Source organism: Pseudomonas sp. IT-P218 (assembly GCF_949767605.1).
Taxonomy (GTDB): domain Bacteria; phylum Pseudomonadota; class Gammaproteobacteria; order Pseudomonadales; family Pseudomonadaceae; genus Aquipseudomonas; species Aquipseudomonas putida_AE.
On the sequence record NZ_CATKQQ010000096.1, the window covers coordinates 167,451 to 259,424 of the forward strand.

The window sequence follows — 91,974 nt, forward strand, 5'->3', positions numbered from 1 at the left end:
TGGCGAGCGCGCGATTGCTGTTGCGGCAGTGGCATGATGGCGACTTGGCGGAATTTGCCGCGATGTGCGCCGATCCACAAGTCATGCGTTATTTTCCGGCGCCCTTGAGCCGATCTGAAAGTGCATCGATGATTGACAGGGTTCGCGAGCACTTTGTCGAGCATGGCTTTGGCCTCTGGGCGCTGGAGCGCAAGGACACCGGACAGTTCATCGGTTTTACCGGTCTGGGCGTGGTCGGTTTCGACGCGCCTTTCACTCCCGCCATTGAAATCGGCTGGCGCCTGGCGCGCGAGCACTGGGGCCTGGGGTATGCCAGCGAAGCGGCATGGACCGCTCTGCGCTGCGGCTTTGATCGCCTGGTGTTGAACGAGGTCGTGTCCTTTACCGCGGTCAGCAACCTGCCGTCGCAGAAAGTCATGCAGGCGATCGGCATGCATCACGATCCGGCCGATGACTTCGATCATCCCAGGCTGGCTCTCGATCATCCCCTGCGTCACCACGTGCTGTACCGCATCAGCCGTGAACAATGGCTGCAAACCTTGCATGGATAACCTGCCACGGACGTTTACAATGGCCCCCATGTTGGCACCGGCCAGAAATTGAATCGACCGACGCAGCCAGGACTGCGCGGCATTTGCGTTGTGTGAGGAGAGTCTGAATGAGCCAAGTGTTGGATGATCTGGTCGACCTGCTGAGCCTGGAACCGATCGAAGAAAACCTGTTCCGTGGCCGCAGCCAGGACCTGGGCTTTCGTCAGCTGTTCGGCGGCCAGGTGCTCGGTCAGTCGCTGTCGGCGGCCAGCCAGACCGTTGAAGAGGCGCGTCATGTGCATTCGATGCATGGCTATTTCCTGCGTCCGGGCGATGCCAAGTTGCCGGTGGTGTATTCCGTTGACCGGGTGCGCGACGGTGGCAGTTTCAGCACGCGGCGGGTGACGGCGATCCAGAAGGGCCAGCCGATCTTCACTTGCAGCGCCTCGTTCCAGTACGACGAAGAAGGGTTCCAGCACCAGACCGAAATGCCGCAAGTGGTCGGGCCGGAAAACCTGCCATCGGAACTGGAACTGACCCAGCAACGGGCTCACCTGATTCCCGAGCACATGCGTGAAAAATTGCTGTGCCCGAAACCGATCGAATTCCGGCCCGTCACCGAGGAAGATCCCTACAACCCGAAAGCCAGCGATCCGGTCAAATACGTCTGGTTTCGCGCCGACGGCGCCATGGCCGACTCCCCGGCCTTGCACAAGTATCTGCTGGCCTACGCTTCGGACTTCGGTCTGCTGACCACCTCGATGCTGCCCCACGGCAAATCGGTCTGGCACAAGGACATGCAGGTTGCCAGCCTCGATCACGCGCTGTGGTTCCACGCCGACCTGCGCGCCGATGACTGGTTGCTGTATGCGATGGACAGCCCGTGGGCCGGCAATTCCCGCGGCTTCACCCGTGGCAGCGTGTTCAACCGCGCCGGGCAACTGGTGGCTTCGGTCACTCAGGAAGGCTTGATTCGCCATCGCAAGGATTGGGCATGAGCCTGGCCGAGGTGCGCCATTGGGTGTTCGACATGGACGGCACCCTGACGGTGGCGGTGCATGATTTCGCGGCGATTCGCGTAGCGTTGGCGATCCCGCCTGAAGACGACATCCTCACGCATCTGGCGGCACTGCCCGCCGAAGAAGCCAGCGCCAAACACGCCTGGCTGCTCGAGCACGAACGCGATCTGGCGCTGGGCTCGAAACCGGCACCGGGGGCGGTGGAGCTGGTGCGTGAATTGGCTGGCCGCGGGTATCGCCTGGGGATCCTCACGCGCAATGCTCGCGAACTCGCGCATGTCACGCTGGAGGCTATCGGCCTGGCTGACTGCTTCGCCGTGGAGGATGTGCTGGGCCGCGATGAAGCGCCACCCAAGCCCCATCCTGGTGGATTGCTGAAGCTGGCCGAAGCCTGGAAGGTGTCGGCCAGCGAGATGGTGATGGTCGGTGATTACCGGTTTGACCTTGATTGCGGTCGCGCGGCAGGAGCGCGGACGGTTTTGGTCAACCTGCCGGATAATCCGTGGCCTGAGCTGACCGATTGGCATGCGGCGGATTGTGTCGCCTTGCGGCAGATGCTCTTGGCTTGATTTGTTGAGAGCAAAAGATCGCAGCCTGCGGCAGCCCTACAGGGGAATTTCGGTTACGGGAACAACGCCTGTTGTCCTTGCGGTGATGTAAACATTCCGTCCCCGTTATGCCCGACCCCGGGCACTTCAATCAGTTGCTGCTGCAACCCCTGGGGTTGCAGGCGCTTCAGATAATTGAAGTAGTAGCGCCCGCGGGCCAATCGATTCGGACCCTGGGCCTTTGCCTCACAGCTTTTGTCCAAGGCTGGATGATTGGGATCGACGTCCTGCTGCCCCAGCAGATAAACGATGTTGCGCTTGAGGTACTTTTCCTGCAGCAGGGCGGCAGTTTGTCCTTCTGCGTAGGCAGGCATATCCGTCAGCCCGTACTTCCAGCGGTTGAATTGCGGACAGCCTGCATGATTGAAGGCCACTGGCCGACGCTCATCGAAATAGGTGTAGGAAGAGGGGTTGGCGACGACATAGCGCAGCTGCACACCGGCGGCTTCCAGGGCCGACTTGTCGTGACCCAGCAGGGCGTAGCGCTGAACCACCTGAGCGCCTCCCGAGTGACCGGCAATGACGATGTGCTTCAAATCCGGAAACTGCTGACGATCACCCAGGCGAGCGATGATTTCGTCCAGCGCGTCGTAGGAACTCAGGCGAAAGGGTGCGGTGGATTCACCGCCAGCCATCCACTCATTGCCCTGCCAGCGCAGGACGGTGTCCGCCACTGGATGCTGCGCAACGTCGGTTTCATTGAGAAACTGCGGGGCGATCACCAGGGTCGTAGCGCTTTGCCCGGCCAGTTCGGCCGCGTGCGTGCCACTCTGCAGATAGGTTTGCGCATTGCGCAAGCGACCATGGACGATGATCAATACCCGCTCGATTTTTGCCGGGGCACGGCTGATGCCCACCGCGATTTCACCGGATTTCAACAGCAGGCGCCCGGGGCTGAGTTCCTTGACCGCGTGCTCGGCGGCCTGGGACGTTGCGCATGTGAACAGTACGACTAACCACCACTTCTTCATCTACAGATTTTTCGCCGCAAAGGTATCGCACTGGCCAACCTGGCCCTGGGCGAATCCGGTTTTGAACCAGCGCACCCGTTGCGCTGACGTACCATGGGTAAACGAGTCCGGCACCACGCGGCCCTGACCCTGTTGCTGCAAGCGATCGTCGCCAATGGCGTTCGCCGCGTTCAATGCTTCTTCAATGTCGCCCGGCTCCAGCCAGTTCAGGCGCTTCTGCGCGTTGTTGGCCCAGACCCCGGCCAGGCAGTCCGCTTGCAGCTCCTGGCGCACCAGCAAGCCGCCATCGCCTTCCATCTGTCGGCCTTGCTGGCGGGCGACCTGCATCTTCGCCGAAACGCCGAGCAAGGTTTGAACATGGTGTCCGACTTCGTGAGCGATCACGTAGGCCTGGGCGAAATCGCCCGCGGCCGCAAAGCGTTGGGACATCTCCTGGAAGAAGCCCATGTCCAGATAGACCTTCTGGTCTGCGGGGCAATAGAAGGGGCCGGTCGCCGAGGTTGCCAGCCCGCAGGCCGAATTGACCCGGTTGCTGAACAGCACCAGGGTCGGATCCTTGTACTGCCGGTCCGCCTGCTGGAAAATCTGCCGCCAGGTGTCCTCGGTATCACCGAGGATCGAGCGGACGAACTCGGCCCCTTCGTCATTGGCCGGTGGCGCCTTGCGCGTCTGTGACGTGGTCGGCGCCGATTGTTCACTCATCTGCCCGGTCAATTGTCCGAGGATCTGCAGCGGGTCCTGGCCGGTGATCCAGCCGATGCCGACGATCAGCAGGATCGCCGTCAGGCTCAGGCCCTTGCCGCCACCAAAACGCATCCCGCCGCCACCGCCGCCGACATCATCGCCACGGGCATCGACCACGTTGTCGCTGCGTCGGCCTTTTTTCCATAGCATGTGGGAATCCTCTGATGTTGCGGGTAAAGAACCGTGGGATGAGTGTTGCTGCAGACCAGACGCGGCGCCAGTCCGGTCGTCAGACAGCCGGGAGCGACGGCGGTTCTATCCATGCGGTGACATCAGAGGTTTCATGGACGGGCGGGATCACAGGGCATCGGCAGTAAAGGTGTCACAGGTCTCTGGCAGGCCCGAGGCAAATCCTGTCTTGAACCAGTTCACGCGCTGGCGGGAAGTACCGTGGCTGAATGTCTCCGGTCGAACCTTGGCATTTCGCGAAGCTTGCAGTTGGTCGTCACCGAACATTGCCGCGGCATGCAGGGCGGCTTCGATATCACCCGGCTCCATCCAGTCCAGGCGCTGTTGCGCATGGTGCGCCCAGACTCCGGCCAGGCAATCGGCCTGCAACTCCGCACGGACCTCCAGTCCGCCATCGCCGCTGACCGGTTGTTGTTCGAGCAAGGCTTTTTCGAAAGGTTCGGACAGTCCCAGTTCAAGCTGCACGTGATGCCCGATTTCGTGCGCGATGATATAAGCCCGCGCGAAGTCACCGACCACTGCAAACTGCTGCTCCAGTTTGTTGAAAAAGCCGAGGTCGAGATACACCTGTTGATTGCTCGGGCAATAGAACGGGCCACTGCTGGAGCTGGCGAAACCACAGCCGGAGACCACGCCGTTTTCGAACAGCGTCAAGGTGGGTAGCGGGTAGTCTCGGCCCATTTGCGCAAACAGTTGTTGCCAGGTGTCTTCGGTATCGCCCAGCACCGACTGGACAAACATCAGCTGCAGATCTTCTTCAGGCTCGACCGATGGTTGAGGGAGGGGGTGGTTCAGGGTGTACGAGGGCGCGGGCGCAATGACGTCCGCTGGCGTGTCCAGTGTCGAATAGAGTCCTGCGCCGGCCAGGGCGACGGCGGCCAGTCCGGCAGCCAGTGTTGTCCCTGTAAGTGTGCGGGCATCCTTGCCCTGGCGAGTGTCGTTCACGTTTTTGCTGCGTCTTGCCTTGTTCCATAGCATGTTGGCGGTCTCTCATAGATGGGTGGGGCGTGTAGCGCCGGGTCTATGAATAACCGCACTGGCCAAGGCGTGTGGGTGAAATGTGTAAGGTTTGGTAAGCCACAGTCATTGCGACGGGTGTCGCACATCAAAAGTGGCCTTTTCGCGGTTATCGATCGAACGCGTCCCACACGGGCGCAAAATCCGGACTGACTTGCCTCTCACGCTTGGACAAGCCGGCAATCAGCGCACGATCCTGATCATCCAGGTTGACTGCGAACGCTTCCAGGTTGGCTATTTGGTTGGCCTTGCTGCTGGCCTTAGGGATGGCGGCCACGTTCGGTTGATCCAGCAGCCACTTGAGTGCGACCTGGGTCGGCAGTACTCCGTGTCTGGCAGCAATTTGCTGGATAGCCGGAACATCCGAGACCTTGTTGCGTGCCAGCGGCGAATAAGCTGTCAGTGCCAGGTCATTTTGACGGGCGTAGTCCAGCAGTGCGTTTTGTCCGAGCAGCACGTGGTATTCCACCTGAATGGCTGACAGCGGTGCGCCCAGTTCCTCGACCACTTTGCGCAGCAGGGGCAGCGGGAAATTCGCCACGCCGATGTTGCGCGCCAACCCCTGTTCCTTGAAGGACACCAGGGTTTCGATCGTGCGCGGCAAGTCCCAATCGGTGCCGGGCCAGTGGATCATGAAGAGGTCAATGTAATCGCTGTGCAGAGCCTTGAGGCTGCGGTCCATGGAATGGCGCATGGCATCGGGTTGCAGCTGGTCCCACCAGACTTTGCTGGTGACGTGGATCTGTTCACGGGGTGTGGGGCTATTCAACAGTGCCTGACCGACAGCGTCCTCATTGTTGTAGGCCGCAGCGGTATCGACGTGGCGATAACCCAGTGCCAGGGCCTGTTCCACGGCCCGGGTGCATTCTTCACCGAGCATTGGCCAGGTGCCGAGGCCGAGCTTGGGCATGTTCAAGCCCTGTGCGTTAACGATGTGTTGCATGGTCGATCTCCTTTTCATAAGCGCTGATGCCGGCGATATGGCGTGCGGCGATGTAGCCGAATGTCAGCGCCGGCCCCAGGTTGATGCCGCCGGCAGGGTAGTGGCCGCCCATGATGCTGGCCATGTCGGCTCCCGCCGCATACAGGCCGCTGATGGCCTGCCCCGAGTCGTCGAGGACCTGGGCGTGTTGATTGACCTTGAGTCCGGCAAAGGTGCCGAAACAGCCCGGTTCGACTTTCACGGCATAGAACGGACCTTGTTCGATGGGTGCGACGCAGGGGTTGGGCTGTTGGCGCGCATCCCCCTGTTTGCGGTTGTAGGGCGTTGATCCGCGGCCGAACTGTGGGTCCTGGCCGTTTTGGGCGTGCCGGTTGTAGTCCGACACGGTGGTGCACAAGCCGATCGGGTCGATGCCGCAGGCTTGGGCCAATTCTTCCAGGGTGTTGCCGGTTTTCAGATAACCGCTGCGGATAAAGGACGATAGCGGTACCGGAAACGGCCGGGAAATACCCAGGCCATAACGTCGCTGGAAGCCATGGCTGCAGATCAGCCAGGACGCCACTTCTTCGCCGGGCGGGGCGCTGGCGACCATGGCCGTCACATAGTCGTAGTAGCCGTTGGCTTCGTTGACGAAGCGCTGGCCATTGCTCAGCACGCCGATGATCCCCGGCTTGCCGCGTTCGATGATGTGCGGGAAGTGGCCGCTGCTGCCATCGCGATAGGGCACGCGTGACACCGGTGCCCAGGCCACAGGCGATGCCTGGTTGGTGTCGACCCGGGCGCCGACGCTCTCGCCCAGTCGCAGGCCATCGCCGGACACGCCGAGGGGCGGCAGTGCCAGGTGTTCGTGTCCGGTCGGTGTGCGGGGGAACAAGGCCTTACGCCGTTCGATGTCATTGGCGAAACCGCCGGCCGCGAGCACCACCGCCCTGCGTGCCTTGATGCGGATCGAACCTTTGCCGGTGCGAACGACCGCGCCCTTTACCTGATTGTTCTCGTGCAGCAACTCGGTAACCGGTGCCGACTCCCACAGCAACACGCCAAGATCATCGGCGGATTTCGCCAGGCGCGCCACCAGCGCCACGCCGTTGACCAGCTGCATCGCCCGGCCATGCACGGCGAGGTCGAACAGATGGCGAGTGAAACGCCGGGTAACGTGCCAGGCCGCCGACAACGAGCGGGTCAGGTTGAGAAACGCGGTGAGGTCGGCGCCCGCCATGATCGGCATGCCCATGAAGGCTGTTTCGCGCATGGTTTTGCGCAGACGCTTGAGCAGCTTGCCGACGTTGCGCGCGTCATAGGGCGCGGCGATCACCGAACGCCCACCGGTGCCGGCCCCCGGCGTGTCGCCATGAATGTCGGCGATCGCATTGCCGTCGGCAAATTGCAACGAAGTGTGTTGTTCGAAGAACGCCACCATGCGCGGAGCGGCCTCGAGGAAGGCATCGATCATTGCCGGGTCATACCGGTCGCCCAGTTCGTGTTTCAAGTAAGTGCGTGGCAGTTCAACTTCCTCGACGATACCGGCTCGTCGGGCCAGGGGGTTGCACGGTACCCAGGCCCAGCCGCCGGACCAGGCGGTGGCACCGCCCAATACCGGGTCTTTTTCCACCACTATCACCTTCAGGCCATGCCATGCCGCCGTCACGGCCGTTGCCAGTCCGGCCGCACCGGAGCCGACGATCAGCACATCGCAATCGATGTCGGGAAGGGGTTGGGCAGGCATTGATTGAACTCCGCTGTTTATTATTGTGGAATCTGGTTCCAGAAAATATATGAGGGCCGCAGAGAGCCGGCAAGTCGATGCTGAGTAAAGCGGGCGGTTATCGGACAGTCAGTTCCAGATTTCGCATTCCTCAGGTTGTCTTCTAGAATCGAGCAAATTTTGCGTGGATACCCCCATGGCCGGCAGTCAGATCGAACGTGTTTTCAGTGTGCTTGAAAGCCTCACCAGCGACCCTCGCGGCCTGCCGATGCAGGTGCTGGCAGAGCAATTGGACATCCCCAAGAGTGCCACCCACCGCTTGCTGGTTGAGCTGATCCGGCTCGGCTATGTGCGCCAGAATCCGGAGAACTTGCGTTATCACCTGTCGACCCGGCTGGTGGCGATGGGCTTCCGTTATCTGTCGAGCAGCGGTGCGGATATCGTGCAGCCGGTGCTCGACCGGTTGGCTCAGGAAACCGGCGAACTGGTGCGCCTGGGGGTCATCGAAGGCGAGCGCCAGACCTGGATTGCCAAGTCGCAGGGGGCTCGTTCCGGTCTGCGTTACGACCCGGACATGGGGCGGGATGCGCCGCTGTTCTACACCGCCTCCGGTCATGCCTGGCTGGCTTGCATGAGCGATGCCGAAGCCTTGTCGCTGGTGGAGCGCCAGGCGGCGGATCGGCCATTGGAGCTGGGCCCGAATGCCCCCAGGTCCAACATTGAATTGCTTGAACGGTTGCGCCTGGCACGGGAGCAGGGCTACGCCTGTGTCGAGGAAAGTTCGGCGGTGGGTACCTCGGCGATTGCCGCGGTGGTGCGACATCCCGGTGATGGACGGGTGATCGGCGTGCTCAGCATCGCCGGGCCGAGTGCGCGGCTGCCGGGGGCGCGGCTGCATGAACTGGCGCCGTTGTTGTTGGCGTTTACCGATGAGTTGTCGGCGGCGAGTCTGGCGTCAGAGCTATTTCCCTGAGGCCTGTACAATCCCTGTGGGAGCGGGCTTGCTCGCGAATGCGGTGTGTCATGCAACGGAAATGTTGATTGATACACCCTCTTCGCGAGCAAGCCCGCTCCCACATTTGGCTGGCGTTGAGCTTGCCAAAGCTGTGCGCTGTTCGAACACTTTCAATGCGTGCTTGTGTAAGAATCTGGAACCAGGTTCTAAATTGTTGATTCCAACAATAACACAAGAGGACCGCACCTTGAGTTCACCATTGCGTATAGCCCTGATCGGCACTGGCAACATGGGCCAGCAGCATTACCAGCAGTTGAAAACCCTGACTGAAGCGACCTTGTGCGCCGTGGCCGACCCTGGCCCGCAAGCGCCGGGCCTCGCGAGAGAATGGGGAGTAGGGTATTTCGCCGATCATCGTCAGATGCTGGAGCAGGCAAAGCCGGAGGCGGTCATTATCGCCAACCCGAATACGCTGCACGTCAGCACCGCGCTCGATTGCCTGGCTGCCGGGTTACCAGTGTTGCTGGAAAAGCCGGTGGGTGTGCACCTGGATGAGGCCCGGGAGTTGGTGGCTGCCTCGAAGTCGAGCGGCGTTCCCGTGCTGGTCGGCCATCATCGACGCCACAACCCGTTGATCGTCCGCGCCCATGAACTTGTCCACAGCGGCGCGTTGGGCCGGTTGAGCACCGTCACCGCACTCTGGCAATTGCGCAAACCCGACAGTTATTTCGAAACGGCCTGGCGCCGCGAGCCCGGTGCGGGCATGTTGTTGACCAACTTGATCCACGACCTCGATCTGCTCCGGCATCTGTGCGGCGAAGTGCGCCAGGTGCAGGCCATCACCAGCAACGCCGTGCGCGGGTTTGCCAACGAGGATTGCGCGGCCGTGCTGCTGCAATTCGACAACGGTGCGCTGGGCAGCCTGACCGGGTCCGATGCGGTGGCAGCGCCCTGGAGTTGGGAGTTGGGCTCCGGAGAGAACCCGGTGTATCCACGCCAGGCCGACCAGCCGTGCTATTTGCTGGCGGGAACCGCCGGGGCGCTCAGTATCCCGCAGCTCAAGCACTGGCACTACACGCAAGCCGACGGTGGCTGGCATCAACCCCTGGCGTCGACGAACGAGCCTTTCAGTGTCGAACCCGCGCTGCGCTTGCAGTTGCAGCACTTCGTGCGCGTGGCGCGTGGGCAGGTCGAGCCGCTGGTCAGCGCCGCTGACGCAGCCCGCACCCTGGCGCTGGTCGAGGCGATTCGCCAGGCCGCTGAAACCGGGCGCGCCTGCGCACCGGCCCTGATCGAGGATTGAGCATGAGTGAACGAATCTTTTCCCTGGCCAGTCTTACCGTGCTGGAGTTGTCACCACCGGACATGGTCGAGGTCGCGGCGCGGGCCGGTTACAGCCATGTTGGCTTGCGCCTGGTGCCGGCGACGCCGCAGGAACACCATTTCGCGCTGGTGGCGGATGGCGATCTGCGGCGCCAGACCCTGGCGCGTCTGCGTGACACCGGCATTCGTGTCCTGGATGTGGAAATCCTGCGGCTGAAACCGGACACCCTGGTGGCCGATTTCGAGCAAGTGCTGGCGGTGGGCGCCGAATTCGGTGCCACTGAATTGCTGGTGGCCGGCAACGATCCTGACGAGCAGCGAATGACCGAGAATTTCGCCAGGCTGTGTGATCTGGCGGCGCCTTACGGGCTGCACCCGCACCTGGAGTTCATGCCCTGGACCGACGCGCGCGATCTGCAGCAAGCCGTGCGCATCGTCGAAAGGGCGGGGCGTGAAAATGCGGCGGTGCTGGTCGACGCCTTTCACTTCGATCGCTCCGGGTCGCGGCTGGAAGATCTGGCCAGGGTTGCCCCCTCGCGGTTACGGTATGCGCAGTTGTGCGACGTGGCGGGGCCCAGGCCGGCCGACATGGCAGAGATCTTGCGGCAGGCGCGTAATGAACGGCGTTTTCCCGGCGATGGCGATTGTGATCTGCCGGGGCTGTTGCGGTGTTTGCCGGCTAACATTCCATTGAGCCTGGAGATTCCCACCGTGCAACTGCTGGAGCAGGGCGTGAGCGGGCTGGATCGGGCGCAGATGGCGTTGAGCAAAACCCGTGAATTGCTGGCGCGGCTGACATAGGTCCCGCGACGCTTTTGATTTGAACAAGGAACCCCAATGACCGTCAGCACCCCGCTTTCCGGCGTCAATCAGCCCTTCAAAGGGATCCTGCTGATCGTTGTCGCAACCTTCCTGTTTTCCAGCCATGACGCCCTGTCGAAGTACCTTTCCGGGTTCTATCCGATTGTCATGGTGGTCTGGGCGCGTTATGTGGTGCACACCTTGCTGATGGCCGGGATATTCCTGCCGCAATCCGGGCTGCGCGTGCTGCGTACCAAGCGGCCGTTGCTGCAACTGATTCGGGCCTTGTGCCTGCTGGGCACCAGCCTGTTTTTCACCACGGGATTGATGTACATCCCGCTGGCCGAGGCAACGTCGGTGAACTTCCTGGCACCGGTGCTGGTGACCGCGCTGTCGGTGCCGTTGCTGGGGGAGAAGGTCACCCGTGGCCAATGGCTGGCGGTGATCTGCGGGTTTATAGGGGTGCTGATCATCGTGCACCCCGGTGGTGATCTGTTCACCCCGGCGGTGTTGTTGCCGTTGTGCTCGGCGTTGTTTTTCTGCTTCTACCAATTGCTGACCCGCAAGCTCAGTGAGATCGACAGCCCGACCACCAGCAACTTCTTTGCCGGGCTGTGCAACACCCTGGTCATGAGTGCGCTGGTGCCGTTCTTCTGGCAGGTACCGACCTTGCTGCACGGCGCGATGATGCTGGCGCTGGGTGCCTGCGGGATGACGGCGCACCTGTTCCTGACCCAGGCCTTCCGGCATGCGGCGCCAGCCTTGCTGGCGCCTTTCAGCTATTGTCAGATCGTGTTTGCCGGCCTGCTGGGCTGGCTGCTGTTTTCCCACACGCCGACCCTGACCACCGTCGTCGGGATCGCCGTGATCTGCTGCAGTGGCCTGGCGGCGGCCTGGCAGCAAAGCCGTCGCTGATCGCTCCTGAACAACAGGCAAAAAAAAGCGCAGGCCCGAAACCGGGCCTGCGCCGAGGGAACATCAGCCTTCTACTTTCGGAATCTTGCGCGGGGCCATGAAGTACATCCAGATCAGCGCGATGAAGTACATCGCCGGGATCAGGGTGAACAGCACGGTGTAGTTGTTGTTGGTGACAGTCAGGATGTGGCCGACCAGCTGGGTCATGAACATCCCGCCAATCGCCGCACACATGCCGCCGAAACCGAACACCGTGCTCATCATGTGCTTGGGCGTGTAGTCCATCACCAGGCTCCAGATGTTCGCGGTCCAGGCCTGGTGCGCACCGATGGCCAGGGAAATGGCGGCCACTGCGACCCACAGGTTGCTGGAGCCGGCCGCCATGATCACGCCGATGATGCAGCAGGCGAACAGGAACATGGACATCAGGCGCGCCTTGATCGGATTGACGCCGCGGCCGATCAGGAACGAGGAGAGGATCCCGCCACCGACACTGCCGAAGTCGGCGGTGAGGTAGATGATGATCAGCGGGATGCCCATCTGGGTCACGTTGATGCCCAGGTTGTATTGCTGGTTGAGGAACGGTGGCAGCCAGTACAGGTAGAACCAGAACACCGGCGCTGTGATCGAGTAGGCAAGGGCGAAGGCCCAGGTGCCGCGCATGCGCAGGATTTTCGAGAAGGGTACGCGGACTTGTTCCGGTTCCACTTCGTTCTGGATGTAGTCCAGTTCCGACTGTTTGACGCGTGGGTGATCTTCCGGGTTGAAGTACTTCAGGCCCCAGAATACCAGCCAGATCCCGCCCAGTGCCGACATGCACAGGAACGCCGCCTGCCAGCCCCACACGTGGAGAATCAGTGGCAGCAACATCGGTGTGAACATGGCGCCGACGTTGGTCCCGGCGTTGAAAATACCGGTGGCCACTGCGCGCTCGCCGGCCGGGAACCACAGGCGCGTGGTCTTCACGCAGGCCGGGTAGTTGGCGGCTTCGGTCAGGCCGAGGATGAAGCGGCACACCATGAAGCCGACCGCCGAAGTGGCCAGGCCGTGGGCGCCGGTCGCCAGGCTCCAGAGCAGCACGGCGCAGAAGAACACGCGCTTGACGCCGACCCGGTCGATCAGGCGGCCTTGCAGCACGAATCCGATGGCGTAGCCGACCTGGAACCAGAAGTTGATGTTGGCGTAGTCCATCGCCGTCCAGCTCATTTCTTTGGCCAGGATTGGCTGCATGACGCCCAGGGCGGCGCGGTCGATGTAGTTCAGGGTGGTGGCGAAAAACACCAGCGCCAGCATGCCCCAACGGGTTTTGCCGACAGCCATGGCGCCGCGGATCTTGTCGCCGATGCCGCCAGTGGCAGCGCTCATGGCCGGAGCCATGCGTGAGCTATGTGTAGGATTCATCTGTGCCATCCGTTCAATGACTGACAAGCGAAGCTCGTCGGGACTTCAAGGGCGCGTGATCAATCGAGGGCGACGGGCGCGGTTGGACTGATCGGCTGTGTTCGTCGGCTGACGAGTTATTCAGCGAGCGGCACGTGGGTGCCAGCGGTGCGCGGGGTTCGGATGGACGCCAGGCAAGGCGTAATGACGGTGGTGTAATCGAGCAAGGCGTTTAATGAGCGCATGAGCGTATACCCGTTTTTTGAAATTTTTATGTGGTGTTCAGGGTCTTGTTAACTGGAACCGATGATTCATGACCGGACCCAATGTGGTGTTGATGTTGCGCAGTGGACGAAAAATCGTCAATTCGCTAACGGCCATTTTGTTCGATAATCGCACGAAAAACTAACTGGATAGTACACTTTGAATTGCCGTGAGGAATCACCAGGCCAATAATTCATTCAAAGCTAAACGCAATCCCTGTTGGAACCCGGCATGCCGGCGATGGCGTCCGCGAGATCGCCATCGCCAGCGACCTGGGCCCAGCGACAAGCGTGCGATACCCCTAACAAGATTGCCTCCATCACCGGGAGTCGAAATATGCAGCGTTCCATTGCCACCGTGTCCTTGAGCGGTACCCTGCCGGAAAAACTCGAAGCCATTGCCGCCGCCGGTTTCGACGGTGTGGAGATCTTCGAGAATGACCTTCTCTACTACGACGGCAGCCCGCGAGAAATTAAACAGATGTGCGCCGATCTCGGGATCGCCATCACGCTGTTTCAACCATTTCGGGATTTTGAAGGCTGCCGCCGTGACCGTCTGTCGCGCAACCTTGAGCGGGCCGAGCGCAAGTTCGACCTGATGCAGGAGCTCGGCACCGACCTGGTGCTGGTGTGCAGCAACGCCTCGGCCGACTCCATCGGTGATGAACAGATCCTGGTCGACGACTTGCGCCTGCTGGCCGAACGCGCCGGCGCGCGAGGCCTGCGTATCGGTTACGAAGCGCTGGCCTGGGGACGCCACGTCAATACCTGGCAACAGGTGTGGAACATCGTCCGTCAGGCCGATCATCCGAGCCTCGGCGTATTGCTCGACAGCTTCCATACGCTGTCGCTCAAGGGCGACCCGAGCGCCATCGCCGAGATTCCCGGTGACAAGATTTTCTTCGTGCAAATGGCCGATGCCCCGATCCTGGCCATGGACGTGCTGGAGTGGAGCCGGCATTTCCGCTGCTTCCCGGGCCAGGGCGAATTCGATTTGCCGGGTTTCCTCGCGCCGATCATCAAGAGTGGCTATACCGGGCCACTGTCGCTGGAGATCTTCAACGACGGTTTCCGCGCCGCGCCGCCTCGAGCCAACGCTGCCGACGGTTTGCGCTCGTTGCTGTACCTGGAAGAGAAAACCCGCGAGCGCCTGGCCCAGGAAGCCAAACCAACGGCCAACCCCGAGATTCTGTTCGAGACGCCGAAGGCTAGCGAATACAACGGCATCGAGTTTCTCGAGTTCGCCGTGGACGAAAGCCTCGGCGCCAAGCTCTCCCATTGGCTGGAGCGGCTGGGTTTCGTCAAGGCCGGGGAGCATCGCTCCAAGAGCGTCAGCCTGCTGCGCCAGGGCGATATCAACCTGATCCTCAACTCCGAACCGTACTCGTTCGCCCACAGTTTCTTCGAGGCCCATGGTCCATCGTTGTGCGCCACCGCCGTGCGAGTCAAGGACAGTGCCAGCGCGCTGGCCAGGGCCGTGGCCTACAAAGGCCAGCCGTATCGCGGATTGGTCGGTCCCAATGAATTGGAACTGGCCGCCGTGCGCGCGCCGGATGGCAGCCTGATCTACCTCGTCGATCAAGACGCCGATGTCTATGGTACCGACTTCAACCTGCAACCGGCCGTAGTGACCGGCGGTGGCCTCAAGCGCATCGACCACATGGCCATGGCGCTGCCCGCCGACAGCCTCGACAGTTGGGTGCTGTTCTACAAGAGCCTGCTGGACTTCGAGGCCGATGACGAAGTGGTGCTGCCAGATCCTTATGGTCTGGTGAAGAGCCGCGCGCTGCGCAGCCGTGACAGTTCGATTCGCCTGCCGCTGAATATTTCCGAAAACCGCAACACCGCCATCTCACACGCGTTGTCGAGTTATCGCGGCTCCGGCGTGCACCACATCGCGTTTGATTGCGATGACATCTTTGCCGAAGTCAGTCGCGCCAAGGCGGCGGGCGTACCGCTGCTGGATATTCCGCTCAACTACTACGATGACCTGGCGGCGCGCTTCGATTTTGACGACGAGTTTCTCAGCGAACTGGCCTATTACAACGTGCTGTACGACCGTGATGCCCAGGGCGGTGAGCTGTTCCACGTGTACACCGAACCGTTCGAAGGGCGGTTCTTCTTCGAGATCATTCAGCGCAAGAACGGTTATGCCGGTTACGGCGCGGCCAACGTGGCGGTGCGCCTGGCAGCCATGGCCAAATCCCGCAGCGGTGCGGTGCGTCAGACAAAGTTGTAGGAAAATCGTAACCACACCGACAAACCGCTGCCGCACGGCTTCCTTCACTGTGCGGCGCGGCTCATAATCGCCAGCCTGTGCAGTGATGGCCGTGAGCCCGCAATGACAATGACTTCAGAACTCTCCGCAGCACCCGATCAACCGGTTGCCGAACCGCGCAAGAGTCGCAAGAACAATCCGGAAAAAACCCGCGAGAACATCCTGCAGGAGGCGATTGTCGAGTTCGTTCAGCAAGGGCTTTCCGGGGCTCGAGTCGATGCCATCGCCGAGCGCATCCACACGTCCAAGCGCATGATCTATTACTACTTCGGCAGTAAGGAACAGCTCTACGTCGAGGTGCTGGAGAAGCTCTACGGCGATATCCGCAATACCGAAAACCGGCTGCACCTGGCGGAACTGCCGCCCGTCGAGGCGATTCGGCGGCTGGTGGAGTTCACCTTCGATCACCATGACCGCAACGTCGATTTCGTGCGCATCGTCAGCATCGAGAACATTCACAACGCCGAATACGTGAAACGCTCCGATGCAATCAAGGCCATGAACAACACCATCCTTGATTCACTGGGCGAGATCCTGCGTCGCGGTGCCGAGCAAGGGCTGTTCCGCACAGGGCTTGATCCATTGGATGTGCATTTGCTCATCAGTTCGTTCTGCTTCTATCGCGTGTCGAACCGCCACACTTTCGGCGAGATCTTTCAGATCGACTTGCCGGACGAGAGCATCAAGCAGCGTCATCGGGAGATGATTTGCGAGTCGGTCCTGCGATATCTGCAGGCCTGAAAAGATCGCAGCCTTGTAGGAGCTGCCGAAGGCTGCGATCTTTTGATCTTTAACCATTCATGCTCTGAAAATGCGCCAGCATCCGCTGCGCATCCGGCACCACGCCGCTGAACAATTCGAATGCCTTTACCGCCTGGAACACCGCCATGTTGCCGCCATCCAGCGTTCGGCAGCCCAGGGCGCGGGCATTACGCAGCAGTTCGGTTTCCAGCGGGAAATAGACAATCTCCGCCACCCACAACTCAGCCCGAAGCAACTCGACCGGCACCGGCATGCCTGGCAGTTTCTTCATGCCCATGGGCGTGGTGTTGACCAGGCCATCAGCCTCGGCCAGGGTCAATGCCAGGTCATGACCGGCCACCGCGCGGTTACTGCCGAAATGCTGATTGAGGTTGTCCGCCAGGCTCTGTGCGCGGCTGATTTCCACATCGAAAATGCTCAGTTGTTGTACGCCTTCGCTCAACAACGCGTGGGCCACTGCCGCACCAGCGCCGCCGGCGCCCATTTGTACGACGCGCTCAACGGCAACGCCTTGCAAGCCACGCCGAAAACCTTCGGCAAACCCCAGGCAATCGGTGTTATGGCCGATGCGTTTGCCGTCTTTCAACACCACGGTGTTCACCGCGCCAATGCCACGGGCTTCTGGCGACAGTTCGTCGAGCAGCGGGATGATCGCCTGCTTGCACGGAAAGGTGATGTTCAGGCCGGTGTAGTTCATGCGTTCGGCAGCCAGCAGCAGCTCGGGCAGGGCGTTGCTGTCGAGTTGCAGTTGATCGAGGTCGATCAGGCGATACAGATAACGCAAATCCTGGGCATCGCCTTCATGCTCGTGCAGGGCAGGGGTGCGAGAAGCCTGGATGCCTGCGCCGATCAGGCCTGCCAGTACGGTTTGATTCTTGCTCATCACGCTCACCCCTTCAGACGTTGGCTGAAATGCTCCAGTGCCAGGCGATAGCCATGGCTGCCAAAACCGGCCATTACCGCCGTAGCAATGCCCGAGACGAAGGAGTGGTGCCGAAATTGCTCACGGGCATGCACGTTGGACAGGTGCACTTCGATCACCGGCAGTTCGCTGGCGACCAGCGCATCGCGGATCGCCACCGAAGTGTGCGTCCAGGCGGCCGGGTTGATCACTATCCCGGCACAACGGCCGCGGGCGGCATGAATCCAGTCGAGCAGTTCGCCTTCGTGGTTGGTCTGGCGAAACTCCACCGCCAGGTCGAACTCTTCGGCGGCTCGGCCACACATGGCGGAAATATCAGCCAGGGTTTCGTGGCCGTAAGTCGCCGGTTCACGGGTACCAAGCAGGTTCAGATTCGGGCCGTTGAGCACCAGAATGATAGGGGACATCAAGGTTTCTCCACTTATTATTTTTGGCGTTGGCCAAGGTCTCGGCCTGTGGAGATAAAATGTACCAGATGGTTAATTTGGTCAATTGGACCGCCCGCATACGGTCCTTTTGTGTGCGGTGATCGGACGGTTTCGTTTCAGCGTGGCAACTGCTCCACCAGGAAGTCGATGAACGCGCGCAACCGCAGGGGCATATGACGACTTTGCGGGTAGAGCAGGGTAAACGGCCGCGAACGCCCCCCATAAGGTTTGAGCACTTCCACCAGCGAGCCATTGGCCAGTTCCTTCTCGACGATAAATCGATAGGTCTGGAACAACCCCGCACCATGTTTCGCCAGGGTCACGCCACCCAATACATCGTCGGAACAACTGAAGTTGCCCTCGGCAAGAATTTCGCGCTGTATGCCACCGTCATTGAACAACCAGGCAATGCGCCGGCCGCTGCTGGGCAGTTCGTATTGAATGCACTCGTGCTGTTGCAGGTCGTCGAGGGTTTGCGGCGTGCCGGCCCGCTTGAGGTATTCGGGGCTGGCAATCATCACCAGCGCGGCATCTTCAAGCTGCCGGGCGATCAGGCCGGAGTCCGGAATAGCGCGCACACGGATCGCCATGTCATAACCTTCGCCGACGAAATCGATGTTGCGATTACTGATGTGCGACTCGACCTTCACCGCCGGAAAGCGCGCGCGAAAGGCCGGCAGCAACGGCAGGATGCGGTGGTGGGCATAAGTGGTCGGGATGCTGATGCGCAAGGTTCCTGAAGGTACCTGTTGCTGGCCCATGACCTCGCGCTGGGCTTCGACCAGTAGCGCCAGTGCCTGGCGGCATTCTTCGTAGTAGCGCCGACCGCTGTCGGTCAGCTTGACGCTGCGGGTGGTGCGTGCAAACAACCGCACGCCAAGGCGTTCTTCCATACGCGACACCGAACGGCTCACCGCGGCCGGTGTGACGCCCGCCACCAGTGCGGCGGCAGTGAAGCTGCCTGCTTCGGCAGCCAGGCAAAAAAGCTCGATGCTGCCCAGTTGAAGATCGTCGAATTGTCGCTGCATGATTGATTGCACCGGGGATCAAATGAACGCATTAAATCAGTATTTCAGGGAGATGCAGGACCTTCAAAAGACAGCCGTCCCAGCGACGGCTTTTTTTGTGGGGTGCGTGAAAGCAATGCTTACGATTTTGCCGGGGCCTCCATCGGCCCAGGGCGCCGCTGAACGCTAGTCTCAGAGGCGTATTGACGATTGAGTGTTCGAGGCACCGGTCGTCAGTTTTCCCCAGGAATGTCGAATCTTTCGACTCATTAACCTAACGGATGGGTTAGCATGAAGATATGCAGCTACAAAGGGCTCTCGGTGGTGATCATGTTGCGTGATGAACATTGTCCTCCTCACGCACATGTGGAGGCAGGCGCGTGGAGTGCGCGATTCAGATTCAGCTTTTGGCACAACGGTGTCGAACTCTGGGATGTGGTTCCACTCTCGCGCAGGCCACCCATTGCGGTACTTGAGGGGTTGCGCCAATCGCTCAAGCTGCCTGCCCATTTGCTGCGTGCTCGTCGCATCTGGTGGCGAAAACTGCAAACGGCCTGCCTTGATAATCAATTGTGGGATTGGCAAACCGGAGAGGTCGTTGTGGTGAAGAGGATTGTCAGTACCACCAACATGATTGGTTCGGCTTTGTATGAGCCGCAAACGAACAGGACGCGGTTATCCCTGATAGGTGCACAGGAATGTGTGGAGATCGAGTTATGAAAACGGTAAAAGCCAAGGTCCAGGTAGATCGGCCGGTGACAGAGGCCCGCCTTGATCGAGCGATTGAACGAGGCAAGTCTCGCCAAAGCAGCGGGCTGCACGCGACGTCGGTCACCTTTCAGGCTCCGTGTCTGGCGGTCAGCTTCGAAGATGGCAGCGGGGTGTTGCTGCCAGTTGGAAATTACCCTGAGTTCGATGGATTCGAGATCGAGGATTTTGCTGGTTTCGAGGTGGGTTTTACCGGAACCGCGCTCTGCCACGAAGGCAAGGACCTGCAGATCTCTATCGCCGGAATGATCTCGGCCAGCGAGCCATTGATGGCGATGGCGGCTTCGGTGATTGCTTCGCGCAACGGTCGGCAGAGCAGCGCCGCCAAGGCCGAGGCGGCGAGGGCCAATGGCAGGAAAGGTGGACGTCCACGCAAAGTCGACGTCGTGGTTTGAACGCCCACAAAAAAGCCGTCGAGATGACGGCTGATTTGTTTGTGGCCACAGCAATCACCGCCGGGTCAACAACACCCCGGATTCCATGTGATGCGTCCATGGGAACTGGTCGAACATCGCGCATCGGGTGATGCGGTGGGTGTCGTGCAACTGGGCGATGTTGTCCGCCAGGGTTTGCGGGTTGCAGGAAATGTAGAGGATGTTGTCGAAGCGTCGGGTCAACTCGCAGGTGTCCGGATCCATGCCGGCGCGAGGCGGGTCGACGAAGACGCTGCCGAACTCGTAGCTTTTCAGGTCGATGCCCTGCAGGCGGCGGAACGGGCGCACTTCGTTCAAGGCTTCGGTCAGCTCTTCGGCGGACAAACGCACCAGCGTGACGTTATCCACAGCGTTTTCGCTGAGGTTGCTCAACGCCGCGTTGACCGAGGTCTTGCTGATTTCGGTGGCCAGCACCTTGCGCACTCGGGTCGCGAGCGGCAGGGTGAAGTTGCCGTTGCCGCAGTACAACTCCAGCAAATCGTCAGGGCGATCACCGAGGGCGTCGTCCGCCCAGTTGAGCATCTTCTGGTTCACGGTGCCGTTGGGCTGGGTGAACGCGCCTTCCGGTTGGCGGTAGCTGAAGGTGCGGCCGCCGACCTCCAGCTGCTCGACCACGTAATCGTGACCGATGACTTCGCGCTTGCCCTTGGAGCGGCCGATGATGCTGACGTTCAGGTCCGCCGCCAGTTTGCTCGCGGCTGCATGCCAATGCTCGTCCAGCGGGCGGTGATAACACAGGGTGATCATCGCATCGCCGGCCAGGGTCGTCAGAAACTCCACCTGAAACAGCTTGTGACTCAAAGGCGCACTGGCTTGCCAGGCGGCCTTGAGCTGCGGCATCAATTGATTGATGCGCTGGCTGGCGATCGGGAACTCTTCGATCAGGATCGGCGTGCGTTTGTCTTCCTGGGAAAACATTGCGTAGTGGCGCTCGCCGGCTTCGCGCCACAGGCGGAATTCGGCACGCAGGCGGAAGTTCTGCAGCGGCGAGTCGAAGACCACAGGCTCGGGCGCGTCGAATGGGGCCAGCAGGTCACGCAGGCGTGTGACCTTTTCTTCGAGCTGGACGGTGTAGGCCTGGGAATCAAAAGTCATGCGTTGAACCAACCGAGCTTGATCACGAACAGAATCGACAGGATCACCAGCGCCGGGTTCAGCTCACGGCCACGACCGGACATCAGTTTGATGGCGGTCCAGGCAATGAAACCGAAGGCGATGCCATTGGCGATGGAATAAGTGAATGGCATGGCCAGCGCGGTAATGACGACCGGCGCGGCGACGGTGATGTCGTCCCAGTCTATTTCGGCCAGGCCGGATGTCATCAGCACGGCGACGAACAGCAGCGCTGGGGCCGTGGCGAACGCGGGAACGCTGGCGGCCAGTGGCGAAAAGAACAGCGCCAGCAGGAACAGCATCGCCACGACGACAGCGGTCAGGCCGGTGCGGCCGCCCGCACTCACGCCCGCAGCGGATTCGATGTAGCTGGTCGTGGTCGAGGTGCCCAGCAGGGAACCGGCCATTGCGGCGGTACTGTCGGCGATCAGTGCGCGGCCCATTTTCGGCATGTGGCCGTCCTTGCCCATCAGCCCGGCGCGCTTGGCGACGCCGATCAGGGTGCCGGAGTTGTCGAACAGGTCGACGAACAGGAAGGCGAAGATCACGCTGACCAGACCGATGTCCAGTGCGCCCTTGATGTCCAGTTGCAGGAAGGTCGGGGCCAGCGACGGCGGCATCGACATGACGCCGCCGAACGGGGTGAAGCCCATGACGATGGAAGCGATGGTCACCACCAGGATACCGATCAGCACTGCACCCCGCACGGCGAGGGCTTCGAGGGCGACGATCAGGGCAAAACCCAGGGTGGCGAGGATGGGTGCCGGTTGCTTGAGGTCACCGAGGCCGACCATGGTCGCCGGGTTGCTCACCACGATACCGGCGTTGTGCAGGGCGATCAGCGCCAGGAACAGGCCGATACCGGCCGCAATCGCCGAACGCAGCGGCAGCGGAATACTGTTGATGATCCATTCCCGGATACGGAAGATCGACAACAGGAAGAAGCACACCGCCGAGATGAACACCGCCCCCAGCGCCACTTGCCAGGTATGGCCCATGTGCAGGACCACGGTGTAGGTGAAGAAGGCGTTCAGGCCCATGCCCGGCGCGAGCGCGATCGGGTAGTTGGCGATCAGGCCCATGACTGTGGAGCCGATGGCGGCTGCCAGACAGGTGGCGACGAACACCGCACCCTTGTCCATGCCGGTCTCGCCGAGGATGCTCGGGTTGACGAACAGAATGTAGGCCATGGCCAAGAAAGTCGTGACGCCCGCCAGAATCTCGGTCCGCACGTTGGTGTTGTGTGCCTTGAGTTGAAACAGCCTTTCCAGCATGTCTGCTCCCCGTGGCGCGCCCGGCGCCGTGAATGTATCGACCTCAACAGCAAAGCACAGACCGCTGAACGCGCCTGGGAAAATACTGTGGGCCGGAAAAAGCCGCGCATCATACCAGCAGCGTGGGGTTATGGCTGCTTATGGCGGTGATCGTCGTCGATGTTTTGTGTTCAGTCCAAACCCGCCATACTGCGCGCTGGTTTTTTTGGGTGGCAATTGGATGAAAAAGCGTCTGACGATCATGTCCGCTGTCTTGATGCTGCTGGCGCTGGCGGCACAATCCGCCTCGGCGGCATCGGCACCGCCGTTGACCCAGGTAAAGGTGCTCAAGGTCGAATCGCCGGGCTGTGGTTTCGAGACGATTGACGAAGGGCAGACACAGACCCGCTGCAACCACGCGGGGCCCAACATCAGGATCTATGTGCTGGAAGTGGGCTACGGTCGCAGCCAGCCCCATGCCGCGCTCGATGGCTTCGAAGTGGACGGCACCCGCGCGCCGGTTTGCGCTTATGACAACGGCAACCTGACCGACTGCTCGCAAAGGACCAGGATCGTCGGCAACCTTTACATTTTCAATCTGGCAGGTAAGCAGGAAGGTACGTTCATCTTCAGCAATACCTCGATCAACGCGCCGGGCAACACGCTGTCGACCCAGCTTTACATCAAGTAACGACGGCGGCCCGAACAGGCGTCAGGAAAGCTGACTACGCTTTAAGAATTCTCCTGTGGATTGTTCCCATGACCTTTCGAGCCTTGATTACCCTCGCCGAGGGCGCCGATGACCTGCAGACCGTGACCTTGATCGATGTATTGCGCCGCGCAAAAGTCGAGGTAGTGGTTGCCAGCATCGAGGGACGGCGCATGCTCACCTGTGCCCGAGGTACGCGCTTGACCTGCGATGCGATGTTGGTGGATCTGCTGGCCCAGCCGTTCGACCTGATCGTCCTGCCTGGCGGTGCCACAGGGACGCAACATCTGAGCGCCCATCAGCCCCTGCAGCAACTGATCAAGGACCAGGCCGCGGCAGGTCGCCTGTTCGCCGGCATTGCCGAAGCCCCCGCAACAGCCCTGCAATCCTTCGGCGTGCTGCGCCAGCGGCGCATGACCTGCCTGCCCTCGGCCAGCCATCAACTGTCGGGCTGCAACTTCGTCGATCAACCGGTGGTGGTCGACGGCAATTGCATCACCGCCCAAGGGTCGGGTGGCGCTTTGGAATTTGCCCTGACCCTGGTGGAACAGTTGTGTGGCAAAGCCACGCGGGTGGCAGTGGCGGGGGAGTTGATGATTTAGACGGCGTCAGGCGTGAGCGGCGATGGGTTTGATGGGCGGTTGCTCACGCTGCTCTGCTTGCCATAGGTCATAGTCGGTCTGGACCCCTAGCCACATGCGAGCCTTGCCGATTCCAGCGCCCTCCAGGCGTACGGCCAGATCCGGACTGACTGGTGCATGTCCATGCAGTACCCGCGACAGGTGAGGACGCGCAAACCCAAGATGCCGGGCAAGTTCCGCGACGCTGATGCCCAACTCGGGCAATACATCCATCAATAGTGTTTCACCAGGGTGCGGCGGGTTGTGCGTGGGCATGTTCTGCCTCCCGTGGGGAATGTGTAAGGCGATACCTTACACTCTATGCGTTAATTACGTATTGCACCTGGTCGGCAAAATTGTGATGGCAACAGCCTCAGGCCTTTAGCTCTTCCACCGGCACATGCATCCGGTCGCGGTTGGCCAGGGTCGGGAAGAGCTTGATCCAGGTCCCTGTCACCACCAGCGTACCGATACCGCCCATGACGACTGCCGGCACGGTGCCGAACCAGTGGGCGGTCAGGCCGGATTCGAATTCGCCCAATTGGTTCGAAGCGCCAATGAACAGCCCGTTCACGGCGCTCACCCGGCCGCGCATTTCGTCCGGGGTTTCCAGTTGCACGAACGAGGCGCGGATCACCATGCTGATCATGTCGGCCGCGCCGAGGACCACCAGCACGGCTAGCGAGAACCAGAACGAAGTCGACAAGCCAAAGGCGATCGTCGCCACGCCGAACACACCCACAGCGGTGAACATGACCCGTCCGACATTGCGCTCCACGGCAAACCGCGCCAGGAACAGCGACATCAGCAGCGCGCCCACCGCCGGTGCCGAACGCAGCAGGCCCAGGCCCCACGGGCCCGTCAACAGAATGTCCTTGGCGAACACCGGCAGCAATGCCGTCGCACCCCCCAGCAGGACAGCGAACAGGTCAAGGGAAATGGCCCCGAGAATGTCCGGACGACTGCGGATGAAACGGATGCCCGCCAGGAGCGAATCCAGAGTGGCCTTGCCCTTGTTCAGAGGCGTTTGTCGGGCGGGCAGGTTGAGCATCAGTGCGCAGGCGATGATGTACAGGATCACCGTCGGGCCATACACCCAGACGCTGCCGAAGGCGTAGAGCAAGCCACCGAGTGCCGGGGCGACGATGGTCGCCGATTGCTGGGCCGACTGCGCGGCGGCCACCGCCCGGGGAAACAGTGCGCTGGGCACGATGCTCGGTAGCAAGGCTTGGGTGGTCGGCATTTCGAAGGAGCGCGCGGCGCCGAGCAGGAATGCAAGGATGAAGATCATTTCCCGAGTGACATGGTCGGTCGCGCTGCCGATGGCCAGCGACAGGGCGATCAGGGCTTGCAGCGACTGGCAGATGGCCGCGACCTTGCGCCGGTCGTAGCGATCGGCAACGTGTCCGGTGTGCAGCATGAACAGCACGCGCGGCGCGAACTCCACGAGGCCGACCAGGCCCAGGTCGAGCACGTTGCCGGTCAGTTGGTAGAGGTTCCAGCCAATGGCCACGGTGAGCATCTGAAAACCGCTGGCGGTGAAAACCCGGGCCAGCCAGAAGCCGATGAAAGGACGATGGTGACGTAACAGCAAGGGCTCTTGGCTGGGCATTTGAAGGCAAGTCTGGGGAGGGAAAGGTCGAGATTATCACCAACCTGTAACAGGAAGTTGCGGCGCGGGAAAATTTCGTTAGCCAAGCATCGATTCCGCTGACTTCTGGTCCACTGCCTTCCATTGATTCATTTCAACCTGTGACTGAAGCCGTGAGGCAACTTGTCACGCGGCAAAAGACCACGCGGGTCATCCCCGTAAATGGGACTACTCTTTCATCGTTGATTGATCCAGATCAAAACCGACAAAAGGAATTGATCCGGCGGCCATGAGGCCAGACTCCCTGCGTTGTGATGCGTACAAAAAAAGAACAAACAGAGATTCGCCACACTCCATATCCGTGGGGGCCGTGGGTGCAGGCTTCGAGCCCGCAGCCGTACTACCTGACAGAGGAAGACTTATGTTCGGTTTAGAGGCACTTGATCTCGCCCGAATTCAGTTCGCGTTCACTATCTCGTTCCACATCCTGTTTCCAGCCATCACCATCGGCCTGGCGAGTTACCTGGCGGTGCTCGAAGGCTTGTGGCTGAAAACCAATAACGACACCTACCGGGACCTCTACCATTTCTGGTCGAAGATCTTTGCCGTCAATTTCGGTATGGGTGTGGTCTCCGGACTGGTCATGGCCTATCAGTTCGGCACCAACTGGAGCCGCTTCTCGGACTTCGCCGGCGCGGTGACCGGTCCGTTGCTGACCTATGAAGTGCTCACGGCATTCTTCCTCGAAGCCGGTTTCCTCGGCGTCATGCTGTTCGGCTGGAACAAGGTCGGACGCGGCCTGCACTTCTTCTCCACGGTCATGGTCGCCATTGGCACGCTGATCTCGACCTTCTGGATTCTCGCCTCCAACAGCTGGATGCAAACGCCCCAGGGGTTTGAAATCATCAACGGCCAGGTGATTCCCACCGACTGGCTGGCGGTGATCTTCAACCCGTCCTTTCCGTACCGCTTGATGCACATGGCGACGGCGGCGTTTGTCGCCACGGCGTTCTTCGTGGGTTCCTCGGCGGCCTGGCATCTGCTGCGCGGCAAGGACAACCCGGCGATCCGCACCATGCTGTCGATGGCGATGTGGATGGCCTTGATCGTCGCGCCGATCCAGGCGGTCATCGGCGACTTCCATGGCCTCAATACGCTGGAGCATCAACCGGCCAAGATCGCCGCGATCGAGGGCCACTGGGAAAACAAGGGCGACGAGGCAACGCCCCTGATCCTGTTCGGCTGGCCGGACATGAAAGAAGAGAAAACCAAATTCGCCGTCGAGATTCCGTACCTGGGCAGCCTGATCCTGACCCACTCGCTGGATAAACAGGTGCCGGCGCTCAAGGAATTCCCACCCGAGGATCGGCCGAATTCGACCATTGTGTTCTGGTCGTTCCGGATCATGGTCGGCCTTGGCTTGCTGATGATCTTCACCGGCCTGTGGAGCCTGTGGCTGCGCAAGCGCGACAAGCTGTACACCTCGCGGCCTTTCCTCTACCTGGCGTTGTGGATGGGGCCGTCCGGGTTGATTGCGATCCTCGCCGGGTGGTTCACCACTGAAATCGGTCGCCAGCCGTGGGTGGTCTACGGCCTGATGCGCACGGCGGATGCGTCCTCCAACCATAGTTTCATGCAGATGAGCATCACCTTGATCCTGTTCGTGGTGGTGTATTTCGCGCTGTTCGGTGCAGGTCTCGGCTACATGATGCGCTTGGTGCGCAAAGGGCCGAAGATCGACGAAGGCAAGGAAACCAACGAAGGCGGTCCCGGCCAGAAACGTACGCCGGCGCGTCCGTTGTCCGCAGCGGACGATGAACACGCCGATCACGACCACACCGTGACCAAGGAGATTTGAATCATGGGTATTGATCTTCCGCTGATCTGGGCCGTGATCATCATCTTCGGCATCATGATGTACGTGGTCATGGACGGTTTCGACCTCGGTATCGGCATTCTCTTTCCGTTCATTCCCGGCAAGAGCGACCGCGATGTGATGATGAACACCGTCGCCCCGGTCTGGGACGGCAACGAAACCTGGCTGGTGCTGGGCGGTGCGGCGTTGTTCGGGGCTTTCCCGCTGGCCTATTCGGTCGTGCTCTCGGCCTTGTATCTACCGCTGATCTTCATGCTGATCGGGCTGATCTTCCGCGGCGTGGCGTTCGAATTCCGCTTCAAGGCCAAGGACGACAAGCGCCATTTGTGGGACAAGGCATTCATCGGCGGTTCGATCGCCGCAACGTTCTTCCAGGGCGTAGCGCTGGGGGCGTTCATCGATGGCCTGCCGGTGGTCGATCGGCAGTTTGCCGGCGGCTCGCTGGATTGGCTGACCCCCTTCACCCTGTTCTGCGGCGCCGCGCTGGTGGTGGCCTATGCTTTACTCGGTTGCACCTGGCTGATCATGAAGACCGAAGGCAAGTTGCAGGAACAGATGCACGATCTGGCGCGCCCCTTGGCGTTCGTCTTGCTGGCGGTGATAGGTGTCGTCAGCATCTGGACTCCTCTGGCCCACGCCGAGATTGCAGCGCGCTGGTTCACCTTGCCGAACCTGTTCTGGTTCCTGCCGGTGCCGATCCTGGTGCTAGTGACCCTCTACGGATTGATCCGCGCGGTGGCGCGCAATGCGCACTACACGCCATTCCTGTTGACGCTGGTATTGATCTTCCTCGGTTATAGCGGGCTGGGAATCAGCCTGTGGCCGAACATCGTGCCGCCGTCGATCTCGATCTGGGACGCCGCCGCACCGCCGCAAAGCCAAGGCTTCATGCTGGTGGGCACGCTGTTCATCATCCCGTTCATCCTGGGGTATACCTTCTGGAGCTACTACGTGTTCCGCGGCAAGGTCACTCACGAGGATGGTTATCACTAGGCCCCTGCTCGCGATGGCGTCAGCACAGGCGCCATCCGACCTTTATTGGAGAAATGTGCCATGCCCGGCAAACATTCCCTGCACGACATCGAGCAAGCCGAAAAAAAACCGCTGTGGCAGCGGCTCGGCTGGTTGGCCTTGATCTGGGCGGGCAGCGTCGGCGCGCTGTTCATTGTCGCCAGCCTGATGCGCATGTTCATGAACGCCGCAGGCCTGACGACTCACTGACAGATCCATGGCGTAAAAAACCCTCCAGCTGGAGGGTTTTTTCTGCGTGTTACTTGCGCGCCTTGAGGATCACGAATTTCGGGGTGGCCGCCACTTGCTCGACCCCGCGGAACAAGCGCGCCAACTTGCTGTGATAGCCCAGATGGCGGTTGCCGACGATGTACAGCGCTCCGCCCACCACCAGCGCCTCACGGGCTTGCTGGAACATCCGCCAGGCGAGGAAGTCACCCACCACCTGTTGTTGGTGAAACGGTGGATTGCACAGCACCACATCCAGCGACTGGGGCTCCTGCCCGGCCAGGCCATCGCCCGCCCGCACGATCACCTCCCGCTCACCCAGCGTGGCGCGCCAGTTTTCGGCGGCCGATTGCACCGCCATGAAGGATTCATCGACCAGCGTGTAGCGGGCTTCGGGGTTTTGCAGGGCACTGGCGATGGCCAGCACGCCGTTACCGCAACCGAGATCGGCGACCCTTGCGCTGCCGAGGTTCTTCGGCAGGTACGGCAAGAAGGCACGCGTGCCGATGTCCAGGCCTTCACGGCAGAACACGTTGGCGTGATTGAGCAACTCGATCGCCGGATCATCCAGTCGATAACGGCTCGGGTAAGGGGACTCGACGGCGGCTTTGGCTTGAGCCGTGGCGATCAACAGCCGGGCTTTTTTTACCGCCAACGAGGCCTGCACCGGGCCAATATAGCGCTCCAGCAGATCGCCGGCCGCACGCGGCAGATGCTTGAGCATTGCTCCGGCAATCACCTGGGCGCCGGGCGACAGTTGGCCTTGCAGGCGGATCAGTTGTTCTTCCAGTAATGCCAGTGTCTTCGGCACCCGGATCAGCACCCGGTCGAACGGTCCCATAAAGGGTTCACTGGCCGGTACGTGGGGCACGGCGTCAAACGCCTGGCCGTTACGGACCAGATTCTTTTCCAGCCCCTGCAAGGCCAGGAACGAATCGCCGCTGCTGGTCACATTGACCCTGCCTGCCAGGCTGACGGCCAATGCGCCAAAACTGTCGTTCAGCACCAGTACCCGCGAATTCGCCGCGGGCTGCTGCTCGGCCAGGTGATTGAGCAGGTACTCGTCTGCGGCGTCAAAGGCTTGCAGCGGTTCGTTCTGCTGTTCGGGCTGGCGGATCAGGTCGAGCTGGGCGAACGGGGTTTCGAGCAAGGGCATCGGGCAGGAGGCTCTGATAGATAAACGAGGATGTTCCGCGGCCCTGAGGCGTTGTTGCGGGCGGGACCGTCCGAGTGAACTGCGGCATGCTTTTTTACACGTCAACACTCGAGAGGGATGCAAATGGTACGATTTTTTCTTTTGGATTACCCGCAGGTTTTGTGATCAGCGCAGCGCGCCGCTGCCGAAATAGCCCGCCTTGACTGCGGCAATGACGGCCGAAATCTTGTTATTGACCCCCAGTTTCTCAATCGCACTCTGCACATGGAAATTGACGGTGCGTGCACTGAGATTGAGAATCCTGGCACTCTCGTAGGCCGTCTTGCCATCGGCTGCGAGTTTCAGCACGTCGATTTCCCGAAGCGACAAATTCGTCGCAGCCGATTTTGCCGAATGCTTTGGAAGCGATTGTGCGGCCAGTGCATGCAGATGCTGTCCTATGAAGACGGAAAAGCCGAAATTCTCGTACAGCTCAAACGCACTGATGGGACAATGGCTCCGGGCCAGGCTCAGGATGCTGAACAGGCCGCTTTCGTCGTCATGCAACGATTGCGACCAGCCGTGTTGAAATCCTTGAATTCCAAGCGCTTCCCACATCGATGGGACTTTGCAGAAGAGCTCTTCACTCCATAGAACGGGCAACATGGTTTGATTGCAATGAGCCACTACTGGGTCAATTTTACCAAGTTTTTTCTGTTCATACTCGGTGTTCCAGCTTGCAGGATAATTGTTGAGTCTGAGTGTGTTTATTTGCTCCGATCTGGTTTTGTAAGTGACTGAAAATTCAAAAAATTTATATCCGATATTTTTCGCGAAACGCAGCGCTACCTGGTAGGCGGTGTCGATCTCCTTTGCGCCGGCTATCTGGCTGAGTTGTAACTCCTTCCACCTTTCCATCTTTGAGCTCCCGTCTTTTTCGGCTCGGGTGTGTATGGATCCAATGTCCAGTACGCACGGATTGTAGGATGTTTCATACAGGGCGGTGAGAATTTTTTGTTTTGTTTAAATTTACAAATCAGGTTTATGGTTCTAATGTTATCGAGTTCGAAAGATGTCAGTGTTAATGTAATTGCGCAGGTTTTCTTATTGTTTAACCAAGTGGTTAAATGTGTTTGGGAATAGTCACTCATCAGAAGATGTTTCGCTAAAAACACTACAAATCGCCGGTGTTTATGGGGCCCGCAATGCGAGACACTGCGGTCATGTGTTGAAGGGAGCACCCCATGACCGCCAGTGAAGAGAAATTTACCCGCCAGACCTTGCTCGATGTCCAGCCGTTGACGTCGAACCTGTTCACCCTGCGCACCACGAGGGATGCAGGTTTTCGCTTTCGCGCGGGGCAATTCGCCCGGCTGGGCGTGGTCAAGGCGGACGGCAGTACGGTATGGCGCGCCTATTCCATGGTGTCTTCACCCTACGACGAGTTTCTCGAGTTCTTTTCCATCGTCGTACCCGGCGGCGAATTCACCAGCGAGCTCAGCCGGCTGGGCGTGGGCGATACGCTGCTGGTCGATCGGCAGTCCTATGGTTACCTGACACTCGACCGCTTCGTCGACGGCCGTGATTTGTGGCTGTTATCCACCGGTACAGGTCTGGCACCGTTTCTATCGATCCTGCAGGATTTCGAGGTCTGGGAAAAATTCGAGCGCATCATCCTGGTGTATAGCGTCCGGGAGTCCAGGGAATTGGCTTATCAGGCGCTGATCGCCGGCTTGGCGCAGCGCGACTATTTGCAGGAGTTTGCCCACAAGTTGCAGCTCATCAACACCGTGACTCGCGAGCGGCACCCCGGCGCCCTCAACGGGCGGATCACCACCTTGATTGAAAACGGCGAGCTGGAGCGGGCGGCTGGCGTGGCGCTGACGCCTGAGCATTCACGAGTGATGTTGTGCGGAAACCCGCAGATGATCGATGACACGCGCAAATTGCTCAAGCAGCGCGACATGCACTTGAGCCTCAGCCGGCGACCCGGTCAGGTGGCGGTCGAGAACTTCTGGTAAAAAAAAACGGCGCCTTGATGGCGCCGTTTGTTTCAAGGTCGGTTGTTCTGGGCCTTGAGCAAGTCGCGAATCTCACCGAGCAACTCTTCTTCCTTGGTCGGAACCGGCGGCAGGGTGGGCGCGACGGCTTCTTCACGCTTGAGGCGGTTGATGGCCTTGACGCCCATGAAGATTGCGAAGGCGACGATGACGAAGTCGATCAGGGTCTGGATGAATTTACCGTACGCCAGCACCACCGCCGGGGCATCGCCCTGGGCGGCCTTGAGCGTAATGGCCAGGTCACTGAAGTCCACCCCGCCGATCAGTAGACCGATAGGGGGCATGATCACATCGCCGACAAACGACGTCACGATCTTGCCGAAAGCAGCGCCGATGATGATACCGACGGCCATGTCGATCACATTGCCTTTGACGGCGAAGGCCTTGAACTCGCTTATCACGCCCATTGGACATTTCCTTGTTACAGATGAGGTTGGTGAACGCAGTGTAAATCAGCAGATCGCATCCTGCTCGAAACGACTGCGTGTGAGGTCTGCCTGCAATCGACTGATTCTGCGGTAAAAAGTTTACAAATTGCGCTTCTCCATGCGCCGGGATCTCCTTGCATCTGCTTCCAGCCGCTGGGCAATCGATGATGGGCTTGCGAGAAATCGCTATGGATTGCACGAGTGATTTGAATGTTCCGACGCTCACCGGTGAATGGGTGATAAGTCTTCCAGCAGGTTGCACTGGTTATTAGGTCAGGGTGTCAATCTATAATCTGAGTTAGTGGGAGGTAAAATTCAGGCGTCCATATTTGTATGGCTATAAAAGGGGTGTTATACGTGCAGGGAGTTGATAGTTAATATTTGTACAGGTTTTTTCTGTCGCTGTTAGGGTGGCCAGGTAGTTTGGGGGATTTGTGTATAAGTAAATAACTTATATGTTATGAATTTGTAATTGAGGTCTTTCGAACAAGATTGCTATTCACCAGCCGTATTCAATTAAGGTTGTCTGGCATCAATCGCGACGTACCAGGACAGCTGACCTGAGCTATCATCGCGGTTTTTGCCGGGAGTTCCGATGGCCAAGGCCAAGCGCATGTACGGCTGCACCGAGTGTGGCTCAACCTTTCCCAAGTGGGCCGGACAATGTGGCGAGTGCGGCGCCTGGAACACGCTCACCGAAACCATGGTGGAAAGTGGCGGGGCAGCGGCGCCCAGCGGTCGCACCGGCTGGGCCGGCCAGCAGGCGCAAATCAAGACCCTTGCTGAAGTCAGTGTCGAGGAAGTCCCGCGTTTCTCCACGGCTTCCGGTGAGCTCGACCGGGTGCTCGGTGGCGGCCTGGTAGACGGCTCGGTAGTGCTGATCGGCGGCGATCCCGGCATCGGCAAATCCACCATTCTGCTGCAAACCTTGTGCAATCTGGCCAAGAGCATGCCGGCGTTGTATGTCACGGGTGAAGAGTCGCAGCAGCAGGTGGCCATGCGCGCTCGACGCCTGGGGCTGCCTCAGGATCAGCTACGGGTCATGACCGAAACCTGCATTGAAACCATCATTGCCACCGCCCGGCTGGAAAAGCCCCGGGTCATGGTGATCGACTCGATCCAGACGATTTTCACCGAACAGCTGCAATCGGCGCCGGGTGGCGTGTCCCAGGTTCGCGAAAGCGCGGCGCTGTTGGTGCGTTATGCCAAACAGAGTGGCACCGCGATTTTCCTTGTGGGGCACGTGACCAAGGAAGGCGCCCTGGCGGGGCCGCGGGTGCTGGAGCACATGGTCGACACCGTGCTGTATTTTGAAGGTGAATCCGACGGGCGCCTGCGCCTGTTGCGGGCGGTAAAAAATCGTTTCGGCGCGGTCAACGAACTGGGCGTGTTCGGCATGACCGACAAGGGCCTGAAAGAAGTCTCCAATCCTTCGGCTATTTTTCTGACCCGTGCCCAGGAAGAAGTCCCAGGCAGTGTGGTCATGGCGACATGGGAAGGCACACGGCCGATGCTGGTGGAAGTCCAGGCGCTGGTCGATGACAGTCACCTGGCCAATCCGCGCCGGGTGACCCTGGGCCTGGACCAGAACCGCCTGGCGATGTTGTTGGCGGTCTTGCACCGGCACGGCGGCATTCCCACCCACGACCAGGATGTGTTTCTCAACGTGGTTGGTGGGGTGAAAGTACTGGAAACGGCATCTGACCTGGCCTTGATGGCAGCCGTCATGTCCAGTTTGCGTAATCGGCCGCTGCCCCATGACCTGCTGGTGTTCGGTGAGGTCGGCCTGTCCGGTGAAGTGCGCCCGGTGCCTAGCGGTCAGGAACGCCTGAAGGAAGCGGCCAAGCACGGCTTCAAGCGGGCGATCGTGCCCAAGGGCAATGCACCGAAAGAAGCGCCGCCGGGGTTACAGATCATCGCGGTCACCCGACTGGAGCAGGCGCTCGACGCCCTCTTCGAATAACACCAATCCCCTGTAGGAGCGAGCTTGCTCGCGATGGACGTTAACGATGACGCGCGCTGTCTGAGTGAGCGCGTGATCCGGACGTTTTTCGCGAACAAGCTCGCTCCTGCAGGGGGGGCGATTCAGATTTCGATGAGGGCACCCAGTTCCCGCTCAAGCTCCTGCGGATCCCCCAGATTGAATTCAATCAATCGCCGCAGGCGCTCAATGGACTCCAGGCTGATATGCCTGCACTCGAAGCCGAGCTGCCCGTGGTCTTGATGGGTCAACTGCACATCCATCTCGATATCGACGTCTTCGCTCAGATGGATGTCGACAAAAAAATCTTGCTGCGGATCGCCCAGCCAGGGTTCCGGCCGCTCGATCAGCAAGCCCTTGAGCGACAGGTCGATCAGTTTCACCGGCCAGATGAACGGCCCCTGGCCCAGCTCGGTTCTGGCATCGAACGCAATACGTTTGAAACGGCGACGTTCGGCACGGAGCTCGCTCATGGCACGATCCTCGGAAATGTACGCTGACTATAGACCGGCATCGCGAAAAGCTGCCAGCGCCGCCAGGTGTCTAGACCAATGTTGGGGTATGGCCTTTGCTGTCAGGCGAGCTAAACTCGATGTTGCTGTCTTTCTTGTCCACTCTGGCTGGAATAATAAAATGAAAAATAATAATAGCCCGCTACGCCACTTACCCTGGCTGCTGCTGGCAATCGTTGGGGCGTGCGCCCTGGGCGTCGTGGCACTTCGCCGAGGTGAAGCGATCAACGCTTTGTGGATCGTGGTCGCTGCCGTGGCCATCTATCTCGTTGCGTATCGTTACTACAGTCTGTTCATCGCTAATAATGTCATGCAACTCGATGCTCGACGGGCTACCCCCGCCGTGCTCAACAATGACGGTCTGGATTATGTCCCGACCAACAAGCATATCCTCTTCGGTCACCACTTCGCGGCCATCGCTGGCGCGGGGCCGCTGGTCGGTCCGGTCCTGGCGGCGCAGATGGGCTATCTGCCCGGTACTTTGTGGCTGATTGCCGGCGTGGTGCTGGCCGGTGCCGTGCAGGACTTCATGGTCCTGTTCATGTCCACCCGCCGCAACGGCCGTTCGCTGGGCGACATGGTCCGGGAAGAAATGGGCCGCATCCCCGGCACCATCGCGCTGTTCGGCTGCTTCCTGATCATGATCATCATCCTCGCGGTGCTGGCGCTGATCGTGGTCAAGGCCCTGGCCGAAAGCCCGTGGGGGATCTTCACGGTGATGGCGACCATCCCGATCGCGATGTTCATGGGCATCTACATGCGCTACATCCGCCCGGGCCGCATCGGTGAGATTTCCGTGATCGGCGTATTGCTGCTGCTGGGGTCGATCTGGCTGGGTGGGCAGATTGCTGCGGATCCGGTCTGGGCCAAGGCCTTCACCTTCAATGGCGTTCAGATTACGTGGATGCTGGTCGGTTACGGTTTCGTGGCAGCTTCGTTACCGGTCTGGCTGATCCTGGCACCGCGTGACTACCTGTCGACGTTCCTGAAAATCGGCACCATCGTGGCCTTGGCGATCGGCATCCTGATCACCATGCCCGAGCTGAAAATGCCGGCGCTGACCCAATTTGTCGATGGCACTGGCCCGGTGTGGAAGGGCGGTCTGTTCCCGTTCCTGTTCATCACCATCGCCTGTGGCGCGGTCTCGGGTTTCCATGCGCTGATCTCCTCCGGCACCACGCCGAAACTGCTGGATAACGAGGTTAACTCCCGTTACATCGGTTATGGCGCCATGCTGATGGAGTCCTTCGTGGCCATCATGGCCATGGTCGCCGCATCGGTGATCGAGCCAGGCGTGTACTTCGCCATGAACAGCCCCGCCGCAGTTGTGGGCGGTGACGTGATGGCTGTGGCGCAAACCGTCAGCAGCTGGGGTTTTGCAATCACCCCGGAAGCGCTGCAGGCAGTAGCGCACGACATCGGTGAAACCACCATCCTGGCCCGTGCCGGCGGTGCACCGACCCTGGCGGTCGGCATCGCGCAGATCCTGCACAGTGTGCTGCCGGGTGAAAACACCATGGCGTTCTGGTACCACTTCGCGATCCTGTTCGAAGCGCTGTTCATCCTGACCGCGGTGGACGCCGGTACACGTGCCGGGCGATTCATGCTGCAGGACCTGCTCGGCTCCTTCGTGCCCGCGCTCAAGCGCACCGAGTCCTGGACTGCCAACCTGATTGCCACCGCTGGCTGCGTGGCGATGTGGGGCTGGTTGCTGTATCAGGGCGTGATCGATCCGCTGGGTGGCATCAATACCCTGTGGCCGCTGTTCGGCATCTCCAACCAGATGCTGGCGGGTATCGCGCTGATGCTCGGCACCGTCGTGCTGATCAAGATGAAGCGTCAGCGGTATGTCTGGGTCACCATGCTGCCTGCCGTGTGGTTGCTGATCTGCACCACCACCGCCGGCTTCATCAAGCTGTTCGATGCCAACCCGGCGATCGGCTTCCTGGCCCTGGCGAAAAAATACAGCGATGCCCTGGCCAACGGCCAGATTCTCGCCCCGGCCAAGGACATCACTCAAATGCAGCACGTGATCTTCAACGCCTACACCAACGCCACGCTGACCGCGCTGTTCCTGTTCGTGGTATTCAGCATCCTGTTCTATGCGCTCAAGGTCGGTATTTCTGCCTGGGGTACGAAAGAACGCACGGACAAGGAAGCGCCGTTCCAGGCGCTGCCGGATGCGTAACCAGAGGATTGCAGCATGTTCAATGACCTGAGTCGCCTCGGTAAATACCTCGGTCAGGCCGCGCGCCTGATGGTCGGCATGCCCGACTACGACAACTACGTCGAGCATATGCAAACAAAGCACCCGGACAAACCGGTGATGAGCTACGAGATGTTCTTTCGGGAACGCCAGGAAGCTCGTTACGGTGGCAAGGGTGGGCCGAAGTGTTGTTGATACAACACGCCTAGGCGACACACCACTGTAGGAGCCCGGCTTGCCGGCGAAGGCGATCGTTCGGACGCCATCGCCGGCAAGCCGGGCTCCTACAGTTTTATCAGCGCATGGGAGATTTTCGTTTTGCTCACTCCAATCCCGGTCACGATCCTCAGCGGCTTCCTCGGCGCCGGCAAAACCACGCTGTTGCGCCACCTGCTCAAAGCCGAGCATGGGCTGAAAATCGCCGTGATCGAAAATGAATTCAGCGACGCCGGCATCGACACCCAACTGTTGGGTGACGAGCCGGTTCAAGTCATGACGCTGTCCAACGGCTGCGTCTGTTGCACCATCCACACCGACCTGACCAAGGCCCTGTATCTGCTGCTCGAACGTCTCGACAGTGGCGAAATCGCCTTCGACCGCCTGGTGATCGAGTGCACCGGCCTCGCCGACCCGGCTCCGGTGGCGCAAACCTTCTTCATCGACGAGGAGCTGCGCGAGCGCTACATCCTCGACGGCATCATCACCTTGGTAGACGCGGCACACGCCGAGCAGCATCTGACCCAGACCATCGCCCAGGCGCAAATCGGTTTCGCCGACCGGCTGCTGGTGAGCAAGCGTGATCTGGTGGACGAACCTGCGTTCACTGCGTTGAGCGAGCGTCTGACCCGTATCAATCGCCGTGCACCGATCCGCGTGGTCGACCACGGCAAGATCGACCTGGCCGAACTGCTCGACGTGCGTGGTTTCAATCTCAATGCCGACCTTGGTGGTGGCGTGAGTTTGCGCCCGGTCAGTCAGGCGCCGTCCGTCGACCGTATTTCCAGCCTGGTGCTGCGCACCGACAAGCCGCTGGATATCGACAAGCTCAGCGAGTTCATGAACGAGCTGCTGGAAGACCACGGCAAGCAACTGCTGCGCTACAAGGGCGTGTTGAACATCCTCGGCGAACCGCGCCGCATGGTGTTTCAGGGAGTTCTTAAGTTGTACGGTTTCGACTGGGACACCGAGTGGGCCGACGATGAAGCGCGCGAAAGCGTGATCGTGTTCATTGCCGATGATTTGCCGGAAGAAAAGATTCGCCAGGGGTTCGCTCGAGTGGTGGCGAACTAACCGGCAATACGCTTGCGGTTGGAGAGCGGTTGAGCGTTCAGCAATACCGCCTCCAGATAATCCAGATGCCGGTTCAGTAATGTCGCTGCCATCACGGCATCCCTACGCGTAAGCGCGTCCACTATTTTCTCGTGCACCTGCCAGGCGCAGTAGTCCTCCCCGCACACCTCAAGCTGCGCAATCGCCAGCGAACTCGGTGGCACCAGGCTGCCGAGAAAATGCGCCAACGGTGCATTGCCCGCCATTTCTGCCAACTGTAGGTGAAACTCTCCTGCCAGACGTATTGCCCGGCCACGCTCAGTGCATTGGCGCTCGCGATCGACCAACGCGCTCAGGCGCTTCAAGGCTTGCGTGCAGGGCCGCTGGCAGGCCAGCTTCACCAGCATGAGCTCGGTCAGTCGCCGCGCATGCAGCGTTTGCCGAACTTGATCGACATTGAGCGCCGCTACACGGGGGCGATGATTGACCCGCAGAATAATGATCTGCTGATGGGACAGTCGCATCAGCACATCACGCATGTCACTGCGCCTTGCACCGAACATTTGCGCCAGGCTTTCTTCGGTAAAGCGACTGGCCTCATGGATGCGCTGTTCAAGAATGGCGTCGAGGACCCGCGAGTACAGATCATCCGCCGCCGGTGGAAAGGGCAGGGTCGTAAGCGTTTGCGGTGAAACGAAGCTGTTCATGGCCAATCTCCAGTTCGAAGAGGGTTCAACTGCCAAGGTTGTCGTCCGGGATGTTCAGTTCAATGCCCATGCGCTGGCCCTCGCGAAGGATGTGCCGACGCATCTCGGCACTGGCCTGGGCGCTGTTCTTGCTGCGGATCGCCCGCACCACCGCTTCGTTTTCTTCGAGGCGTTCGGCCAGATGCTCCGGGGAATTGCGCAGCACTTCGGCGCTTTGTTTGAGCGCATTGCTGGTCTGCTGGACAACGCTCTGGAAGATCGGGTTCGAGGTCAGGGTGAAGAGTTCTTCGTGGAACGCAATGTAGGCGCTCACCCCGGCTTCGCTGTCGTTGGCCTCCAGGGCTTCGCGCATGTCCATCAGGGTCAGGCGCAGTTGCCCGACTTCCTTGCTGCTGATCGACTGCGCCACCAGACCGACGATGAACGGCTCAAGGGTGTAGCGCAGTTGCAGTACGTCTTCCAGGCTTGCGGCGGCCACGGCACTGTCGTGCTGTTGGCTGTCGGCAAGATTGGCCTCCAGGACCACCACCCCTTTACCCGGCATGGACCGCACCAGGCCGAGGGTTTCGAGCACGATGACGGCTTCTCGCAGGCTGGGGCGGCTGATACCCAGTTGTTCGGCCAACTCGCGTTGCCCTGGCAGCATGTCACCGGAACGCCACTGACCGCGGGCCAGCGCGGCCCGAAGTTTTTCTACGACTGAATTTACAACGGTCGACGAGGTAATCACTGTTCGCTCCATGAGCTCAAAAACGGTTTTGGCCATGCCTGCCCGGGAGCAGGCACGGCGTTCATTCAAAATTCCTGCTGATGGGCCGCAGCTACCGGTTTTCTCGGCTGGAAGGTATAACCCACCTGGCCGGAAAGCACTTTGTTCGCCCGCTCCACATCGATGTCTTTTTCCCAGCGAGCGATCGCCACGGTGGCCACGCAGTTGCCGATCAGGTTGGTCAGGGCCCGGCCGATCCCCATGAACCAGTCCACGGCCAACACCAGCACCAGGCCCACCACGGGAATCGCCGGGATTGCCGTCAGCGTGGCCGCCAGAATCACCAGGGCCGAACCCGGGATGCCGTGTGCGCCTTTGGAGGTGATCAAGGACACCAATAGAATCGTCAGCAAGTCGGTCATGGCCAGCGGCGTGCCGGTGGCATTGGCGATGAACACGATGGCCAGGGTCAGGTAGATCGAGAAACCGTCGAGGTTGAACGAATATCCGGTGGGAATCACCAACCCGACCGTCGAGCTGCCGATACCCAGATGCTCAAGCTTGCGCATGATTTGTGGCAGCACAGCGTCTGACGAGGCGGTGCCCATGACGATCAGCAGTTCTTCGCGCAGGTACTTGAGCAACGGCCACATCTTCAGGCCGGAAAGGCGCATGACCAGGCCGAGAATCAGCGCCACGAAGGCCACGCAGGTCAGGTAAAACAGGCCGACCAGACTGCCCAGATGCTGCAGCGAGTCCAGGCCGTATTTGCTGGTGGTGAAGGCGATCGCGCCGAATACGCCGATCGGTGCCAGTCGCACGATCATGCCCATGATGCGGAAGATCACATGGCTGAGTTCGTTGATCAGTCGCGAAATGCCCGACGCCGCTTCTCCCACCAGATTCAGGGCGCTGCCAAACAACACCGAAAACAGCAGGACTTGCAGGATGTTGTTATCGGCAAATGCACCGATCACCGAGGTCGGAATCAGGTCCATCAGGAACTGTGTGGTGGTATGCATGTGCTGGCCGCGCTGGGCGATATCGCCCATGTCAGCCGCAGAAAGCTGTTCCAGATGAATGTTCGCGCCACTGCCGATACCGGTGCTGAAGGCGAACACCAGGCCGATCACCAGGGCAATGGTGGTCAAGACTTCGAAATAGATCACGGATTTCAGGCCGATACGCCCGACCTTCTTCAGGTCGCCGGCACCGCTGATGCCGCTGACCACGACGCAGAACACGATCAGGCCGATGAGCATCTTGATCAGCTTGATGAAACCGTCCCCGAGGGGTTTGAGCTGAGCGGAGTATTCGGGAAGGGTCAGCCCGCAGACGATGCCGAGCACCAGTCCGAGAACCACTTGGAGGAAGATTGAACGCGAGCACCATCTGAGCATGGGAGGAATCCTGGTCGGTGTCCTGGCTGCCGAGTTTGAGGGCTTTCGGCTTCAGGACTTAATTATTGTGGTCTTACCGGTATGTCCAGTGCAGGCGCAGTCTAGGCGTGGACTTCGGGTGATCGCAAGGGAAAATGTTGAAATTGGCATGACCGGTCTTACCAGTTGAATGGCAAGGCCCGGTCTTGAGCGGTTTGGGTCTGTGAAAAAAATCGAATCGGGTTCAAGGGGGAAGTCGAGGCGCTTTCGGATCAGTTTTAGACTTCGTCCGGATTGTCGACATAAGAGGCATTGCGCTCGATGATGTTCAGGTGAAAGACCAGGTTGCTCCCGCCTCCGCCTGCATTGACATGATGACCATCGTGGGAATACATATATTTCGTACCGGCAAGCGGGACCCCATGAGTGGTCTGGATCGTTAAGGACAATTTATTGGAAGAGATGTCATCCAATGTAATCACGTTGCCGTTTTTGTCGAGAAGGTTGAAATTGGCAGCGTCTTTATTTTCTGTTGCAATAATGGTTTTGTATTTGTTCATGCCGAGGATGCTTCCGTAATAGGCGCCTGGCGTGCGTATGTAAATATGGTAGTGGTTTGCGGTGCACCTGAAATAAAATCTTAAAGTGTTGTGGGGATTTTTGCTGTCCGCGAAAAGATAGTTGGAAATATCTAGTGTGCCTTCGTACTTATAATGCTTAGGGGGTTGCATGGTGACTTTTTTGTTATGGGTCAGTCGAGGGAAGTGCAGGTGACCGAAATTGGTGGACAGTTCGGCAATGAAGGATTTTTGACGATCGGTGCTCATTTTATCTTCCTTGATAAAGTTTCAACTGTTGGTTGGAGTTACTTAGATTTCATCTGGGGTGCTTAGGTAAGTCGCATTTCTTTCATGAATTTTCAATCTGCAAAGCAGGGGTGTCTGTCCCTTGTTGGCGATGTATGTGTACTTTGAGCCGTAGATATTGTGGCGGTGGAGGAGCCCGGATCCACTGACTTGGATGTAGGTCTCCAGGCTGTCTTCCTTGATGTCGTCCAGTGTCATGGCCCTGTTGTGACGATTGATCAAGTTGAATGTCGTGGAACCGGCAATGGGGAATGCGCCAACAAACCCGGATGTATCGACACTGATGCATTTTCCGAAATACGGGCCTGGCGTCCGGATATAGAGTCTGTAGCCATAATTTGTATATCTGAAATAGAGTAATAGGCCGGGTATGGCATCTGCCGAAATTTCAGGGTGCAGCCCAAGCCGGTGGGAGTCGTCTCTGCGTTGTGGTGGGCCGGTAAAAAAGCCACCACTGGCAAATACACTACTGGCGATGGCTGGCTCGCCATGAAGCAAGTCGAGAAAGTGCAGCGGTATGTTGTCTGTGCCTAGTGTGGCAATAAATGATTTTTGCCGGTCTGTAGTCATTGTCTTGTCTCGCTATTCGTTTGGTTGTAGCGCTTGTTTGAGTGGGTTTGTGCTCAAGCTGAAAGTGCTTTCCTTGGAATATAGCGATTCTAATAAAAGTGGCGTGATTTAAATTAAGGCAGGGTTTTTCCAGGGTTTTATTAAAGGGCTGGTTGCCGTTTTGTTAGTTTGTCTGGAATGTCGACGTCGCGGGTTATAAAAGAATTTACGCATAAAAAACCCGACCACTGAGGGTCGGGTTTTTGTCTGGCTCGGTAAAGCGCTGTAATTAAGCGCCGTACACCGGCAGCTTCTTGCAGATCGCCTTGACCTTCTCACGAACGGCATCGATCACCGCTTCGTTGTTCAGGTCCGCCAGGATGTCGCAGATCCAGCCGGCCAGTTCCTTGCACTCTGCTTCCTTGAAGCCGCGAGTGGTCACAGCCGGGGTGCCGAAGCGCAGGCCGGAGGTGACGAACGGGGAGCGTGGGTCGTTTGGCACGGAGTTCTTGTTCACGGTGATGAACGCTTTGCCCAGGGCGGCGTCGGCATCTTTACCGGAGATTTCCTGCTTGATCAGCGACAGCAGGAACAGGTGGTTTTCAGTACCACCGGAAACCACGTCGAAACCGCGCTCGATGAACACGCCGGCCATGGCCTTGGCGTTTTTCACCACTTGTTGCTGGTAAGCCTTGAACTCAGGCTGCAGCGCTTCCTTGAAGCAGATCGCTTTAGCGGCGATCACGTGCTCCAGCGGGCCGCCCTGGGCGCCTGGGAATACGGCGGAGTTCAGCTTCTTCTCGATGTCGGCGTTGGCGCGAGCCAGGATCAGGCCGCCACGTGGACCGCGCAGGGTCTTGTGGGTGGTGGTGGTCACCACGTCAGCGAATGGAACCGGGTTCGGGTAGACGCCAGCGGCGACCAGACCGGCCACGTGGGCCATGTCGACGAACAGGTAGGCACCCACCTTGTCGGCGATTTCACGGAAGCGCGGGAAGTCGAGGATCTGCGAGTAGGCAGAGAAACCGGCCACGATCATTTTTGGCTTGTGTTCAACAGCCAGGCGCTCGACTTCGTCGTAGTCGATCAGGCCGTTGGCATCGATGCCGTACTGGATGGCGTTGTACAGCTTGCCGGAGGACGAAACGCTGGCACCGTGGGTCAGGTGACCGCCGTGGGCCAGGCTCATGCCCAGGATGGTGTCGCCAGCCGACAGCAGGGCCAGGTAAACGGCGCTGTTGGCTTGGGAGCCGGCGTGTGGCTGAACGTTGGCGTAATCAGCGCCGAACAGTTCTTTTGCACGGTCGATGGCCAACTGCTCTACGACGTCGACGTACTCGCAACCACCGTAGTAGCGCTTGCCCGGGTAGCCTTCGGCGTACTTGTTGGTCAGTACCGAGCCTTGAGCTTCCATCACCGCGGGGCTGGTGTAGTTTTCCGAAGCGATCAGCTCAATGTGCTCTTCCTGGCGCTGAGCTTCTTGCTCCATGGCGGCAAAGAGATCGGCGTCGTACTTGGCAATAGTCAAATCACGGCTGAACATGGCGGTCCTCAAGGATCGGGGGCGGAAAAGGGGGGCATTCTAACCCAATGGGTTTTGGAAGGCATATGAAACGACATCATGTCGCAGACAAGTGGGCTTCATGACGGGATCAGTGGTGATCGTGCCGGCCCAATCGCCAGCAGGCTGGCTCCCACAGAAGTCGCGACAGCCTGCAAATTCCCTGGCCGACCTAAATTCTTGTGGGAGCCAGCCTGCTGGCGATGGCATCCCCACAAAATTTCAGTCGAACATGAAGAGGGCATCATTGCTGAACTGCACTTCAAAGGTATTGGCTGGCATTGGCCGCCCGAACAGGTATCCCTGGACCTCGTCGCAACCGTGTTCCCTGAGGAAATCAAGCTGCTCCTGGGTTTCCACACCCTCGGCGATCACCGCCAGGTTGAGGCTGTGGGCCATGGCGATGATCGCCCGGGCGATCTGCGCGTCCTGTTCGCCCGACGGCAGGCCGTCGACGAAGGTGCGGTCGATTTTCAGGACGTCGATCGGGAACTGCTTGAGGTAGTTGAGCGATGAGTAGCCCGTGCCGAAGTCGTCGACCGCGATGCTCAGGCCAAGGTTTTTCAAGCCGGCGAGAATCTGCATGGCTTCGCTGACTTCGCGCATCAGGATACTTTCGGTCAGCTCCAGCTCCAGGCATGCCGGCGGCAGGCCGGTTTCCTTCAGGATGTTGGCGATCCGTGTGCCGAGCTGGCCGTCGGAGAACTGCCGGGCGGAGATGTTCACCGACACCTTCGGCACACGCACCTTGGCCTGATGCCAGGTCTTGAGCTGACGGCAGGCCTCGCTGATCACCCAATCGCCGACATCCACCACCAGGCCGAGCTCTTCGAGCACCGGGATGAAGTCCCCCGGCGGCACCAGGCCGCGGCGCGGATGACGCCAGCGCAGCAGGGCTTCGGTGCCTGTCAGGCGTTTACCATCGCCGCTGAATTGCGGCTGGTAATACAACACGAATTCGTTCTGTTCCAACGCATGTCGCAAGTCGCTTTCCAGTTCCAGGCGCTCCAGGGCGCTGGCGTTCATGTCCGCCTGATAGAACTGGAAGTTGTTCTTGCCGCGTTCCTTGGCGTGGTACATCGCGGTGTCGGCGTTTTTCATCAGCTGGCTGAGTTCATTGCCGTCCTGCGGGCTCAGGGCGATGCCGATACTGGCCGTGACGAAGAACTCGCGGCCTTCGAGCACGAAGGGCTTGACCAGGCTGGCGAGAATCTGCTCGGCCACGTGAATCGCCCGGTTCAGGGCGATTTCACGGTTGGCCCGCGGTTGCAGGAGCAAGGTGAATTCATCGCCGCCCATGCGCGCGACGGTATCGTCGTCGTCGACGCAACCGAGCAGGCGCGTGGCCATTTCCTTGAGCATGCGATCACCGGCGGCATGGCCCAGGGAATCGTTGATCGGCTTGAAGCGGTCCAGGTCGAGGAACATCAACACCACCCAGGACTTCTGCCGCTCGGCGGCTTGCAACGCGGTGTGCAGGCGATCCTGGAACAGCGTGCGGTTGGGCAGGTGGGTCAGGGCGTCGTAATAGGCCAGGCGGTGAATCCGTTGTTCACTGGCCTTGCGTTCGCTGATGTCGCTGAAAAAACACACGTAACTGGCCAGGTCGCCTTCATCGTCCAGTACCGCGGTTATGCCGACCCAGGCCGGATAATGCTCGCCATTGCGGCGCCTGAGCCACACTTCGCCTTCCCAGGTGCTGTGCTGGTTCAGTTGCTTGAGCACGTAGCGCAAATGGGCTTCCTGCTGCTCGTCGACGGTGAGCATGTTCGGCAACTGGTCGAGTACCTGTTCCACGGCATAACCGCTGACACGGCTGAAGGCTTCGTTGGCCTGGACGATATAGCCGGCCGGGTCGGTGATCAGGATCGCCGAGGTCGAGTGCTCGAATACCGTGGCGGCCATTCGCAGGTCTTTCTCGGCCCGGCGTTGCTGGCTGATGTCGCGACCGACACCCAACACGCCCTCGAACGCACCGTGTTCGTCCCAGACCAATACCAGCCGCAGTTCGATGGGAATCTTGCGCCCGTCGGCGCGCAGGCAGTCGAACAGAAACAGTTGGGTTTGCACCTGGCTGCGCAACAGGGCCAGTTGTTCGGGTTTATCCAGCGCTTTGCTGACGCGATCCATCAAGTGGTAGATGCCGCTCAGCTGTTGCGGATTGGCAATGGTTGATTGCCAGCCATTCTGGAAAATCCACTCCGCTTCATAGCCCAGCACTGCCTGCACCGACGGGCTGACATAGTTGAGCGCCATGCGGTTGTCGGTGGAGAAAATCACGTCGCTGATGCTTTCAGCGAGCATCCTGTAGCGCTGCTCGCTGTCGCGCAGCGACTCACTGGCTTCAATCTGCTCGGTAACGTCCTTGGCCACGCCGATGATGCGGGTGACCTGGTCATGCTTGTCCCGCGCCAGTGCCTGCTCGCGAATGTCGAAGCGCCGCCATTCGCCGTCACGGTGGCGAAAGCGCAACTGGCACTGCATCAATTGGCTGTAACCGCCTTGCCGCTGGCTCTGGCGCGAGCGGTGGTAGTAGTCGGCATCGTCGGGGTGCAGGAGGATTTCCCAGAAGTACTCGCCCATCTGCTGCAGTTCAGTGCGGTTGTAGCCCAGCGTCTGGCCCAGATGGTGGTTGCTGAAGATCATTCGCTGGCTGATCACGTCTTGCACGTACAGGTGATCGGGCACGGTCCGCACGACGTCGGACCAGAAGCCTTCGCGCTCCTGCAGCGACAGCTCGATGAGCTTGCGGCTAGTGATATCGGTGATGCTCAGGATCACGGCCTTGAAGTCGTCCGGGTTTTGCGGCAGGCGCAACACCAGCCACAGGTGCTGGTCACGACCCCCGGCGTCCTGCAGCTTGATTTCCAGTTCAAGCTGCTGCTGTTGCTTGTGCACCGCTTCGAGGACCTGATTGCCGATGGCGCTGCCCGCCACGGGGTTGCCATCGATCAGCAGGTTCCACACTTGCTCACAGGTGTTGACGTTCAGCAGTTGCAGGGCGACCTGATTGACCTCGGTGATGCGCAGTTCCTGCAACAATTGCCGGCGCAGGTTTGGTGTCCCCAGCCAGGTTTGCAGTTGCTCGTCGCGCAGCAACTGAGCCTTGTCGAACAGGCTGCGCAGGCCCGACATGTCGAGGACGCACAGGGCCACGCCGGTGCCTTCGAAAATCTCCTGGTAGCGTCGGCGACCTTCGTGCAGTTGGCGCTGGCGACGGCGCATGTTCAGCAGGACGATGAACGGCAACATGGAAAAGGCCAGGCCCAGCAGGCATTTGCCGATGAAGGCCGGCAGCAGTTCCTCGAGTACTCGCTGACGATCGAACAGGCCTCGTAGTTGCCAGTCGCTGCCGCTCAGTGGGACGGTCAGTACGCTGTTGGCCACATCGTCCTGGGTCAGGGTGCCCGGGTTGACCTGCGGCAACGCCTGGTCGCGGCTGATGATCTGGTGATTGAAGCGGTTTTCCACCAACCACAGCGGAGCCGCCGCCGTTTCATTGAGCTTGGTCAGGGAGGCGAAAAACGTCGGTTTGAAGCGCAAGGCCCAATAGCCGCGGTTGCTGCCGCTGGATTGATGCAACAGCAAATGCACTCGCGAGCCGTCGATGGCGTTGCTGTAATAGTGGGGTTGTGCGCGACTGCGGCGCACCAGTTCCGCCAGATAGTCGGCATCTTCGCGGGTGCCAACCGTGTCACTGAGGATTCTTCCCGAGGGACTGAGCAGTGCGAGGCTCAGCAGGTCGGGCAGGGATTTTTGCAGTTTGCGCTGCAAGTCCAGTAGCTCGTCGGCACTTTGCGGCTGCTCGACAATCGGTAGCAGGTTGAGGGCGATCTGCGCGTTGAGCGCCATGTTCAGGCTGACTTGCGTGGCCAGGTCGGCGGTGTAGTCGATGGTGGCCTGGCGCTTGCTCTTCTGGGTTTCGCGCAGCTGATCCAGCAATTGCCAGAACAGCAATGCGAGCAGCAGCAACACCAACATCGCCAAAGCGCCCTTGAGTGTGCCGCGCATGGGCGAGCCGGGTGCAACAGTCGGTGCACGGGTGATCAGGGACGGAGGGACACTGGACAAACTGTAATCCTGCGGTTTGGCTGGACTGGCGCGACGTGCACTATAAGCCGGACGCCCGAAGGGCGGCTAGCATGCCTTGAGTTGTGGCAAAGTGCCAGTCCCGCTCGGCTGGACTGCCATCTGTCATTAAGGTAGCTTTGCCGGTTACGCGGGAGCGTTCCAGCTCCTAGAATCAGACTTTTTTCAGCGCATACGCATTGGCCTCGTCAAGCGTACAGCGCGCATGGTCTGGCCAGGCCTCGCCTGCACCCTAATCATTTCATCAGTCACTGACCCAAGGTTCTCCATGGCTCAATACGTATTCACCATGCATCGGCTGGGCAAAGTTGTTCCACCGAAGCGGGAAATCCTGAAAAACATCTCCTTGTCGTTCTTCCCGGGCGCCAAGATCGGCGTGCTCGGCCTCAATGGTTCGGGTAAGTCCACCCTGTTGAAAATCATGGCTGGCGTCGACACCGAGTTCGACGGCGAAGCCCGTCCGATGCCGGACCTGAACATCGGCTACCTGCCGCAAGAGCCGCAACTGGACCCGACCAAGACCGTGCGTGAAGTGGTCGAGGAAGCGGTCAGCGTGATCAAGGACGCCCAGGCACGCCTGGACGAGGTCTACGCGGCCTACGCCGATCCGGATGCCGACTTCGACAAGCTGGCAGCCGAACAGGCCAAGCTCGAAGCCATCCTGCAGGCCAGCGACGGCCACAACCTGGAGCGTCAGCTGGAAGTCGCCGCCGATGCGTTGCGCCTGCCGGCCTGGGATGCCAAGGTTGAAGTCCTCTCCGGTGGTGAAAAACGTCGCGTGGCCCTGTGCCGCCTGCTGCTGTCCGCCCCGGACATGCTGCTGCTCGACGAACCGACCAACCACCTGGACGCCGATTCGGTTGCGTGGCTGGAGCACTTCCTGCACGACTTCCCGGGCACCGTGGTCGCGATCACGCACGACCGTTACTTCCTGGACAACGTCGCTGGCTGGATTCTGGAACTTGACCGCGGCGCGGGCATTCCTTACGAGGGCAACTATTCGGGTTGGCTGGAAGCCAAGTCCGATCGTCTGGCTGCCGAATCCAAGCAGCAGTCGGCTCACGAAAAAGCCATGAAGGAAGAACTGGAGTGGGTGCGCAAAGGCGCCAAGGCCCGCCAGTCGAAATCCAAGGCACGTCTGCAACGCTTCGAAGAAATGCAATCGCAGGAATTCCAGAAGCGCAGCGAAACCAACGAGATCTACATTCCGGCCGGTCCACGCCTGGGCGACAAGGTCATCGAGTTCAAGAACGTCACCAAGGGCTACGGCGATCGCGTATTGATCGACAACCTGTCGTTCTCCATGCCGAAAGGCGCCATCGTCGGCGTGATCGGTGGTAACGGTGCCGGTAAATCGACCCTGTTCCGCATGCTGATGGGCAAGGAAACTCCGGATTCGGGCAGCATCGAAGTCGGCGAAACCGTGCAGCTGGCCTGCGTCGACCAGAGCCGCGAAGACCTGGACGGCAGCAAGACCGTGTTCCAGCAGATCTCCGACGGTTCCGACCAGATCCGCATCGGCAACTACGAGATCCCGTCGCGCACTTACGTGGGCCGCTTCAACTTCAAGGGCGGTGACCAACAGAAGTTCGTCAAGGACCTGTCCGGTGGTGAGCGTGGTCGCTTGCACCTGGCCCTGACCCTGAAAGAGGGTGGCAACGTCCTGCTGCTCGACGAACCGTCCAACGACCTCGACGTTGAAACCCTGCGTTCCCTGGAAGAAGCCCTGCTGGACTTCCCGGGCGCCGCCATTGTGATCTCCCACGATCGGTGGTTCCTTGACCGCGTCGCGACTCACATCCTGGCGTACGAAGACGACTCGCAAGCGGTGTTCTTCGAAGGTAACTACACCGAATACGAAGCCGATCGCAAAAAGCGTCTTGGCGAAGCCGCTGCCCAGCCGCACCGGGTACGCCACAAGAAACTGGCCTGATTTGGGTTGGTTGCATGAAAAAGCGGAGCCTTCGGGCTCCGTTTTTTTTGCGTGTGTATTCACTGGCACCGAGTCTCGTTCTTCACGAGCAAGCCCTCTCCCACATTTTGAAATGCGTTCCCCTGTGGGAGCGGGCTTGCTCGCGAAGGCGGGCTAACTGATGGTGCAAAACTGGATTTTGAAATCCCTGTTTGGGTGCAAAAACACCGCGGAAACAGGTTGAATTTATATCCTGTGCACCATTTAATTTCATAAAAGCGACATTCTGCGCTGTTCCTGTGCGCGATTGGTTTGTTAAAGTCCGGCTCAAATCTTCCAATGACAATAAATTTGCCGAGACTTTTCCATGATCGAATCCGTCGACTCCTTCCTTGCCCGCCTGAAAAAACGCGACCCGGACCAGCCTGAATTCCATCAAGCCGTCGAAGAGGTGCTGCGTAGCCTGTGGCCCTTTCTTGAAGCCAATCCACACTATCTGACCTCCGGCATTCTTGAGCGTATCTGCGAGCCTGAGCGGGCCGTCGTGTTCCGCGTGTCCTGGGTCGACGATCACGGCAAGGTGCAGGTCAATCGCGGTTTCCGTATCCAGATGAACAGCGCCATCGGTCCGTACAAGGGCGGTCTGCGTTTCCATCCGTCGGTGAACCTGGGTGTCCTGAAGTTCCTCGCCTTCGAGCAGACCTTCAAGAACTCGCTGACGTCGCTGCCGATGGGCGGCGGCAAGGGTGGTTCGGATTTCGACCCCAAAGGCAAGAGCGATGCCGAAGTCATGCGCTTCTGCCAGGCCTTCATGAGCGAGCTGTACCGCCACATCGGTGCCGATGTCGACGTGCCGGCCGGTGACATCGGTGTCGGTGCCCGTGAAATCGGCTTCCTGTTCGGACAGTACAAGCGCTTGAGCAACCAGTTCACCAGCGTGTTGACCGGCAAGGGCCCGAGCTACGGCGGCAGCCTGATCCGCCCTGAGGCCACCGGCTTCGGTTGCGTGTACTTCGCCGAGGAAATGCTCAAGCGTCGCGGTGAAACCGTCGAAGGCAAACGCGTGGCCATCTCGGGTTCCGGCAACGTTGCGCAATACGCTGCGCGCAAGGTCATGGACCTGGGCGGCAAAGTGATTTCGCTGTCCGACTCCGAAGGCACGCTGTACTGCGAAAGCGGGCTGACCGAGGCGCAATGGCAGGCGGTGCTGGAACTGAAAAACGTCCAGCGCGGACGCATCAGCGAACTGGCCGGTCGTTTTGGCCTGGAGTTCCTGGCTGGCCAGCATCCATGGGGGCTGAGCTGCGACATCGCGCTGCCGTGCGCCACGCAGAACGAACTGGATGCCGATGCGGCACGGGCGTTGCTGCGCAATGGCTGCATCTGTGTGGCGGAAGGCGCGAACATGCCGACCACCCTCGAAGCCGTCGACCTGTTCATCGAGGCAGGCATCCTGTTCGCGCCGGGCAAGGCGTCGAATGCCGGTGGGGTGGCCGTCAGCGGCCTGGAGATGTCGCAGAACGCCATGCGCCTGCTCTGGACTGGTGGTGAGGTGGACAGCAAGCTGCACGCGATCATGCAGTCGATCCACCACGCCTGCGTGCATTACGGGGAAGAAAACGGTCAGGTCAACTACGTCAAGGGCGCGAACATCGCCGGTTTCGTCAAGGTTGCCGACGCCATGCTCGCCCAGGGTGTGGTTTAAGCCGGTTCGATGCGGATGATCTCGATCAGTTGATCGCCGGCAGGGCGTTGCCATAGCACCTCGTCACCGAGTTGCGCTCCGAGCAGCGCCCGGCCCAGCGGAGACCCCCAGTTGATCAGGCCGGCTGGCGCGTCAGCCTGATCTTCCCCCACCAGTTGCACGGTCAGCTCCGTGTCCTTTTCGTCGGCGAAGGTTACTCGACTGCCAATCTGTACTTTTTCCGTTGAGCTCGGGGGCGGTACAAGCTGAGCACTTTGCAGGCGCTGGCTGAAATACCTCAAGTCGCGCTGAAGGTCTGCCTCTCGCTGCTTGTTGGCCAAGTCTCCTTGTGCGCTCAGTTCTCCCAACAGGTTCTGCAACTCGGCGACCTTCGCCTGCAATTGGGCGAGACCAGTGGGCGTAACGTAATTGGGCTGCGCGCTGACCTGCCGTTCAACTGGCTGATCAGCTTGTGCAGCAGCATTATCTTCATTGACGAAGGCACGACTCATGGTTTTCTCCCGTTATAGGGGTTAGGCCATGGTTGCAGGCATTTGGTTGCGTCAGTAGTGATACCACTTCACCTCGAGCATCACTTCATTCTCGGGCGTGGCCAGGTGGCTGAATTCGCGCTGGGCACTCAGGCGCAGACCGAGGTTGCGTGACAATTCCCACTGCTGGTTCAGGCTCAGGCTACGGCGCACTTCACCGTTGGTGAAGAAATCGCCTTTCGCCTCCAGGCTCAGATTGCCCAGCGGGTTTTTCCACAGCAGACCCGTGTTGAACCCCGCCGCCGGAGAGATGAATTCGGCGAAATCATTGTTGTGCTCCACGCGCACGGTGCCCAGGGCAAAACCGAGGGTGTCGTCGGCCAGTTGCCAGGTTCCACCGCCTCCACCATTGACGTGGCTGACCAGGGTTTCATCATCATGCTTGCCCGGCACCCGCTCCAGGCCGCCGGTGACCTGCCACGACAGCGGTTGCAGCAACTCGTTGCGCGGGGTCAGGGAGCGAATCGTCGCCAGGTCCAGTTGCTGCACTTGCCAGTCATTGCCTTCGTACTGGCGCAGTTTCAATTGCAGGATTTCGATCTGAGCGCCGAGGGGGAAGCTTTCGGCGTTGTCGTTGAGGTCGTGATAGGCCATGCGCAGGCCGTACTCGCCAAAGGCACGATCACCGCGGGTGCCGAGGCCGGCCTGCCAGGTGCGGGATTCGTGGCCATCTTCCGGAAGCCCGGGTTGCGGGATATCGAGCTCTGGTGCGGGGTTCTGGTTGATCGCCCGCAGCAGTTCGAAACTGCGCTGTGCCCGTTGCGGGTCGCGCTCCTGACCATTGGCGCGGTAGCGCTCCAGTCGATAGGCCGCATCGATGATCAACGCTTGGCGCGCGCGGGGTTGTGCCTTGAATTCGGGTGTTTGCAGTTGCTTCTGGTCAGCGCTGACTTTCAGCACCCACTGCTGTTCTTCGTCGGTCAGTGTCTCGGCGCGACTCAGCAGTTCGCGCTCGCGGGAAGGGCGGTACTGGATGGACTCCACCAGCCCGGCTTCTTTTACGGCCTTGACGGTGTCTGTGGGAATGGCGGTCAGCGGGAATTGCCCGGTCAGGCGCAGGCTCGGGCGCGCCACTTGCAGCAGTTCCAACAGGCGATAGGAGCAGTTTTCGTCGAAGAAGAAATAATCGAACTGAATCTGTTTCAGCTCCCAGACGTGCTCGACCATCCGCGCCGTTTCCTGCTGGGTCAGGTTCAGCCGGTACTCCCACAAGTCGCGGTTTTCGAGGCTGCGGTATTCCGAGAGTTTTTCCTGGTAAGGCACTAGTGCAAACAGTCCCGGATAGCCACCCATCAAGCCTTTCCATGCGTACAGGATGCTGTTGTCCGACCCCTCGATGTAGGCGCCGAAGTTGATCGCGTAACTGAGCAGCGAGGTCTTGTCGCTTTGTACATCGGCCTGATCAATGCGCAGCAGCGTGTGGCCGAACATCGATGACGGGCTGTTCAGGTAGGCTGCCGGAAAGATCATCACCGCGCTGTGGGGCGAGACGTCCTTGAACCATTGCTTGAATTCGGCGCAGTCCGGTGCCGGAAGATCGGTCAGGTTGAGCTGCGCTTTCAGCCAGCGGGTACGGGCCGGATAGACGCACTGCGCATGCTGTTCACCCGCACTGGCAGGGGCGTACAGCGCTTGCACGGTGGCTGCCAGTTCATGGTCCGGATGTTCGTTGCCATCGGCGGCGAGAAAGAATTTTTTGTCGCTGACATAGCTGCGCCAGCCACCGAGCTTGGCGGTTTCGTAGTGACCGAGGGAGATCCAGAAAGGATCGTTGGCCAGCTGCTGCAAACGTTGGGGATCGATATGAGGCGCGGCGGACAGCGGGGCGCAGACACAGAGCGCCAGCCAGGCAAGGCGTTTGAGCATAAGTGGCAACTTGAACAGGAAAAAATAAAGACCCAGCACAATGGATGCAATTCAACTGTAGGAGCTGGCTTGCCAGCGATGGTCGTTAACGATGACGCGTGTTGACTGGATGAACACAGCGCCTATGAGGCCATCGCTGGCTAGCCAGCTCCTACAGTTGCATGACATTACCCAAAGAGGGGCAGGTCCAAAAAATAAAACCCCGCTTCCCGAAAGAAGCGGGGCGGGTCGAGCTTATGCCTGAGTGGCGTACTTGGCCAGACGAGGATCGCTCTTCAGAACGGCCAGTGTGTTGGTATGCACATCTTCCGCGGTCACGTCAGCCTTGCTGAAGATCTGCTGGAAGTGCTCGTGAGTGACAGCGGCGAAGTGCGCACGGTCTTCCGGCGCCACGCCCAGTACCACGGCGTAGGTGGTCAGCGCTTCGCCCTGACCTTTAGCCATGTCTTCGGACAGCTCGTTCATCATGCCATTCATGGCAAACCAGGATTTGCCGCCATAGGTCAGCGACGCGTTGGTCGAGCAACCGTTGGTACCAGAAGTCATACCGAAAGTTGCGTTGCCGGAAGTGCCGTTGGTGGTGGATGCCAGGAAGTGAGCCGGGGTGCCACGCTGACCTTCGAACAGCATGTTGCCCCAACCGCAATCCGGACCGCCTGGCGCCTGCGCCATGGCGTTGATGGATACAGCGGTGAAGAGAGTACCGAGAAGAATCCGTTTCATAGCTTTTTTCTCTTTGTGTGCATACCAATGGACAAGGGTGCTGGCGCCTACCTGACACCAGTTGGGCCGGTTATTAGTCCAGCCGCGCAGTTTGGAGTTTAGGCACGATCCCGTGGTTCCGTGATTTTTTGCTAAAACTTCACTGCAATCGCGGATTTGCCCCCGGCCCGCCTGGGGCTGGTGGCTTGTCTATGCTTTGCCATGAGGCGCGCCTTGCAAGTGAGGTATGGGCAGCGCCAGAATGCCGCTATCTGCCCCGCCTGATTGTTAAGGAAGCCCGATGCCTGATCCTGTTGCTGCCAGCTTGCGTCTAGCGCCCGAAGCGCTGACCCGTCCGTTTTCCGCTGAACAGTTCAGCTTCTCTACCACCAATGATCTGGAGCCCTTTCGCGGTGTGCTTGGCCAGGAACGCGCGGTCGAAGCCTTGCAGTTCGGTGTGGCCATGCCACGCCCCGGTTACAACGTATTCGTCATGGGCGAGCCTGGCACCGGTCGCTTCTCGTTCGTCAAACGCTACCTGAAGGCCGAAGGCAAGCGCCTGCAGACCCCGGCGGACTGGGTCTACGTCAATAATTTCGATGAACCGCGCGAACCGCGCGCCCTGGAGTTGCCGTCGGGCACCGCCGGTGCCTTCATCGGTGATATCAACGGCTTGATCGACAACCTGCTGGCGACCTTTCCGGCGGTGTTCGAGCACCCGTCCTACCAGCAGAAAAAAAGCGCCATCGACCGCGCCTTCAACCAGCGCTACGACAAGGCGCTGGACGTGATCGAGCGGCTGGCGCTGGAAAAAGAGGTCGCGCTGTACCGCGACAGCAGCAACATCGCCTTCACCCCGATGCTCGAAGGCAAGGCGCTGGACGAGGCGGAGTTCGCCCAATTGCCGGAAGCCGAGCGCGAACGCTTCCATGAGGATATTTCCAACCTCGAAGAGCGCCTGAACGAGGAGCTCGCCAGCCTGCCGCAATGGAAGCGCGAGTCGAGCAATCAACTGCGCCATCTCAACGAAGAGACCATTACCCTGGCCCTGCAGCCATTGCTGTCGCCGTTGTCGGAGAAATACGCCGAGAACGCCGCGGTGTGCGGTTACCTGCAAGCGATGCAGGTGTATCTGCTCAAGACCGTGGTCGAGCAACTGGTCGACGACAGCAAGACCGATGCGGTCGCCCGCAAGCTGCTGGAGGAGCAATACGCGCCGAGCCTGGTGGTCGGGCATTCGGCCAGTGGTGGCGCGCCCGTGGTGTTCGAGCCGCATCCGACCTACGAAAACCTGTTCGGCCGCATCGAGTACAGCACCGACCAGGGCGCGCTCTACACCACCTATCGGCAACTGCGACCGGGTGCGTTGCACCGGGCCAACGGCGGCTTCCTGATCCTGGAAGCGGATAAGATGCTCAGCGAACCGTTCGTGTGGGATGCGCTGAAGCGCGCCCTGCAATCGCGCAAACTGAAAATGGAATCGCCACTGGGCGAGATGGGCCGTTTCGCCACCGTCACCCTGACGCCGCAGCACATTCCATTGCAGGTCAAGGTCGTCATCATCGGCGCCCGCCAGCTCTACTACACGCTGCAAGACCTCGATCCGGACTTCCAGGAAATGTTTCGCGTCCTGGTGGATTTCGATGAAGACATTCCGATGGTCGACGAGAGCCTGGAGCAGTTCGCCCAGTTGCTCAAGACCCGAACTTCCGAGGAAGGCATGGCGCCGTTGACCGCCGATGCGGTGGCGCGCCTGGCAACCTACAGCGCTCGGCTGGCGGAGCATCAGGGACGCTTGTCGGCGCGCATCGGCGATCTGTTCCAGCTGGTCAGCGAGGCAGACTTCATACGTCACCTGGCCGGCGATGAGATGACCGACGCCGGGCACATCGAGCGCGCGCTCAAGGCCAAGGCCACCCGCACGGGACGTGTGTCGGCGCGGATTCTAGATGACATGCTGGCGGGGATCATCCTGATCGACACCGCGGGCGCGGCGGTCGGCAAGTGCAACGGCCTGACAGTGCTGGAAGTCGGTGACTCGGCCTTCGGTGTACCGGCGCGGATTTCCGCCACGGTGTACCCGGGTGGCAGCGGCATCGTCGACATCGAGCGTGAGGTCAACCTCGGTCAACCGATTCACTCCAAAGGGGTGATGATCCTCACCGGTTACCTGGGCAGCCGTTACGCCCAGGAGTTTCCGCTGGCGATCTCCGCGAGCATCGCGCTGGAGCAGTCCTACGGTTACGTCGACGGTGACAGTGCGTCCCTGGGCGAGGCGTGCACCCTGATCTCGGCCTTGTCGAAAACCCCGCTCAAGCAGTGCTTTGCGATTACCGGCTCGATCAACCAGTTCGGTGAAGTGCAGGCCGTGGGCGGCGTCAACGAGAAGATCGAAGGCTTCTTCCGTCTCTGCGAAGCCCGCGGGCTGACGGGCGAGCAAGGCGCGATCATACCCCACGCCAACGTCGCCACCTTGATGCTCGATGAGAAAGTGCTGGCGGCGGTGCGCGCCGGTCAGTTCCACGTCTACGCCGTGCGCCAGGCTGACGAGGCGCTGAGCCTGCTGGTGGGCGAGCCGGCGGGCGAGCCCGATGAGAATGGCGAGTTCCCTGAAGGTAGCGTCAACGCACGGGTGGTGGAGCGCTTGCGGGTGATCGCGGAGATGATCAGCGAGGAAGATCTGAAAGAGGCTGAAAAGGAAATGGCGGTCGAGGCGCTGGTGGAGGCCAAGCCGGCCTGACCCTGAGACTCCCCGATCCACCTGTAGGAGCAAGCTTGCTCGCGATAGCGATCTTTCAGACAACAACGATGTTGACTGTCACTCCGCCATCGCGAGCAAGCTTGCTCCTACAGTTCAATCGGGTGAAACCTGAAAAAGTGCCATCACTCTGGCGCCAATATTCACACTATGACCATTCGGCGCCTTCTGGTCTTACTTGACGTGCTAGTCAGACTTTTCCTCTATTCTCTGCTCAAGGATATCGACAGTATCACTGGATCGAGACAGCCTTCCCGTGGAGGCTGAATACCGGATCTACCGAGGGTCGCCGCCATGTCGCGCAACCTCTGTCTCACCCGTCAATGCCTGGGTCTTGTGACCCGTATCGAATGCGCCATCAAGCCGCTGGCTGGCGATACGGGCATGTGGACCTTGCTCTTCGCCGCCGGAATGGCTGGCGAACAACCTTCAGCCATCAAGGCCCAAGGCCCGTTCCATGGCCCTTTTGTAGCCGAGTCCATCCTCGATACCATTGTTGAAAGCCTGACCCTGCATGGCTATGAACTGGCCGATGACCCGCAGATCTGGTGCCTGCATCTGCAAGCCCAGTTGCGGGAAATCAACGGTGGCCGTTGTCGTAACGTGGGTGGCTTCGAGTTCCGGCCCGAGCACTGACAGCGCTATTGGGGCTGGCTGGACATGTCAGCCTTGTCGAGCTTGACCTCGAAACCGTATTGCACGGTGGCGAGGTCAGTTCGTTGATAGGTTTCCAGGCGCGTGGGTTGCCCGTAGAAGTAATGCACGGCGAATAACGCAGGGCCTTCTGTGCTCGCGTCATGGCTGACTGCAAGAATTTCCTTCAAGTAATTACCGCTGTCATCCTTGGCAAAAAACCGCCAGTCCTGTTCGGGAAACACTTTCGCATCCACCACCAGTGCATTGCCCTTGAGTTCAAGGCCCTTGGGCAATTGACGGGCATCGTAGGCCTGCTTGTCGACGGTGGCCAGGAACAGCGGGATGGAACCGACCACAAAGGCCGGCGTTTGTGGGAACAGGTTCAGGTCGTAGGTGATGGTGCCGCGCAGGGGGTCGACCTCATAGGCCTCGGGTGGCAATTCGATTGGTTCATCGCGGTTGCCGCTGCTGTCTTCGGTGAAGAAACTGACCGGGCTTTCGCCAGGGTTGAACGAGGTGCCGAGCAGTTCATCATTGAAGCTGCGCAGGTGAGTGAACTCCACGCGTGCAGCGCTGGGGTCCTCGACCGATTGATTGATCCTGACGCCTTTTTTCAACTGTTCCTCTGTCAAGGTCGCGCCCTTGAGCCAGGTCGCGGCGTTGTCGTCATAGACCACCACCGGCAAGTTCAGCGGCTGGACGGTTTTCGCCGTGGTATGGGGATCGAAGCGGCGTACCGGCAGGTTCAAGTCCTTGCGGGTCACGGTCACGCTGGAGAAATCCAGCAGGCTGACCTCAAGGGTTTCGATGGGGCCATTGAAATACACCTTGGAGTAGTGGCGTTTCTGTTGTTTCTCGAAGGCTCGCTGTTCTTCATTGAGCTGGTTTTCCAGTGACTCGCTCCAGAGCTTCTGTTGTTGCATCTTCGCCAGTTGCTTCTGGTAGAAGGCGATTTGCGCAGCAGTTTCATTGATGGATCCTGAGCGCGACAGAAACTGCCCTGTGGTATCCCTGGCCTGGACGATCAACGGGTTCAATGGTGTTTCAGCGATCTCGGGGGCGAGCGGCGCGCTGTTGCTGAACTCGATTTCGGCGTGGTTATCCGTAAGGCTCAGCAGGGTGACGCTCAGGTTGTCGTTGGTGCGGGTCTGGCCGACGTCCTTTTTCGTCAGGTCGAAGCTGTAGAGCCGGCGGGGTGCAATGACCTCCACTTTGCCTTGCAGGCTCACCGGTTGTGGCTGGTTTTTGATATCGACGTCCAGGCCTTCAATGAACGGATAGGTCACGGTCAGGTCGTCAGGGTTGGTCAGGTTGGAGCTCGATGGGCTCAGTTGAATGCCGGGGTCGGTTTCCGACCATTCCGGCTGGAAGGCGATGACCCGTTTGTTGCTCAGGGTGACCGACTGCCATTGCAGGCCATGGGGAAACAGGAATGCCGCCGGGATGCTGAAGTTGAAGGGGAACACTGGCTGCAGGTCAGTCAGGTAGTCGGAACTGGAGTCCTTGTGCAGGACGAACAGGCCGTTGATGTAGGTGTCGACCAGGGCCTGGGGCGTCGGGTAGTGCTTGAGCACGGCGAGGGCGTCTTCGCCGTATTCGGTTTCCACGGGTTTGCTGTCGAGCTTGAGTTGTGCGCGCTCGAGCAACAACAGCGAGCCACCCAGCTCAGATATCTCATCCTTGAGTTTCGGGTCCTCGATGGCGTCCAGGGACTTTTCGAACTGAGCCGTTTTTTCCTCGAGGCTGACCTGGCGCTTCTCGTCGCTGGGCGAGCAGGCGCTGAGCAGCAGAGCCAGGCAAATTCCGGCACTCGTAAAAGGCAATCGCCCATCCATTTCCAGTCTTCCTGTCCGATGTCATTTTGCTGTCAATGGGTTGGACACTAGCAGAAAAAATTGACACACACGCGCAGGTTGCGGATTTCCCAATGGTTTCTGGCGGCTTCTGGGTATGGACAGGTGGCTGTTATACTCGCGTCCATTTTCAGACCTACTGTGAGATTCAATGGAACGCTTTATCGAAAATGCAATGTATGCCTCGCGCTGGCTGTTGGCGCCGATCTATTTCGGTCTGTCCCTGGGGCTGTTGGCACTGGCGCTGAAATTCTTCCAGGAAGTCTTCCACGTCATCCCCAACGTCTTTTCGATGGCCGAATCGGACCTGATCCTGGTGCTGCTGTCGCTCATCGACATGGCGCTGGTAGGCGGTTTGCTGGTGATGGTGATGATTTCCGGTTATGAGAACTTCGTTTCTCAACTGGACATCGACGACAGCAAGGAAAAGCTCAACTGGTTGGGCACCATGGACTCCTCGTCGCTGAAAATGAAGGTGGCCGCCTCGATCGTGGCGATCTCGTCCATCCACCTGCTGCGCATCTTCATGGACGCCAAGAACGTCGACCCCGAGCATTTGCAGTGGTATGTCATCATCCACATGACCTTTGTGGTGTCGGCATTTGCCATGGGTTACCTGGATAAAGTGACCAAGCACTAAACAACGGCTGTCCTGTTCCTCACGCGCCGCCCGTCTGTTGCAAAACAGACGGGCGGCGTCGTTTTCGGCTTGTGCTTTGAGGCGCCGAGGCATATCCCTGTAAAGGTGTTAACTCGCCACTGCGTGAGGTGCGTTCATGAACCTGCAAGAGCTGAATGCCTATGCCGTCGCCGGGAAGGTCGATGAGCTGAACCTGATTTCGATGGAAGGGGGTATCTACCTGCTGGAGGCGCGGATGCACGGTGCGGCGTATCCGTTGAGCGATACCCACGGCCATATGCTGAGCCTGCGCTCTGTGGAACATGCCCGGGATGTGCTGCGCTCCTTTCCCAAGTTGCACTTCAACCTGGTGCACACGGTGGTCCATGACGAAATGTGCGGGTTGGTCGCCGATATCGAGGAAAACCTGAAGGTACCGATCGCCTGACGCCTCTCATCAATGCCATGGCAACTGTGCTAGTCTGCTCGCCCTTTTATGTAGGGCTTTTCGGAAGGTTCTGTAGGAATTAGTACCTTTTCGGAAGGCCCCAGAGCGGAGCAGTGTCATGTCCGAAGTAAATCTGTCCACCGACGAAACCCGCGTGAGCTACGGCATTGGCCGTCAGCTGGGCGACCAGCTGCGCGACAACCCGCCGCCGGGCGTTAGCCTGGACGCGATCCTGGCAGGCCTGACCGACGCGTTTGCCGGTCAGCCAAGCCGTGTTGGCCAGGAAGAAATGTCCGCGAGCTTCAAGGTGATTCGCGAAATCATGCAGGCCGAAGCTGCTGCCAAGGCTGAAGCGGCCGCTGGCGAAGGCCTGGCCTTCCTGGCTGAAAATGCCAAGCGTGATGGCATCACCACCCTGGCTTCCGGCCTGCAGTTCGAAGTGCTGACAGCCGGTGAAGGCGCCAAGCCATCCCGTGAAGACACCGTGCGTACCCACTACCACGGCACCCTGATCGACGGCACCGTGTTCGACAGCTCCTACGAGCGCGGCCAGCCTGCGGAATTCCCGGTTGGCGGCGTGATCGCTGGCTGGACCGAAGCACTGCAACTGATGAATGCCGGCAGCAAATGGCGCCTGTACGTGCCGAGCGAACTGGCTTACGGCGCTCAAGGCGTTGGCAGCATTCCGCCGCACAGCGTACTGGTATTCGACGTCGAGCTGCTGGACGTTCTGTAATACCTGGCCCGATATGACCTCGGGTTAATGTGGGAGCGGGCTTGCTCGCGAAGGCGTTGGTTCAGTCAACAAACACGTTGCCTGACACACCGCTATCGCTGGCAAGCCAGCTCCTACAGGTTTAGCGATTTTCATATTTCGATCTTGTGATGCAGTTCATTGGTCGGGCGCAACGCCCGGGCATAGCAGAACAGGAACAGGTTGCGCACCACTTCCTTGAGCACCACCGGCTCGCTGGAACTCAAGCCGTTGACGTCCAGGTCGCCCTGATCCTGCAATTCGCTCAAGGCTTCTTCTTCCAGCACGGCACAGACTTCCCCGGTTTCCCGATGCAGGATCCTGAGGTAGGGGTGTGGGCGGTCCAGCCAGGCATCGATCAAATAAGTCATGTCTTCTCATCTCCGTTGATTGGGTTCAATGAGAATAATTCTTATTCAATAAATAGCAAGGGCCTATTGGCGCTTTGGGCTTTTTTCAGGGTAAAGATTGCGTAAGGTCAAAACGGCTGGCGTTTGGCTATTGCGAGGATTCATTGGGCGAGGCGGGTAGGGCGAAGCACCACCCCACGACAAGGCGCGGGATGGCGTACAGCTGAATCAGACTTTTCGGACGAACTCGGATTTGAGCTTCATCGGACCGATGCCGTCGATCTTGCAGTCGATGTCGTGATCGCCATCGCACAGGCGGATGTTCTTGACCTTGGTGCCGACCTTGACCACCAGCGACGTGCCCTTGACCTTGAGGTCCTTGATCACGGTGATGGTGTCGCCGTCCTGCAGGACATTGCCGACCGAATCCTTTTTCACGGCGTCATCGGACACAGCTTCCGCTTCACCGCTGGCGGACCATTCGTGGGCGCACTCGGGGCAGATCAGCTGGGCGCCGTCTTCGTAGGTGTATTCGGAATTGCATTTCGGGCAGGGTGGCAACGTGCTCACTAAGGCTCCTTTGGATTCAGGATCGCTAAAAAGCGCACATTATATAGGGTTTTAGAGCGGGAAGGTGGGACTATAGGAGCCGGCTTGCTGGCGATGCATACAACCAGGTGTGTCAGGGGCACCGAGGTGATGCGATCGCCAGCAAGCCGGCTCCTACAGGGGTCAGTGTGTGCGGGCTACTGCGAACTCGCTCAACTCGACCAATGCATCGCGATACTCACTGGCTGGCAGCGCATCGAGGCATTTGATCGCACGGGCCACGTAATCACGGGCCAGTTGCGCGGTGTACTCCAGCGAGCCGGAGGCTTCCACGGCTGCGCGGATGTTTTCGAGGTCTTCGATGCCGCCTTTCTGGATCGCCTTGCGCACCAGCGCCGCCTGCTCCGGGGTACCTTCGCGCATGGTGTAGATCAGCGGCAGGGTCGGCTTGCCTTCGGCCAGGTCGTCACCGACGTTCTTGCCCAGGGTCTCGGCATCGCCTTTGTAGTCCAGCAGGTCGTCGACCAGCTGGAAGGCCACGCCCAGGTGGTCGCCAAAGGTGCGCAGCGCTTCGCACTGTTCGGGCGTCGCACCGGCCAGGGCGGCCGCACTGTGGGTCGAGGCTTCGAAGAGCATCGCGGTCTTGCCGCGGATGACTTCCATGTAGGTTTCTTCGGTGGTGCTGGCGTCACGCACCTTCGACAGCTGCAACACTTCGCCTTCGGCGATGATGCGCGTGGCTTGCGAAAGGATCTTCATCACTGGCATGGAGCCGAGCTCGACCATCATTTCGAAGGAGCGCGAATACAGGAAGTCGCCCACCAGCACGCTCGGCGCATTGCCCCACATGGCATTGGCGGTCGAGCGGCCACGGCGCATGCCGGACATGTCGACCACGTCGTCATGCAGCAGGGTGGCGGTGTGCAGGAATTCGATGGTGGCGGCCAGCAGGCGCAGGTCGTCGCCTTCGCGGCCGAGGGCCTTGCCACACAGCAGCACCAATAATGGACGCAGGCGTTTACCGCCAGCCGAGGTAATGTAATCGCCGATTTTCGATACCAGCGGCACTCGGGAAGTCAGCTGCTTCTTGATGATGCCGTCGACGGCGCTAAAATCGTCCGCCACCGCGCGGTAGAAAGCTTGGGGTTGCATCAGCGACAGTTGCTCCAGAAGGGTTGCGCGGCATGCTAGGACCCACGCCTGCAGGTGTCAAGGCGCGATGGACGGCCTATTGCAAGGCGCTCGTGCCTTGCGTACAATCGCGCACCCTGAACTTCCTGGGCAGCACCTGCCTTACGCAATTGCAAGCGGGCCTCCAGCCCCATGCAGCCATGCCAGCCAATACCTCTTCTTATAAAGAGCTGGGTGAGCAGGATTATCGGAGAAATACCATGTCTTATGCAGTAATCGTTACTGGCGGCAAGCAGTACAAAGTCGCCCCAGGTGAATACCTGAAGATCGAAAAACTGGAAATCGCTACCGGCGAATCCGTTACCTTTGATCGCGTTCTGTTGGTTGCCAACGGTGACGACGTGAATATCGGCGCTCCAGTTGTTGCTGGCGCTACCGTTGTGGCTGAAGTGATCTCCCAAGGTCGTCACGATAAAGTCCGCATCATCAAGTTCCGTCGCCGTAAGCACCACATGAAGCGTATGGGCCACCGCCAGTGGTACACCGAGATCAAAATCACCGGTATTCAGGCTTAATTACAGCCTAATTCCTCACTAGGAGAATTGAACTCATGGCACACAAAAAAGCTGGTGGTAGTACCCGTAACGGTCGCGACTCAGAAGCCAAACGCCTTGGCGTGAAGATGTATGGCGGCCAGGCTATCAAAGCAGGCAACATCATCGTGCGTCAGCGCGGCACCCAATTCCACGCTGGCTACGGCGTTGGCATGGGTAAAGATCACACTCTCTTCGCTAAAGTCGAAGGCGTGATCAAGTTCGAAGTAAAAGGCGCCTTCGGTCGTCGTTACGTGAGCGTAGTCGCGGCTTAATTGCGCGATCGCTGGAAAAGCCCTGTCTCGCGACGGGGCTTTTTCGTTTGTGGGGTGAGTCTCTTGCAAAGCTGTTTGTATGGGCTGTTGGCGTACGATGTAGGTATCGTGGTTTGGGGTCGCTGCGCTCATTTTTGCAAGAGTCTTATGTCTTGATTGTTTTTCGGCTCGTCCGTATGGCGAGAGGCGTTTGTTATGAAGTTTGTTGATGAAGTATCGATTCGCGTAAAGGCTGGTGACGGCGGCAATGGCGCCATGAGTTTCCGTCGGGAAAAATTTATCGAGAACGGTGGCCCGAACGGCGGTGATGGCGGTGATGGCGGTTCCATCTACATGATGGCCGACGAAAACCTCAACACCCTGGTGGACTACCGTTACACCCGGCACTTCGATGCCGAGCGTGGCTCCAACGGCGGCAGCACCGACTGCACCGGCAAGAAGGGTGAAGACCTGATCCTGCGTGTTCCGGTCGGCACCACGGTGATCGACTCCGCGACTCAGGAAGTCATCGGCGACCTGACCAAGGCCGGTCAGAAATTGATGGTAGTGCAGGGCGGCTGGCACGGGCTGGGCAACACCCGTTTCAAATCCAGTACCAACCGTGCGCCGCGCCAGACCACGCCGGGCAAGCCGGGTGAGCAGCGCGACCTGAAACTGGAAATGAAAGTACTGGCGGACGTAGGTTTGCTGGGTTTGCCGAACGCCGGTAAAAGTACCTTTATCCGTTCGGTCTCGGCCGCCAAGCCGAAAGTTGCCGACTACCCGTTCACCACGCTGGTGCCGAACCTGGGTGTGGTCAGTGTCGATCGCTGGAAGAGCTTCGTCATTGCCGATATTCCGGGTTTGATCGAAGGTGCTTCCGAGGGTGCCGGCCTGGGTATTCGCTTCCTCAAGCACTTGGCGCGTACGCGCCTGCTGCTGCACCTCGTGGACATGGCGCCGCTGGATGATGCCAGCGCGCCGGATGCCGCTGAAGTGATCGTCAACGAGTTGATCAAGTTCAGCCCGTCCCTGGCTGAGCGTGACCGCTGGCTGGTCCTGAACAAGTGCGACCAGATCCTCGAAGAAGAGCACGATGCTCGCGTCAAGGAAATCGTTGATCGCCTGGAGTGGACGGGTCCGGTCTATGTGATCTCGGCCATCTCCAAGCTCGGTACCGAGCGTCTGTGCCACGACATCATGCGTTACATGGAAGATCGTGCTGATCGCCTGGCCAACGACCCGGCCTACAAGGAAGAGCTGGCGGATCTCGATCAGCGCATCGAAGACGAGGCTCGCGCGCAGCTGCAGGCGCTGGATGACAAGCGTGCCCTGCGTCGCAGCGGCGTGAAGTCGGTCCACGACATCGGTGACGATGATTGGGACGAAGAAGATGTGGATGACGAAGACGGTCCGGAAATCATTTACGTGCGTGACTGATTCGTTGCGATAAACTTAAGCGCCGCTCAATCGAGCGGCGTTTTAGTATCTGTAAATCGATCGTTGGTCACGAATAACGTCATGGGCAGTGCCAGGTCGCGCTGCCCTCAAGCTAAGGTTGAAGATGATGCGGAGCAAGGTGACAGGTGCGCAGCGTTGGGTCGTGAAGATCGGCAGCGCTTTGCTGACGGCGGACGGCAAGGGCCTGGATCGCGCGGCAATGGGTGTCTGGGTTGAACAGATGGTGGCCTTGCATGAGGCGGGTGTCGAGCTGGTGTTGGTGTCCTCCGGGGCGGTGGCGGCCGGCATGAGTCGTCTGGGCTGGACCTCTCGACCCAGTGCGATGCACGAGCTCCAGGCCGCTGCAGCAATCGGCCAGATGGGCTTGGTGCAGGCCTGGGAGTCGAGCTTTGCCGAGCATGGCCGGCACACTGCGCAGATTCTCCTGACCCACGATGACCTGTCCGACCGCAAGCGCTACCTGAACGCGCGCAGTACCTTGCGCGCGCTGGTTGAGCTCAAAGTCATCCCGGTGATCAACGAGAACGACACCGTGGTCACCGATGAAATCCGTTTCGGCGACAACGATACCCTGGCGGCGCTGGTGGCCAACCTGGTCGAGGCTGACCTGCTGGTGATCCTGACGGATCGCGATGGCATGTTCGACGCCGATCCGCGTAACAACCCTGATGCCCAACTGATCTACGAGGCGCGCGCCGATGATCCGGCGCTCGACGCGGTGGCGGGCGGTACCGGCGGTGCGCTGGGGCGCGGCGGCATGCAGACCAAGCTGCGGGCGGCACGCCTGGCGGCGCGGTCCGGTGCCCATACGATCATCGTCGGTGGTCGTCTTGAGCGCGTGCTGGATCGCCTCAAGGCGGGCGAGCGCATCGGCACCTTGCTCTCGCCTGAGCGCGGCATGCTGGCGGCGCGCAAGCAGTGGCTGGCCGGGCATCTGCAAACCCGTGGCACGCTGGTGCTGGATGCGGGTGCGGTGACGGCGTTGTCCCAGGGCAACAAGAGCCTGCTGCCGGTTGGAGTCAAGTTGGTCCAGGGCAGCTTCCGTCGCGGCGAAATGGTGGTGTGCGTCGCGCCCGACGGTCGTGAAATTGCCCGTGGGCTGGCCAACTACAGTGCGCTGGAGGCACAAAAAATCATCGGTCAGTCGTCTGAGGCGATTGTCGGTCTCCTGGGTTATATGGCGGAACCGGAACTGGTTCATCGCGATAACCTGATTCTGGTCTGAAGGAATACCTGATGCGCGTGGCAAAAGGATTGTTGGGATTGCTGCTGGCGATGCCGCTGTTGGCGTCGGCCGAGGAAATTGGCCAGGTGTCGACGGTGTTCAAATTCGTCGGCCCGAACGATCGCATCGTGGTCGAGGCCTTTGATGATCCCAAGGTCGAGGGTGTGACGTGCTACCTGTCGCGGGCCAAGACCGGCGGCGTGAAGGGTGGGCTAGGGTTGGCCGAGGATCGCGCCGAGGCGTCCATCGCCTGTCGCCAGGTCGGGCCCATCAGCTTCAAGGGTGAGCTCAAGGACGGTGACGAGGTGTTCAAGGAGCGCACGTCCCTGGTGTTCAAGACGATGCAGGTGGTGCGGTTTCTCGACAAGAAGCGCAATACGCTGGTGTACCTAGTGTACAGCGATCGGTTGATCGAGGGTAGCCCGCAGAATGCGGTGACGGCGATTCCGATCTTGCCGTGGGCCAGCGCTCAATAATCAGGCGCAAATCCAAATGTGGGAGCGGGCTTGCTCGCGAAGGCGCAGTGTCAGTCAATATTGATGTCGACTGACACTCCGCCTTCGCGAGCAAGCCCGCTCCCACAGTTTTTTTGCGCGCCCATCAAATCGCGGGCAATAAAAAACCGACCCTGAGGTCGGTTTTTTAATGAACGAGTCGCTTAGGCAGCAGCGGCAACGTTCAGGGCCTTTACGTGGCCATTCAGGCGGCTCTTATGACGAGCAGCCTTGTTCTTGTGGATGATGCCTTTATCGGCCATACGGTCGATAACTGGCACAGCCAGAACGTAAGCAGCTTGAGCTTTTTCAGCGTCTTTTGCGTCGATGGCCTTAACTACATTCTTGATGTAGGTACGAACCATGGAACGCAGGCTGGCGTTGTGGCTGCGACGCTTCTCAGCCTGTTTTGCACGTTTTTTGGCGGAAGGTGAGTTGGCCACCGTCGAGCTCCTCGAAAGACTTTTTAGGAAATAGCAAACAAAATAGGCCGCGAATCATGCCGATGAGTTGAGGTCTTGTCAAGGGCGGTTGAGACGTTCCGCTAAGTGGTAGGTACTACACCTCTGGATATTTCTTTCCAGCGTGCGACCTGTAAACTCGCGAGCTTTGGCTCTGTGCTGTTGCGGCGCGGAGTATCGCATAAGTAGGCGCGTAGTTCGCCTGCTGTTTATCGACAGGCACAAACTCTTTCAATGAATCTGCTCAAATCGTTGGCCGCCGTCAGCTCTATCACGATGCTTTCCCGGGTTTTGGGGTTTGTCCGTGACACCCTCATCGCGCGTGCATTCGGTGCAGGAATGGCGACCGACGCCTTCTTCATCGCCTTTAAGCTGCCCAATTTGTTGCGGCGGATTTTTGCCGAAGGGGCGTTTTCCCAGGCATTCGTACCGATTCTTGCCGAATACAAGAGCCAGAAGGGCGATGAGGCGACTCGAACCTTCATTGCCTATGTCTCAGGCCTGCTGACGCTGGTACTGGCGCTCGTCACGGCGTTGGGCATGCTTGCCGCCCCGTGGGTGATCTGGGTGACTGCGCCGGGATTCGTCGATACGCCGGAGAAGTTCGAGCTGACCACGAGTCTGCTGAGAGTGACCTTTCCTTACATCCTGCTGATTTCCCTGTCTTCATTGGCCGGCGCGATCCTCAATACCTGGAACCGTTTTTCGGTGCCGGCCTTTGTGCCGACCCTGCTTAACGTCAGCATGATCATCTTTGCGCTGTTCCTGACGCCGTACTTCGATCCCCCGGTGATGGCGCTGGGCTGGGCCGTACTGGCGGGCGGCCTGGCGCAGTTGCTCTACCAGCTGCCGCACCTGAAAAAGATCGGCATGCTGGTCCTGCCACGCCTGAGTCTGCGCGACAGCGGCGTCTGGCGGGTGATGAAGCAGATGTTGCCGGCGATACTTGGGGTGTCTGTCAGTCAGATTTCGCTGATCATCAACACCATCTTTGCCTCGTTCCTGGTGGCCGGCTCGGTGTCCTGGATGTACTACGCCGACCGCCTGATGGAGTTGCCGTCCGGTGTGTTGGGCGTGGCGTTGGGCACGATTTTGCTGCCGACCCTGGCCAAGACCTACGCCAGCAAGGATCGTCAGGAATACTCGCGAATCCTCGACTGGGGCCTGCGCCTGTGTTTCGTGCTGGTACTGCCTTGCGCCCTGGCGTTGGGAATCCTGGCCGAGCCGCTGACGGTTTCACTGTTCCAGTACGGTCAATTCGATGCCCATGACGCGGCCATGACCCAGCGCGCACTGATCGCCTATTCGGTCGGTTTGCTCGGGATTATCGTGATCAAAGTGCTGGCGCCGGGCTTTTATGCGCAACAAAACATTCGCACGCCGGTAAAAATCGCGATTTTCACCCTGGTGGTCACGCAATTGTTCAACCTGCTGTTGATCGGCCCGTTGGCCCACGCGGGTCTCGCGCTCGCCATCAGTGCTGGTGCCTGCCTCAATGCCGGGCTGCTGTTCTATCAACTGCGCAAGCAGCAGATGTACCAACCGCAACCGGGCTGGGCGAAGTTTGGCGCCAAGCTGGTGGTCGCGGTCACGGTGATGTCCGCGGTATTGCTGGCGGGCATGCACTTCATGCCCGCTTGGGGCGATGGCCAGATGCTTGAGCGTTTCCTGCGCCTGGGCGCTTTGGTGATTGCCGGTGTGGTGGCGTATTTCGGCATGTTAGTGTTGATGGGCTTTCGGTTGCGCGACTTCAACCGCAAGACGCTTGGCTGAGGCCAGGGTCTTGATAAACACGGGCGAGCCGGCGTTTTTGTCGGCTCGATTACTTTGGGATACGGTGTTGCCTGTCGTCGGCCGCCGGGTGTGGTTATAATCGACCACTTTATGAGCAAGAAGCGCGTTATGCAGCTGGTTCGAGGCCTCCACAATCTGCGCCCCCAGCATCGGGGCTGTGTCGCCACTATTGGCAACTTTGACGGTGTACACCGTGGCCACCAGGCTATCCTGGCGCGGCTGCGCGAGCGTGCGCTGGAGTTGGGCGTGCCCAGCTGCGTGGTGATTTTCGAGCCGCAGCCGCGGGAATTCTTCGCCCCGGAAACGGCACCGGCCCGTCTGGCCCGGTTGCGTGACAAGCTGCAACTGCTGGCCGCCGAAGGGGTCGACCGGGTCCTGTGCCTGGCCTTCAACCAGCGCCTGAGCAAACTCAGCGCCAGTGAATTCGTCGATACCATCCTGGTGGATGGGCTGGGCGTGCAGCACCTTGAAGTCGGCGACGACTTCCGTTTCGGCTGTGACCGGGTAGGGGATTTCGATTTCCTGCAACAGGCCGGCGTCATGCAGGGCTTTACCGTGGAAGCGGCGCAGACCGTCGAGCTCGATGGCATTCGCGTCAGCAGCACCCAGGTGCGTAATGCCCTGGCCGCCGCTGACTTTGCCCTCGCCGAGCGGTTGCTGGGGCGCCCGTACCGGATCGCCGGTCGCGTGCTGCACGGCCAGAAGCTGGCGCGTCAACTGGGTACGCCGACCGCCAACATTCAACTCAAGCGTCGTCGCGTGCCGCTGACCGGGGTTTACCTGGTTAACGTCGACATCGACGGCAAGACCTGGCCAGGCGTCGCCAACATCGGCGTTCGCCCCACGGTCCAGGGAGATGGCAAAGCCCACCTCGAAGTCCATCTTTTAGATTTTGCCGGCGATCTGTATGACCGGCGTTTGACGGTGGTTTTCCACCACAAGCTGCGTGAAGAGCAGCGTTTCGCCTCTCTGGAGGCGCTTAAGACGGCGATCAATGCGGATGTCGCCGCCGCCCGTGCCCTGTCGCACCTAGCGCCAATCGCTAATGAAGAGCCTTAAATGACCGACTATAAAGCCACGCTAAACCTTCCGGACACCGCCTTCCCAATGAAGGCCGGCCTGCCTCAGCGCGAACCGCAGATTCTGCAGCGCTGGGACAGCATTGGCCTGTACGGAAAGTTGCGCGAGATTGGCAAGGATCGTCCGAAGTTCGTCCTGCACGACGGTCCTCCGTACGCCAACGGCACGATTCACATCGGTCACGCACTGAACAAGATTCTCAAGGACATGATCATCCGTTCGAAGACCCTGTCGGGCTTCGACGCGCCTTATGTTCCGGGCTGGGACTGCCATGGCCTGCCGATCGAGCACAAGGTCGAAGTGACCCACGGCAAGAACCTGGGCGCGGACAAGACCCGCGAACTGTGCCGTGCCTACGCCACCGAGCAGATCGAAGGGCAGAAGTCCGAATTCATCCGTCTGGGCGTGCTGGGCGACTTCGCCAACCCGTACAAGACCATGGACTTCAAGAACGAAGCCGGTGAAATCCGTGCCCTGGCCGAAATCGTCAAGGGCGGGTTCGTGTTCAAGGGCCTGAAGCCGGTGAACTGGTGCTTCGACTGCGGTTCGGCCCTGGCCGAAGCGGAAGTCGAGTACGAGAACAAGAAGTCCTCGACCATCGACGTGGCTTTCCCGATTGCCGATGAAGCCAAGCTGGCTGCCGCCTTCGGTCTGCCATCGTTGGCCAAGCCTGCTTCGATCGTGATCTGGACCACCACCCCGTGGACCATCCCGGCCAACCAGGCGCTTAACGTCCACCCGGAATTCAACTACGCCCTGGTCGACATCGGCGACAAGCTGCTGGTGCTGGCTGAAGAGCTGGTCGAATCGTGCCTGACCCGTTACGGCGTTGAAGGCACCGTGCTGGCCATCGCACCGGGTTCCGCGCTGGAACTGATCAACTTCCGCCACCCGTTCTACGACCGTCTGTCGCCGGTGTACCTGGCCGACTACGTGGAACTGGGCGCCGGCACCGGCGTGGTTCACTCCGCCCCGGCCTACGGCGTGGACGACTTCGTGACCTGCAAGAAATACGGCATGGTCAACGACGACATCCTCAATCCGGTGCAGAGCAACGGCGTGTACGTGCCGTCGCTGGAATTCTTCGGCGGCCAGTTCATCTGGAAGGCTAACCCGGCCATCGTCGACAAGCTGACCGAAGTCGGTGCGCTGATGCACACCACCGTCATCGAGCACAGCTACATGCACTGCTGGCGCCACAAGACCCCGCTGATCTACCGCGCCACCGCGCAGTGGTTCATCGGCATGGACAAGCAGCCGACCACGGGCGACACCCTGCGTGTGCGCTCGCTCAAAGCCATCGAAGACACCAAGTTCGTTCCGGCCTGGGGCCAGGCGCGCCTGCACTCGATGATCGCCAACCGTCCGGACTGGTGCATCTCCCGCCAGCGCAACTGGGGCGTGCCGATCCCGTTCTTCCTGAACAAGGAAAGCGGCGAGCTGCACCCACGCACCGTTGAACTGATGGAAGAAGTTGCCAAGCGCGTCGAAGTCGAAGGCATCGAAGCCTGGTTCAAGCTGGACGCGGCCGAACTGCTGGGCGCTGAAGCGCCACAGTACGACAAGATCAGCGACACTTTGGACGTCTGGTTCGACTCGGGTACCACTCACTGGCACGTCCTGCGCGGTTCGCACCCGATGGGCCACGAAAGCGGTCCACGTGCCGACCTGTACCTGGAAGGTTCCGACCAGCACCGCGGCTGGTTCCACTCGTCGCTGCTGACCGGTTGCGCCATCGACAACCACGCGCCATACCGCGAGCTGCTGACCCACGGTTTCACCGTCGACGAGTCCGGCCGCAAGATGTCCAAGTCGTTGGGCAACGTCATTGCACCGCAGAAGGTCAACGACACCCTGGGCGCCGACATCATGCGCCTGTGGGTCGCTTCGACCGACTACTCGGGCGAAATGGCGGTGTCCGAGCAGATCCTGCAACGCAGTGCGGATGCCTACCGGCGTATCCGTAACACCGCGCGTTTCCTGCTCTCGAACCTGACCGGCTTCAACCCGGCCACCGACCTGCTGCCGGCCGAAGAAATGCTCGCGCTGGACCGTTGGGCCGTGGACCGCACCCTGCTGCTGCAACGCGAGCTGCAAGAACACTACGGCGAATACCGCTTCTGGAACGTCTACTCGAAGATCCACAACTTCTGCGTGCAGGAGCTGGGCGGTTTCTACCTCGACATCATCAAGGACCGCCAGTACACCACCGGCGCCGACAGCAAGGCCCGTCGTTCGTGCCAGACCGCACTGTTCCACATCTCTGAAGCGCTGGTGCGCTGGATCGCGCCGATCCTGGCGTTCACCGCCGACGAGCTGTGGCAGTACCTGCCGGGCGAGCGCAACGAGTCCGTGATGCTCAACACCTGGTACGAAGGCCTGACCGAGCTGCCGGAAGGCTTCGAGCTGGGTCGCGCCTACTGGGACCGCATCATGGAAGTGAAGGTAGCGGTCAACAAGGAAATGGAAATCCAGCGCGCGGCCAAGGCCGTCGGTGGCAACCTGCAGGCCGAAGTGACGCTGTTCGCCGAAGACGCGCTGAGCGCCGACCTGGCCAAGCTGAGCAACGAACTGCGCTTTGTGCTGATCACCTCCACCGCCAGCGTTGCGCCGTTTGTTAAGGCGCCAGAAGATGCGGTAGTCACTGAAGTCAGCGGCCTGAAGCTGAAAATCGTCAAGTCGGCCTTCGCCAAGTGCGCCCGTTGCTGGCACTGCCGTGAAGACGTCGGTGTGAATCCGGAACACCCGGAAATCTGCGGTCGTTGCGTCGACAACATCAGCGGCGCGGGCGAGGTTCGTCACTATGCCTAATGCAGCCGGGCCTAATGCAGTTGGCCGTTTCGGACGGCTGGGCTGGCTCTGGTTGAGCTTGCTGGTTCTGGTCATCGACCAGGCCAGCAAATTCTACTTCGAGGGCAAGCTCGAGATGTTCCAGCAGATCGTGGTGATCCCCGATCTGTTCAGCTGGACCCTGGCCTACAACACCGGCGCGGCCTTCAGCTTCCTGGCTGACAGCTCCGGCTGGCAACGCTGGCTGTTTGCCCTGATCGCCATAGTGGTCAGTGCGGTGCTGGTGGTGTGGCTCAAGCGACTGGGGCGCAACGAGACCTGGCTGGCCGTTGCGCTGGCGCTGGTGCTCGGTGGCGCGCTGGGCAACCTGTATGACCGCATTGCCCTGGGCCATGTGATCGATTTCATCCTGGTGCATTGGCAGAACCGCTGGCATTTCCCGGCGTTCAACTTTGCCGACAGTGCAATCACTGTAGGCGCTGTCATGCTGGCACTGGATATGTTCAAAAGTAAAAAGACCGGAGAAGCCGTTCATGACTGAACAGGTATTGGCTGAGCAACGCATCGGCCAGAACACGGAAGTCACCTTGCATTTCGCATTGCGCCTGGAGAACGGCGACACGGTGGACAGCACCTTCGACAAGGCCCCGGCGACCTTCAAGGTCGGTGATGGCAACCTGCTCCCAGGTTTCGAAGCGGCGCTGTTCGGTTTCAAGGCGGGCGACAAGCGTACCCTGAGCATCGAGCCGGAAAACGCCTTCGGCCAGCCTAACCCGCATAACGTGCAGATCATCCCGCGTTCGCAGTTCCAGGACATGGAGCTGTCGCCCGGTTTGCTGGTGATCTTCAACGATGCGGCCAATACTGAATTGCCGGGTGTGGTGAAAGAGTTCGATGACGCGCAAGTGACCATCGACTTCAACCATCCGCTGGCAGGCAAGACGCTGACCTTTGACGTGGAAATCATCACCGTCAAAGCGCTGTAACTGCTTTCTGTAGGAGCGAGCTTGCTCGCGATGAACTCATTGGCACCGCGTCAACATAGAATGTGCGCGGTGTACCTGAGTTTTTCGCGAGCAAGCTCGCTCCTACAGTGGTTTTTCATTGTTTTCGCGCGCAAGACACGAGGCACAGCATGCAAATCAAACTCGCCAACCCCCGTGGCTTCTGCGCCGGTGTGGACCGGGCGATCGAAATCGTCAACCGCGCCCTGGAAGTCTTCGGGCCGCCGATCTATGTGCGCCACGAAGTGGTCCACAACAAATTCGTCGTCGAAGACCTGCGTAACCGCGGGGCAATCTTCGTCGAGGAACTGGATCAGGTGCCGGACGACGTGATCGTGATCTTCAGTGCCCACGGCGTGTCCCAGGCCGTGCGTACCGAAGCCGCCGGCCGTGGCCTGAAAGTGTTCGACGCCACCTGTCCGCTGGTGACCAAGGTGCACATCGAAGTCGCCCGTTACAGCCGCGACGGTCGTGAATGCATCCTCATTGGCCACGCCGGTCACCCGGAAGTCGAAGGCACCATGGGCCAGTACGATGGCAGCAACGGTGGTGCGATCTATCTGGTCGAAGACGAAAAGGATGTCGCCGAACTGCAGGTGCACAACCCGGAAAAACTGGCGTTCGTCACCCAGACGACCTTGTCCATGGACGATACCAGTCGCGTCATTGACGCATTGCGTACGCGTTTCCCGGCCATTGGCGGCCCGCGCAAGGACGACATCTGCTACGCCACGCAAAACCGCCAGGACGCGGTCAAGCAACTGGCCGACGAATGCGATGTGGTGCTGGTGGTCGGCAGTCCGAACAGCTCCAACTCCAATCGCCTGCGTGAACTGGCAGAACGCATGTCTACCCCGGCCTACCTGATCGATGGTGCCGAAGACCTGGAAAAAAGCTGGTTCGACGGTGTCGAGCGCATCGGCATCACCGCCGGCGCTTCCGCTCCGGAAGTCCTGGTGCGGGGCGTGATCCAGCAATTGCAGGCCTGGGGCGCAACCGGTGCCGATGAGTTGGCCGGTCGTGAAGAGAACATCACGTTCTCCATGCCCAAGGAGCTGCGGGTCCGTTCGCTGCTCTGAGCCTTCACCCCGGGCATAACGCCTGCGCGGCCTGCTCGTTGCGCAGGCTGATGCGACCGTTCGAGGCCAGTACCACCTGGTGCTGGCTCTGCGCTTCGCGTGCCGCGCACACGTGCAATGTCCCCGCTTGAAATCCCCCCGGCTACCGGCCCACCCAGTGGACCGAAGCGTATGGCTGTCTTGATATACCGATTACCCATGATCGCCACGCCCATGCCGCTGCGGCGCTCGACCAGCAGCGGATTGTCGGGGTCCTCATGGCCCTTGCCGCTGACATCCAGAATGATCCGCCAGCCCTGGCTCCAGTCGTCGTCGATGCCGTGAATGACCACGACCTGGCCACGGGCTATCGCTTCGCTTCTTGCACTGCGCAAACCGCTGACGAGTGACTTGGCTGCCTCCTCGCGATGGTTCGATTCTGTAAGCCCTGCAAAGGCCGGACTGACCAGGAGCAGAACAATCCCGACAATCGCGAGTCCCATAAGCAATTCGATCAGACTGAAACCTTGCTCACGCATGAAATCTCCCTCCCTGGAATATGCTGCCTCGCGCGATCCCTGCGCCAGTAGAAGCAGGTATAGCCGACGGCAACGAAGGGCAACGGTGGATCATCGTTCAAAAGGTTTCACGCTGATCGAGTTGCTGGTGGCGTTGGCGATCTTCCTGGTCCTGATCACCCTGGCGGTCCCGGCGTTCATCCGTTCGACACAAGGCACCAGGGCCGACACCGAGATGGGGGATCTGCGACGTGCCCTGAACTACGCCCGACTGGAAGCCATCGACCGAGGCGTGCCCATTCGGCTGCGACCCACGGCGGGAGGGAGCGGGTGGAGCGGGGAATTGTCGGTCTATGACAGCACGGGCACCCCGGCCAATGTGTTGCGGGTTGTTCCGCCGATGAGCAGCGGGGCGACTCTGGCGCTACCCTCGGATGTCACGGCGATCGATTTCAATAATCTGGGCGGGCTGTCATCACCCTCCATGCCAGTGGTGATCAGCTATGTGCTCGGAACACAAAGCAGGACGCTGAATGTGTGTTTGAACGGACGAATTCTATTGGGTGGAAGTTGCGGATGAGGCCATGGAGCAAGCGTGCCCAGGAGGGCATGACGCTGATCGAAGTGCTGGTGGCGTTGCTGATCCTGGGCGTGGGGCTGTTGGGCGCGGCCGCCTTTCAATTGAATGCCTTGAAGTACACCGACAGTGCGCGCATGACCAGTCAGGCCAGCTTCATCGCCTACGACATGATGGACCGCATTCGCGCCAATGCAGCCGCCGACTACACCGTTACACCGCCAACCTCGGGCAATCCGAACGACGCCCGGGACCAGGACCTCTACGATTTCACCCGTAACATTGCCGGTTTTGGTGGCGAAACGGCGACCGGCAGCATCTCCCTGAGCCAGCGGGTGTACACCATCACCATCACCTGGGACGACTCGCGGGCCGCCAACGCTGCCGACTCACGGCGCAGTTTCGTCCTCACCAGCCGCGCGACTGTCGACCCGGTGGCGAGGCCATGAGCCGCTGCAGTCGCGGCTTCGGCCTGGTCGAGTTGCTGATCGCCCTGGCCTTGAGCCTGGTCGTGGTGCTGGGCGTGGTGCAGGTATTCATCGCCGCGAAAAACACTTACATCAGCCAGAACTCCGCGGCGGCCATGCAGGAGGACGCGCGTTTCGTGCTGAGCAAAATGATCCAGGAAATCCGCATGGTCGGCATGTTCGGCTGCCTGGGGTCTATCACCGATGCCAGCAAAGCGCGTGACTTCAATGCCAGCCATCTAAAGCCGATCAGTTGGGACAACGCCGGTCGCAAGTTGACCCTGGTCACGGCGGACATCGGCAGCAATGGCGGGACGCCGGCCTGGACGGTGGTATCCGATTGTCGCACCAGCGCGACGGCGTATTCCGACTCGCAAGCACCTGCTACGGGGCAACTGGCATTTCCCATCCGCCGATTGATCTACAGCTTGAAGAACGGTGAGCTGAAGATGGGCGTCGGCAGGGATAAGCCGCTCGAGCAAGTACTGGTGGATAACGTCAGTGCCTTCGACGTCAGCTTCGGCCTGGCCAGCTCGGCTTCCGATCTGGCAGTGTCCAGTTACAGCAGCAACCCGTCGGACCCGGCACGCATCCGCAGCGTACGCCTGAGCCTGACCCTCACCGACCCGAACAATCGGGTGGGCGACCAGACCTTCAACGTGGTTGCCGCCTTGCGCAACCGCTTGCCATGAGGCGCGGGCCGATGAGCGTTGCCCCTGGTGCCCAGCGCGGCATGGCGCTGCTGGTCAGCCTGGTGTTCCTGTTGCTGCTGACGCTGATCGGTATTTCATCGATGCAAAACGCCACCCTGCAGGAAAAAATGGCCGGCAGCCTGGGCTTGCGCAATCAGTCGTTCCAGCTGGCCGAAGCGGTATTGCGCGTGGGTGAAAGCGCGGTGCAGCTCGATAGTTACTCGTTGCCCGTGTGCAGCGGCACTGCCCGGTGCGCCCCGCCTGCCGAGTCGGCGAGCCTCACCGCGGCCGGGTTCAATTCCACCTCGGGTGTGACCTGGATCGCGTCCGGCAACGGCTTCTATGGCGTGCAGAACATCGGCACCACCAAGGCGGCGGTGAACGTGCCGAGTAACACCTCGGCGACCCTGTACCGGGTCACCGCCGTGGGCATTGCGGGCAGTTCACGCAGTGTGGTGGAGAGCATTTATGCGAAATATTGAAAGTCGCTCACAGCGCTGGCGGTGGTTGAGTGGGGCCATGTGTGCCTTGTTGCTGGCCGCTCCGGCCTATGCCTTCACGCCTGCGGATTCGCCCTTGTTGTGCAGCAAGGCCGGCTCCGGCGGCAGTGGTGTCGCCAGCGGCACCCGCTATTTCCAGACCAGCTACGACCCCAGGGACTGGCGTGGCACGATCAAGGCCTATGGCTTCACCGCCAGTGGCACGGTCGATACCTCTTCGGTGCTGTGGTCCACCGATACGGCCATCGTGGCGGGCGCCACGGGACCGGCCTATCAATCGTGGAACAGTCAGACCCACAGCGCCGTGACATTGGCCTTTGCCAATTTGTCTGCGGCTCAGCAAGGCGTGCTCAGCCAGGGCTTGCCTGGCGGTATTACGGGCAGCGATCTGCTGGAGTGGAGCAAGGGCGCGAACAAGGCCGGCCTGAAAGTGCGCAGTGTATTGCTCGGCGATATCGTCAACTCGCCGCTGGTCCTGGCGGCGCCTTCGGATAAAACCGCAGCTGATTGGTCGGGGGATACCAGCTACAGCACTTACCTGGCGACCAAGGCGGCCAACATGCATGCCAGCCTGGTGGTCAACGCCAACGACGGTTTTGTCAGCGTCATCAACACCGCCAACGGTGCCCGGCGCTACGCCTACATGCCCGCCAGTGTGCTGCCGTCCTTGCATTACATCGCCGATCCCACCTACATCAACGGCGTTGGCCACAGGTTTCTGGTGGATGGGCAGGTGGGCGTGTTTGATGCCCAGTTGAACAGCGCCTGGAAGACCCTCGCCCTGGGCGGAACGGGCGAGGGCGGGCGAACCTTCTATGCGCTGCAACTGTTCGACGCATCGGCGGGGAATGTGACCAAGGCCCTGTGGGAAATCAGCGCGCCGGACACTGCCAATGCGGCGAACGCTTTTAATGACCTGGGTTATGCCTACGCTCGTCCGGAGGTGGCACGCTTGGCGGATGGGCGCTGGGCGGCGTTCATTGCCAATGGCTATGGCAGTTACTCCGGGGTGGCGGCGTTGTACGTGGTGGATATTCGCGACGGCAGCCTGATCAGGAAAATCGTGATCGACAGCAGCGAGACCACTAACGGCTTGTCTTCGGTGAAACTCAGGGTGAACTCGCAGAATGTGGTACAGGCTGCCTATGGCGGAGACCTCAAGGGGCGGCTCTGGAAGTTCGACCTCAGTGGCGCCACCCCGAACGCCTGGGGCCTCGCATTTGCCGGCAAACCTTTGTTCACCACCGCCGGTGGTGCTACCCAGCCCATCACCGCGCAGCCATTACTGGCGGACAGCGCCCAGGGTGGAACAATGGTGTTTTTCGGCACCGGCAAATTCAACGAGACAGCGGACAGGATCAACAAAGACCTGCAGGCGTTCTACGCGGTGTGGGACGCGCAGGGTGGCTCGGGACAAATCACCACGTCCAACCTGCAGGCCCAGGCAGTGACCGGGGTGTCGGCGCAGTCCATCACCACCAGCCAGTACGAGGTCACCTACCCGACGCAAAAGGGCTGGTATTTGCCGCTGGTGTATAACAACGCACTGACCGGTGAGCGGGTGATCAACCAGGCCAGCCTGGTGCTCGGTCGGATCGTCTTTACCACGGCCAGCGTGGATACCACCGACCCTTGCGCCAGCTTTGGCAGCGGCAAACTGATCGAACTCGATGCGTTCAGCGGTAAGATGCTCAATTACGCGGTGCTCGACACCAACGGCGACGCCGTGGTCGACAGCACCGACACGCTGTCCAGCGGCGTGGTCTTTACCGGCGGGATGCCGACCCTGAACGCCATCGTCAATGGCGCGACGCGCAAGATCGTGAACGATTCCAGTGGCGGTATCTCCACGCTGGTGGAAAAATCCGGCGGCGGCAGCCGTCGCATCATGTGGCGACAAATACAGTAAGTGAGAATTGAGGCATGCGCAGTTCCAACCGCGGTTTTACCCTGATCGAAATCATGATCGTGATTGCGATCATCGGGATCGTCATCACCATTGGCTATCCGAGCCTCACCGAGTACGTGAACAAGGGGCGTCGCACCGAAGTCGCCGGCCTGCTCTCGGAACAGGCGCAGATCCTCGAGCGCTACTATTCGAAAAATAACGTCTACACCAATGCCACCGATCTTAGCGCCGGCAACGATTACTACAGCATCACACCGACCCTGACGGACCAGACGTTCATGCTGACGGCAACCCGCAAGAGCGATGCCGCCATGGCCGCTGACAAGTGTGGTGACTTCACGCTCACCAACACCGGTGTCAGAAGCATGGTCAATGCGGCGGACGGCCTGACCACCAAGGATTGCTGGGGTCGCTGAGTTCCTTTTCGGGCGCCCTTTGCGCCTCTGTCTATTGAACGGTTGGATCAGAACATGACCAGGCAACAGCAAGTGGTGATCGTCGGTGGTGGGGTAATCGGGCTGCTGACGGCATTCAATCTCGCGTCCCAGGTGCAGAGTGTGGTGCTGCTGGACCGCTCGAATGTCGGCCAGGAATCGTCCTGGGCCGGTGGTGGCATCGTTTCGCCGCTCTATCCATGGCGCTACAGCCCGGCGGTGACCGCGCTGGCGCATTGGTCCCAGGATTTTTATCCACAGCTGGGCGAGCGCTTGTTTGCGGCCACCGGCATTGATCCCGAGGTGCATACCACAGGCCTGTACTGGCTTGACCTGGACGATGAGGCCGAGGCGCTGGCCTGGGCCGCGCGCGAGGGCCGGCCGCTGCGGGCTGTGGATATTTCGGCGGCCCACGATGCGGTGCCGGTGCTGGGCGGTGGTTTTTCCCGGGCGATCTACATGGCCGACGTGGCCAACGTGCGCAATCCACGGCTGGTGAAGTCGCTCAAGGCGGCCTTGCAGGCGCTGCCGAACGTGACGATCCATGAGCAGTGCGAAGTCAGCGGGTTTATTCGGCAGGACGAAAAAATAGTCGGTGTGCAGACCTCCACCGGCGCGATCCATGGCGACCAAGTGGTCCTCACCGCTGGTGCCTGGAGCGGCGATCTGCTCAAGAGCCTGGGCCTTGAATTGCCGGTCGAACCGGTGAAAGGGCAGATGATCCTCTACAAGTGCGCGGCGGACTTCCTGCCAAGCATGGTGCTGGCCAAGGGGCGCTATGCGATTCCGCGCCGCGATGGTCACATCCTGATTGGCAGTACCCTGGAGCATGAAGGCTACGACAAGACGCCGACCGAATCGGCACTCGAAAGCCTCAAGGCCTCGGCTATCGAATTGATTCCGGCGTTGGCCGATGCCGAGGTGGTGGGGCATTGGGCCGGGTTGCGGCCAGGCTCGCCGGAGGGCATTCCCTATATTGGCCAGGTGCCGGGTTTCGAGGGGCTTTGGCTCAATTGCGGGCATTACCGCAACGGGTTGGTGTTGGCGCCGGCGTCGTGTCAGTTGTTTGCCGATGTGATGTTGGGCAGGGCACCGATCATCGATCCGGCACCTTATGCGCCAACCGGGCGGATCTGAAACAAGATCAAAAGATCGCAGCCTGCGGCAGCTCCTACAGGAGAAATGCGTACCCCTCCTGTAGGAGCTGCCGCAGGCTGCGATCTTTTGAGGCCGTCAATCCAAACCGAGTTTCTTGAGCCTGTAGCGCATCGATCTGAATGACAGATTCAACCGCTGAGCCGCCGCCGTGCGGTTCCAGCGGGTCTCTTCCAGCGCCTGCAAAAGCAACTGGCGCTCAACGTTTTCCAGGTACGCTTCCAGGTTATCGATCTGCGTAAGGTCCGGCACACCCGCTTCGGCGGCACAGTTGCCTTCGGCCAGGCGCAGGTCGCTGGGCTCGATCTGCTGGTTGTCGCATAACGTGTGAGCCCGTTCGAGCATGTTCTCAAGTTCGCGCACATTGCCCGGGAAACGGTAGCTTTTCAGGACCTCGAGGGCATTGGGGTGGAGTGTTGCCGCGGGCTGCCCGGTGTCTGCAGCCAGGCGCTTGAGCACATGGCTGGCCAGGGGCTCGATGTCGTCACGGCGTTCGCGCAACGGCGGAACCCGCAGCTCGATCACGTTCAGGCGGTAGTACAGGTCCTGGCGAAAACGTTCGGCAGCGACTTCGGCGCCAAGGTCTTTGTGGGTGGCGCAAAGGATGCGCACATCGACCACCACTTCCTGTTGCCCACCGACGCTGCGTACTGCTTTCTCCTGGATGGCCCGCAACAGTTTGACTTGCATCGGCAGAGGCAGGTCTGCCACTTCGTCGAGAAACAGGGTGCCGCCGTGGGCCGCCTGGAACAGTCCCGGTTTATCTTCGATGGCGCCGCTGAAGCTGCCTTTTCGATGGCCGAAAAACTCGCTCTCCATCAGCTCGGTCGGAATCGCACCGCAATTGACCGGGACAAAGGGTTGGCTGGCCCGTGGTCCTCGCTCATGAATAAGGCGGGCGACCCGTTCCTTGCCGCTGCCGGACTCGCCACTGATGTACACCGGTGCCTGGCTACGGGCCAGCTTGTCGATCTGTTTGCGCAGATCGCGCATGGGCGGTGAGTCACCCAGCAAACGACGATCGATGGCGGAGCCAGGGGCGGGCAGCAGCAAGGCACTGGTCACCAGTTCCCGAAGGCGGGTCAGGTCCACCGGTTTGGTCAGGAAATCGAACGCACCGGCCTTCAACGCATTGATCGCCGTGTCGAGGCTGCCATAGGCCGTGATCATGGCCACCGGGACTTGCGGGTAGCGTTGCTGGATGTGTTGCACCAGCTCCAGGCCGCTGCCGTCGGGCAAGCGCATGTCGGTCAGGCACAGGTCAAACGCCTCGCGCTGGAGCAGGATCAAGGCCTCGCCAGCGTTGCGTGCGCTGTAGGTATCGAGCTTCATCCGGCCCAGGGTGATTTCCAGGAGTTCGCGGATGTCCGGCTCGTCGTCGACGATCAGGACTTTTTGCCGTGGGCTCTTGTTCAACCTTGTTTGCATCCGTGAGCAAAGGTAATGCGAAAGCAGCCGCCGCCCTGGCGTGATTTGAAGTCCAGGCGAGCCTGGTTGCTTTCGCACAGCTCACGGGACAGATAAAGGCCCAGGCCAGTGCCCTGGTGGCTGGTGGTGAAGAAAGGCTCGAACAATTGCGCTTGATGGTCCGGGGCCACCCCGGGTCCGTCGTCGAGGATTTCGAGGATCGGCAGCTGACTCTCAGGGTCGATGAACAACTCAAGCCAGACCTGCGCCTGGTCGTGGTTCAGGGCGCTATGGCGCCATGCATTGCGGATCAGGTTGTCGAGAATCTGCTCCAGCTGGTTCGGGTCCATCAAGGTACTGAAGTCACCGCAAGCCATGCGTAGATGGATCTTCTGGCGCTCGGTCGCCTGCTCGCGGGTTTGTGTCACGAACTGCTCCAGCCACGGCTTCAGGTCGAGTCGTTGCGCCACGGTTTGCTGGCGACGGGACAGTTGCAGGACGTTTTCGATTACCCGATTCATTCGCTGAGAGTGGTCTTGAATAATCTGCGTCAGACGTCGATCCGCGGCATTCAGTTCCTCCGATTCGCGCAATAGCTGCGCGGCGTGACTGATGGCGCCTAACGGATTGCGGATTTCATGGGCGACACCGGCGGTCAGGCGGCCGAGGGCGGCGAGTTTCAGTTGTTGAGCCTGCTGGGTGACCTGGGCGAGGTCTTCGAGAAAGACCAGGATCTGCTGATGCGGGCCAGGAGCCAGGGCAATGAAGCTCGGCTGCAGTTCAAGGCCGCTGCCGGGGATTTTCAGGCTATGCGGGCGCAGCGTCGGGTTGTTGATCCACAGTTGCAGACGTTCGACCAGGGCGGGGGCCTGTTCGTCGATCCGCCGGCCTTCGAGGCGCTCGCAGCCCAGCAGGGCCAACGCACTGTGATTGGCCAGTTGCACGCGCCATTGGTCGTCAAACACCAGAATGCCAGTACGCATGCGTTGCAGGATCAGGGCATTGAGGGCTTCCAGGCCGATGACTTCGCTGGTTTTCTGTTCTGCCAGGGTTTCGCTGACTTCCAGTCGTCGGACCAGGCCTTGCACCAGCAGTGCCGCGGCAAAACACAGGGCGCCGAGCGTGCCGATCTGCAAGTAATCGTTGGGGCTGGCGGGATGGCTGAGATTCAGCAGGAAACTCGAACCCAGGATGCCAAGTGCGCTGATGGCGGCGATCAGCAAGCCGATGCGTCCTCGCAACAAGGTATTGCTGATGGCCACCGAGACGATCAACAAGTTGCCGATGGCGCTGGCCACACCGCCACCGGCGTAGAACAACACGCAAAGCAGCAGGACATCGACCAGCGCCAGGCTGAGCAGTTGTGTCGGACGGCGGGTGTTTGCGAAGAAGACCACCAGCAGGATGTTCAGCACCAGGTACAACCCGCTGGCGTAGCGCAGCAGGTCGTCATTGGCGGACGTCAGCAACCGGTAGTCCAGGTTGCTGGAAATCAGCAGCACCAGGGTGATGCCGATGCTCAGGCGGTAGAGGTGATAGAGGCGCAGCAGTCGCTGGGCCTGTTTGTCGCCGGGACTGGTCGTCTCAGCGATCACTGGAGCCTGGGCCTTGCTCAAGGTGAGCCTGGCTGCAATACCACTGTTGTTGAAGGCTCAGCGCACGGTCGCGGGGCAGGTGCACGCCGCAATGGGCGCAGCGGACCATGGGCGCCGCTTCCAGCTCGGCGGAGGACTTGGGTGCAGAGACCTGGCGCTTGTACTTGCGCCAGAACCAGACAGCGGCGGCAATCACTGCGATCCAGAATAGTAAACGAAGCATGGTGAGCTGCTTTATGACGGATGAGCCGCCAGTTTAGCCAAGGACATGACAGGCGCACAGCGTATTCGCGCGGCATAAAAACGGCGCAATAAAAAAGGGAGACTCGAGCGTCTCCCTTTCTGTACCACCGTCGTATCAGTCGAATACGCCGAAGGTCATGTAGCTGAACCACGAGCGGTCTTCGTTGTTGCCCTCGGCCTCGTGATCCTCTTCCTCGATCACATCGCCGTTGCCGTCTTTAGGCTTGAGCTCGCTCGGAATCGCGTCCTTGGCATCCTGGAACTGCTTCTGCACGTCCTGGTTGGCGCGGGTTTCTCCCGGTGGCAGCGGCGGACGGGATTCGATCAGGCCCAGGGTGGCCTTGCTCAGCCACGAACGGTTGTCGGCTTCGGCGACCGATGGCACGAACTGACCGTCCACCAGGCTTGGGTGGTTCGGGTAGTTGAGCTTCAGGGTTTCGAGGCTGGTGGCAGCCAGTTCATCCAGGTGCAGGCGCTGGTAGGCCTCGGTCATCACCGCCAGGCCGTCGCCGACCGCAGGGGTTTCCTGGAAGTTTTCCACCACGTAGCGACCGCGGTTCGCGGCGGCGACGTAGGCCTGACGGGTCAGGTAATAGTCGGCCACGTGGATTTCGTAGGCGGCCAGCAGGTTGCGCAGGTAGATCATGCGCTGCTTGGCGTCCGGCGCATAACGGCTGTTGGGGAAGCGGCTGGTCAGCTGGGCGAACTCGTTGTAGGAGTCGCGAGCGGCACCCGGGTCACGCTTGGTCATGTCCAGCGGCAGGAAGCGCGAGAGCAGGCCAACGTCCTGGTCAAAAGACGTCAGGCCCTTGAGGTAGTAGGCGTAATCGACGTTCGGGTGCTGTGGGTGCAGGCGAATGAAGCGCTCGGCAGCGGCCTTGGCGGCTTCTGGTTCGGCGTTCTTGTAGTTGGCGTAGATCAGCTCCAACTGGGCCTGATCGGCATAACGGCCGAACGGATAGCGCGATTCCAGAGCCTTCAGCTTGGCAGTGGCGCTGGTGTAGCTATTATTGTCCAGATCGGCTTGAGCCTGTTGGTACAACTCGACTTCGCTCAGGTTTTCGTCTACGACTTCCTTCGAAGAGCAAGCAGCGGTCAATGCGAGGATGGCGATCAGCAGCAGGTGTTTCACTTGCATGGCGGCTTGCGTCCCTATGACGGCCGCTGTCTTGGGCGAGGCCGTCCTGTTATGATGAGCGCCCCGTTGAATAGCCTCGGGGCAAAAGACGCCGTATTTAACCACAAGCGCGCAGCCGAAACCAAAGGCTGTGCCGACGCCTAGTCCGAGCATGTCCGATAAAATTGAACTTAGCGCAGAGGTGCCGTCCGAATTGGGCGGCCAACGCCTCGATCAAGTCGCCGCACAATTATTCGCTGAGCACTCGCGCTCGCGCCTTTCCGCCTGGATCAAAGACGGCCGCCTGACTGTGGATGGGGCGGTTGTCCGCCCGCGAGACATCGTTCACGGTGGCGCCATTCTTGAACTCACTGCCGAGCAGGAAGCTCAGGGCGAATGGGTCGCTCAAGACATCGCCCTGGACATCGTCTATGAAGACGACGACATCCTGGTGATCAACAAGCCTGCGGGCCTGGTGGTTCACCCGGCTGCTGGCCACGCTGATGGCACCTTGCTCAACGCCTTGCTGCACCACGTGCCGGACATCATCAATGTGCCCCGCGCCGGTATCGTGCATCGCCTGGACAAGGACACCACCGGTCTGATGGTGGTAGCCAAGACCATTCAGGCGCAGACGCAGCTGGTTACACAGTTGCAGAGCCGCAGCGTCAGCCGGATCTACGAGTGCATCGTGATCGGCGTGGTGACGGCTGGCGGCAAGATCAATGCGCCGATCGGTCGTCATGGCCAGCAACGCCAGCGCATGGCCGTGATGGAAGGTGGCAAGCAGGCCGTCAGCCACTACCGCGTGCTTGAGCGTTTCCGTTCCCACACCCACGTGCGGGTGAAGCTGGAAACCGGTCGTACACACCAGATTCGCGTGCACATGGCGCACATTAACTTCCCGTTGGTCGGAGACCCTGCCTACGGCGGTCGTTTCCGGATTCCGCCGGCCGCCAACCCGACCATGGTCGAGTCGCTGAAAAACTTCCCGCGTCAGGCGCTGCATGCGCGGTTCCTCGAGCTGGATCACCCGACCACCGGTGAGCGCATGAGCTGGGAATCGCCGTTGCCGGAAGATTTCGTCTGGTTGCTGACCCTGCTCAAGCAAGACCGCGAGGCGTTTGTCGGATGAGTGACTGGCTGATTCCTGACTGGCCCGCGCCGGCCGGGGTCAAAGCCTGTGTCACCACCCGTGCGGGCGGCGTCAGCCTGGCGCCGTTCGACAGCCTCAATCTTGGTGATCACGTCGACGACAGCCCCGAAGCTGTCGCCGAAAATCGCCGGCGTCTGACTGATCGTTTTTCGATTCAACCGGCCTGGCTGCAGCAGGTCCACGGCATCGTCGTGGCGCATGCGGATCCGAGCCGGGTGGACACTGCCGATGCCAGTTGGACCTCAACGCCGGGCATTGCCTGTGCGGCGATGACTGCGGACTGCCTGCCTGCGTTGTTTTGCGACCGTGCCGGTACGCGTGTCGCGGCGGCCCATGCCGGTTGGCGCGGGTTGGCGGCGGGGGTGCTGGAAGCGACCCTCGACAGCCTGGACGTGCCACCTGCCGAGGTTCTGGTCTGGCTTGGCCCGGCCATTGGTCCGAAAGCCTTCGAAGTCGGCCCGGAAGTGCGGGCAACCTTCGTCGAGCAACTGCCCGAAGCTGCTCAAGCTTTTGCGCCGAGTCAAAACCCCGGCAAGTTCATGGCCGACATCTATACGCTGGCGCGCTTGCGCCTGGCAGCCCGTGGTGTAACCGCTGTCTACGGCGGCGGGTTCTGCACCGTCACCGATCCACGCTTCTTTTCCTACCGCCGTGCGTCCCGCACCGGTCGATTTGCCTCCTTGATCTGGCTCGAACGCTAGACTTGTCTGACCTGCATCAACGTCTCGACGCTTGAAACTCCCAGAATCGACCGCATCTATTGTGGTATCTGGCAGGTTTCTTCATTCAGGATGTTTTATAGGTCCGGCCTGCTCAAAAGGAAGGTGACCCATGCGTATAGACCGTTTAACCAGCAAATTGCAGTTAGCGTTGTCCGATGCCCAATCCCTGGCCGTCGGTCTCGATCATCCGGCCATTGAGCCGGCGCACTTGATGCAAGCCCTGCTCGAGCAACAGGGCGGCTCGATCAAGCCCCTGCTGATGCAGGTGGGCTTCGACGTCAACAGCCTGCGTAAAGAGCTGACCAAAGAGCTCGACCAGCTCCCGAAAATTCAGAATCCGACCGGCGACGTGAACATGTCGCAGGATCTGGCGCGTCTGCTCAACCAGGCCGATCGCCTGGCCCAGCAAAAGGGCGACCAGTTCATTTCCAGCGAACTGGTGCTGCTCGCCGCGATGGACGAGAACAGCAAGATCGGCAAGCTGTTGCTCGGTCAGGGCGTGAGCAAGAAAGCCCTGGAAAACGCGATCAACAACCTCCGTGGTGGTGAGGCAGTCAATGACGCGAACCACGAGGAAGCCCGGCAGGCGCTGGATAAGTACACGGTCGACCTGACCAAGCGTGCCGAGGAGGGCAAGCTCGATCCGGTGATCGGCCGTGACGATGAAATTCGTCGCACTATCCAGGTGCTGCAACGCCGCACCAAGAACAACCCGGTGCTGATCGGTGAGCCTGGCGTCGGTAAGACCGCCATCGCCGAAGGCTTGGCCCAGCGCATCATCAATGGCGAAGTGCCGGATGGCCTCAAGGGCAAGCGATTGTTGTCCCTGGACATGGGGGCATTGATTGCCGGTGCCAAGTATCGCGGTGAGTTCGAAGAACGCCTGAAATCCCTGCTCAACGAGCTGTCGAAGCAGGAAGGGCAGATCATCCTGTTCATCGACGAACTGCACACCATGGTCGGCGCCGGTAAAGGCGAGGGCTCGATGGATGCGGGCAACATGCTCAAGCCAGCCCTGGCGCGTGGCGAACTGCACTGCGTCGGTGCCACCACGCTCAACGAGTACCGTCAATACATAGAGAAGGACGCCGCCCTCGAGCGACGCTTCCAGAAAGTGCTGGTGGACGAGCCGAGCGAAGAAGACACCATCGCCATCCTGCGTGGCCTGAAAGAACGCTATGAGGTCCACCACAAGGTGGCGATCACCGACGGCGCGATCATTGCGGCGGCCAAGCTCAGCCATCGCTATATCACTGACCGGCAGTTGCCGGACAAGGCCATCGACCTGATCGACGAGGCCGCCAGCCGCATCCGCATGGAGATCGACTCCAAGCCGGAGGTGCTGGACCGCCTGGAACGACGTTTGATCCAGCTGAAGGTGGAATCCCAGGCGCTGAAGAAAGAAAGCGACGACGCAGCGAAGAAACGCCTGGAAAAACTCCAGGAAGAAATCGCCCGCCTCGAGCGTGAGTACTCGGACCTGGAAGAAATCTGGAACTCGGAAAAAGCCGAGGTTCAGGGTTCTGCGCAAATCCAGCAGAAGATCGAACAGTCCCGTCAGGAACTGGAAGCCGCTCGCCGCAAAGGCGACCTGAACCGCATGGCGGAGTTGCAGTACGGGGTGATCCCGGACCTGGAGCGCAGCCTGCAAATGGTCGACCAGCATGGAAAACCTGAAAACCAGTTGCTGCGCAGCAAGGTGACTGAAGAAGAGATCGCCGAAGTCGTGTCGAAGTGGACCGGTATTCCCGTGTCGAAAATGCTCGAAGGCGAGCGCGAAAAACTGATGAAGATGGAAAGCCTGTTGCACCAGCGTGTGATCGGCCAGGACGAAGCGGTGGTGGCCGTGTCCAACGCGGTGCGGCGTTCCCGCGCCGGGTTGTCCGACCCGAATCGCCCGAGCGGCTCGTTCATGTTCCTCGGCCCGACCGGTGTCGGTAAAACCGAGCTGTGCAAGGCGCTGGCTGAATTTCTCTTTGATACCGAAGAGGCGATGGTGCGGATCGACATGTCCGAGTTCATGGAGAAACATTCCGTGGCTCGCCTGATCGGTGCGCCACCAGGCTACGTCGGTTACGAGGAGGGCGGTTACCTGACCGAGGCGGTGCGTCGCAAGCCATACTCGGTGATCCTCATGGACGAAGTCGAGAAGGCGCACCCGGATGTGTTCAACATCCTGCTGCAGGTGCTGGAAGACGGTCGCTTGACCGACAGCCATGGCCGTACGGTGGACTTCAAGAACACCGTGATTGTCATGACCTCCAACCTGGGTTCGGTGCAGATCCAGGAATTGGTGGGTGATCGTGAGGCGCAGCGCGCGGCGGTGATGGATGCGATTTCCAGCCACTTCCGGCCGGAGTTCATCAACCGGGTCGACGAAGTGGTGATCTTCGAGCCTTTGGCGCGGGATCAGATTGCTGGCATCACCGAGATCCAGTTGGGTCGCCTGCGCAGTCGCCTGACCGAGCGGGAGCTGAAGCTGGAACTGAGCCCAGAGGCCATGGATAAGCTGATCGCGGTCGGCTACGACCCTGTGTACGGCGCACGGCCGCTCAAGAGGGCCATACAGCGCTGGATCGAGAACCCGCTGGCGCAGTTGATCCTTTCCGGTCGATTCATGCCGGGTGACACCGCTCAGGGCGTGGTGGAAAACGACGAAATCGTCTTCGTCTGATCCGTAACCGCAGCAAAATCGAAAAGGCCTCGCACAACGAGGCCTTTTTTTCATTCAGGCTGTTGAACTCTAAGGAAAAGGCTTGTAAAGTGCGCCCCGCAGTAAGTCACCCGCCAGGGTTTCTGCTTCAGGCAGGAATCTAAAATAAGTTGCAAATCATTAACTTGAATGCAAATTAGGGGGTTGACAGAGGTGCTGAAGATTGTAGAATAGCGCGCCTCAGACACACGAACGCAGCGATGCGAACGGGTCGAAGAGAACGCAGTAAAGCTACAAAGTTGTAAATTGAAATGTGTAGTTCCGTGATAGCTCAGTCGGTAGAGCAAATGACTGTTAATCATTGGGTCCCAGGTTCGAGTCCTGGTCACGGAGCCAATTTCAAGCCGGGGTATAGCGCAGTCCGGTAGCGCGCCTGCTTTGGGAGCAGGATGTCAGGAGTTCGAATCCCCTTACCCCGACCATTTTTGGGTCGTTAGCTCAGTTGGTAGAGCAGTTGGCTTTTAACCAATTGGTCGTAGGTTCGAATCCCACACGACCCACCATTTTTGAAACCAGTTAACGCTGGAATCGAATCTTAAGATCAGAGGCCAAAAGCGCTGATCGAAGAAGGCGACTTTAGTTAGGTCGCCTTTTTTTTACCGGGGTATAGCGCAGTCCGGTAGCGCGCCTGCTTTGGGAGCAGGATGTCAGGAGTTCGAATCCCCTTACCCCGACCATATTAAAAATCCTCGTATCGAAAGATACGGGGATTTTTTTTGCCTGCGAAAATTTCCAGAACACTGCAAAACCAATGTGGGAGCCAGCCTGCTGGCGATGGCGCCATGTCAGTCAACATCGATGGTGACTGATTCGACGCTATCGCCAGCAGGCTGGCTCCCACAGAAGTCGCGACAGCCTGCAAATTCCCGGGCCGACCTAAATTCTTGTGGGAGCCAGCCTGCTGGCGATGGCATCCCCACAAAATTTC

The 91,974-nt window shown here is 60.0% G+C and carries 85 protein-coding genes, 4 tRNA genes and 2 pseudogenes (1 of these 91 cut by a window edge); 53 read left to right on the forward strand and 38 right to left on the reverse strand.

Going from position 1 to position 91,974, the window contains the following annotated elements; translation table 11 throughout:
• The 3 genes from ACM6I6_RS29905 to ACM6I6_RS29915 form a co-directional block, all read left to right on the forward strand.
• Positions 1–551 carry the 3' portion of a GNAT family N-acetyltransferase gene (locus tag ACM6I6_RS29905; protein ID WP_414921182.1) on the forward strand. Its footprint begins 19 nt before the window's first position, so 551 of the gene's 570 nt are visible here — the last part of the coding sequence; its start codon lies beyond the left edge, outside the window; the stop codon is at positions 549–551.
• Positions 552–658: 107 nt separating this feature from the next.
• The gene (gene tesB, locus ACM6I6_RS29910) at positions 659–1,528 is read left to right on the forward strand and encodes an acyl-CoA thioesterase II (protein ID WP_323608320.1); all 870 of its coding nucleotides are present in this window, start codon (positions 659–661) and stop codon (positions 1,526–1,528) included.
• A complete protein-coding gene (locus tag ACM6I6_RS29915) occupies positions 1,525–2,118 on the forward strand; it encodes an HAD family hydrolase (protein WP_274074491.1) in 594 nt (197 codons plus the stop codon). The genes tesB and ACM6I6_RS29915 overlap by 4 nt, the downstream gene beginning before the upstream one ends.
• Before the next feature lie 53 nt (positions 2,119–2,171).
• On the opposite strand, the gene ACM6I6_RS29920 is transcribed toward ACM6I6_RS29915, so the two are convergent.
• The 5 genes from ACM6I6_RS29920 to ACM6I6_RS29940 all read right to left on the reverse strand — a co-directional run bounded on the left by ACM6I6_RS29920 (position 2,172) and on the right by ACM6I6_RS29940 (position 7,747).
• Positions 2,172–3,128, reverse strand: a complete 957-nt coding sequence (locus tag ACM6I6_RS29920) for an alpha/beta fold hydrolase (RefSeq protein ID WP_323626405.1) — start codon at positions 3,126–3,128, stop codon at positions 2,172–2,174.
• The gene (locus tag ACM6I6_RS29925) at positions 3,129–4,022 is read right to left on the reverse strand and encodes a neutral zinc metallopeptidase (RefSeq protein ID WP_274074493.1); all 894 of its coding nucleotides are present in this window, start codon (positions 4,020–4,022) and stop codon (positions 3,129–3,131) included.
• A gap of 147 nt (positions 4,023–4,169) precedes the next feature.
• Positions 4,170–5,039: a neutral zinc metallopeptidase gene (locus ACM6I6_RS29930; protein WP_414921183.1), complete on the reverse strand. Its 870-nt coding sequence runs from the start codon at positions 5,037–5,039 to the stop codon at positions 4,170–4,172.
• A 148-nt stretch (positions 5,040–5,187) separates the two neighbouring features.
• A complete protein-coding gene (locus ACM6I6_RS29935) occupies positions 5,188–6,021 on the reverse strand; it encodes an aldo/keto reductase (protein WP_274074495.1) in 834 nt (277 codons plus the stop codon).
• Positions 6,005–7,747 (reverse strand): FAD-dependent oxidoreductase, encoded by a 1,743-nt coding sequence (locus tag ACM6I6_RS29940; RefSeq protein WP_274074496.1) that lies wholly within the window; start codon positions 7,745–7,747, stop codon positions 6,005–6,007. Before ACM6I6_RS29940 ends, ACM6I6_RS29935 begins: the two co-directional genes overlap by 17 nt.
• A 175-nt stretch (positions 7,748–7,922) precedes the next feature.
• Between ACM6I6_RS29940 and ACM6I6_RS29945 the strand changes: the two genes are divergently transcribed.
• From ACM6I6_RS29945 to ACM6I6_RS29960, 4 genes are all read left to right on the forward strand, one after another.
• Positions 7,923–8,699, forward strand: coding sequence for an IclR family transcriptional regulator (locus ACM6I6_RS29945; protein ID WP_274074497.1), 777 nt, complete (start codon positions 7,923–7,925; stop codon positions 8,697–8,699).
• A 229-nt stretch (positions 8,700–8,928) separates the two neighbouring features.
• The gene (locus ACM6I6_RS29950) at positions 8,929–9,984 is read left to right on the forward strand and encodes a Gfo/Idh/MocA family protein (protein WP_274074498.1); all 1,056 of its coding nucleotides are present in this window, start codon (positions 8,929–8,931) and stop codon (positions 9,982–9,984) included.
• Positions 9,985–9,986: 2 nt separating this feature from the next.
• Entirely contained in the window at positions 9,987–10,805 is an 819-nt protein-coding gene (locus tag ACM6I6_RS29955) for a sugar phosphate isomerase/epimerase family protein (RefSeq protein ID WP_274074499.1), read from the forward strand.
• A gap of 36 nt (positions 10,806–10,841) precedes the next feature.
• Positions 10,842–11,720 carry a DMT family transporter gene (locus tag ACM6I6_RS29960; RefSeq protein WP_046815761.1) on the forward strand — a complete coding sequence of 293 codons (879 nt, stop codon included), beginning with the start codon at positions 10,842–10,844 and terminating at the stop codon, positions 11,718–11,720.
• A 63-nt stretch (positions 11,721–11,783) separates the two neighbouring features.
• On the opposite strand, the gene ACM6I6_RS29965 is transcribed toward ACM6I6_RS29960, so the two are convergent.
• A complete protein-coding gene (locus tag ACM6I6_RS29965; protein WP_406591190.1) occupies positions 11,784–13,121 on the reverse strand; it encodes an MFS transporter in 1,338 nt (445 codons plus the stop codon).
• Between the two features lie 579 nt (positions 13,122–13,700).
• On the opposite strand from ACM6I6_RS29965, the gene quiC reads away from it, so the two are divergent.
• Positions 13,701–15,602, forward strand: a complete 1,902-nt coding sequence (quiC, locus tag ACM6I6_RS29970; protein WP_274074500.1) for a 3-dehydroshikimate dehydratase QuiC — start codon at positions 13,701–13,703, stop codon at positions 15,600–15,602.
• Between the two features lie 102 nt (positions 15,603–15,704).
• Entirely contained in the window at positions 15,705–16,382 is a 678-nt protein-coding gene (locus ACM6I6_RS29975; protein ID WP_274074501.1) for a TetR/AcrR family transcriptional regulator, read from the forward strand.
• 49 nt (positions 16,383–16,431) lie between these two features.
• Here the strand turns inward: ACM6I6_RS29975 and ACM6I6_RS29980 are convergent, their stop codons facing one another.
• The 3 genes from ACM6I6_RS29980 to ACM6I6_RS29990 form a co-directional block, all read right to left on the reverse strand.
• Positions 16,432–17,286, reverse strand: a complete 855-nt coding sequence (locus ACM6I6_RS29980; RefSeq protein ID WP_414921184.1) for a shikimate dehydrogenase — start codon at positions 17,284–17,286, stop codon at positions 16,432–16,434.
• A gap of 5 nt (positions 17,287–17,291) precedes the next feature.
• Positions 17,292–17,732 carry a type II 3-dehydroquinate dehydratase gene (gene aroQ / locus ACM6I6_RS29985; RefSeq protein WP_274074503.1) on the reverse strand — a complete coding sequence of 147 codons (441 nt, stop codon included), beginning with the start codon at positions 17,730–17,732 and terminating at the stop codon, positions 17,292–17,294.
• Between the two features lie 137 nt (positions 17,733–17,869).
• The gene (locus ACM6I6_RS29990; RefSeq protein WP_408598989.1) at positions 17,870–18,781 is read right to left on the reverse strand and encodes a LysR family transcriptional regulator; all 912 of its coding nucleotides are present in this window, start codon (positions 18,779–18,781) and stop codon (positions 17,870–17,872) included.
• A 270-nt stretch (positions 18,782–19,051) separates the two neighbouring features.
• Between ACM6I6_RS29990 and ACM6I6_RS29995 the strand changes: the two genes are divergently transcribed.
• Together ACM6I6_RS29995 and ACM6I6_RS30000 are read left to right on the forward strand one after the other, a co-directional pair.
• Positions 19,052–19,480 carry a DUF4160 domain-containing protein gene (locus ACM6I6_RS29995; RefSeq protein ID WP_323608312.1) on the forward strand — a complete coding sequence of 143 codons (429 nt, stop codon included), beginning with the start codon at positions 19,052–19,054 and terminating at the stop codon, positions 19,478–19,480.
• A complete protein-coding gene (locus ACM6I6_RS30000) occupies positions 19,477–19,923 on the forward strand; it encodes a DUF2442 domain-containing protein (RefSeq protein ID WP_414921185.1) in 447 nt (148 codons plus the stop codon). Before ACM6I6_RS29995 ends, ACM6I6_RS30000 begins: the two co-directional genes overlap by 4 nt.
• 54 nt (positions 19,924–19,977) lie before the next feature.
• Here ACM6I6_RS30000 and trmA read toward each other — a convergent pair whose 3' ends face one another.
• Positions 19,978–21,057: a tRNA (uridine(54)-C5)-methyltransferase TrmA gene (gene trmA, locus ACM6I6_RS30005; RefSeq protein ID WP_414921186.1), complete on the reverse strand. Its 1,080-nt coding sequence runs from the start codon at positions 21,055–21,057 to the stop codon at positions 19,978–19,980.
• Positions 21,054–22,349 carry an NCS2 family permease gene (locus tag ACM6I6_RS30010; protein WP_274074507.1) on the reverse strand — a complete coding sequence of 432 codons (1,296 nt, stop codon included), beginning with the start codon at positions 22,347–22,349 and terminating at the stop codon, positions 21,054–21,056. Before ACM6I6_RS30010 ends, trmA begins: the two co-directional genes overlap by 4 nt.
• Before the next feature lie 220 nt (positions 22,350–22,569).
• On the opposite strand from ACM6I6_RS30010, the gene ACM6I6_RS30015 reads away from it, so the two are divergent.
• Together ACM6I6_RS30015 and ACM6I6_RS30020 are read left to right on the forward strand one after the other, a co-directional pair.
• On the forward strand, positions 22,570–23,019 hold the full coding sequence (locus tag ACM6I6_RS30015) for a DUF4879 domain-containing protein (RefSeq protein ID WP_414921200.1): 450 nt from the start codon (positions 22,570–22,572) through the stop codon (positions 23,017–23,019).
• A 68-nt stretch (positions 23,020–23,087) separates the two neighbouring features.
• Positions 23,088–23,639, forward strand: a complete 552-nt coding sequence (locus tag ACM6I6_RS30020; RefSeq protein ID WP_323626415.1) for a DJ-1 family glyoxalase III — start codon at positions 23,088–23,090, stop codon at positions 23,637–23,639.
• Positions 23,640–23,645: 6 nt separating this feature from the next.
• Here the strand turns inward: ACM6I6_RS30020 and ACM6I6_RS30025 are convergent, their stop codons facing one another.
• Both ACM6I6_RS30025 and ACM6I6_RS30030 read right to left on the reverse strand, forming a co-directional pair.
• On the reverse strand, positions 23,646–23,933 hold the full coding sequence (locus ACM6I6_RS30025) for a HigA family addiction module antitoxin (protein ID WP_414921187.1): 288 nt from the start codon (positions 23,931–23,933) through the stop codon (positions 23,646–23,648).
• A 97-nt stretch (positions 23,934–24,030) separates the two neighbouring features.
• Positions 24,031–25,269: an MFS transporter gene (locus ACM6I6_RS30030; RefSeq protein WP_414921188.1), complete on the reverse strand. Its 1,239-nt coding sequence runs from the start codon at positions 25,267–25,269 to the stop codon at positions 24,031–24,033.
• Positions 25,270–25,669: 400 nt separating this feature from the next.
• Between ACM6I6_RS30030 and ACM6I6_RS30035 the strand changes: the two genes are divergently transcribed.
• Genes ACM6I6_RS30035 through ACM6I6_RS30045 form a run of 3 tightly spaced genes read left to right on the forward strand, consistent with a single transcriptional unit; the run spans position 25,670 to position 28,345 of the window.
• On the forward strand, positions 25,670–27,106 hold the full coding sequence (locus tag ACM6I6_RS30035; protein ID WP_274074511.1) for a cytochrome ubiquinol oxidase subunit I: 1,437 nt from the start codon (positions 25,670–25,672) through the stop codon (positions 27,104–27,106).
• Positions 27,107–27,109: 3 nt separating this feature from the next.
• On the forward strand, positions 27,110–28,117 hold the full coding sequence (cydB, locus tag ACM6I6_RS30040; RefSeq protein ID WP_274074512.1) for a cytochrome d ubiquinol oxidase subunit II: 1,008 nt from the start codon (positions 27,110–27,112) through the stop codon (positions 28,115–28,117).
• 60 nt (positions 28,118–28,177) lie between these two features.
• The gene (locus tag ACM6I6_RS30045) at positions 28,178–28,345 is read left to right on the forward strand and encodes a DUF2474 domain-containing protein (RefSeq protein ID WP_323608308.1); all 168 of its coding nucleotides are present in this window, start codon (positions 28,178–28,180) and stop codon (positions 28,343–28,345) included.
• Between the two features lie 49 nt (positions 28,346–28,394).
• On the opposite strand, the gene ACM6I6_RS30050 is transcribed toward ACM6I6_RS30045, so the two are convergent.
• Together ACM6I6_RS30050 and ACM6I6_RS30055 are read right to left on the reverse strand one after the other, a co-directional pair.
• Positions 28,395–29,519, reverse strand: a complete 1,125-nt coding sequence (locus tag ACM6I6_RS30050) for a methyltransferase (RefSeq protein WP_323608307.1) — start codon at positions 29,517–29,519, stop codon at positions 28,395–28,397.
• Positions 29,520–29,684: 165 nt separating this feature from the next.
• A complete protein-coding gene (locus ACM6I6_RS30055; protein ID WP_414921189.1) occupies positions 29,685–30,416 on the reverse strand; it encodes a helix-turn-helix transcriptional regulator in 732 nt (243 codons plus the stop codon).
• A 326-nt stretch (positions 30,417–30,742) separates the two neighbouring features.
• On the opposite strand from ACM6I6_RS30055, the gene ACM6I6_RS30060 reads away from it, so the two are divergent.
• Positions 30,743–31,519, forward strand: a complete 777-nt coding sequence (locus tag ACM6I6_RS30060; RefSeq protein ID WP_274074516.1) for a ferredoxin--NADP reductase — start codon at positions 30,743–30,745, stop codon at positions 31,517–31,519.
• Positions 31,520–31,551: 32 nt separating this feature from the next.
• Here the strand turns inward: ACM6I6_RS30060 and mscL are convergent, their stop codons facing one another.
• Positions 31,552–31,965 carry a large-conductance mechanosensitive channel protein MscL gene (gene mscL / locus ACM6I6_RS30065; protein WP_274074517.1) on the reverse strand — a complete coding sequence of 138 codons (414 nt, stop codon included), beginning with the start codon at positions 31,963–31,965 and terminating at the stop codon, positions 31,552–31,554.
• Positions 31,966–32,581: 616 nt separating this feature from the next.
• On the opposite strand from mscL, the gene radA reads away from it, so the two are divergent.
• The gene (radA, locus tag ACM6I6_RS30070) at positions 32,582–33,949 is read left to right on the forward strand and encodes a DNA repair protein RadA (RefSeq protein WP_274074518.1); all 1,368 of its coding nucleotides are present in this window, start codon (positions 32,582–32,584) and stop codon (positions 33,947–33,949) included.
• Positions 33,950–34,071: 122 nt separating this feature from the next.
• On the opposite strand, the gene ACM6I6_RS30075 is transcribed toward radA, so the two are convergent.
• On the reverse strand, positions 34,072–34,440 hold the full coding sequence (locus ACM6I6_RS30075; RefSeq protein WP_414921190.1) for a PilZ domain-containing protein: 369 nt from the start codon (positions 34,438–34,440) through the stop codon (positions 34,072–34,074).
• A 160-nt stretch (positions 34,441–34,600) separates the two neighbouring features.
• On the opposite strand from ACM6I6_RS30075, the gene ACM6I6_RS30080 reads away from it, so the two are divergent.
• From ACM6I6_RS30080 to yjiA, 3 genes are all read left to right on the forward strand, one after another.
• On the forward strand, positions 34,601–36,667 hold the full coding sequence (locus ACM6I6_RS30080) for a carbon starvation CstA family protein (RefSeq protein ID WP_274074520.1): 2,067 nt from the start codon (positions 34,601–34,603) through the stop codon (positions 36,665–36,667).
• A gap of 15 nt (positions 36,668–36,682) precedes the next feature.
• Entirely contained in the window at positions 36,683–36,880 is a 198-nt protein-coding gene (locus ACM6I6_RS30085; RefSeq protein ID WP_007895266.1) for a YbdD/YjiX family protein, read from the forward strand.
• A 123-nt stretch (positions 36,881–37,003) separates the two neighbouring features.
• Positions 37,004–37,975 carry a GTPase gene (gene yjiA, locus ACM6I6_RS30090; protein ID WP_414921191.1) on the forward strand — a complete coding sequence of 324 codons (972 nt, stop codon included), beginning with the start codon at positions 37,004–37,006 and terminating at the stop codon, positions 37,973–37,975.
• On the opposite strand, the gene ACM6I6_RS30095 is transcribed toward yjiA, so the two are convergent.
• The 7 genes from ACM6I6_RS30095 to ACM6I6_RS30125 all read right to left on the reverse strand — a co-directional run bounded on the left by ACM6I6_RS30095 (position 37,972) and on the right by ACM6I6_RS30125 (position 47,736).
• Entirely contained in the window at positions 37,972–38,661 is a 690-nt protein-coding gene (locus ACM6I6_RS30095) for a GntR family transcriptional regulator (RefSeq protein ID WP_408598965.1), read from the reverse strand. The genes yjiA and ACM6I6_RS30095 overlap by 4 nt on opposite strands.
• Positions 38,662–38,686: 25 nt before the next feature.
• A complete protein-coding gene (locus ACM6I6_RS30100; protein ID WP_274074523.1) occupies positions 38,687–39,391 on the reverse strand; it encodes a FadR/GntR family transcriptional regulator in 705 nt (234 codons plus the stop codon).
• A 65-nt stretch (positions 39,392–39,456) separates the two neighbouring features.
• On the reverse strand, positions 39,457–40,770 hold the full coding sequence (locus ACM6I6_RS30105; protein WP_274074524.1) for a C4-dicarboxylate transporter DctA: 1,314 nt from the start codon (positions 40,768–40,770) through the stop codon (positions 39,457–39,459).
• Between the two features lie 257 nt (positions 40,771–41,027).
• On the reverse strand, positions 41,028–41,576 hold the full coding sequence (locus ACM6I6_RS30110; RefSeq protein WP_274074525.1) for a hypothetical protein: 549 nt from the start codon (positions 41,574–41,576) through the stop codon (positions 41,028–41,030).
• Between the two features lie 42 nt (positions 41,577–41,618).
• Positions 41,619–42,185 carry a hypothetical protein gene (locus ACM6I6_RS30115; RefSeq protein WP_414921192.1) on the reverse strand — a complete coding sequence of 189 codons (567 nt, stop codon included), beginning with the start codon at positions 42,183–42,185 and terminating at the stop codon, positions 41,619–41,621.
• A gap of 268 nt (positions 42,186–42,453) precedes the next feature.
• On the reverse strand, positions 42,454–43,707 hold the full coding sequence (glyA, locus tag ACM6I6_RS30120; RefSeq protein WP_077185842.1) for a serine hydroxymethyltransferase: 1,254 nt from the start codon (positions 43,705–43,707) through the stop codon (positions 42,454–42,456).
• Positions 43,708–43,947: 240 nt separating this feature from the next.
• A complete protein-coding gene (locus ACM6I6_RS30125) occupies positions 43,948–47,736 on the reverse strand; it encodes an EAL domain-containing protein (RefSeq protein WP_323608776.1) in 3,789 nt (1,262 codons plus the stop codon).
• A gap of 346 nt (positions 47,737–48,082) precedes the next feature.
• Between ACM6I6_RS30125 and ettA the strand changes: the two genes are divergently transcribed.
• Together ettA and gdhA are read left to right on the forward strand one after the other, a co-directional pair.
• Positions 48,083–49,747, forward strand: coding sequence for an energy-dependent translational throttle protein EttA (gene ettA / locus ACM6I6_RS30130; protein ID WP_008058240.1), 1,665 nt, complete (start codon positions 48,083–48,085; stop codon positions 49,745–49,747).
• 346 nt (positions 49,748–50,093) lie between these two features.
• Complete coding sequence (gdhA, locus tag ACM6I6_RS30135) at positions 50,094–51,431, forward strand: NADP-specific glutamate dehydrogenase (protein WP_274074527.1); 1,338 nt, start codon at positions 50,094–50,096, stop codon at positions 51,429–51,431.
• Here gdhA and ACM6I6_RS30140 read toward each other — a convergent pair.
• The 3 genes from ACM6I6_RS30140 to ACM6I6_RS30150 all read right to left on the reverse strand — a co-directional run bounded on the left by ACM6I6_RS30140 (position 51,428) and on the right by ACM6I6_RS30150 (position 54,550).
• Positions 51,428–51,922: a GreA/GreB family elongation factor gene (locus ACM6I6_RS30140; protein WP_323608756.1), complete on the reverse strand. Its 495-nt coding sequence runs from the start codon at positions 51,920–51,922 to the stop codon at positions 51,428–51,430. The genes gdhA and ACM6I6_RS30140 overlap by 4 nt on opposite strands.
• Before the next feature lie 51 nt (positions 51,923–51,973).
• Positions 51,974–53,827 carry a DUF4105 domain-containing protein gene (locus ACM6I6_RS30145; protein ID WP_323608757.1) on the reverse strand — a complete coding sequence of 618 codons (1,854 nt, stop codon included), beginning with the start codon at positions 53,825–53,827 and terminating at the stop codon, positions 51,974–51,976.
• 234 nt (positions 53,828–54,061) lie between these two features.
• The gene (locus ACM6I6_RS30150) at positions 54,062–54,550 is read right to left on the reverse strand and encodes a DUF3015 domain-containing protein (RefSeq protein ID WP_020798660.1); all 489 of its coding nucleotides are present in this window, start codon (positions 54,548–54,550) and stop codon (positions 54,062–54,064) included.
• 280 nt (positions 54,551–54,830) lie between these two features.
• Here ACM6I6_RS30150 and ACM6I6_RS30155 point away from each other — a divergent pair, with 280 nt between their 5' ends.
• Entirely contained in the window at positions 54,831–57,269 is a 2,439-nt protein-coding gene (locus ACM6I6_RS30155; protein ID WP_274074530.1) for a Lon protease family protein, read from the forward strand.
• Positions 57,270–57,581: 312 nt separating this feature from the next.
• Entirely contained in the window at positions 57,582–57,923 is a 342-nt protein-coding gene (locus ACM6I6_RS30160; RefSeq protein WP_046815727.1) for a hypothetical protein, read from the forward strand.
• A 5-nt stretch (positions 57,924–57,928) separates the two neighbouring features.
• Here ACM6I6_RS30160 and ACM6I6_RS30165 read toward each other — a convergent pair whose 3' ends face one another.
• Positions 57,929–59,758 (reverse strand): hypothetical protein, encoded by a 1,830-nt coding sequence (locus tag ACM6I6_RS30165; RefSeq protein ID WP_414921193.1) that lies wholly within the window; start codon positions 59,756–59,758, stop codon positions 57,929–57,931.
• 169 nt (positions 59,759–59,927) lie between these two features.
• On the opposite strand from ACM6I6_RS30165, the gene ACM6I6_RS30170 reads away from it, so the two are divergent.
• The 3 genes from ACM6I6_RS30170 (at position 59,928) to ACM6I6_RS30180 (ending at position 61,579) form a co-directional block, all read left to right on the forward strand.
• Positions 59,928–60,416, forward strand: a complete 489-nt coding sequence (locus ACM6I6_RS30170; protein WP_007970904.1) for a TIGR00645 family protein — start codon at positions 59,928–59,930, stop codon at positions 60,414–60,416.
• 136 nt (positions 60,417–60,552) lie between these two features.
• Complete coding sequence (locus tag ACM6I6_RS30175; protein WP_274074532.1) at positions 60,553–60,843, forward strand: DUF6482 family protein; 291 nt, start codon at positions 60,553–60,555, stop codon at positions 60,841–60,843.
• Between the two features lie 118 nt (positions 60,844–60,961).
• Positions 60,962–61,579: an FKBP-type peptidyl-prolyl cis-trans isomerase gene (locus ACM6I6_RS30180; RefSeq protein ID WP_137804297.1), complete on the forward strand. Its 618-nt coding sequence runs from the start codon at positions 60,962–60,964 to the stop codon at positions 61,577–61,579.
• A gap of 131 nt (positions 61,580–61,710) precedes the next feature.
• Here the strand turns inward: ACM6I6_RS30180 and ACM6I6_RS30185 are convergent, their stop codons facing one another.
• The 3 genes from ACM6I6_RS30185 to ACM6I6_RS30195 all read right to left on the reverse strand — a co-directional run bounded on the left by ACM6I6_RS30185 (position 61,711) and on the right by ACM6I6_RS30195 (position 63,648).
• A complete protein-coding gene (locus ACM6I6_RS30185; protein ID WP_180204545.1) occupies positions 61,711–61,968 on the reverse strand; it encodes a hypothetical protein in 258 nt (85 codons plus the stop codon).
• 207 nt (positions 61,969–62,175) lie between these two features.
• A complete protein-coding gene (locus tag ACM6I6_RS30190; RefSeq protein WP_020798653.1) occupies positions 62,176–62,517 on the reverse strand; it encodes a zinc ribbon domain-containing protein YjdM in 342 nt (113 codons plus the stop codon).
• 162 nt (positions 62,518–62,679) lie between these two features.
• A complete protein-coding gene (locus ACM6I6_RS30195) occupies positions 62,680–63,648 on the reverse strand; it encodes a polyprenyl synthetase family protein (protein WP_008058287.1) in 969 nt (322 codons plus the stop codon).
• A 239-nt stretch (positions 63,649–63,887) separates the two neighbouring features.
• Here ACM6I6_RS30195 and rplU point away from each other — a divergent pair, with 239 nt between their 5' ends.
• The 5 genes from rplU (at position 63,888) to ACM6I6_RS30220 (ending at position 67,636) form a co-directional block, all read left to right on the forward strand.
• Positions 63,888–64,202, forward strand: a complete 315-nt coding sequence (gene rplU, locus ACM6I6_RS30200) for a 50S ribosomal protein L21 (RefSeq protein ID WP_003176051.1) — start codon at positions 63,888–63,890, stop codon at positions 64,200–64,202.
• A 35-nt stretch (positions 64,203–64,237) separates the two neighbouring features.
• Positions 64,238–64,495 carry a 50S ribosomal protein L27 gene (rpmA, locus tag ACM6I6_RS30205; RefSeq protein WP_003281574.1) on the forward strand — a complete coding sequence of 86 codons (258 nt, stop codon included), beginning with the start codon at positions 64,238–64,240 and terminating at the stop codon, positions 64,493–64,495.
• Positions 64,496–64,690: 195 nt separating this feature from the next.
• A complete protein-coding gene (gene cgtA / locus ACM6I6_RS30210; RefSeq protein ID WP_274074533.1) occupies positions 64,691–65,914 on the forward strand; it encodes an Obg family GTPase CgtA in 1,224 nt (407 codons plus the stop codon).
• A 127-nt stretch (positions 65,915–66,041) separates the two neighbouring features.
• Positions 66,042–67,160, forward strand: coding sequence for a glutamate 5-kinase (proB, locus tag ACM6I6_RS30215; RefSeq protein WP_033047437.1), 1,119 nt, complete (start codon positions 66,042–66,044; stop codon positions 67,158–67,160).
• A gap of 11 nt (positions 67,161–67,171) precedes the next feature.
• A complete protein-coding gene (locus tag ACM6I6_RS30220; RefSeq protein WP_274074534.1) occupies positions 67,172–67,636 on the forward strand; it encodes a CreA family protein in 465 nt (154 codons plus the stop codon).
• A 182-nt stretch (positions 67,637–67,818) separates the two neighbouring features.
• Here ACM6I6_RS30220 and rpsT read toward each other — a convergent pair whose 3' ends face one another.
• Positions 67,819–68,097: a 30S ribosomal protein S20 gene (gene rpsT / locus ACM6I6_RS30225; protein ID WP_020798646.1), complete on the reverse strand. Its 279-nt coding sequence runs from the start codon at positions 68,095–68,097 to the stop codon at positions 67,819–67,821.
• Between the two features lie 252 nt (positions 68,098–68,349).
• Between rpsT and murJ the strand changes: the two genes are divergently transcribed.
• The 6 genes from murJ to ispH all read left to right on the forward strand — a co-directional run bounded on the left by murJ (position 68,350) and on the right by ispH (position 75,862).
• Positions 68,350–69,888 (forward strand): murein biosynthesis integral membrane protein MurJ, encoded by a 1,539-nt coding sequence (gene murJ, locus ACM6I6_RS30230; protein WP_274074535.1) that lies wholly within the window; start codon positions 68,350–68,352, stop codon positions 69,886–69,888.
• A gap of 129 nt (positions 69,889–70,017) precedes the next feature.
• The gene (gene ribF / locus ACM6I6_RS30235) at positions 70,018–70,968 is read left to right on the forward strand and encodes a bifunctional riboflavin kinase/FAD synthetase (protein ID WP_414921194.1); all 951 of its coding nucleotides are present in this window, start codon (positions 70,018–70,020) and stop codon (positions 70,966–70,968) included.
• Complete coding sequence (ileS, locus tag ACM6I6_RS30240) at positions 70,969–73,800, forward strand: isoleucine--tRNA ligase (RefSeq protein ID WP_414921195.1); 2,832 nt, start codon at positions 70,969–70,971, stop codon at positions 73,798–73,800.
• Entirely contained in the window at positions 73,793–74,320 is a 528-nt protein-coding gene (lspA, locus tag ACM6I6_RS30245) for a signal peptidase II (RefSeq protein WP_323608764.1), read from the forward strand. The genes ileS and lspA overlap by 8 nt, the downstream gene beginning before the upstream one ends.
• A 7-nt stretch (positions 74,321–74,327) precedes the next feature.
• Entirely contained in the window at positions 74,328–74,765 is a 438-nt protein-coding gene (gene fkpB / locus ACM6I6_RS30250; RefSeq protein ID WP_414921201.1) for an FKBP-type peptidyl-prolyl cis-trans isomerase, read from the forward strand.
• A 149-nt stretch (positions 74,766–74,914) separates the two neighbouring features.
• Positions 74,915–75,862, forward strand: coding sequence for a 4-hydroxy-3-methylbut-2-enyl diphosphate reductase (gene ispH, locus ACM6I6_RS30255; protein ID WP_046815712.1), 948 nt, complete (start codon positions 74,915–74,917; stop codon positions 75,860–75,862).
• A 4-nt stretch (positions 75,863–75,866) separates the two neighbouring features.
• Here the strand turns inward: ispH and ACM6I6_RS30260 are convergent.
• Positions 75,867–76,380: pseudogene (locus ACM6I6_RS30260) on the reverse strand (GspH/FimT family pseudopilin).
• An 85-nt stretch (positions 76,381–76,465) separates the two neighbouring features.
• Between ACM6I6_RS30260 and ACM6I6_RS30265 the strand changes: the two are divergent.
• The 7 genes and pseudogenes from ACM6I6_RS30265 to thiO all read left to right on the forward strand — a co-directional run bounded on the left by ACM6I6_RS30265 (position 76,466) and on the right by thiO (position 82,075).
• Positions 76,466–76,939, forward strand: coding sequence for a GspH/FimT family pseudopilin (locus ACM6I6_RS30265; RefSeq protein ID WP_323608766.1), 474 nt, complete (start codon positions 76,466–76,468; stop codon positions 76,937–76,939).
• The gene (gene pilV, locus ACM6I6_RS30270; RefSeq protein WP_274074541.1) at positions 76,936–77,385 is read left to right on the forward strand and encodes a type IV pilus modification protein PilV; all 450 of its coding nucleotides are present in this window, start codon (positions 76,936–76,938) and stop codon (positions 77,383–77,385) included. The genes ACM6I6_RS30265 and pilV overlap by 4 nt, the downstream gene beginning before the upstream one ends.
• Complete coding sequence (locus tag ACM6I6_RS30275) at positions 77,382–78,095, forward strand: PilW family protein (RefSeq protein WP_414921196.1); 714 nt, start codon at positions 77,382–77,384, stop codon at positions 78,093–78,095. The genes pilV and ACM6I6_RS30275 overlap by 4 nt, the downstream gene beginning before the upstream one ends.
• Positions 78,096–78,106: 11 nt before the next feature.
• Entirely contained in the window at positions 78,107–78,577 is a 471-nt protein-coding gene (locus ACM6I6_RS30280) for a PilX N-terminal domain-containing pilus assembly protein (protein ID WP_323608768.1), read from the forward strand.
• 97 nt (positions 78,578–78,674) lie between these two features.
• Positions 78,675–80,504, forward strand: a pseudogene (locus tag ACM6I6_RS30285) (pilus assembly protein); the annotation flags it as partial.
• Positions 80,505–80,518: 14 nt separating this feature from the next.
• Positions 80,519–80,920 (forward strand): type IV pilin protein, encoded by a 402-nt coding sequence (locus ACM6I6_RS30290; RefSeq protein ID WP_323608770.1) that lies wholly within the window; start codon positions 80,519–80,521, stop codon positions 80,918–80,920.
• Positions 80,921–80,974: 54 nt separating this feature from the next.
• A complete protein-coding gene (gene thiO / locus ACM6I6_RS30295; RefSeq protein ID WP_414921197.1) occupies positions 80,975–82,075 on the forward strand; it encodes a glycine oxidase ThiO in 1,101 nt (366 codons plus the stop codon).
• Between the two features lie 96 nt (positions 82,076–82,171).
• Here thiO and ACM6I6_RS30300 read toward each other — a convergent pair whose 3' ends face one another.
• The 4 genes from ACM6I6_RS30300 to ACM6I6_RS30315 all read right to left on the reverse strand — a co-directional run bounded on the left by ACM6I6_RS30300 (position 82,172) and on the right by ACM6I6_RS30315 (position 86,476).
• On the reverse strand, positions 82,172–83,509 hold the full coding sequence (locus ACM6I6_RS30300; RefSeq protein ID WP_323627356.1) for a sigma-54 dependent transcriptional regulator: 1,338 nt from the start codon (positions 83,507–83,509) through the stop codon (positions 82,172–82,174).
• Positions 83,506–85,095 carry a sensor histidine kinase gene (locus tag ACM6I6_RS30305; protein ID WP_414921198.1) on the reverse strand — a complete coding sequence of 530 codons (1,590 nt, stop codon included), beginning with the start codon at positions 85,093–85,095 and terminating at the stop codon, positions 83,506–83,508. Before ACM6I6_RS30305 ends, ACM6I6_RS30300 begins: the two co-directional genes overlap by 4 nt.
• A complete protein-coding gene (locus ACM6I6_RS30310; protein WP_274074549.1) occupies positions 85,085–85,318 on the reverse strand; it encodes a PP0621 family protein in 234 nt (77 codons plus the stop codon). The genes ACM6I6_RS30305 and ACM6I6_RS30310 overlap by 11 nt, the downstream gene beginning before the upstream one ends.
• Positions 85,319–85,453: 135 nt before the next feature.
• Positions 85,454–86,476 carry an outer membrane protein assembly factor BamD gene (locus tag ACM6I6_RS30315; RefSeq protein ID WP_274074550.1) on the reverse strand — a complete coding sequence of 341 codons (1,023 nt, stop codon included), beginning with the start codon at positions 86,474–86,476 and terminating at the stop codon, positions 85,454–85,456.
• Positions 86,477–86,627: 151 nt separating this feature from the next.
• Here ACM6I6_RS30315 and rluD point away from each other — a divergent pair, with 151 nt between their 5' ends.
• From rluD to ACM6I6_RS30350, 7 genes are all read left to right on the forward strand, one after another.
• Positions 86,628–87,590 (forward strand): 23S rRNA pseudouridine(1911/1915/1917) synthase RluD, encoded by a 963-nt coding sequence (rluD, locus tag ACM6I6_RS30320; protein WP_274074551.1) that lies wholly within the window; start codon positions 86,628–86,630, stop codon positions 87,588–87,590.
• Positions 87,587–88,312: a peptidoglycan editing factor PgeF gene (pgeF, locus tag ACM6I6_RS30325; protein ID WP_323608775.1), complete on the forward strand. Its 726-nt coding sequence runs from the start codon at positions 87,587–87,589 to the stop codon at positions 88,310–88,312. The genes rluD and pgeF overlap by 4 nt, the downstream gene beginning before the upstream one ends.
• A 130-nt stretch (positions 88,313–88,442) precedes the next feature.
• On the forward strand, positions 88,443–91,007 hold the full coding sequence (gene clpB / locus ACM6I6_RS30330) for an ATP-dependent chaperone ClpB (RefSeq protein WP_274074553.1): 2,565 nt from the start codon (positions 88,443–88,445) through the stop codon (positions 91,005–91,007).
• A gap of 299 nt (positions 91,008–91,306) precedes the next feature.
• Positions 91,307–91,382 (forward strand) — tRNA-Asn (locus tag ACM6I6_RS30335).
• Positions 91,383–91,391: 9 nt separating this feature from the next.
• A tRNA-Pro gene (locus ACM6I6_RS30340) sits at positions 91,392–91,468 on the forward strand.
• Between the two features lie 5 nt (positions 91,469–91,473).
• Positions 91,474–91,549: transfer RNA gene (locus ACM6I6_RS30345), tRNA-Lys, on the forward strand.
• A gap of 97 nt (positions 91,550–91,646) precedes the next feature.
• Positions 91,647–91,723: transfer RNA gene (locus ACM6I6_RS30350), tRNA-Pro, on the forward strand.
• Positions 91,724–91,725: 2 nt separating this feature from the next.
• On the opposite strand, the gene ACM6I6_RS30355 is transcribed toward ACM6I6_RS30350, so the two are convergent.
• Positions 91,726–91,974 (reverse strand): hypothetical protein (locus ACM6I6_RS30355; protein ID WP_414921199.1); only part of this gene is annotated, 249 nt, incomplete at its 5' end.

Excerpts from the sequence above, each read along its gene's own strand:
- ACM6I6_RS30055 (WP_414921189.1), bottom strand. The coding sequence starts at position 30,416 with ATGGAAAGGTGGAAGGAGTTACAACTCAGCCAGATAGCCGGCGCAAAG.
- ACM6I6_RS30140 (WP_323608756.1), bottom strand. The coding sequence starts at position 51,922 with ATGAGTCGTGCCTTCGTCAATGAAGATAATGCTGCTGCACAAGCTGAT.
- rluD (WP_274074551.1), top strand. The coding sequence starts at position 86,628 with ATGTCCGATAAAATTGAACTTAGCGCAGAGGTGCCGTCCGAATTGGGC.
- ACM6I6_RS30155 (WP_274074530.1), top strand. The coding sequence starts at position 54,831 with ATGCCTGATCCTGTTGCTGCCAGCTTGCGTCTAGCGCCCGAAGCGCTG.
- ACM6I6_RS30050 (WP_323608307.1), bottom strand. The coding sequence starts at position 29,519 with ATGCCCTTGCTCGAAACCCCGTTCGCCCAGCTCGACCTGATCCGCCAG.
- mscL (WP_274074517.1), bottom strand. The coding sequence starts at position 31,965 with ATGGGCGTGATAAGCGAGTTCAAGGCCTTCGCCGTCAAAGGCAATGTG.
- ACM6I6_RS29980 (WP_414921184.1), bottom strand. The coding sequence starts at position 17,286 with ATGAGCAAGAATCAAACCGTACTGGCAGGCCTGATCGGCGCAGGCATC.
- ACM6I6_RS30280 (WP_323608768.1), top strand. The coding sequence starts at position 78,107 with ATGAGCGTTGCCCCTGGTGCCCAGCGCGGCATGGCGCTGCTGGTCAGC.
- ACM6I6_RS30025 (WP_414921187.1), bottom strand. The coding sequence starts at position 23,933 with ATGCCCACGCACAACCCGCCGCACCCTGGTGAAACACTATTGATGGAT.
- ettA (WP_008058240.1), top strand. The coding sequence starts at position 48,083 with ATGGCTCAATACGTATTCACCATGCATCGGCTGGGCAAAGTTGTTCCA.
- pgeF (WP_323608775.1), top strand. The coding sequence starts at position 87,587 with ATGAGTGACTGGCTGATTCCTGACTGGCCCGCGCCGGCCGGGGTCAAA.
- ACM6I6_RS30185 (WP_180204545.1), bottom strand. The coding sequence starts at position 61,968 with ATGACTTATTTGATCGATGCCTGGCTGGACCGCCCACACCCCTACCTC.
- ACM6I6_RS30060 (WP_274074516.1), top strand. The coding sequence starts at position 30,743 with ATGACCGCCAGTGAAGAGAAATTTACCCGCCAGACCTTGCTCGATGTC.
- ACM6I6_RS30125 (WP_323608776.1), bottom strand. The coding sequence starts at position 47,736 with ATGCGCGGCACACTCAAGGGCGCTTTGGCGATGTTGGTGTTGCTGCTG.
- ACM6I6_RS30020 (WP_323626415.1), top strand. The coding sequence starts at position 23,088 with ATGACCTTTCGAGCCTTGATTACCCTCGCCGAGGGCGCCGATGACCTG.
- ACM6I6_RS29945 (WP_274074497.1), top strand. The coding sequence starts at position 7,923 with ATGGCCGGCAGTCAGATCGAACGTGTTTTCAGTGTGCTTGAAAGCCTC.
- ACM6I6_RS30290 (WP_323608770.1), top strand. The coding sequence starts at position 80,519 with ATGCGCAGTTCCAACCGCGGTTTTACCCTGATCGAAATCATGATCGTG.
- pilV (WP_274074541.1), top strand. The coding sequence starts at position 76,936 with ATGAGGCCATGGAGCAAGCGTGCCCAGGAGGGCATGACGCTGATCGAA.
- ACM6I6_RS30085 (WP_007895266.1), top strand. The coding sequence starts at position 36,683 with ATGTTCAATGACCTGAGTCGCCTCGGTAAATACCTCGGTCAGGCCGCG.
- ACM6I6_RS30145 (WP_323608757.1), bottom strand. The coding sequence starts at position 53,827 with ATGCTCAAACGCCTTGCCTGGCTGGCGCTCTGTGTCTGCGCCCCGCTG.
- ACM6I6_RS29940 (WP_274074496.1), bottom strand. The coding sequence starts at position 7,747 with ATGCCTGCCCAACCCCTTCCCGACATCGATTGCGATGTGCTGATCGTC.
- ACM6I6_RS30015 (WP_414921200.1), top strand. The coding sequence starts at position 22,570 with ATGAAAAAGCGTCTGACGATCATGTCCGCTGTCTTGATGCTGCTGGCG.
- ACM6I6_RS30095 (WP_408598965.1), bottom strand. The coding sequence starts at position 38,661 with ATGAACAGCTTCGTTTCACCGCAAACGCTTACGACCCTGCCCTTTCCA.
- glyA (WP_077185842.1), bottom strand. The coding sequence starts at position 43,707 with ATGTTCAGCCGTGATTTGACTATTGCCAAGTACGACGCCGATCTCTTT.
- thiO (WP_414921197.1), top strand. The coding sequence starts at position 80,975 with ATGACCAGGCAACAGCAAGTGGTGATCGTCGGTGGTGGGGTAATCGGG.
- ACM6I6_RS30175 (WP_274074532.1), top strand. The coding sequence starts at position 60,553 with ATGAACCTGCAAGAGCTGAATGCCTATGCCGTCGCCGGGAAGGTCGAT.
- ACM6I6_RS29965 (WP_406591190.1), bottom strand. The coding sequence starts at position 13,121 with ATGAATCCTACACATAGCTCACGCATGGCTCCGGCCATGAGCGCTGCC.
- quiC (WP_274074500.1), top strand. The coding sequence starts at position 13,701 with ATGCAGCGTTCCATTGCCACCGTGTCCTTGAGCGGTACCCTGCCGGAA.
- ACM6I6_RS29925 (WP_274074493.1), bottom strand. The coding sequence starts at position 4,022 with ATGCTATGGAAAAAAGGCCGACGCAGCGACAACGTGGTCGATGCCCGT.
- ileS (WP_414921195.1), top strand. The coding sequence starts at position 70,969 with ATGACCGACTATAAAGCCACGCTAAACCTTCCGGACACCGCCTTCCCA.
- ACM6I6_RS29990 (WP_408598989.1), bottom strand. The coding sequence starts at position 18,781 with ATGCAGCGACAATTCGACGATCTTCAACTGGGCAGCATCGAGCTTTTT.
- ACM6I6_RS29975 (WP_274074501.1), top strand. The coding sequence starts at position 15,705 with ATGACAATGACTTCAGAACTCTCCGCAGCACCCGATCAACCGGTTGCC.
- cydB (WP_274074512.1), top strand. The coding sequence starts at position 27,110 with ATGGGTATTGATCTTCCGCTGATCTGGGCCGTGATCATCATCTTCGGC.
- ACM6I6_RS29995 (WP_323608312.1), top strand. The coding sequence starts at position 19,052 with ATGAAGATATGCAGCTACAAAGGGCTCTCGGTGGTGATCATGTTGCGT.
- radA (WP_274074518.1), top strand. The coding sequence starts at position 32,582 with ATGGCCAAGGCCAAGCGCATGTACGGCTGCACCGAGTGTGGCTCAACC.
- trmA (WP_414921186.1), bottom strand. The coding sequence starts at position 21,057 with ATGACTTTTGATTCCCAGGCCTACACCGTCCAGCTCGAAGAAAAGGTC.
- ACM6I6_RS30170 (WP_007970904.1), top strand. The coding sequence starts at position 59,928 with ATGGAACGCTTTATCGAAAATGCAATGTATGCCTCGCGCTGGCTGTTG.
- ACM6I6_RS30035 (WP_274074511.1), top strand. The coding sequence starts at position 25,670 with ATGTTCGGTTTAGAGGCACTTGATCTCGCCCGAATTCAGTTCGCGTTC.
- ACM6I6_RS29935 (WP_274074495.1), bottom strand. The coding sequence starts at position 6,021 with ATGCAACACATCGTTAACGCACAGGGCTTGAACATGCCCAAGCTCGGC.
- ACM6I6_RS29930 (WP_414921183.1), bottom strand. The coding sequence starts at position 5,039 with ATGCTATGGAACAAGGCAAGACGCAGCAAAAACGTGAACGACACTCGC.
- ACM6I6_RS30315 (WP_274074550.1), bottom strand. The coding sequence starts at position 86,476 with ATGCAAGTGAAACACCTGCTGCTGATCGCCATCCTCGCATTGACCGCT.
- rplU (WP_003176051.1), top strand. The coding sequence starts at position 63,888 with ATGTCTTATGCAGTAATCGTTACTGGCGGCAAGCAGTACAAAGTCGCC.
- lspA (WP_323608764.1), top strand. The coding sequence starts at position 73,793 with ATGCCTAATGCAGCCGGGCCTAATGCAGTTGGCCGTTTCGGACGGCTG.
- ACM6I6_RS29955 (WP_274074499.1), top strand. The coding sequence starts at position 9,987 with ATGAGTGAACGAATCTTTTCCCTGGCCAGTCTTACCGTGCTGGAGTTG.
- ACM6I6_RS30080 (WP_274074520.1), top strand. The coding sequence starts at position 34,601 with ATGAAAAATAATAATAGCCCGCTACGCCACTTACCCTGGCTGCTGCTG.
- ACM6I6_RS30010 (WP_274074507.1), bottom strand. The coding sequence starts at position 22,349 with ATGCTGGAAAGGCTGTTTCAACTCAAGGCACACAACACCAACGTGCGG.
- aroQ (WP_274074503.1), bottom strand. The coding sequence starts at position 17,732 with ATGTCCCCTATCATTCTGGTGCTCAACGGCCCGAATCTGAACCTGCTT.
- ACM6I6_RS30195 (WP_008058287.1), bottom strand. The coding sequence starts at position 63,648 with ATGCAACCCCAAGCTTTCTACCGCGCGGTGGCGGACGATTTTAGCGCC.
- ACM6I6_RS30220 (WP_274074534.1), top strand. The coding sequence starts at position 67,172 with ATGCGCGTGGCAAAAGGATTGTTGGGATTGCTGCTGGCGATGCCGCTG.
- ACM6I6_RS30110 (WP_274074525.1), bottom strand. The coding sequence starts at position 41,576 with ATGAGCACCGATCGTCAAAAATCCTTCATTGCCGAACTGTCCACCAAT.
- ACM6I6_RS29920 (WP_323626405.1), bottom strand. The coding sequence starts at position 3,128 with ATGAAGAAGTGGTGGTTAGTCGTACTGTTCACATGCGCAACGTCCCAG.
- ACM6I6_RS30275 (WP_414921196.1), top strand. The coding sequence starts at position 77,382 with ATGAGCCGCTGCAGTCGCGGCTTCGGCCTGGTCGAGTTGCTGATCGCC.
- ACM6I6_RS30165 (WP_414921193.1), bottom strand. The coding sequence starts at position 59,758 with ATGGATGGGCGATTGCCTTTTACGAGTGCCGGAATTTGCCTGGCTCTG.
- ispH (WP_046815712.1), top strand. The coding sequence starts at position 74,915 with ATGCAAATCAAACTCGCCAACCCCCGTGGCTTCTGCGCCGGTGTGGAC.
- ACM6I6_RS30150 (WP_020798660.1), bottom strand. The coding sequence starts at position 54,550 with ATGAAACGGATTCTTCTCGGTACTCTCTTCACCGCTGTATCCATCAAC.
- gdhA (WP_274074527.1), top strand. The coding sequence starts at position 50,094 with ATGATCGAATCCGTCGACTCCTTCCTTGCCCGCCTGAAAAAACGCGAC.
- proB (WP_033047437.1), top strand. The coding sequence starts at position 66,042 with ATGCGGAGCAAGGTGACAGGTGCGCAGCGTTGGGTCGTGAAGATCGGC.
- tesB (WP_323608320.1), top strand. The coding sequence starts at position 659 with ATGAGCCAAGTGTTGGATGATCTGGTCGACCTGCTGAGCCTGGAACCG.
- ACM6I6_RS29915 (WP_274074491.1), top strand. The coding sequence starts at position 1,525 with ATGAGCCTGGCCGAGGTGCGCCATTGGGTGTTCGACATGGACGGCACC.
- rpmA (WP_003281574.1), top strand. The coding sequence starts at position 64,238 with ATGGCACACAAAAAAGCTGGTGGTAGTACCCGTAACGGTCGCGACTCA.
- ACM6I6_RS30105 (WP_274074524.1), bottom strand. The coding sequence starts at position 40,770 with ATGCTCAGATGGTGCTCGCGTTCAATCTTCCTCCAAGTGGTTCTCGGA.
- murJ (WP_274074535.1), top strand. The coding sequence starts at position 68,350 with ATGAATCTGCTCAAATCGTTGGCCGCCGTCAGCTCTATCACGATGCTT.
- ACM6I6_RS29960 (WP_046815761.1), top strand. The coding sequence starts at position 10,842 with ATGACCGTCAGCACCCCGCTTTCCGGCGTCAATCAGCCCTTCAAAGGG.
- ACM6I6_RS30180 (WP_137804297.1), top strand. The coding sequence starts at position 60,962 with ATGTCCGAAGTAAATCTGTCCACCGACGAAACCCGCGTGAGCTACGGC.
- clpB (WP_274074553.1), top strand. The coding sequence starts at position 88,443 with ATGCGTATAGACCGTTTAACCAGCAAATTGCAGTTAGCGTTGTCCGAT.
- ACM6I6_RS30115 (WP_414921192.1), bottom strand. The coding sequence starts at position 42,185 with ATGACTACAGACCGGCAAAAATCATTTATTGCCACACTAGGCACAGAC.
- ACM6I6_RS30045 (WP_323608308.1), top strand. The coding sequence starts at position 28,178 with ATGCCCGGCAAACATTCCCTGCACGACATCGAGCAAGCCGAAAAAAAA.
- ribF (WP_414921194.1), top strand. The coding sequence starts at position 70,018 with ATGCAGCTGGTTCGAGGCCTCCACAATCTGCGCCCCCAGCATCGGGGC.
- ACM6I6_RS30310 (WP_274074549.1), bottom strand. The coding sequence starts at position 85,318 with ATGCTTCGTTTACTATTCTGGATCGCAGTGATTGCCGCCGCTGTCTGG.
- ACM6I6_RS30075 (WP_414921190.1), bottom strand. The coding sequence starts at position 34,440 with ATGAGCGAGCTCCGTGCCGAACGTCGCCGTTTCAAACGTATTGCGTTC.
- ACM6I6_RS30000 (WP_414921185.1), top strand. The coding sequence starts at position 19,477 with ATGAAAACGGTAAAAGCCAAGGTCCAGGTAGATCGGCCGGTGACAGAG.
- cgtA (WP_274074533.1), top strand. The coding sequence starts at position 64,691 with ATGAAGTTTGTTGATGAAGTATCGATTCGCGTAAAGGCTGGTGACGGC.
- ACM6I6_RS30030 (WP_414921188.1), bottom strand. The coding sequence starts at position 25,269 with ATGCCCAGCCAAGAGCCCTTGCTGTTACGTCACCATCGTCCTTTCATC.
- ACM6I6_RS30160 (WP_046815727.1), top strand. The coding sequence starts at position 57,582 with ATGTCGCGCAACCTCTGTCTCACCCGTCAATGCCTGGGTCTTGTGACC.